Origin of the sequence: Staphylococcus sp. GDB20D11A, from assembly GCF_016893255.1 — a bacterium.
In the GTDB taxonomy this organism is placed as follows: domain Bacteria; phylum Bacillota; class Bacilli; order Staphylococcales; family Staphylococcaceae; genus Staphylococcus; species Staphylococcus aureus.
This window is the reverse complement of the sequence record NZ_JAFEPJ010000017.1, coordinates 1-115343: the sequence shown is the minus strand read 5'-3', so window position 1 is coordinate 115343 and position 115343 is coordinate 1. Positions and strand designations below refer to the sequence as shown.

At 32.2% G+C, this 115343-nt stretch carries 114 protein-coding genes, 2 tRNA genes, 1 pseudogene and 2 riboswitches; of the genes and pseudogenes, 73 read left to right on the top strand and 44 right to left on the bottom strand.

The window, feature by feature from the left end; translation table 11 throughout:
* Nucleotides 1-6 precede the first annotated feature (6 nt).
* Nucleotides 7-1815: an oligoendopeptidase F gene (gene pepF, locus JV528_RS10000; protein ID WP_000082725.1), complete on the top strand. Its 1809-nt coding sequence runs from the start codon at nucleotides 7-9 to the stop codon at nucleotides 1813-1815.
* A 459-nt stretch (nucleotides 1816-2274) separates the two neighbouring features.
* Here the strand turns inward: pepF and yjbH are convergent, their stop codons facing one another.
* The 3 genes from yjbH to JV528_RS09985 all read right to left on the bottom strand — a co-directional run bounded on the left by yjbH (nucleotide 2275) and on the right by JV528_RS09985 (nucleotide 4166).
* A complete protein-coding gene (gene yjbH, locus JV528_RS09995) occupies nucleotides 2275-3081 on the bottom strand; it encodes a DsbA family protein (RefSeq protein WP_204177202.1) in 807 nt (268 codons plus the stop codon).
* 22 nt (nucleotides 3082-3103) lie between these two features.
* The gene (locus JV528_RS09990) at nucleotides 3104-3469 is read right to left on the bottom strand and encodes a truncated hemoglobin YjbI (RefSeq protein WP_000214067.1); all 366 of its coding nucleotides are present in this window, start codon (nucleotides 3467-3469) and stop codon (nucleotides 3104-3106) included.
* A 103-nt stretch (nucleotides 3470-3572) separates the two neighbouring features.
* The gene (locus JV528_RS09985) at nucleotides 3573-4166 is read right to left on the bottom strand and encodes a CYTH domain-containing protein (protein ID WP_000224616.1); all 594 of its coding nucleotides are present in this window, start codon (nucleotides 4164-4166) and stop codon (nucleotides 3573-3575) included.
* Nucleotides 4167-4351: 185 nt separating this feature from the next.
* Here JV528_RS09985 and JV528_RS09980 point away from each other — a divergent pair, with 185 nt between their 5' ends.
* The 7 genes from JV528_RS09980 (at nucleotide 4352) to fabI (ending at nucleotide 11336) form a co-directional block, all read left to right on the top strand.
* Nucleotides 4352-4699 carry a UPF0738 family protein gene (locus JV528_RS09980; RefSeq protein ID WP_204254829.1) on the top strand — a complete coding sequence of 116 codons (348 nt, stop codon included), beginning with the start codon at nucleotides 4352-4354 and terminating at the stop codon, nucleotides 4697-4699.
* 16 nt (nucleotides 4700-4715) lie between these two features.
* On the top strand, nucleotides 4716-5351 hold the full coding sequence (gene yjbM, locus JV528_RS09975; RefSeq protein WP_001077683.1) for a GTP diphosphokinase: 636 nt from the start codon (nucleotides 4716-4718) through the stop codon (nucleotides 5349-5351).
* A 16-nt stretch (nucleotides 5352-5367) separates the two neighbouring features.
* Nucleotides 5368-6177 (top strand): NAD kinase, encoded by an 810-nt coding sequence (locus tag JV528_RS09970; RefSeq protein ID WP_001270834.1) that lies wholly within the window; start codon nucleotides 5368-5370, stop codon nucleotides 6175-6177.
* Nucleotides 6174-7028: an RluA family pseudouridine synthase gene (locus tag JV528_RS09965; RefSeq protein ID WP_065315591.1), complete on the top strand. Its 855-nt coding sequence runs from the start codon at nucleotides 6174-6176 to the stop codon at nucleotides 7026-7028. The genes JV528_RS09970 and JV528_RS09965 overlap by 4 nt, the downstream gene beginning before the upstream one ends.
* Before the next feature lie 20 nt (nucleotides 7029-7048).
* Complete coding sequence (gene mgtE, locus JV528_RS09960) at nucleotides 7049-8434, top strand: magnesium transporter (RefSeq protein WP_000062402.1); 1386 nt, start codon at nucleotides 7049-7051, stop codon at nucleotides 8432-8434.
* A gap of 9 nt (nucleotides 8435-8443) precedes the next feature.
* On the top strand, nucleotides 8444-10288 hold the full coding sequence (locus JV528_RS09955) for a monovalent cation:proton antiporter family protein (protein ID WP_000395153.1): 1845 nt from the start codon (nucleotides 8444-8446) through the stop codon (nucleotides 10286-10288).
* Between the two features lie 277 nt (nucleotides 10289-10565).
* Complete coding sequence (gene fabI, locus JV528_RS09950) at nucleotides 10566-11336, top strand: enoyl-ACP reductase FabI (protein WP_000933195.1); 771 nt, start codon at nucleotides 10566-10568, stop codon at nucleotides 11334-11336.
* A 196-nt stretch (nucleotides 11337-11532) separates the two neighbouring features.
* Here the strand turns inward: fabI and cozEa are convergent, their stop codons facing one another.
* The gene (gene cozEa, locus JV528_RS09945) at nucleotides 11533-12618 is read right to left on the bottom strand and encodes a lipoteichoic acid biosynthesis protein CozEa (RefSeq protein ID WP_000933105.1); all 1086 of its coding nucleotides are present in this window, start codon (nucleotides 12616-12618) and stop codon (nucleotides 11533-11535) included.
* A gap of 341 nt (nucleotides 12619-12959) precedes the next feature.
* Between cozEa and JV528_RS09940 the strand changes: the two genes are divergently transcribed.
* From JV528_RS09940 to JV528_RS09930, 3 genes are all read left to right on the top strand, one after another.
* The gene (locus JV528_RS09940) at nucleotides 12960-14528 is read left to right on the top strand and encodes an alanine/glycine:cation symporter family protein (RefSeq protein WP_204177204.1); all 1569 of its coding nucleotides are present in this window, start codon (nucleotides 12960-12962) and stop codon (nucleotides 14526-14528) included.
* A gap of 142 nt (nucleotides 14529-14670) precedes the next feature.
* Nucleotides 14671-15429 (top strand): esterase family protein, encoded by a 759-nt coding sequence (locus JV528_RS09935; protein WP_000889178.1) that lies wholly within the window; start codon nucleotides 14671-14673, stop codon nucleotides 15427-15429.
* A gap of 193 nt (nucleotides 15430-15622) precedes the next feature.
* Complete coding sequence (locus JV528_RS09930; protein ID WP_000600387.1) at nucleotides 15623-16132, top strand: YjcG family protein; 510 nt, start codon at nucleotides 15623-15625, stop codon at nucleotides 16130-16132.
* A gap of 112 nt (nucleotides 16133-16244) precedes the next feature.
* Here the strand turns inward: JV528_RS09930 and ltaA are convergent, their stop codons facing one another.
* The gene (gene ltaA, locus JV528_RS09925; protein WP_001154218.1) at nucleotides 16245-17435 is read right to left on the bottom strand and encodes a lipoteichoic acid biosynthesis MFS flippase LtaA; all 1191 of its coding nucleotides are present in this window, start codon (nucleotides 17433-17435) and stop codon (nucleotides 16245-16247) included.
* On the bottom strand, nucleotides 17413-18588 hold the full coding sequence (locus JV528_RS09920) for a diglucosyl diacylglycerol synthase (RefSeq protein ID WP_000258650.1): 1176 nt from the start codon (nucleotides 18586-18588) through the stop codon (nucleotides 17413-17415). Before JV528_RS09920 ends, ltaA begins: the two co-directional genes overlap by 23 nt.
* A 432-nt stretch (nucleotides 18589-19020) precedes the next feature.
* On the opposite strand from JV528_RS09920, the gene JV528_RS09915 reads away from it, so the two are divergent.
* From JV528_RS09915 to JV528_RS09885, 7 genes are all read left to right on the top strand, one after another.
* On the top strand, nucleotides 19021-20505 hold the full coding sequence (locus JV528_RS09915; protein WP_000340127.1) for a UDP-N-acetylmuramoyl-L-alanyl-D-glutamate--L-lysine ligase: 1485 nt from the start codon (nucleotides 19021-19023) through the stop codon (nucleotides 20503-20505).
* Nucleotides 20495-20746 (top strand): YueH family protein, encoded by a 252-nt coding sequence (locus JV528_RS09910; RefSeq protein WP_239469881.1) that lies wholly within the window; start codon nucleotides 20495-20497, stop codon nucleotides 20744-20746. The genes JV528_RS09915 and JV528_RS09910 overlap by 11 nt, the downstream gene beginning before the upstream one ends.
* Nucleotides 20746-22308 carry a peptide chain release factor 3 gene (locus JV528_RS09905; protein WP_001049957.1) on the top strand — a complete coding sequence of 521 codons (1563 nt, stop codon included), beginning with the start codon at nucleotides 20746-20748 and terminating at the stop codon, nucleotides 22306-22308. Before JV528_RS09910 ends, JV528_RS09905 begins: the two co-directional genes overlap by 1 nt.
* A 119-nt stretch (nucleotides 22309-22427) precedes the next feature.
* A riboswitch (yybP-ykoY riboswitch) is annotated at nucleotides 22428-22535 on the top strand.
* A 74-nt stretch (nucleotides 22536-22609) separates the two neighbouring features.
* Nucleotides 22610-23413: a TerC family protein gene (locus tag JV528_RS09900; RefSeq protein ID WP_000928413.1), complete on the top strand. Its 804-nt coding sequence runs from the start codon at nucleotides 22610-22612 to the stop codon at nucleotides 23411-23413.
* 220 nt (nucleotides 23414-23633) lie between these two features.
* On the top strand, nucleotides 23634-25958 hold the full coding sequence (locus JV528_RS09895) for a S1C family serine protease (protein ID WP_204177207.1): 2325 nt from the start codon (nucleotides 23634-23636) through the stop codon (nucleotides 25956-25958).
* Nucleotides 25959-25974: 16 nt separating this feature from the next.
* A complete protein-coding gene (locus tag JV528_RS09890; RefSeq protein ID WP_000021872.1) occupies nucleotides 25975-27333 on the top strand; it encodes a TrkH family potassium uptake protein in 1359 nt (452 codons plus the stop codon).
* A 138-nt stretch (nucleotides 27334-27471) separates the two neighbouring features.
* Nucleotides 27472-28983, top strand: a complete 1512-nt coding sequence (locus JV528_RS09885; protein ID WP_000414178.1) for a bifunctional metallophosphatase/5'-nucleotidase — start codon at nucleotides 27472-27474, stop codon at nucleotides 28981-28983.
* Nucleotides 28984-29164: 181 nt separating this feature from the next.
* Here the strand turns inward: JV528_RS09885 and JV528_RS09880 are convergent.
* From JV528_RS09880 to JV528_RS09870, 3 genes are all read right to left on the bottom strand, one after another.
* Nucleotides 29165-29253: transfer RNA gene (locus JV528_RS09880), tRNA-Ser, on the bottom strand.
* 2 nt (nucleotides 29254-29255) lie between these two features.
* Nucleotides 29256-29330: transfer RNA gene (locus JV528_RS09875), tRNA-Asn, on the bottom strand.
* A gap of 141 nt (nucleotides 29331-29471) precedes the next feature.
* Nucleotides 29472-30041, bottom strand: a complete 570-nt coding sequence (locus JV528_RS09870) for a competence protein ComK (protein WP_000287265.1) — start codon at nucleotides 30039-30041, stop codon at nucleotides 29472-29474.
* A gap of 209 nt (nucleotides 30042-30250) precedes the next feature.
* On the opposite strand from JV528_RS09870, the gene JV528_RS09865 reads away from it, so the two are divergent.
* Nucleotides 30251-30469 carry an IDEAL domain-containing protein gene (locus tag JV528_RS09865; RefSeq protein WP_000876826.1) on the top strand — a complete coding sequence of 73 codons (219 nt, stop codon included), beginning with the start codon at nucleotides 30251-30253 and terminating at the stop codon, nucleotides 30467-30469.
* Between the two features lie 80 nt (nucleotides 30470-30549).
* On the opposite strand, the gene lplA is transcribed toward JV528_RS09865, so the two are convergent.
* The gene (lplA, locus tag JV528_RS09860) at nucleotides 30550-31536 is read right to left on the bottom strand and encodes a lipoate--protein ligase (RefSeq protein WP_204177209.1); all 987 of its coding nucleotides are present in this window, start codon (nucleotides 31534-31536) and stop codon (nucleotides 30550-30552) included.
* A 198-nt stretch (nucleotides 31537-31734) separates the two neighbouring features.
* On the opposite strand from lplA, the gene JV528_RS09855 reads away from it, so the two are divergent.
* The 7 genes from JV528_RS09855 to JV528_RS09825 all read left to right on the top strand — a co-directional run bounded on the left by JV528_RS09855 (nucleotide 31735) and on the right by JV528_RS09825 (nucleotide 36796).
* Nucleotides 31735-31911, top strand: a complete 177-nt coding sequence (locus JV528_RS09855; protein WP_000214898.1) for a YkvS family protein — start codon at nucleotides 31735-31737, stop codon at nucleotides 31909-31911.
* Nucleotides 31912-31925: 14 nt separating this feature from the next.
* Nucleotides 31926-32528: a CPBP family glutamic-type intramembrane protease gene (locus JV528_RS09850; protein ID WP_001033867.1), complete on the top strand. Its 603-nt coding sequence runs from the start codon at nucleotides 31926-31928 to the stop codon at nucleotides 32526-32528.
* Between the two features lie 302 nt (nucleotides 32529-32830).
* Nucleotides 32831-32908 carry a putative holin-like toxin gene (locus JV528_RS14895; protein WP_099112139.1) on the top strand — a complete coding sequence of 26 codons (78 nt, stop codon included), beginning with the start codon at nucleotides 32831-32833 and terminating at the stop codon, nucleotides 32906-32908.
* A gap of 634 nt (nucleotides 32909-33542) precedes the next feature.
* Complete coding sequence (locus JV528_RS09840) at nucleotides 33543-33827, top strand: lactococcin 972 family bacteriocin (RefSeq protein WP_000790905.1); 285 nt, start codon at nucleotides 33543-33545, stop codon at nucleotides 33825-33827.
* A gap of 43 nt (nucleotides 33828-33870) precedes the next feature.
* Complete coding sequence (locus JV528_RS09835) at nucleotides 33871-35835, top strand: bacteriocin-associated integral membrane family protein (protein ID WP_000870817.1); 1965 nt, start codon at nucleotides 33871-33873, stop codon at nucleotides 35833-35835.
* A 2-nt stretch (nucleotides 35836-35837) separates the two neighbouring features.
* Nucleotides 35838-36158 (top strand): YxeA family protein, encoded by a 321-nt coding sequence (locus tag JV528_RS09830; RefSeq protein WP_000668628.1) that lies wholly within the window; start codon nucleotides 35838-35840, stop codon nucleotides 36156-36158.
* Entirely contained in the window at nucleotides 36155-36796 is a 642-nt protein-coding gene (locus tag JV528_RS09825; protein ID WP_000571185.1) for an ABC transporter ATP-binding protein, read from the top strand. The genes JV528_RS09830 and JV528_RS09825 overlap by 4 nt, the downstream gene beginning before the upstream one ends.
* An 87-nt stretch (nucleotides 36797-36883) precedes the next feature.
* On the opposite strand, the gene JV528_RS09820 is transcribed toward JV528_RS09825, so the two are convergent.
* Complete coding sequence (locus JV528_RS09820) at nucleotides 36884-37174, bottom strand: hypothetical protein (RefSeq protein ID WP_001795266.1); 291 nt, start codon at nucleotides 37172-37174, stop codon at nucleotides 36884-36886.
* Between the two features lie 89 nt (nucleotides 37175-37263).
* Between JV528_RS09820 and JV528_RS09815 the strand changes: the two genes are divergently transcribed.
* Nucleotides 37264-37452: a poly(glycerol-phosphate) alpha-glucosyltransferase gene (locus tag JV528_RS09815; RefSeq protein ID WP_322888588.1), complete on the top strand. Its 189-nt coding sequence runs from the start codon at nucleotides 37264-37266 to the stop codon at nucleotides 37450-37452.
* Between the two features lie 88 nt (nucleotides 37453-37540).
* Here JV528_RS09815 and JV528_RS09810 read toward each other — a convergent pair whose 3' ends face one another.
* Complete coding sequence (locus tag JV528_RS09810; RefSeq protein WP_000766009.1) at nucleotides 37541-37897, bottom strand: DoxX family protein; 357 nt, start codon at nucleotides 37895-37897, stop codon at nucleotides 37541-37543.
* A gap of 486 nt (nucleotides 37898-38383) precedes the next feature.
* Between JV528_RS09810 and JV528_RS09805 the strand changes: the two genes are divergently transcribed.
* Entirely contained in the window at nucleotides 38384-39343 is a 960-nt protein-coding gene (locus JV528_RS09805; protein ID WP_204177210.1) for an ABC transporter substrate-binding protein, read from the top strand.
* Between the two features lie 45 nt (nucleotides 39344-39388).
* On the opposite strand, the gene JV528_RS09800 is transcribed toward JV528_RS09805, so the two are convergent.
* A complete protein-coding gene (locus JV528_RS09800) occupies nucleotides 39389-39520 on the bottom strand; it encodes an SAR1012 family small protein (RefSeq protein ID WP_020978112.1) in 132 nt (43 codons plus the stop codon).
* 63 nt (nucleotides 39521-39583) lie between these two features.
* Complete coding sequence (locus JV528_RS09795) at nucleotides 39584-39799, bottom strand: TM2 domain-containing protein (protein ID WP_000867357.1); 216 nt, start codon at nucleotides 39797-39799, stop codon at nucleotides 39584-39586.
* A gap of 164 nt (nucleotides 39800-39963) precedes the next feature.
* Between JV528_RS09795 and JV528_RS09790 the strand changes: the two genes are divergently transcribed.
* The gene (locus JV528_RS09790) at nucleotides 39964-40515 is read left to right on the top strand and encodes a GNAT family N-acetyltransferase (RefSeq protein ID WP_000620951.1); all 552 of its coding nucleotides are present in this window, start codon (nucleotides 39964-39966) and stop codon (nucleotides 40513-40515) included.
* Nucleotides 40516-40565: 50 nt separating this feature from the next.
* Here JV528_RS09790 and JV528_RS09785 read toward each other — a convergent pair whose 3' ends face one another.
* Nucleotides 40566-41504: a 1,4-dihydroxy-2-naphthoate polyprenyltransferase gene (locus JV528_RS09785; protein ID WP_204177211.1), complete on the bottom strand. Its 939-nt coding sequence runs from the start codon at nucleotides 41502-41504 to the stop codon at nucleotides 40566-40568.
* Between the two features lie 150 nt (nucleotides 41505-41654).
* Between JV528_RS09785 and JV528_RS14675 the strand changes: the two genes are divergently transcribed.
* From JV528_RS14675 to menB, 5 genes are read left to right on the top strand one after another with little or no spacing between them, the layout of a single operon-like run.
* A complete protein-coding gene (locus JV528_RS14675) occupies nucleotides 41655-41732 on the top strand; it encodes a hypothetical protein (RefSeq protein ID WP_072357920.1) in 78 nt (25 codons plus the stop codon).
* On the top strand, nucleotides 41713-43047 hold the full coding sequence (locus JV528_RS09780; RefSeq protein WP_223200555.1) for an isochorismate synthase: 1335 nt from the start codon (nucleotides 41713-41715) through the stop codon (nucleotides 43045-43047). Before JV528_RS14675 ends, JV528_RS09780 begins: the two co-directional genes overlap by 20 nt.
* Nucleotides 43034-44707, top strand: a complete 1674-nt coding sequence (gene menD / locus JV528_RS09775) for a 2-succinyl-5-enolpyruvyl-6-hydroxy-3-cyclohexene-1-carboxylic-acid synthase (protein ID WP_000526687.1) — start codon at nucleotides 43034-43036, stop codon at nucleotides 44705-44707. Before JV528_RS09780 ends, menD begins: the two co-directional genes overlap by 14 nt.
* On the top strand, nucleotides 44694-45497 hold the full coding sequence (gene menH, locus JV528_RS09770; protein WP_204177212.1) for a 2-succinyl-6-hydroxy-2,4-cyclohexadiene-1-carboxylate synthase: 804 nt from the start codon (nucleotides 44694-44696) through the stop codon (nucleotides 45495-45497). The genes menD and menH overlap by 14 nt, the downstream gene beginning before the upstream one ends.
* A complete protein-coding gene (gene menB, locus JV528_RS09765; RefSeq protein ID WP_000184945.1) occupies nucleotides 45490-46311 on the top strand; it encodes a 1,4-dihydroxy-2-naphthoyl-CoA synthase in 822 nt (273 codons plus the stop codon). The genes menH and menB overlap by 8 nt, the downstream gene beginning before the upstream one ends.
* 237 nt (nucleotides 46312-46548) lie before the next feature.
* On the opposite strand, the gene sspC is transcribed toward menB, so the two are convergent.
* The 5 genes from sspC to JV528_RS09740 form a co-directional block, all read right to left on the bottom strand.
* The gene (gene sspC / locus JV528_RS09760; RefSeq protein WP_000284457.1) at nucleotides 46549-46878 is read right to left on the bottom strand and encodes a staphostatin B; all 330 of its coding nucleotides are present in this window, start codon (nucleotides 46876-46878) and stop codon (nucleotides 46549-46551) included.
* Nucleotides 46879-46915: 37 nt separating this feature from the next.
* On the bottom strand, nucleotides 46916-48097 hold the full coding sequence (gene sspB, locus JV528_RS09755) for a cysteine protease staphopain B (RefSeq protein WP_001088784.1): 1182 nt from the start codon (nucleotides 48095-48097) through the stop codon (nucleotides 46916-46918).
* Nucleotides 48098-48178: 81 nt separating this feature from the next.
* Nucleotides 48179-49216: a trypsin-like serine peptidase gene (gene sspA, locus JV528_RS09750; RefSeq protein WP_204177216.1), complete on the bottom strand. Its 1038-nt coding sequence runs from the start codon at nucleotides 49214-49216 to the stop codon at nucleotides 48179-48181.
* Between the two features lie 527 nt (nucleotides 49217-49743).
* Nucleotides 49744-50898: an aminotransferase class I/II-fold pyridoxal phosphate-dependent enzyme gene (locus JV528_RS09745; protein ID WP_000777585.1), complete on the bottom strand. Its 1155-nt coding sequence runs from the start codon at nucleotides 50896-50898 to the stop codon at nucleotides 49744-49746.
* Between the two features lie 195 nt (nucleotides 50899-51093).
* Nucleotides 51094-52104 carry an acyltransferase family protein gene (locus tag JV528_RS09740; RefSeq protein ID WP_000202431.1) on the bottom strand — a complete coding sequence of 337 codons (1011 nt, stop codon included), beginning with the start codon at nucleotides 52102-52104 and terminating at the stop codon, nucleotides 51094-51096.
* A 152-nt stretch (nucleotides 52105-52256) separates the two neighbouring features.
* On the opposite strand from JV528_RS09740, the gene JV528_RS09735 reads away from it, so the two are divergent.
* Together JV528_RS09735 and JV528_RS09730 are read left to right on the top strand one after the other, a co-directional pair.
* Nucleotides 52257-52676, top strand: a complete 420-nt coding sequence (locus JV528_RS09735; protein WP_000278015.1) for a MarR family transcriptional regulator — start codon at nucleotides 52257-52259, stop codon at nucleotides 52674-52676.
* Nucleotides 52677-52702: 26 nt separating this feature from the next.
* Complete coding sequence (locus tag JV528_RS09730) at nucleotides 52703-52813, top strand: hypothetical protein (protein WP_001788579.1); 111 nt, start codon at nucleotides 52703-52705, stop codon at nucleotides 52811-52813.
* A gap of 71 nt (nucleotides 52814-52884) precedes the next feature.
* Here JV528_RS09730 and atl read toward each other — a convergent pair whose 3' ends face one another.
* From atl to JV528_RS09710, 4 genes are all read right to left on the bottom strand, one after another.
* The gene (gene atl / locus JV528_RS09725) at nucleotides 52885-56664 is read right to left on the bottom strand and encodes a bifunctional autolysin (protein WP_204177221.1); all 3780 of its coding nucleotides are present in this window, start codon (nucleotides 56662-56664) and stop codon (nucleotides 52885-52887) included.
* A 227-nt stretch (nucleotides 56665-56891) separates the two neighbouring features.
* Nucleotides 56892-57326 (bottom strand): GNAT family N-acetyltransferase, encoded by a 435-nt coding sequence (locus JV528_RS09720; protein ID WP_000491989.1) that lies wholly within the window; start codon nucleotides 57324-57326, stop codon nucleotides 56892-56894.
* 154 nt (nucleotides 57327-57480) lie between these two features.
* Entirely contained in the window at nucleotides 57481-57951 is a 471-nt protein-coding gene (locus JV528_RS09715) for an osmotic stress response protein (RefSeq protein ID WP_000088437.1), read from the bottom strand.
* Nucleotides 57952-57998: 47 nt separating this feature from the next.
* Nucleotides 57999-59225, bottom strand: a complete 1227-nt coding sequence (locus tag JV528_RS09710; protein ID WP_001032264.1) for a polyisoprenyl-teichoic acid--peptidoglycan teichoic acid transferase — start codon at nucleotides 59223-59225, stop codon at nucleotides 57999-58001.
* A gap of 448 nt (nucleotides 59226-59673) precedes the next feature.
* Here JV528_RS09710 and fmtA point away from each other — a divergent pair, with 448 nt between their 5' ends.
* Complete coding sequence (gene fmtA, locus JV528_RS09705) at nucleotides 59674-60867, top strand: teichoic acid D-Ala esterase FmtA (RefSeq protein ID WP_000671249.1); 1194 nt, start codon at nucleotides 59674-59676, stop codon at nucleotides 60865-60867.
* A 536-nt stretch (nucleotides 60868-61403) separates the two neighbouring features.
* On the opposite strand, the gene qoxD is transcribed toward fmtA, so the two are convergent.
* From qoxD to qoxA, 4 genes are read right to left on the bottom strand one after another with little or no spacing between them, the layout of a single operon-like run.
* Nucleotides 61404-61682, bottom strand: coding sequence for a cytochrome aa3 quinol oxidase subunit IV (qoxD, locus tag JV528_RS09700; protein ID WP_001797236.1), 279 nt, complete (start codon nucleotides 61680-61682; stop codon nucleotides 61404-61406).
* 8 nt (nucleotides 61683-61690) lie between these two features.
* Nucleotides 61691-62296: a cytochrome aa3 quinol oxidase subunit III gene (qoxC, locus tag JV528_RS09695; RefSeq protein WP_000017736.1), complete on the bottom strand. Its 606-nt coding sequence runs from the start codon at nucleotides 62294-62296 to the stop codon at nucleotides 61691-61693.
* Entirely contained in the window at nucleotides 62286-64274 is a 1989-nt protein-coding gene (gene qoxB / locus JV528_RS09690; RefSeq protein WP_001010762.1) for a cytochrome aa3 quinol oxidase subunit I, read from the bottom strand. The genes qoxC and qoxB overlap by 11 nt, the downstream gene beginning before the upstream one ends.
* Nucleotides 64274-65374, bottom strand: coding sequence for a cytochrome aa3 quinol oxidase subunit II (qoxA, locus tag JV528_RS09685; RefSeq protein WP_000032836.1), 1101 nt, complete (start codon nucleotides 65372-65374; stop codon nucleotides 64274-64276). The genes qoxB and qoxA overlap by 1 nt, the downstream gene beginning before the upstream one ends.
* 304 nt (nucleotides 65375-65678) lie before the next feature.
* On the opposite strand from qoxA, the pseudogene JV528_RS09680 reads away from it, so the two are divergent.
* Nucleotides 65679-65799, top strand: a pseudogene (locus JV528_RS09680) (hypothetical protein).
* A gap of 147 nt (nucleotides 65800-65946) precedes the next feature.
* Here the strand turns inward: JV528_RS09680 and JV528_RS09675 are convergent.
* Both JV528_RS09675 and folD read right to left on the bottom strand, forming a co-directional pair.
* Nucleotides 65947-66264 (bottom strand): DUF5011 domain-containing protein, encoded by a 318-nt coding sequence (locus JV528_RS09675; RefSeq protein ID WP_001037831.1) that lies wholly within the window; start codon nucleotides 66262-66264, stop codon nucleotides 65947-65949.
* Between the two features lie 727 nt (nucleotides 66265-66991).
* Nucleotides 66992-67852, bottom strand: coding sequence for a bifunctional methylenetetrahydrofolate dehydrogenase/methenyltetrahydrofolate cyclohydrolase FolD (folD, locus tag JV528_RS09670; RefSeq protein ID WP_000225850.1), 861 nt, complete (start codon nucleotides 67850-67852; stop codon nucleotides 66992-66994).
* A 200-nt stretch (nucleotides 67853-68052) separates the two neighbouring features.
* Here folD and purE point away from each other — a divergent pair, with 200 nt between their 5' ends.
* The 11 genes from purE to purD are packed head-to-tail and all read left to right on the top strand — an operon-like array spanning nucleotide 68053 to nucleotide 79287.
* Nucleotides 68053-68535: a 5-(carboxyamino)imidazole ribonucleotide mutase gene (gene purE / locus JV528_RS09665; RefSeq protein ID WP_001807178.1), complete on the top strand. Its 483-nt coding sequence runs from the start codon at nucleotides 68053-68055 to the stop codon at nucleotides 68533-68535.
* Nucleotides 68522-69646, top strand: a complete 1125-nt coding sequence (purK, locus tag JV528_RS09660) for a 5-(carboxyamino)imidazole ribonucleotide synthase (RefSeq protein ID WP_041204362.1) — start codon at nucleotides 68522-68524, stop codon at nucleotides 69644-69646. Before purE ends, purK begins: the two co-directional genes overlap by 14 nt.
* A gap of 3 nt (nucleotides 69647-69649) precedes the next feature.
* Nucleotides 69650-70354 (top strand): phosphoribosylaminoimidazolesuccinocarboxamide synthase, encoded by a 705-nt coding sequence (gene purC / locus JV528_RS09655; protein WP_041204363.1) that lies wholly within the window; start codon nucleotides 69650-69652, stop codon nucleotides 70352-70354.
* Nucleotides 70354-70617, top strand: coding sequence for a phosphoribosylformylglycinamidine synthase subunit PurS (gene purS / locus JV528_RS09650; protein WP_000848350.1), 264 nt, complete (start codon nucleotides 70354-70356; stop codon nucleotides 70615-70617). Before purC ends, purS begins: the two co-directional genes overlap by 1 nt.
* Before the next feature lies 1 nt (nucleotide 70618).
* Nucleotides 70619-71290, top strand: a complete 672-nt coding sequence (gene purQ, locus JV528_RS09645) for a phosphoribosylformylglycinamidine synthase I (protein WP_204177222.1) — start codon at nucleotides 70619-70621, stop codon at nucleotides 71288-71290.
* Nucleotides 71283-73472, top strand: coding sequence for a phosphoribosylformylglycinamidine synthase subunit PurL (purL, locus tag JV528_RS09640; protein ID WP_204254828.1), 2190 nt, complete (start codon nucleotides 71283-71285; stop codon nucleotides 73470-73472). The genes purQ and purL overlap by 8 nt, the downstream gene beginning before the upstream one ends.
* Nucleotides 73451-74935: an amidophosphoribosyltransferase gene (purF, locus tag JV528_RS09635; protein WP_204177224.1), complete on the top strand. Its 1485-nt coding sequence runs from the start codon at nucleotides 73451-73453 to the stop codon at nucleotides 74933-74935. Before purL ends, purF begins: the two co-directional genes overlap by 22 nt.
* Nucleotides 74928-75956 (top strand): phosphoribosylformylglycinamidine cyclo-ligase, encoded by a 1029-nt coding sequence (purM, locus tag JV528_RS09630; protein ID WP_044122287.1) that lies wholly within the window; start codon nucleotides 74928-74930, stop codon nucleotides 75954-75956. Before purF ends, purM begins: the two co-directional genes overlap by 8 nt.
* A 2-nt stretch (nucleotides 75957-75958) precedes the next feature.
* Nucleotides 75959-76525: a phosphoribosylglycinamide formyltransferase gene (purN, locus tag JV528_RS09625; RefSeq protein ID WP_000238666.1), complete on the top strand. Its 567-nt coding sequence runs from the start codon at nucleotides 75959-75961 to the stop codon at nucleotides 76523-76525.
* A 14-nt stretch (nucleotides 76526-76539) separates the two neighbouring features.
* On the top strand, nucleotides 76540-78018 hold the full coding sequence (purH, locus tag JV528_RS09620) for a bifunctional phosphoribosylaminoimidazolecarboxamide formyltransferase/IMP cyclohydrolase (RefSeq protein ID WP_000709282.1): 1479 nt from the start codon (nucleotides 76540-76542) through the stop codon (nucleotides 78016-78018).
* 21 nt (nucleotides 78019-78039) lie between these two features.
* Complete coding sequence (purD, locus tag JV528_RS09615) at nucleotides 78040-79287, top strand: phosphoribosylamine--glycine ligase (protein WP_001101918.1); 1248 nt, start codon at nucleotides 78040-78042, stop codon at nucleotides 79285-79287.
* 265 nt (nucleotides 79288-79552) lie between these two features.
* Here the strand turns inward: purD and JV528_RS09610 are convergent, their stop codons facing one another.
* From JV528_RS09610 to graF, 4 genes are all read right to left on the bottom strand, one after another.
* The gene (locus JV528_RS09610; RefSeq protein WP_000273260.1) at nucleotides 79553-80359 is read right to left on the bottom strand and encodes an energy-coupling factor transporter transmembrane component T family protein; all 807 of its coding nucleotides are present in this window, start codon (nucleotides 80357-80359) and stop codon (nucleotides 79553-79555) included.
* Nucleotides 80352-81752, bottom strand: a complete 1401-nt coding sequence (locus JV528_RS09605) for an ABC transporter ATP-binding protein (protein ID WP_204254827.1) — start codon at nucleotides 81750-81752, stop codon at nucleotides 80352-80354. Before JV528_RS09605 ends, JV528_RS09610 begins: the two co-directional genes overlap by 8 nt.
* Before the next feature lie 15 nt (nucleotides 81753-81767).
* Entirely contained in the window at nucleotides 81768-82343 is a 576-nt protein-coding gene (locus tag JV528_RS09600; protein WP_204177225.1) for an ECF transporter S component, read from the bottom strand.
* A gap of 76 nt (nucleotides 82344-82419) precedes the next feature.
* Nucleotides 82420-82520, bottom strand: a riboswitch (TPP riboswitch).
* 406 nt (nucleotides 82521-82926) lie between these two features.
* Entirely contained in the window at nucleotides 82927-83061 is a 135-nt protein-coding gene (gene graF / locus JV528_RS09595; RefSeq protein WP_000064214.1) for a glycopeptide resistance-associated protein GraF, read from the bottom strand.
* A 151-nt stretch (nucleotides 83062-83212) separates the two neighbouring features.
* Here graF and auxA point away from each other — a divergent pair, with 151 nt between their 5' ends.
* From auxA to ptsP, 5 genes are all read left to right on the top strand, one after another.
* Nucleotides 83213-84508 (top strand): lipoteichoic acid stability factor AuxA, encoded by a 1296-nt coding sequence (gene auxA, locus JV528_RS09590; RefSeq protein ID WP_000009069.1) that lies wholly within the window; start codon nucleotides 83213-83215, stop codon nucleotides 84506-84508.
* 423 nt (nucleotides 84509-84931) lie between these two features.
* Nucleotides 84932-86104 carry a class I SAM-dependent rRNA methyltransferase gene (locus JV528_RS09585; RefSeq protein WP_000685063.1) on the top strand — a complete coding sequence of 391 codons (1173 nt, stop codon included), beginning with the start codon at nucleotides 84932-84934 and terminating at the stop codon, nucleotides 86102-86104.
* A 53-nt stretch (nucleotides 86105-86157) separates the two neighbouring features.
* Nucleotides 86158-86700 (top strand): hypothetical protein, encoded by a 543-nt coding sequence (locus JV528_RS09580; RefSeq protein ID WP_000505962.1) that lies wholly within the window; start codon nucleotides 86158-86160, stop codon nucleotides 86698-86700.
* A gap of 153 nt (nucleotides 86701-86853) precedes the next feature.
* Entirely contained in the window at nucleotides 86854-87120 is a 267-nt protein-coding gene (locus tag JV528_RS09575; RefSeq protein ID WP_000437472.1) for a phosphocarrier protein HPr, read from the top strand.
* A gap of 2 nt (nucleotides 87121-87122) precedes the next feature.
* Nucleotides 87123-88841, top strand: coding sequence for a phosphoenolpyruvate--protein phosphotransferase (gene ptsP / locus JV528_RS09570; RefSeq protein ID WP_000040057.1), 1719 nt, complete (start codon nucleotides 87123-87125; stop codon nucleotides 88839-88841).
* A gap of 234 nt (nucleotides 88842-89075) precedes the next feature.
* Here the strand turns inward: ptsP and nrdH are convergent, their stop codons facing one another.
* Nucleotides 89076-89309: a glutaredoxin-like protein NrdH gene (gene nrdH, locus JV528_RS09565; protein ID WP_001289616.1), complete on the bottom strand. Its 234-nt coding sequence runs from the start codon at nucleotides 89307-89309 to the stop codon at nucleotides 89076-89078.
* Between the two features lie 197 nt (nucleotides 89310-89506).
* On the opposite strand from nrdH, the gene JV528_RS09560 reads away from it, so the two are divergent.
* The 3 genes from JV528_RS09560 (at nucleotide 89507) to JV528_RS09550 (ending at nucleotide 92679) form a co-directional block, all read left to right on the top strand.
* A complete protein-coding gene (locus JV528_RS09560; protein WP_000381849.1) occupies nucleotides 89507-90868 on the top strand; it encodes a cytochrome ubiquinol oxidase subunit I in 1362 nt (453 codons plus the stop codon).
* Entirely contained in the window at nucleotides 90865-91884 is a 1020-nt protein-coding gene (locus JV528_RS09555) for a cytochrome d ubiquinol oxidase subunit II (RefSeq protein WP_000638453.1), read from the top strand. Before JV528_RS09560 ends, JV528_RS09555 begins: the two co-directional genes overlap by 4 nt.
* A gap of 132 nt (nucleotides 91885-92016) precedes the next feature.
* On the top strand, nucleotides 92017-92679 hold the full coding sequence (locus JV528_RS09550) for a potassium channel family protein (protein ID WP_000514290.1): 663 nt from the start codon (nucleotides 92017-92019) through the stop codon (nucleotides 92677-92679).
* 113 nt (nucleotides 92680-92792) lie between these two features.
* Here JV528_RS09550 and rnjA read toward each other — a convergent pair whose 3' ends face one another.
* From rnjA to def, 4 genes are all read right to left on the bottom strand, one after another.
* Complete coding sequence (rnjA, locus tag JV528_RS09545) at nucleotides 92793-94490, bottom strand: ribonuclease J1 (protein ID WP_000811375.1); 1698 nt, start codon at nucleotides 94488-94490, stop codon at nucleotides 92793-92795.
* Nucleotides 94490-94708, bottom strand: coding sequence for a DNA-dependent RNA polymerase subunit epsilon (locus JV528_RS09540; protein WP_000257888.1), 219 nt, complete (start codon nucleotides 94706-94708; stop codon nucleotides 94490-94492). Before JV528_RS09540 ends, rnjA begins: the two co-directional genes overlap by 1 nt.
* A 28-nt stretch (nucleotides 94709-94736) precedes the next feature.
* A complete protein-coding gene (locus JV528_RS09535; protein WP_001792047.1) occupies nucleotides 94737-94859 on the bottom strand; it encodes a hypothetical protein in 123 nt (40 codons plus the stop codon).
* 330 nt (nucleotides 94860-95189) lie between these two features.
* A complete protein-coding gene (gene def, locus JV528_RS09530; RefSeq protein ID WP_000957036.1) occupies nucleotides 95190-95741 on the bottom strand; it encodes a peptide deformylase in 552 nt (183 codons plus the stop codon).
* A gap of 364 nt (nucleotides 95742-96105) precedes the next feature.
* Between def and JV528_RS09525 the strand changes: the two genes are divergently transcribed.
* The 13 genes from JV528_RS09525 (at nucleotide 96106) to JV528_RS09465 (ending at nucleotide 108496) form a co-directional block, all read left to right on the top strand.
* Nucleotides 96106-96732 (top strand): YkyA family protein, encoded by a 627-nt coding sequence (locus JV528_RS09525; RefSeq protein WP_000668338.1) that lies wholly within the window; start codon nucleotides 96106-96108, stop codon nucleotides 96730-96732.
* 170 nt (nucleotides 96733-96902) lie between these two features.
* The gene (gene pdhA / locus JV528_RS09520) at nucleotides 96903-98015 is read left to right on the top strand and encodes a pyruvate dehydrogenase (acetyl-transferring) E1 component subunit alpha (protein WP_000035320.1); all 1113 of its coding nucleotides are present in this window, start codon (nucleotides 96903-96905) and stop codon (nucleotides 98013-98015) included.
* Between the two features lie 3 nt (nucleotides 98016-98018).
* Entirely contained in the window at nucleotides 98019-98996 is a 978-nt protein-coding gene (locus tag JV528_RS09515; RefSeq protein ID WP_000068176.1) for an alpha-ketoacid dehydrogenase subunit beta, read from the top strand.
* A gap of 90 nt (nucleotides 98997-99086) precedes the next feature.
* Nucleotides 99087-100379, top strand: coding sequence for a dihydrolipoamide acetyltransferase family protein (locus JV528_RS09510; protein WP_000863437.1), 1293 nt, complete (start codon nucleotides 99087-99089; stop codon nucleotides 100377-100379).
* Nucleotides 100380-100382: 3 nt separating this feature from the next.
* Nucleotides 100383-101789, top strand: coding sequence for a dihydrolipoyl dehydrogenase (gene lpdA, locus JV528_RS09505; protein ID WP_000260117.1), 1407 nt, complete (start codon nucleotides 100383-100385; stop codon nucleotides 101787-101789).
* 168 nt (nucleotides 101790-101957) lie between these two features.
* Nucleotides 101958-102233, top strand: coding sequence for a UPF0223 family protein (locus tag JV528_RS09500; RefSeq protein ID WP_000455588.1), 276 nt, complete (start codon nucleotides 101958-101960; stop codon nucleotides 102231-102233).
* Between the two features lie 143 nt (nucleotides 102234-102376).
* Nucleotides 102377-102916: a helix-turn-helix domain-containing protein gene (locus tag JV528_RS09495; RefSeq protein WP_001020624.1), complete on the top strand. Its 540-nt coding sequence runs from the start codon at nucleotides 102377-102379 to the stop codon at nucleotides 102914-102916.
* A 12-nt stretch (nucleotides 102917-102928) separates the two neighbouring features.
* Nucleotides 102929-104023, top strand: coding sequence for an ABC transporter ATP-binding protein (locus tag JV528_RS09490; RefSeq protein WP_000433551.1), 1095 nt, complete (start codon nucleotides 102929-102931; stop codon nucleotides 104021-104023).
* On the top strand, nucleotides 104016-104813 hold the full coding sequence (locus tag JV528_RS09485; RefSeq protein ID WP_001246551.1) for an ABC transporter permease: 798 nt from the start codon (nucleotides 104016-104018) through the stop codon (nucleotides 104811-104813). The genes JV528_RS09490 and JV528_RS09485 overlap by 8 nt, the downstream gene beginning before the upstream one ends.
* Nucleotides 104814-104818: 5 nt before the next feature.
* Nucleotides 104819-105628: an ABC transporter permease gene (locus JV528_RS09480; protein ID WP_000872390.1), complete on the top strand. Its 810-nt coding sequence runs from the start codon at nucleotides 104819-104821 to the stop codon at nucleotides 105626-105628.
* Nucleotides 105628-106701: an ABC transporter substrate-binding protein gene (locus JV528_RS09475; protein ID WP_000819679.1), complete on the top strand. Its 1074-nt coding sequence runs from the start codon at nucleotides 105628-105630 to the stop codon at nucleotides 106699-106701. The genes JV528_RS09480 and JV528_RS09475 overlap by 1 nt, the downstream gene beginning before the upstream one ends.
* 73 nt (nucleotides 106702-106774) lie before the next feature.
* Complete coding sequence (gene auxB / locus JV528_RS09470; RefSeq protein ID WP_000896728.1) at nucleotides 106775-107794, top strand: lipoteichoic acid stability factor AuxB; 1020 nt, start codon at nucleotides 106775-106777, stop codon at nucleotides 107792-107794.
* Nucleotides 107795-108076: 282 nt separating this feature from the next.
* On the top strand, nucleotides 108077-108496 hold the full coding sequence (locus JV528_RS09465) for a DUF4064 domain-containing protein (protein WP_001080458.1): 420 nt from the start codon (nucleotides 108077-108079) through the stop codon (nucleotides 108494-108496).
* Nucleotides 108497-108577: 81 nt separating this feature from the next.
* On the opposite strand, the gene JV528_RS09460 is transcribed toward JV528_RS09465, so the two are convergent.
* Together JV528_RS09460 and JV528_RS09455 are read right to left on the bottom strand one after the other, a co-directional pair.
* A complete protein-coding gene (locus JV528_RS09460; protein ID WP_001060844.1) occupies nucleotides 108578-109930 on the bottom strand; it encodes an Nramp family divalent metal transporter in 1353 nt (450 codons plus the stop codon).
* A gap of 183 nt (nucleotides 109931-110113) precedes the next feature.
* Nucleotides 110114-110728, bottom strand: a complete 615-nt coding sequence (locus tag JV528_RS09455) for a YktB family protein (protein ID WP_000170598.1) — start codon at nucleotides 110726-110728, stop codon at nucleotides 110114-110116.
* 156 nt (nucleotides 110729-110884) lie between these two features.
* On the opposite strand from JV528_RS09455, the gene JV528_RS09450 reads away from it, so the two are divergent.
* The gene (locus tag JV528_RS09450) at nucleotides 110885-111712 is read left to right on the top strand and encodes an inositol monophosphatase family protein (RefSeq protein ID WP_001240317.1); all 828 of its coding nucleotides are present in this window, start codon (nucleotides 110885-110887) and stop codon (nucleotides 111710-111712) included.
* A 153-nt stretch (nucleotides 111713-111865) separates the two neighbouring features.
* On the opposite strand, the gene JV528_RS09445 is transcribed toward JV528_RS09450, so the two are convergent.
* Nucleotides 111866-112057: a DUF5325 family protein gene (locus tag JV528_RS09445; RefSeq protein WP_000810620.1), complete on the bottom strand. Its 192-nt coding sequence runs from the start codon at nucleotides 112055-112057 to the stop codon at nucleotides 111866-111868.
* Nucleotides 112058-112158: 101 nt separating this feature from the next.
* Between JV528_RS09445 and typA the strand changes: the two genes are divergently transcribed.
* Nucleotides 112159-114006: a translational GTPase TypA gene (gene typA, locus JV528_RS09440; protein ID WP_000182652.1), complete on the top strand. Its 1848-nt coding sequence runs from the start codon at nucleotides 112159-112161 to the stop codon at nucleotides 114004-114006.
* A 139-nt stretch (nucleotides 114007-114145) separates the two neighbouring features.
* Here typA and JV528_RS09435 read toward each other — a convergent pair whose 3' ends face one another.
* Complete coding sequence (locus JV528_RS09435) at nucleotides 114146-114313, bottom strand: YlaI family protein (protein ID WP_001250275.1); 168 nt, start codon at nucleotides 114311-114313, stop codon at nucleotides 114146-114148.
* Nucleotide 114314: 1 nt separating this feature from the next.
* A complete protein-coding gene (locus tag JV528_RS09430) occupies nucleotides 114315-114797 on the bottom strand; it encodes a hypothetical protein (protein ID WP_000614715.1) in 483 nt (160 codons plus the stop codon).
* A 140-nt stretch (nucleotides 114798-114937) separates the two neighbouring features.
* Between JV528_RS09430 and JV528_RS09425 the strand changes: the two genes are divergently transcribed.
* Nucleotides 114938-115213 (top strand): Fpa/YlaN family protein, encoded by a 276-nt coding sequence (locus JV528_RS09425; protein ID WP_001118970.1) that lies wholly within the window; start codon nucleotides 114938-114940, stop codon nucleotides 115211-115213.
* Nucleotides 115214-115343: the final 130 nt, after the last annotated feature.

Genomic DNA, 115343 nt, shown 5'->3' with positions numbered 1-115343 from the left:
CTACATATGAGTCAACAATTATCGAGAGAAGAACAGGAACGTAAATATCCTGAATATACATGGGACTTAACAACAATTTTTAAAGATGATGAAGCTTTTGAGGCTGCATTTAAAGAAGTTGAAAATGAGTTAGGCAAAGAAGAACAATTTAAAGGACACATTGGTGATAGTGCTGAGACATTATACAATGCGTTAGAATTAGAAGATACATTAGGTACTAAATTAGAAAAAGTATATGTATACGCGCACCTAAAACAAGACCAAGATACAACGAACGACAAGTATACTGGTATGGAGTCAAGAGCACATCAATTAATTATTAAATTTAGCTCGGCGTGGAGTTTCTTAGTGCCAGAGATTTTACAAATTGATGAAGATAAAATTCAATCATTTGTAAATTCATATGATAAATTACAAAAATTCGCATTTGATTTGAAGTTGATTAACGAAAAACGTCCTCATATTTTAGATGCTGAAACTGAAAAGTTATTAACAGAAGCGCAGGACGCGTTATCAACACCATCAAATGTATACGGTATGTTTAGCAACGCTGATTTAGTATTTGAAGATGCGATTGATAAAGATGGAAATGCACACCCGTTAACACAAGGTACATTTATTAAGTATTTAGAATCAGATGATCGCAAACTAAGAGAGAGTGCTTTTAGAAATGTATATAAAGCATATGGTGCTCATAATAATACGCTTGGCGCTACGCTAGCAGGTGAAGTGAAGAAAAATGTATTTAATGCTCGTACACACAATTACAAAACTGCAAGAGAAAAAGCATTGAGTAATAATCATATTCCAGAAAATGTATATGACAATCTAGTAAAAACTGTACATAAATATTTACCATTGCTACATAGATATACTGAATTGCGCAAAGAATTGCTAGGTTTAGATGACTTGAAAATGTATGATTTATATACACCATTAATTAAAGATATTAAGTTTGAAATGCCTTATGAAGAAGCTAAAGAGTGGATGTTAAAAGCTTTAGAACCAATGGGTGAAGAATATTTAAATGTAGTTAAAGAAGGCTTAAACAATCGTTGGGTCGATGTCTATGAGAATAAAGGTAAACGTTCAGGTGGCTATTCATCAGGTGCACATTTAACTAATCCATTTATTCTACTTAACTGGTCTAATACTATTTCAGACTTATACACATTAGTTCATGAATTTGGACATTCAGCACATAGTTACTTCAGTAGAAAATTCCAACCGTCAAATTCTAGTGACTACACTATTTTTGTCGCTGAAGTAGCATCAACTTGTAACGAAGCACTTTTAAGTGATTATATGGATAAACATCTTGATGATGAAAAACGCTTATTATTATTAAACCAAGAATTAGAACGTTTCAGAGCTACATTATTCCGACAAACAATGTTCGCAGAATTTGAGCATAAAATTCATGCAATTGAAGAAGCAGGTGAACCATTAACGCCAACTAGAATGAATGAAGAATATGCCAAATTAAATAAATTATACTTCGGTGATTCTGTAGAAACTGATGAAGATATTAGTAAGGAATGGTCACGAATTCCACACTTCTATATGAATTATTATGTATATCAATACGCAACTGGTTACAGTGCAGCTCAAAGCTTAAGTCATCAAATTTTAACAGAAGGTAAGCCAGCAGTAGATAGATATATTAATGAATTCTTGAAAAAAGGTAGCTCAAATTATCCAATTGAGATATTAAAAAATGCTGGTGTAGATATGACAACACCTGAACCAATTGAACAAGCTTGTGAAGTTTTTGAACAAAAATTGAACGCTTTTGAAAAATTAATGAAAGCTTAGCGCTATTGTATTCGCTTACATTATGAACAGATTGTGACAATTTAAATTAAGTACTATTAAAAGGTTGAAATGGAAGAGATAGCGTGTTATATTATGAACATGAAATTAATCACATAACAAACATACCCCTTTGTTTGAAGTGAAAAATTTCTCCCATCCCCTTTGTTTAGCGTCGTGTATTCAGACACGACGTTTTTTTATGTTCTTTTTTAATAAGAGGGAAGTGAAGTTGTATAAAAATGTATTAAATATGCACTTTTTATACATTAACGATTAATATATGTCTATTATGTACCAAATTTATAATTTGTATAATTTTCGAACTGGTTAAATTCGAAAAACATCACTAATATATTTAGATCGATGCGTAACATTACGTTCTAATAATTTAATGTTGCAAAATTAAGAGTCAATAAAAAGACCTCGTTACATTTATGGTGTACGAGGTCTTTAATTTATTTATTTTGATTTGATTTTAGGCATTTTAGATTTCCAGAAATCGCCATCTGGATATTTAAGTTTTTCAATTTTTTGTTGAATGGCTAACTTCTTTAACTCTTTGTTTAAAAGTTTTTCTGGCCATTCATAAATAGTAAGTAATTCTTCCATCGTTACAAGTTGTTGTTGCTGTATATAAGTTTCTAATTTAGGAGGAAGATTCTTTTCGATAGGTTTACCCATCAATTCATTAATTATATAAGTATAGATGTGATAAGGGTATAATCCTTCGACTTTTAAACCTTCTTCATGAACATCTTCACTAAAGAAAACGAGAGAAGGGGCTTGTTCGATTTCCATTTCTCTTGCAATATGCAAATCAATTTTCAAGATTTCAGTTAGTTTACTTTTTTGTAAGTCGTCTTTAAATACTTCTAAATCAATACCTGCATTTTGAATACAGTCACAAATCATTGATTCTGTAATAATATCTCTTTTAGGTATGATTTCATTTTGCATTAAATGTATAAATCGTTCGGCACGTACACGACCTTGTAACTCAGCTGCTTTATAAGCTAGGGCGATGTTATCAAAGTTGGATGTACTTTGAGCTTGGCATTTCGTTAATACTTTTAACGAAGGATTTAATATATGTCTGATACGTATATATTGATTATATTCAATTCTTAATTTGGATAAGATTGCTGATAATTTGAAGCAATCGGAGCTAAATGGATCGAAAAATGAATAAATTTCGATTTTACTTACAGGTGATAGATTAATATCTTCACGACTCTTATTTTCCATTATTCGTAATTCTCCAGCCATGTTTATTCACCTACAATTAATTTTAGGAATTCACCATATGATTAGCAGTTAATCTTAAGCGCTCAAATAAATAATCTCCAACACCTTGTGGAAACGCAGCGCGATTAATTGCTGTCTGCATATTTTCTAACCATGCATCTCTTTCAAATTCAGTGATTGTAAACGCCATATGTCTTTTTCTTAGCATAGGATGTCCGTGTTCTTCGGTATAAATGTTTGGACCGCCCAAAAACTGTGTTAAAAATTGTTTTTGTTTACGACTTGTTTCTGCAAAATCTCCTGGAAACAGGTGATTAAGTCGTTCATCTTTTTCTACAAGGGTGTAAAAATAATCAATCATATCGTATAACGCTTCTTTACCAATGATGTCATATGGTGTTGTTGTCATTTAATCACCCATTTTCAAAAATTTACTGTTACGAACTTAAGTTAATATATAACTAATATAACATGATTTTAAACATTTGAAAGAAATATGCATATTTGCCAATTTAATTTATATTGTTTGAAAGTGTTTCTTTTTTCTTAAAAAAACGTTGAACTTTATTTAAAGGTTGATGATGTTCGAGGTTTAGTTCGTTTAATAAAGATTGGAACTTTTGTGAACCTTGATTATAGTCTTTAACTTCGAACTCTAACTCATAATCCGTAGTATCGAAATACTCACTTTTATCTAAAACAAGTAAATCACCTTTATATTTAGTTTCTTGGCGATATGTCGTTAATGCGCCAAGTATTGATAAAGTTGTATCCTTTACACCAAACTGTTCAACTATAATTTGACGAATGTCATCTGGAAGATTGTCGTTTGAAATAATCAAGTTCATCTCTGGTTTAATGTCGACGATATAGTTGTATTCTATTAGACCAACCTTTGCTGGTGTCTTTAAAGTCATTTCATATTGATTGTCTTTAACTCTTATGCGTAGTGCAGAGCGATGTTCCTTTAATTTGAAATCGGGTGTATCAATATAGTAATTGACTTGCTTAAACAGCACACTGTCTTTAAAATATTTCTCTTGCAATTTATTATAGATTGATGCAGTTATCATTTGTTTAAATTCTATTTCATGATTTGTTGCCATGATATGTATACACCTCGTATCAAATTCAATTTATCTTAACTATATTATGAATGACAAAGTTGAATTTTAAAAGTAATTTCCTTTATCTATTATCAATGTTAATTTGACCATTAAAAATAGTGTTCGTAAGTGTTTTGTATTATTGAATTGTGTTAAAATGTTATGGAATAAGAGGAGGATTAAGCATGCGTTTATATATTAATGAAATTAAAATTAAAGATGACACACTTTATTGTTATACAGAAGATTCTATTAAAGGATTATCTGAAGTAGGACAAATGCTCGTTGATAGTGATAATTATGCCTTTGCGTATACATTAGATGATGGTAAAGCGTATGCTTATCTCATTTTCGTACAAGAAACATGGACGATGTTGCATGAAAACATGACTAAAAAAATTATTATCAATGATGAACTAGAATTGACTGAATTCCACCAAGAACTTACTTATATTTTAGACAACATAAAAGGAAATAATAATTATAGTAAGGAATTTGTTGCAACCGTTGAAGAAACATTCGACATTGAATAAAGCGGGGTGAAGCACTATGAATCAATGGGATCAGTTCTTAACACCTTATAAGCAAGCGGTTGATGAGTTGAAAGTGAAACTTAAAGGCATGCGCAAACAATATGAAGTTGGTGAACAAGCGTCGCCAATAGAATTTGTTACTGGTCGTGTTAAACCAATCGCTAGTATTATAGATAAGGCAAACAAACGACAAATACCATTTGATAGGTTAAGAGAAGAAATGTACGATATCGCTGGTTTAAGAATGATGTGCCAATTTGTTGAAGATATTGATGTTGTCGTCAATATTTTAAGACAAAGAAAAGATTTTAAAGTAATTGAAGAACGAGATTATATTCGTAACACTAAAGAAAGTGGTTACCGCTCGTATCATGTCATTATTGAATATCCAATCGAAACATTACAAGGCCAAAAATTTATATTGGCTGAGATTCAGATTCGTACATTAGCAATGAATTTCTGGGCAACGATTGAACATACTTTACGATATAAATATGATGGTGCTTATCCGGATGAAATTCAACATCGTTTGGAAAGAGCGGCAGAAGCAGCGTATTTACTTGATGAAGAGATGTCTGAAATTAAAGATGAAATTCAGGAAGCTCAAAAATATTACACGCAAAAACGTTCTAAAAAACATGAAAATGATTAACGAGGTGTTATAAATCATGCGTTATACAATTTTAACTAAAGGTGACTCCAAGTCTAATGCCTTAAAGCATAAAATGATGAACTATATGAAAGATTTTCGCATGATTGAGGATAGTGAAAATCCTGAAATTGTTATTTCAGTTGGTGGTGATGGTACATTACTACAAGCATTCCATCAGTATAGCCACATGTTATCAAAAGTGGCATTTGTTGGAGTTCATACAGGTCATTTAGGATTTTATGCGGATTGGTTACCTCATGAAGTTGAAAAATTAATCATCGAAATTAATAATTCAGAGTTTCAGGTCATTGAATATCCATTGCTTGAAATTATTATGAGATACAACGACAACGGCTATGAAACAAGGTATTTAGCATTAAATGAAGCAACGATGAAAACTGAAAATGGCTCAACACTTGTTGTGGATGTTAACTTAAGAGGGAAACACTTTGAGCGATTTAGAGGCGATGGATTATGTGTATCAACACCTTCGGGTTCAACGGCTTATAACAAAGCGCTAGGTGGCGCACTGATACATCCTTCACTTGAAGCAATGCAAATTACAGAAATTGCCTCAATAAATAATCGTGTGTTTAGAACGGTAGGATCACCACTTGTATTACCAAAGCATCATACATGTTTAATATCACCAGTTAATCATGATACCATTAGAATGACGATAGATCATGTTAGTATCAAACATAAAAATGTTAATTCAATACAATACCGTGTAGCAAATGAAAAAGTGAGGTTTGCACGTTTTAGACCATTCCCATTCTGGAAACGTGTACACGATTCTTTCATATCAAGTGATGAAGAACGATGAAATTTAAGTATCATATATCACAACAAGAAACTGTTAAAGCTTTTTTAGCACGACATGATTTTTCTAAGAAGACAGTGAGCGCCATTAAAAATAATGGCGCTTTAATTGTTAATGATGAACCAGTCACAGTGCGTAAGCAATTAATGCCAAATGATATATTAGAAATTCATTTACCGCAAGAAATACCGAGTGTTAATTTAATACCTTACGCTCGTAAGCTAGAAGTATTGTATGAAGATGCTTTTATCATCATAGTTACTAAACCAAACAATCAAAATTGTATACCTTCGAGAGAACATCCTCATGAAAGTTTAATCGAACAAGTACTATATCATTGTCAGGTACATGGTGAAAATATTAACCCGCATATTGTTACCCGTCTAGATCGTAATACAACTGGTATTGTGATATTCGCTAAATATGGACATATCCATCATTTATTTTCTAAAGGAAACTTGAAAAAAATATATACTTGCCTTGTATATGGTAAAACCCATTCATCTGGTATTATTGAAGCTAATATTAGACGGTCAAAGGATAGTATTATAACTAGAGAAGTTGCCTCGGATGGTAAATACGCTAAAACATCTTATGAAGTAATAAATCAAAATGATAAATATAGTTTGTGTAAAGTTCATTTGCATACGGGACGTACACATCAAATTCGTGTACATTTTCAACATATTGGGCATCCAATTGTGGGAGATTCTTTGTATGATGGTTTTCATGATAAAATTCATGGTCAAGTACTGCAATGTACGCAAATATATTTTGTTCATCCAATCAATAAGAACAATATTTATATTACAATTGATTATAAGCAATTACTTAAATTATTCAATCAACTCTAATTCACACAGGGGGTGTAAGTATGTCAATGAACACAGATGAAAAAGAGCGTGTTCAAGAGGAATTATATGATGAGACATTATTAGATCAATACTTAGAAAATGATGATATTGATCAATTTAGAGATGAATTTCTAGCATTACACACATATGAACAAGGTGAGTATTTTGAAGATACTACCGATGAAAATAGACAAAAGATTTTTCAATATTTATCACCTGAAGAGGTTGCAAATTTCTTTGATCAATTAGATATTGATGACGATGAATATGAGTTGCTATTTGATAAGATGAATGCGACATACGCTAGTCACATATTAGAAGAAATGTCATACGATAATGCAGTAGATATTTTAAATGAATTGACTAAACCAAAAGTTGCTAGTCTTTTAACATTGATGAATAAAGATGACGCGAATGAAATCAAAGCGCTACTTCACTATGATGAGGATACGGCCGGCGGTATTATGACGACGGAGTATTTATCACTTAAAGCGCATACGCCTGTTAAAGAAGCGTTATTATTGGTCAAAGCGCAAGCGCCAGACGCAGAAACAATCTATGTTATCTTTGTCGTTGATGATGATGGTAAATTAGTAGGTGTTTTGTCGCTAAGAGATTTAATTGTAGCTGAAAATGATGCTTATATTGAAGATATTATGAATGAACGTGTCATTAGTGTGAATGTAGCAGACGACCAAGAAGATGTTGCTCAAGTTATGAGAGACTATGATTTCATGGCCGTACCTGTTATAGATTACCAAGAACATTTGCTTGGTATCATCACGATTGATGATATTTTAGACGTTATGGATGAAGAGGCTAGTGAAGACTACTCTCGTTTAGCCGGGGTTTCAGATATCGATTCGACTAATGATTCAATCATTAAAACAGCATTAAAGCGTTTACCATGGTTGATTATTTTAACATTTTTAGGAATGATTACTGCGACAATTTTAGGGAGATTCGAAAAAACATTAGAAAATGTAGCGCTACTCGCAGCGTTTATTCCTATTATTAGTGGTATGTCAGGAAATTCAGGTACACAATCTTTAGCCGTTTCAGTTCGTAACATTACGACAGGGGAAATTAATGAGCAAAGTAAATTTAGAATTGCATTAAGAGAAGCGGGAAGTGGTGTATTATCGGGTGTTGTATGTTCAACAATATTATTTACAATTATTGTTGCAATATATCATCAGCCACTTTTAGCATTAATCGTTGCAGGAAGTTTAACTTGTGCGATGACGGTGGGGACGTTTGTAGGTTCGATGATTCCATTATTGATGAATAAGTTGAATATCGATCCAGCAGTGGCTAGCGGACCATTTATTACAACAATTAATGATATTATTAGTATGTTGATTTATTTTGGTTTAGCTACATCATTTATGGCTTACTTAATTTAAGGAGGAGTTATGGAGTTTTTATCTTTAGTTATTGTTGTTTTAGCAGCGTTTTTAACTCCAATAATTGTCAATCGATTAAATATTAATTTCTTGCCAGTTGTTGTTGCAGAAATTTTGATGGGGATTGTGATTGGAAATTCATTTCTAAATATAGTAGAAAGGGATTCAATTCTAAATATTTTATCAACGTTAGGCTTTATCTTTTTAATGTTTTTAAGTGGTTTAGAAATTGATTTTAAAGCTTTTAAAAAAGATAAACGCGCACGTCAAGGACAAAATGATGATGAATCCTCAATTCCAGGGCATCTTAATCTAGCGTTAACTGTATTTGCATTTATTATGATTATTTCGATTCTTTTAGCGTATGTATTTAAATGGCTTGGATTAGTGGATGATGTGTTATTAATGGTGATTATCATTTCAACTATTTCCTTAGGCGTAGTTGTTCCAACTTTAAAAGAAATGAATATTATGAGAACAACTATAGGGCAATTTATCCTATTAGTAGCAGTACTTGCGGACTTAGTAACTATGATTTTATTAACGGTCTATGGTGCAATCAATGGTCAAGGCGGCAGTACAATATGGTTAATAGGTATATTAGTTGTTTTCACAGCAATTTCATATATTTTAGGTGTTCAATTTAAAAGAATGTCATTTTTACAAAAATTGATGGATGGTACGACGCAAATCGGTATTCGTGCGGTGTTTGCATTAATAATATTATTAGTAGCCCTAGCAGAGGGAGTTGGCGCAGAAAATATATTAGGTGCATTCTTAGCAGGTGTCGTTGTTTCATTATTAAATCCAGATGAAGAAATGGTTGAAAAGTTAGACTCATTTGGTTACGGGTTCTTTATTCCTATTTTCTTTATAATGGTTGGTGTAGATTTAAACATACCTTCATTAATTAAAGAACCGAAATTACTAATTATCATACCGATTTTAATCGTTGCATTTATCATTTCAAAATTAATTCCAGTCATGTTTATTCGACGTTGGTTTGATATGAAAACAACGATTGCATCAGCATTTTTATTAACATCAACATTATCGCTCGTGATAGCTGCAGCCAAAATTTCAGAAAGATTAAATGCTATTTCAGCTGAAACGTCAGGTATATTAATTTTAAGCGCAGTCATTACATGTGTATTCGTTCCGATTATTTTCAAAAAACTGTTTCCAGTTCCAGATGAGTTTAACCGTAAAATTGAAGTTAGTTTAATTGGTAAAAATCAATTAACGATTCCTATAGCGCAAAATTTAACATCTCAGTTATATGACGTGACATTATATTATCGCAAAGACTTGAGTGATCGTCGTCAATTGTCGGATGATATCACGATGATAGAAATTGCTGATTATGAACAAGATGTTTTAGAACGACTAGGTCTGTTTGACCGAGACATAGTTGTTTGTGCCACGAATGACGATGATATTAACCGGAAAGTTGCTAAATTAGCCAAAGCACATCAAGTTGAGCGTGTCATTTGCAGACTTGAAAGCACAACGGACGATACAGAGTTAGTTGATTCAGGTATTGAAATTTTCAGTAGCTACTTAAGTAATAAAATCTTATTAAAAGGTTTAATTGAAACACCTAACATGTTGAATTTATTAAGTAACGTTGAAACGTCACTATATGAAATTCAAATGTTAAATTATAAATATGAAAATATTCAATTACGTAATTTCCCATTCGGAGGAGACATCATCTTCGTGCGTATTATCCGTAATAATGAGTCGATTGTTCCGCATGGAGATACACAATTGCGATATGGAGATCGCTTAATTGTTACCGGTGCTAAAGAATACGTTGATGAATTGAAGCAAGAGTTAGAATTTTATTTTTAACAATAATGATATTAAAATGCAGACGTATTTTAGTACGACGTAAAATTAATGATTTTAAAATGCTAGTATGTATATGATTTTGATAAATACATGCTTTTTACGTAAATCAAGTTTGATACAGAAAGGACTAAATCAAACATTTATCGTTGTAATACGTTTAAATAACTTTATTAAAAAGTCATAATAGTGTTAAAATGTATTGACGAATAAAAAGTTAGTTAAAACTGGGATTAGATATTCTATCCGTTAAATTAATTATTATAAGGAGTTATCTTACATGTTAAATCTTGAAAACAAAACATATGTCATCATGGGAATCGCTAATAAGCGTAGTATTGCTTTTGGTGTCGCTAAAGTTTTAGATCAATTAGGTGCTAAATTAGTATTTACTTACCGTAAAGAACGTAGCCGTAAAGAGCTTGAAAAATTATTAGAACAATTAAATCAACCAGAAGCGCACTTATATCAAATTGATGTTCAAAGCGATGAAGAGGTTATTAATGGTTTTGAGCAAATTGGTAAAGATGTTGGCAATATCGATGGTGTATATCATTCAATCGCATTTGCTAATATGGAAGACTTACGCGGACGTTTTTCTGAAACTTCACGTGAAGGTTTCTTGTTAGCTCAAGACATTAGTTCTTACTCACTAACTATCGTTGCTCATGAAGCTAAAAAATTAATGCCTGAAGGTGGTAGCATTGTTGCAACAACATATTTAGGTGGCGAATTCGCAGTTCAAAACTACAATGTGATGGGTGTTGCTAAAGCGAGCTTAGAAGCAAATGTTAAATATTTAGCATTAGACTTAGGTCCAGATAATATTCGCGTTAATGCAATTTCAGCTGGTCCAATCCGTACATTAAGTGCAAAAGGTGTGGGTGGTTTCAATACAATTCTTAAAGAAATCGAAGAGCGTGCACCTTTAAAACGTAATGTTGATCAAGTAGAAGTAGGTAAAACAGCGGCTTACTTATTAAGTGACTTATCAAGTGGCGTTACAGGTGAAAATATTCATGTAGATAGCGGATTCCACGCAATTAAATAATATCATTCAACAGCTTTGTTCACGTTATTATATATGTGACCAAAGCTTTTTTTTGCCTTTATAATAATCGGACTGATGGAAAATTATTTGATATTTCATCTGACTGATTTTTTTATGCACAAAAAATTGCCTCAAAAGCTGTAGTTTCAACTTTTGAGGCGATAGTATCTTATATTATTAAAAGACATCCACAGAATTAGTCCTTAACATTACTGTTTGCTTTATCAATAATGCGTTGGCGGTATTTGAAAATATTACTAACAACCGTTTTAAGTACAGCATATAATGGCACTGCAATCAGAACTAATGTAAAGCCACCTAAATCTCCTGCTGCTAAAATAACAACGATAATTGTTAAAGGATGAATACTTAAAGATTTACCCATTACATTTGGTGTAATGATATTACCTTCAAGTTGGTGTGCAATTAATGTAATGATACAAACCCATATAAATGTAGTAGGACTATCTATAATACCGAGTATTGCTGCAGGTGCAAATGATAACCATGAACCTAAGAAAGGAATTAAGTTTGCGACACCAGCAAATAGTACTAATAAAGGAATATATGGTAAGTCAATAATTGAATAACCGATATATAAGAATATACCTAAAATAACACTGACAGTTACTTGACCTTGAATGTAAGATTTTAATGTAAAGTTTAAATCAGTTAATAAATCTACGAAAAATACTTTACGTTCACCTTTGAAAAATTTAGCAACAGCTGGGATAAATTTTTCATGGTCTTTTAACATATAAATTAAGAAGAATGGAACCATAATCAATAAGAAGATGGTTGAAATTAATGATGTAATGTACTGTAATGAATTAGATAAAATATTAGTAACGCCATCACCCATTGATTTAACCATATTTGTAATTCTACTTGTTACATCTTCAGGTAATTTATCCATTTGAGCTAGTGCGAATTTAATAATTTGCTCTGCTTCTTTTTGTAGGGCAGGTGTTTGACTAATTAAATTGTTGATATTTGAAATGATGATTGGTGCAACAAACGCAACAATTAAGCCGATAATAGCAAACAAAGCTAACATGATTGTTGTTATACTAGCCCATCTTGGAAAACCGACTTTTTCAAGTAAGTTTTGAAAAGGTAGACAGATATAAAATAAAAAACCACTAATTAAAAATGGAAGAAATACAGAACCGATGATTGTAGCTATTGGAGTAAATACTTCGTGCACTTCCATAAATAGTTTGATGAGAATGAACAGCATAATCAGAGCGATGCCAGTTCGGAACCAAACCTTGTTTAACATAAACGATGTTCCTCCTATTTTTCTAAACTTAGTTATTATTTAGTATATCCTAAATAGCAGTGCTTAAAAAGGTTAATATTTTTTAAATATACTTAAATTAAGCATTCACTTTCTATTTTAAGATATTTACTTTCAATAGTTTGTGAGACTTTTCAATGACTCGTAAGTCTGCAAATGGATCAAGCAGTACCAATTTATATGAATAACTTATTTTAATAGTAAACGTGTTTAAATAATGAAATGATCATATTATTATTTATAAGAATATTCTGAAAAATATATTGAAGTGTCTCGTGCTTAATCGTATAATATTTTTATGTTTAAACAATAGGGGGAATCTTATGATTGAAAAATTAGTAACCTTTTTAAATGAGGTTGTTTGGAGTAAGCCATTAGTTTATGGTTTGCTAATTACTGGTGTGCTATTTACATTGCGTATGCGATTTTTTCAAGTTAGACATTTTAAAGAAATGATTCGATTAATGTTTCAAGGAGAGAAGTCTCCTAATGGTATTTCAAGTTTTCAAGCGATAGCCATGTCTTTAGCAGGCAGGGTTGGTACAGGTAATATTGTCGGTGTATCTACTGCAATATTTATAGGAGGACCTGGTACAGTATTTTGGATGTGGATTACTGCGTTTTTAGGTGCAAGTAGTGCTTTTATTGAATCTACACTTGGTCAAATATTCAAGAGAGTTGAAAATAATGAATACCGTGGTGGACCAGCGTATTATATTGAATATGGTATTGGTGGTAAATTTGGTAAAATTTACGGAATTATCTTTGCTATTGTTACGATTATCTCAGTAGGTCTGTTGCTTCCTGGTGTGCAATCTAACGCTATAGCAAGTTCTATGCACAATGCGATTCATGTTCCACAATGGTTAATGGGTGGTATTGTTGTAGTTGTTTTGGGATTAATTATTTTTGGTGGTGTACGTAGTATTGCCAATGTTGCAACAGCCGTTGTACCATTTATGGCAATTATTTACATACTAATGGCTGTCATTATCATTTGTATCAATATACAAGAAGTGCCAGCGTTATTTGCATTAATTTTCAAATCAGCATTTGGATTACAATCTGCTTTTGGTGGTATCGTTGGCGCAATGATAGAGATTGGTGTTAAACGTGGATTATACTCAAATGAGGCTGGTCAAGGTACAGGTCCACACGCAGCAGCGGCAGCAGAAGTATCACATCCAAGTAAACAAGGTCTAGTACAAGCATTTTCAGTTTATATTGATACATTATTTGTATGTACTGCAACTGCTCTGATTATACTTATTTCTGGTACATATAATGTGACTGATGGTACGGTTAATGCGAATGGCACACCGCATTTAATTAAAGACGGTGGGATTTATGTTGAAAATGCAACAGGCAAAGATTATTCAGGAACTGCGATGTATGCACAAGCCGGCATTGATAAAGCGTTCCATGGCAGTGGTTATCAATTTGATCCTACTTTCTCTGGTGTAGGTTCGTACTTTATTGCATTTGCTTTATTCTTCTTTGCATTTACTACTATTTTGTCGTACTACTACATTACAGAAACAAATGTCGCTTATTTAACGCGTAATCAAAATAATCAAGTTTCATCGGTATTTATTAATATTGCACGTGTGATTATTTTGTTCGCTACATTTTACGGTGCAGTTAAAACAGCTGATGTAGCATGGGCATTCGGTGATTTAGGTGTAGGTCTAATGGCTTGGTTAAATATCATTGCGATTTGGATTTTACATAAGCCTGCCGTAAATGCTTTAAAAGATTATGAAATTCAAAAGAAACGTTTAGGCAACGGTTATAATGCAGTTTATCAACCTGATCCGAATAAATTACCTAATGCTGTCTTTTGGTTGAAGACATATCCAGAACGTTTAAAACAAGCACGTGTCAAAAAGTAATCTACTTTTGTTTATAGTATATGTAGTGATCATTTGATAAAAAAGAAAAAGTATTGAGAATTTTAGGTGCTCAGAAATTTGAATTTTAAAATATAGTGTCTCTTGGTACAATAATAATACAATTACTAGGGGGCACTTTTTTATGTTGGAATTTAAAGCTGGAAAGATTAATAAACATGTTTTATATAGTGATATTTTAAATAGAGATGTCACACTAAGTATTTATTTGCCAGAATCTTATAATCAACTTGTTAAATATAATGTCATTCTTTGCTTTGACGGATTAGATTTTTTACGTTTCGGGAGAATACAACGTACATATGAATCGTTAATCAAAGAAGCGCGTATTGATGATGCGATTATTGTCGGATTCCATTATGAAGACGTTGATAAGCGTAGAGAGGAATTTCATCCACAAGGAAGTCGTTCTCATTTAACTATTCAATCAGTCGGTAAAGAAATATTGCCATTTATTGACTCGACGTTTTCTACACTGAAAGTAGGTAATGCAAGGTTATTAGTAGGGGATAGTTTAGCGGGTAGTATTGCCTTATTAACGGCGTTGACCTATCCAACGATCTTTAGTCGTGTAGCAATGTTAAGTCCACATTCAGATGAAAAAGTATTAGATAAGCTAAATCAATGTGCTAATAAAGAACAATTGACAATTTGGCATGTCATTGGTCTAGATGAAAAAGATTTCACTTTACCAACAAATGGTAAGCGTGCCGATTTCTTAACACCGAATAGAGAATTAGCTGAACAAATTAAGAAATATAATATAACTTATTATTACGATGAATTTGAAGGTGGTCACCAATGGAAAGATTGGAAACCATTGCTGTCAGATATATTATTGTATTTTTTAAGTAAAAACACAGATGATCAACTTTATGAATAATTTACATTAGTAGATTTAGTATGAATTGTCTTCATATAGTCTGGTCTATAATATAATTTATAAAAGATTTTACTGTTTAATTTAATTTAAATTTGTCGAAATTGCAAAAGATGTATAATGAATTATTTTTAATGTAACGGTTTTCAAAGAAATTTGATATAATAGCAATAGGTTAAACAAAGGAGGAATTCAGATGATTTTAGGATTAGCATTAATTCCATCAAAGTCATTTCAAGAAGCGGTGGATTCTTACCGTAAAAGATATGATAAACAGTATTCACGAATTAAACCACATGTGACAATTAAAGCGCCATTTGAAATTGAAGATGGTGATTTAGATTCTGTCATTGAACAGGTTAGAGCTCGTATTAATGGTATACCAGCAGTAGAAGTTCATGCTACAAAAGCTTCTAGCTTCAAACCAACGAACAATGTGATTTACTTTAAAGTTGCGAAGACGGACGACTTAGAAGAATTGTTTAATCGCTTTAATGGAGAAGATTTCTATGGAGAAGCTGAACATGTTTTTGTGCCACACTTTACAATAGCACAAGGACTATCTAGCCAAGAATTCGAAGATATTTTTGGTCAAGTAGCATTAGCTGGGGTAGACCATAAAGAAATTATCGATGAATTAACTTTGTTACGTTTTGACGATGACGAAGATAAATGGAAAGTTATTGAAACGTTTAAATTAGCTTAAGTAACATAATAGTATTGTTAATCGTAGTATGTTTGAATTAATAAGAAAATGGTCATTTTTATTGAATGTAATAAAAATGACCATTTTCTTTATTTTAAAATACGTTTTAACCTTACTTAGCTTTTTCTCTATTTGCTATAAAGTAGCTTCCATAAAATACAGCTAAGACTAAAAAGATTAATGCCGAGAAATAAAATGTATTGTTTAAATTGTTGGTAAATTGTGTAATTAATCCGCCAAATAATGGCCCGATCATTGAGCCGAATCCTTGGATACTATTAAAAACACCCCAAGTTTCTTCCTGTTCATCTGATTTGATAAATCGTGCCATAAAGGTATTCCATGCTGGTAATAAGATGCCATACATTAGACCGATAGCTAAAGCGATAATCCACACGATGTGAATATTAACAATCATAGATAGAGTAAAAATTAATATCATGTATAAAATAAATCCGCTTAGAATAACACTATACATAAAGTTTCTGCTGCGGTTATCTATTAGTTTCGATAAAAATAGCATCGAAACTGCACAGCCGATACCACCAATAATGATTGCAACAGTATATTCAATTGTGCTTACGTTAATAACCTTAGTAGCATATGTTGGTAATATAGGAACTAGGGCAGCAATTGCGGCACCTTGTAAAAGAATACCAGGGAACAACAATAAATGGCGCTTTGTCACATCAACAATTTGTCTCAATTGTGCTTTAACTGGACGAGTATTATAATTTGTTAACTTTACATCGACAAAATAATATAATATCCATGCAATTAAAACGACTAAAGACATCATGAAGGCAAAGCGTGTTGGGTGCACTTTGATAAGTAGATTCATAAAAACCATACCTACCAATAGACCTAACAACCATGAAAAATAAACATAGCCCATTTGTTTGCCACGTTTATCTTCTTCAACACTGGATAACATAATGACCCAAATAGGACTAACTGCAATACCGAGCATCAAAGCACTAAATATGATTACAAAAGGTGATGCTGGAAACCAAATAACTAAAAATAAACTTGTAAATGCTAAAATAAATCCAGTCGTTAAAACGATTTTTGTGCCGAATTTTTTCAGTAAAAAGCCTATAACAAAGTTTGTAGATGCATCAGCAATAAAATGTATTGAAAATGCTAGAGACGTTATTGCTACAGCAATGGATGTAACTGTTGGCAAGAAATTAATATAGCTTAGGATATACATGCCTCTCGCAAATTCCATTAAAAATAAGATAATAAGCATTAAAATGAAATTTTTATGATTAGCGTAATTATTTAACGAAGAATCTTGCATATAAAGGAACCTTTCCATAAATCTCTTGTGGTTGTGATGAATGACCGATTAAATCAAGTAAGTCCCTACATATTGTCTGTGTAGCATACTTAATTTTATCTTGTTCCATTGTACTAATCATGTTAGTTAATTGCTCATTACCATTCGTTAAACTAGCTACAATTTTTATTGCTTCTTCTGGAGTATCAGCGATTTTACCAAAACCTTTTTCTTCAAAGTAAAGGGCATTTTCAAGCTCTTGACCAGGTGCAGGATTTAGGAAAATCATTGGAATACAACGGGCGAAACCTTCAGTTATTGTGATACCACCAGGTTTCGTAATCATAAGTTGACTTGATGCCATCCATTCATTCATGTGTTTGGTATAACCTAGAATCAATACATTCTCGTTAGATTTAAACTTAGCTGTTAAAGAACGCTTTAGCTCTTTGCTCTTACCACAAATCATAACTACTTGTGCATTTGCACTTTTCGCTAATATATCAGTGATCATCGTGTCAAAACCTTTAGATACACCAAATGCACCAGCTGACATTAAAATAGTTTGCTTATCTGGATCTAAGTTGTTGTCTATTAACCACTGCTTTTGATTAATAGGTGTTTCAAATTTGTTATCAATAGGAATACCTGTCACTTTAACTGTTGAAGGATCAATACCTACGTCTATGAAGTCTTGTTTCGTTTCTTTTGTTGCCACATAATATCTTGTTGAATACGGCGTAATCCAGTTTTTATGTAAGCGATAGTCTGTCATCACTGTAGCAACTGGAATATTAATGTTAAATTGCTCAGTTAGTACCGACATAACTGGTGTAGGAAACGTTAATAATATTAAATCTGGCTTTTCTTTTATCAATAAATTAATTAATTTATTAAGTCCATAGTATTTGTAGAAACATTTGTCTAGTTTATCTGGGCGGCTGTAATAAAACCCTTTGTACATATTTCTAAAATATTTAAAGCTATTGATATACCATTTTTTACAAATAGAAGTCAAAATTGGATGAGCTTCCATAAATAAATCGTGCTCAATGACGCTTAAATGGTCTAGATTCATATCATTAAGTTGATTAACGATACTCTGTGTAACTTGCATATGACCGTTACCGAATGAGCCAGTAATAATCAATATCTTTTTATTTTGAGTAACCATTAATAGCCACCCTCCGTTAGTTTGAAAATTTTATTTAAGTGTAACTTATTTTACGGCATTATAAAAGAAATAAAGACGCAAAGTCGTTACATTTATAGCAATTTTAATCAATAGTTGAATTGATACAAAATAAAACGTTATTTTATAAAGCAATTTATTGTTCTATGTTTTATTTGTAAATTTAAAATTATCCAGTATACAATTATAGCATATTTTTGGAAACAATTATGATATTATACCATGTTACAAGATGGTTTTAATAATTTAAGATGAGCCATAATTGTGAAACTAATTCATAATACCTTAAGTTTTATTTTTAATAGTAGAAATTAGAAAATGCTGATTAGTAGGATATATCAGTGAAATTATAAATTTATTAACATCAACAAAACGTGTATAATAAACATATTGTAGAAAAAGGAGCGGTTCAGTTTGGATGCAAGTACGTTGTTTAAGAAAGTAAAAGTAAAGCGTGTATTGGGTTCTTTAGAACAACAAATAGATGATATCACTACTGATTCACGTACAGCGAGAGAAGGTAGTATTTTTGTCGCTTCAGTTGGATATACTGTAGACAGTCATAAGTTCTGTCAAAGTGTAGCTGATCAAGGGTGTAAGTTGGTAGTGGTCAATAAAGAACAATCATTACCAGCTAACGTAACACAAGTGGTTGTGCCGGACACATTAAGAGTAGCTAGTATTCTAGCACACACATTATTTGATTATCCGAGTCATCAGTTAGTGACATTTGGTGTAACGGGTACAAATGGTAAAACTTCTATTGCGACGATGATTCATTTAATTCAAAGAAAGTTACAAAAAAATAGTGCATATTTAGGAACTAATGGTTTCCAAATTAATGAAACAAAGACAAAAGGTGCAAATACGACACCAGAAACAGTTTCTTTAACTAAGAAAATTAAAGAAGCAGTTGATGCAGGCGCTGAATCCATGACATTAGAAGTATCAAGCCATGGCTTAGTATTAGGACGACTGAGAGGCGTTGAATTTGACGTTGCAATATTTTCAAATTTAACACAAGACCATTTAGATTTTCATGGCACAATGGAAGCGTACGGACACGCGAAGTCTTTATTGTTTAGTCAATTAGGTGAAGATTTGTCGAAAGAAAAGTATGTCGTGTTAAACAATGACGATTCATTTTCTGAGTATTTAAGAACAGTGACGCCTTATGAAGTATTTAGTTATGGAATTGATGAGGAAGCCCAATTTATGGCTAAAAATATTCAAGAATCTTTACAAGGTGTCAGCTTTGATTTTGTAACGCCTTTTGGAACTTACCCAGTAAAATCGCCTTATGTTGGTAAGTTTAATATTTCTAATATTATGGCGGCAATGATTGCGGTGTGGAGTAAAGGTACATCTTTAGAAACGATTATTAAAGCAGTTGAAAATTTAGAACCTGTTGAAGGACGATTAGAAGTTTTAGATCCTTCGTTACCTATTGATTTAATTATCGATTATGCACATACAGCTGATGGTATGAACAAATTAATCGATGCAGTACAGCCTTTTGTAAAGCAAAAGTTGATATTTTTAGTTGGTATGGCAGGCGAACGTGATTTAACTAAAACGCCTGAAATGGGGCGAGTTGCCTGTCGTGCAGATTATGTCATTTTCACACCGGATAATCCGGCAAATGATGACCCGAAAATGTTAACAGCAGAATTAGCCAAAGGTGCAACACATCAAAACTATATTGAATTTGATGATCGTGCAGAAGGGATAAAACATGCAATTGACATAGCTGAGCCTGGGGATACTGTCGTTTTAGCATCAAAAGGAAGAGAACCATATCAAATCATGCCAGGGCATATTAAGGTGCCACATCGAGATGATTTAATTGGCCTTGAAGCAGCTTACAAAAAGTTCGGTGGTGGCCCTGTTGGTCAATAAAAGACTTATTGATGAAGGTAAAACTATTGATGTTTATTTATTCGAAGCATTAAATGACCAGATAATCATTGCTATACCAGATTGGTTTTGGTCATATCAGATGGCAATAGCATTAGATGAAGAAAATTGTTTTGAAGCAATACTCATGCAATTGTTTGTTTTTAAAGAAGAGGAAGAGGCAGAGTCGATTGCATCACAACTAACAGATTGTATAGAAACATATAAAAAGGAGAAAGACTAATGAACTTAAAGCAAGAAGTTGAGTCTAGAAAGACTTTTGCGATTATTTCACATCCCGATGCAGGGAAAACAACGTTAACTGAAAAACTATTGTACTTCAGTGGTGCCATTCGTGAAGCGGGTACAGTTAAAGGGAAGAAGACTGGTAAATTTGCGACAAGTGACTGGATGAAAGTTGAACAAGAGCGTGGTATTTCTGTAACAAGTTCAGTAATGCAATTTGATTACGATGATTATAAAATCAATATCTTAGATACACCAGGACATGAAGACTTTTCAGAAGATACGTATAGAACATTAATGGCAGTTGACAGTGCTGTCATGGTCATAGACTGTGCAAAAGGTATTGAACCACAAACATTGAAGTTATTTAAAGTTTGTAAAATGCGTGGTATTCCAATCTTTACATTCATTAATAAATTAGACCGAGTAGGTAAAGAACCATTTGAATTATTAGATGAAATCGAAGAGACATTAAATATTGAAACATACCCTATGAATTGGCCAATTGGTATGGGGCAAAGTTTCTTTGGCATCATTGATAGAAAGTCTAAAACAATTGAACCATTTAGAGATGAAGAAAATATATTGCATTTGAATGATGATTTTGAGTTGGAAGAAGATCATGCAATTACAAATGATAGTGCTTTTGAACAAGCGATTGAAGAATTAATGCTGGTTGAAGAAGCGGGTGAAGCCTTTGATAATGACGCGCTGTTGAGTGGAGACTTAACACCTGTATTTTTCGGTTCAGCTTTAGCTAACTTTGGTGTACAAAATTTCTTAAATGCATATGTTGATTTTGCACCAATGCCAAATGCGAGACAAACAAAAGAAGAGGTTGAAGTAAGCCCGTTTGATGATTCATTTTCAGGATTTATCTTTAAAATTCAAGCCAACATGGACCCTAAACACCGTGATAGAATTGCCTTTATGCGTGTCGTTAGTGGTGCATTTGAACGTGGTATGGATGTTACTTTGCAACGTACTAATAAAAAGCAAAAGATCACACGTTCAACGTCATTTATGGCAGACGATAAAGAAACTGTGAATCATGCTGTAGCAGGCGATATCATTGGACTATATGATACTGGTAATTATCAAATTGGAGATACTTTAGTTGGTGGAAAACAAACCTACAGTTTCCAAGATTTACCACAATTTACGCCAGAAATTTTTATGAAAGTTTCTGCTAAAAACGTCATGAAACAGAAGCATTTCCATAAAGGTATTGAACAATTAGTACAAGAAGGTGCGATTCAATACTATAAAACATTACACACAAACCAAATTATTTTAGGTGCTGTTGGTCAGTTACAATTTGAAGTTTTCGAACATAGAATGAAAAACGAATATAATGTTGATGTTGTTATGGAGCCAGTAGGCCGTAAAATTGCACGTTGGATTGAAAATGAAGACCAAATTACAGATAAGATGAACACATCAAGATCGATTTTAGTGAAAGATAGATATGACGATTTGGTATTCTTATTTGAAAATGAATTTGCAACAAGATGGTTCGAAGAGAAATTCCCTGAAATTAAATTGTATAGTTTACTTTAACGGCTCAATAGTATAATCGAATTTGTGACTTTAAAAATAATTGTTTCGTTGAAGAAAAATAAATTGTATATTTTAAAAGAAAAAGGTATACTATGATGTATCAAATGAATAACCTATGGCATTTTGTCAGAGGGGAGTAACTTAAGAATCATGACCGTATAAATGATTCGACACTTTATCGTCATTACGAAGATATCTTCCGGTAAAGTGGGCAATTTAAATTGCTTAGTGAGACCTTTGCTATTTATTTAGCATAGGTCTTTTTGTTTGTACTTAACTTATTTATTTAAAGGAGTTGTACATGTTAATGGATCCAAGTTTGATCTTACCTTATTTATGGGTACTTGTCGTTTTAGTATTTTTAGAAGGCTTATTAGCAGCAGATAACGCGATTGTTATGGCTGTAATGGTTAAGCACTTACCACCCGAACAACGTAAAAAAGCTTTGTTTTACGGTTTGTTAGGTGCATTTGTATTTAGATTTTTAGCGTTATTCTTAATTAGTATTATCGCGAACTTTTGGTTTATTCAAGCTGCAGGAGCGGTTTACTTAATTTATATGTCAATCAAAAATCTGTGGCAGTTCTTTAAACACCCAGAAATTGAAAGTCCTGAAGCTGGAGATGATCATCATTATGATGAATCTGGTGAAGAAATTAAAGCAAGTAACAAATCATTCTGGGGAACTGTGTTGAAAATAGAATTTGCAGATATCGCATTTGCCATTGATTCTATGCTTGCTGCTTTAGCTATTGCTGTAACACTTCCTAAAGTTGGTATTCACTTTGGTGGTATGGACTTAGGTCAGTTCGTAGTCATGTTCCTAGGTGGAATGATTGGTGTTATTCTAATGCGTTATGCAGCAACATGGTTCGTAGAGCTATTAAACAAATATCCAGGACTTGAAGGTGCTGCCTTCGCGATCGTTGGTTGGGTAGGTGTTAAGTTAGTTGTCATGGTATTAGCGCACCCAGACATCGCTGTATTGCCTGAGCACTTCCCACATGGCGTATTATGGCAATCTATTTTCTGGACAGTACTAATTGGATTAGTAATTATCGGTTGGTTAGGTTCAGTTGTTAAAAATAAAAAATCGCATAAATAATTGATGTGAAGCGGACAATCTTAATTTAGTTTAAGGTTGTCCTTTTTCATTTAATAGAGTGACTTATGAAAAATGGATTTTGAAGAATATGAATCAAAAGGATGCGATATAGCATTAAGAAAATGTGCCTTTTATATTTAGCATTTTTTTCAATAGAAATTATATAGATTTTAAAGCAAATTAAGTGTTAATGTGTCATAATGAAAAGTGATTTTATTGAATGGAGTGGACATTAGTGGATATTGGTAAAAAACATGTAATTCCTAAAAGTCAGTACCGACGTAAGCGTCGTGAATTCTTCCACAACGAAGACAGAGAAGAAAATTTAAATCAACATCAAGATAAACAAAATATAGATAATACAACATCAAAAAAAGCAGAAAAGCAAATACATAAAGATTCAATTGATAAGCACGAACGTTTTAAAAATAGTTTATCATCGCATTTAGAACAGAGAAACCGTGATGTTAATGAGAATAAAGCTGAAGAAAGTAAAAGTAATCAGGATAGTAAGTCAACATATAACAGAGATCATTATTTAACAGACGATGTATCTAAAAAACAAAATTCATTAGATTCAGTGGACCAAGATACAGAGAAATCAAAATATTATGAGCAAAATTCTGAAGCGACTTTATCAACTAAATCAACCGATAAAGTAGAATCAACTAACATAAGAAAGCTAAGTTCAGATAAAAACAAAGTTGGTCATGAAGAGCAACATGTACTTTCTAAACCTTCAGAACATGATAAAGAGACTAGAATTGATTTTGAGTCTTCAAGAACTGATTCAGACAGCTCGATTCAGACAGAGAAAATAAAAAAAGACAGTTCAGATGGAAATAAAGGTAGTAATCTGAAATCTGAAGTAATATCAGACAAATCAAATACAGTAACAAAATTGTCGGAATCTGATGATGAAGTAAATAATCAGAAGCCATTAACTTTGCCGGAAGAACAGAAATTGAAAAGACAGCAAAGTCAAAATGAGCAAACAAAAACTTATACATATGGTGATAGCGAACAAAATGACAAGTCTAATCATGAAAATGATTTAAGTCATCATACACCATCGATAAGTGATGATAAAGATAACGTTATGAGAGAAGATCATATTGTTGACGATAATCCTGATAATGATATCAATACACCATCATTATCAAAAATAGATGACGATCGAAAACTTGATGAAAAAATTCATGTCGAAGATAAACATAAACAAAATGCAGACTCGTCTGAAACGGTTGGATATCAAAGTCAGTCAAGTGCATCTCATCGTAGCACTGAAAAAAGAAATATGGCTATTAATGACCTTGATAAATTAAACGGTCAAAAACCAAATACAAAGACATCGGCAAATAATAATCAAAAAAAAGCTACATCAAAATTGAACAAAGGGCGCGCTACAAATAATAATTATAGTGATATTTTGAAAAAGTTTTGGATGATGTATTGGCCTAAATTAGTTATTCTAATGGGTATTATTATTCTAATTGTTATTTTGAATGCTATTTTTAATAATGTGAACAAAAATGATCGCATGAATGATAATAATGATGCAGATGCTCAAAAATATACGACAACGATGAAAAATGCCAATAACACAGTTAAATCGGTCGTTACAGTTGAAAATGAAACATCAAAAGATTCATCATTACCTAAAGATAAAGCATCTCAAGACGAAGTAGGATCAGGTGTTGTTTATAAAAAATCTGGAGATACGTTATATATTGTTACGAATGCACACGTTGTCGGTGATAAAGAAAATCAAAAAATAACTTTCTCGAATAATAAAAGTGTTGTTGGGAAGGTGCTTGGTAAAGATAAATGGTCAGATTTAGCTGTTGTTAAAGCAACTTCTTCAGACAGTTCAGTGAAAGAGATAGCTATTGGAGATTCAAATAATTTAGTGTTAGGAGAGCCAATATTAGTCGTAGGTAATCCACTTGGTGTAGACTTTAAAGGCACTGTCACAGAAGGTATTATTTCAGGTCTGAACAGAAATGTTCCTATTGATTTCGATAAAGATAATAAATATGATATGTTGATGAAAGCTTTCCAAATTGATGCATCAGTAAATCCAGGTAACTCGGGTGGTGCTGTCGTCAATAGAGAAGGAAAATTAATTGGTGTAGTTGCAGCTAAAATTAGTATGCCAAACGTTGAAAATATGTCATTTGCAATACCTGTTAATGAAGTACAAAAGATTGTAAAAGATTTAGAAACAAAAGGTAAAATTGACTATCCCGATGTAGGTGTTAAAATGAAGAATATTGCCAGTCTAAATAGTTTTGAAAGACAAGCAGTTAAATTGCCAGGAAAAGTTAAGAACGGTGTTGTAGTAGATCAAGTTGACAACAATGGTTTAGCAGATCAATCTGGTCTGAAAAAAGGTGATGTAATTACTGAATTAGATGGCAAACTTTTAGAAGATGATTTACGCTTTAGGCAGATTATATTTAGTCATAAAGATGACTTGAAATCAATTACAGCGAAGATTTATAGAGATGGTAAAGAGAAAGAAATTAATATTAAACTAAAATAATGTTGAGGTGAACAACGTGTCAATTTTTAGCCAGTTTTTAAAAAGATCAAGCCCTCAACAAGGTATTGTATTGTACTATATCGTCGCAATTGTCGTTGCATTTTTATTATTAAACTTACCGTATGTTCATAAACCAGGTGTAGAAGTAAATCCAATTGACACATTATTTGTTGCCGTATCCGGAATTAGTGTTACTGGATTGTCTCCGATAAGTATTGTCGATACCTATTCTACATTTGGACAATTAATTATCCTCGTGATATTAAATATTGGTGGAATTGGCGTCATGGCAATTGGTACGATGTTATGGGTGGTACTAGGTAAACATATTGGAATTCGAGAACGTCAGTTAATTATGTTAGATAATAACAAAAACACAATGAGTGGTACCGTCAAATTGATTATTGATATTGTAAAATCAATATTTGTAATCGAACTCGTAGGAGCCATGTTATTAGCATTTTACTTTTATCGAGATAATCCAGATTTAAAATATGCAATCATGCAAGGTGTTTTTGTTTCTATTTCTGCCACTACCAATGGTGGATTAGATATTACAGGTAAGTCATTAATTCCTTATGCACATGATTATTTTGTACAAGCGATAGTTATATTTTTAATAATTTTAGGATCAATCGGCTTCCCAGTGTTATTAGAAGTTAAAGCTTATATTCAAAATAGGGTTACTAATTTTAGATTTTCATTATTTACTAAAATTACGACATCAACATATTTATTCCTATTTATTGTTGGGGTATTAGCCATTCTATTATTTGAACATAACCATGCGTTCAAAGGATTAAGTTGGCATCAATCGTTATTCTATTCGCTGTTTCAATCAGCGACTACAAGAAGTGCGGGTCTTCAAACAATTGATGTGACAACACTAAGTGACCCTACGAATATTATCATGGGTATTTTAATGTTTATAGGTTCTTCGCCAAGTTCGGTTGGTGGCGGTATTCGTACAACAACTTTCGCTATTTTAATTTTGTTTTTAATTAACTTTAGTAATAATGCCGATAAAACATCCATTAAAGTTTACAATAGAGAAGTACACATTATGGATATTCAACGTTCATTTGCAGTATTTACAATGGCGACAATTTTAACATTTTTAGGAATGCTAATTATATCAGCTACTGAAAATGGTAAGCTTACATTTTTACAAGTATTTTTTGAAGTCATGTCTGCATTTGGAACTTGTGGACTATCGCTTGGTGTCACAAGTGATATTAGTGATATTTCCAAGGTCGTACTAATGGTACTCATGTTTATAGGACGTGTTGGCTTAATATCATTTATCATTATGATAGCAGGACGTCGAGAACCAGATAAATTCCATTATCCAAAAGAACGTATTCAAATAGGATAATATAATAGCAATCTAAGTTTAGTTAATGTAGATTTTAACTGGAACTTAGATTGCTTTTTTAGTTTGTATTTTTAACTTATTTTATAAGACGATTGGTTTTGAAAATGGTAAACTAGTAACAATGAGAGGTGTAACATGATGGAAAAAAATGAAAACATTAATGTAGAGATTTTAACTACGTCAGATATGCATAGTCATTTCTTAAATGGTGATTATGGTTCAAATATTTATAGAGCTGGTACTTATGTTAACCAAGTAAGAGCACAAAATCATCGCGTCATTTTATTAGATAGTGGCGGAAGTTTAGCTGGCTCGTTAGCGGCCTATTATTATGCTATTGTTGCACCTTATAAACGACATCCAATGATAAAGTTAATGAACAGAATGCATTATGATGCTAGCGGTGTGAGTCCAAGTGAATTCAAGTTTGGTTTATCATTTTTAACTCGTTCAATTGCTTTGGCACGTTTTCCATGGTTATCAGCAAATATTGAATACAATGTTACTAAGGAGCCATATTTTTCAACTCCATATTGTATTAAACATTTTGGTGACTTAAAAATTGCTATCGTAGGCGTCACAGCAGATGGTTTAATGGAAAATGAGTATTCTGAAATGGAGCAAGATGTATCTATTGAAAAGACATTAGTGGCCTCAAAACGATGGATTAGATATATCCATGAAGTTGAAGAGCCAGATTTTTTGATTGTAATTTATCATGGTGGATTGAATAAAATTAGTAATAGCACGAAAAATAAAAAGGCAAGTTCGAATGAAGCTGAAAAATTAATGGAAGAACTCGGTGTTATAGATTTAATGATTACAGCTCATCAGCATCAAACAATAGTAGGTCAAGATCATGAAACGTATTATGTTCAGGCTGGTCAAGATGCAAAAGAGCTTGTACATCTTTCGATTAATTTTAAAAAGAGAACAACAACTTATGATGTTGAAAGTATTGATTCTAAAGTGATTGACTTAAATGAGTATGAAGAGGATCAAGAATTATTAGATTTAACATTCTATGATAGAAAAGCAGTGGCTTATTGGTCACAGGAAATCATAAGTGATAAAGGTTTGATGTTATCAGTAAATGGGTTACAAGATTTAGTCTGTCAAACACATCCATTTTCGCAATTATTACATGATGCAATTCACCTTGCATTTGATAATGATATAACATGTGTCCACGTGCCTATGAACGGAGAGAAGGGGTTGAGTGGACAGATTCGAAATGAAGATTTGTATCATGCATACCCATATCCAGATAAGCCAATGGATATGACAATTAGTGGTCAAAATATCAAAGATATATTGGAGTATAGTTATTCACATTTAGATTTTGTTAACGAGCAATTAAGCTTAACAATTATTGATGAAACATTATGTACAATGTGGCAAGGATTCAATTATGAAATTGATATGAATCAAGAACCTGGGCAACGAGTAATGTTAGATCAAATTGATTTGACTAAGAGTTATAGAGTTACAATGACTGACTATTGTTATCGTAACTACAAGAATTATTTGAAAAATGCTATTATACATGAATCATACGATGAAACAATGAGTACATTAATTGCAGAGAAGTTAAGAGATCCGAATTATCGTATTTCATGTAGTGATAATTTTGTAGTTAAAAACAGGTAAATATTGCTATGTAATAAATTAATTATAAGTTTAACAAGTATAAAAACCTTTCTTAGAGAAGATTATCTAGGAAAGGTTTTTAGAATTTTAAAATTGATATAAAAGAACAGTGAAATTCTCATTCATTATATATATAAGTAAACAAAAAAGCTTAAATGGTATATACCATTTAAGCAAGTAACGGAAACGGAGGGATTCGAACCCTCGCGCCGCTTTCGCGACCTACACCCTTAGCAGGGGCGCCTCTTCAGCCAACTTGAGTACGTTTCCAATGGCTCCACAGGTAGGACTCGAACCTACGACCGATCGGTTAACAGCCGATAGCTCTACCACTGAGCTACTGTGGATTAATTTGTATGTGTTTGAATATCAAGCACAAATATTATTATAACAAGATTAAGTTAATTTGCAATAGATACCTTAAAAAAATATGCAGAACATTTACACTATATTTATAAAACATTCCGCATATTTTAAAAATAAACAATTTATTTATCTTCAAATAAAGAATAGCGTGTCAATGCTTCAAACACATTCAATGTGGCTTTATTATAATCTATTGGTTGGTCGGGATTTTTTGATATCATGCGAGATTGTTTATCTACCATGTAATAGTAAAAAATGGAATTGTTATATTGATGCCATAAACTGTGGTATGAAACATGAAGAATGATTGATTCATTATTAATAAATGTCACTTTACATTTACGATTTTTTAATTCTTTAATACTTTCGATATAATGCATATTTAACCAAATATTTTCATTTTGTCTGTCAGAATGTGTTGGGAAAAAATAAGTTGGAAATAATGGTGTTAGTAAAATAGGTGGTTTACTAGAAATGCCAGTAATGCGGTTTGTCTCTGCTTTCTTGCCAAGATAAGTATTACCATAAAATTTGCAAGAGCGTTCAATGATTTTCTGGACTTTAAAAGGATTTTGAATACGCGTTTTGTCAAACCGAATTATTTCGCTACCATTTCTTTGATCGTCATCATCAAATGCTGGTCGAATAACCATGTCTCCTTTGCGTATCACATAAATATTTTGAGAATACATAAGCAAAACCTCGCTTTATTAAGTTTTAAACCATTAATATAAAAATACAATTAATGATATAAAGATATTTTATAATAAAATTATGAGTTGTCAAGTTATTATTTTGGTGAAAATGTACAATATTTTTTAACTAATAGTCAGAATATTCATTGATTTCAAAATTAGAAAAATGTATACTTATTATAAATTAAAGAAAGGTAGTGGTTTCTATGAAATACAATACTAATGTTAAACATACAACTTTAGAAGCGTTTGTCACAACCGTCAATGATTTGGGTATTGAATTAATTATCAATGAAGCACTTCGAGAGGTAAGAAAACGACAGCTCATAGAACTTATAGATGACGCACTCGTCAATAAAGATGAAGCAGCATTTAATCAATATACGGCAGAATACAAAAATTTGGAGGCATTTCTCGGTGAATAACATTGATTCGAATTCCATAACGCAATCATAAAAGGACTATTCTTAACATCTCATACATGTAAGAATAGTCCTTTAATCGTTTATGACATTAATCTAATTAATTCATGTCTATCTATGTCACCGAAATAGTGATTTAAATCATATTCTGATAGTGCTTCTTCTATGTGCTCAAAGTCGTGTAGACAGCCAACTAATGCATTTTCAAGATCAGTGACATCTCCGACACCAAAGAAATCACCGAAAATTTTTGCATGTTCGATTTTACCTCGTTTAACATCAAACTTAATTTGTACAAATCCTTTTTCAAATTTTTCCTCGCGTTCAAAGTTATATTTAGGGTTTCTACCATAATTCCATTCCCAAGTTCTATATTTGTCGTTACTTAACTTTTCAATATTTTCCCAATCTTCATCTGTTAATTTATATTCTTCTACTTCAGCTTCTCCAAAGATAGTTTTCAAGATGATTTTTTTAAATTCTTCAATTTCTAAAGGGTCATTAAAAAATTCTTGAATGTTTGCTACTCGTTTACGAACAGATTTAATACCTTTTGATTTAATCTTAGCTGGATTAACTTTTAGTGCATTCTGAACTTCGTCTAAATCACTATTTAACATCAACGTACCATGACTAAACATTCTATTTTTAACTTTAACCATGGCATTTCCCGAGATTTTCGCTTGTCCAACTTGAATATCGTTACGACCAGTTAATTCAGCATTTACGCCTAAAGATTGTAATGCTTGAACAATTGGTTCAGTGAATTTTTGGAAATTGTGGAAACTGTTACCATCATCATCTGTTATAAAACTAAAGTTTAAATTGCCAGTATCATGATAAACAGCGCCACCACCAGAAATTCTTCTTACTACATCGATGTTATGAGCATCTATATATGTCTGATTTACTTCCTCTATCGTATTTTGATTCTTTCCAACAATGATAGATGGTCTATTTATGTAAAATAAAAAGTAACTTTCTTCTGCTGGTAAATTTTTTAAAACATATTCTTCCATTGCTAAGTTTAAAGTTGGATCTGTAATATTATTATTACTAATGAATTTCATTACAATCTCTCCCTTATATCTATATATATTCTCTACTTATTTATGCCTTAACTTTGCTCAAAATGCCAATTATATACTCACAAATCATTCTAAATATCGGCTTAAAGTTACATTTTATTATTTTTGATTGTTAATAGTTTATTTGTTAAGTGAATTTTAGTACAATATAATTTAGTTATGATTTAAGGAGGACTTAAAATGACTGTTGCAGAAGTGGGTAACATTGTTGAGTTTATGGATGGATTAAGAGGTCGTGTTGAAAAAATCAACGATAACTCTGTTATTGTTGACTTAACAATTATGGAAAATTTTAATGACCTTGATTTACCGGAAAAAACTGTTATCAATCATAAACGATATAAGATTGTTGAATAAGAAGGTAAGTTATAATGAATAAAATCTCGAAGGCTTTAACTTGGTTTATTATAAGTTTCATTATATTTCATCTCATATTATTTATTATGTGGGGCGAACACCAAGAATACTGGTATTTATATACAGGTATAATGCTAATTGCTGGTATCAGTTATGTATTTTATCAAAGAGATATTGAATCTAAGAGGTTGCTTACATCAATTGGTGTTGGTATTATTACGGCAATTATTTTAATTATGCTTCAACTTTTATTCTCACTTATAACATCTAATTTAAGTTATAGTTCATTAATTAAAGAATTAGCAAGAACAGGTGTCAATTGGAAGTGGCAAATGTTAGTAACTTTACTTTTTGTCATTCCATGTCACGAGTTATATATGAGAACTGTTTTACAAAAAGAATTAACACATTTTTCAATACCGAAATGGGTAGCTATATTAATAACAGCAATTTGTTCTAGTTCATTATTTATTTATTTAGATAATTGGTGGATAGTAACATTTATATTTGTTGCACAAGTGATATTATCATTAAGTTATGAGTATACTCGACGTATAGCAACAACATCCGTTGCACAAATTGTAGCTATTATATTGTTATTAATTTTTAATGCTTAAATAAGCTTTTCTTAGACGTATGTGTTCTAAGAAAAGCTTTTTTGCTTAAGAAAAGCACTACGAAGATTCAAGGCTTGCTTTATTATAGTGTATACATTTTTAACGGCAAGCAGTTATTATTGAGGTTATATTTTAGTCAGTTTTTTATTACTAAATATTTTATAAAAATGGTATAATATTTTGTGGGCAAGTTGAATTGATGGTGGCTATCTGAGTAAAGGGGGGGTGGTGCCTATGGCATTACTTAACACTTTTGAAAGGAAAAGCCTATTGTGATATCTATTGCAAACGCATTACATTTAATGTTAAGTTTCGGTATGTTTATCGTCACTTTCATTGGTATAGTAGTCGCAATAATAAATTTAAGCAATAAAAAATAACCATCATTTCAAAACTTTGACATAGAATGATGGTTAAAGAAAATCTCATTTAGTCACCGTCTTTTTAACGGGCTCATTAGGCGACATGTTCCTCCATGTCGTCTTTTTATATTTTTATAGTAACATATCTTTTATTTAATTGTCTATTTTTATTAGATGTGTAACAAAATTTTGAAGTATTTTCCTTATATTGCCTGCTAAACATGTCAGATTTGAAAGGAAAATCATACTATGGTAGAAATCACTTATGATTCTATGGCAGTACTTATACATAAGTGATTTCTATTGAATATGTAATGAAGTTCATATATTAATAAAACTTTCATTGGTATAGTAGTCGCAATAATTAATTTAAGCAATAAAAAATAACCATCATTTCAAAACTTTGACAACGAATGATGGTTAAAGAAAATCTCATTTAGTCACCGTCTTTTAACGCGTTCAATAGGCGACATGTTCCTGCATATCGTCTATTTATGCACTGCACAATTTAATAATAATACAATTATACTTTGATGTCTATTTAACATAAAATACTGGAAATGTAGAAAGGTAAATTCATCTTGAAATATTCAGAAAATTCTGTATAATTTAAATAAAGAGATATAGATTAAATATAAAGAGGTGTTTTTAAATGAAGAACAAAATTTTTGGCGCTATATTATATTTATCTTTAGCACTTGGATTATCAACAGCAGCTTATGCATCTACAGAATACGCAGAAGGAGGCACTTGGAGTCACGGTGTCGGCAGTAAGTATGTTTGGTCTTATTATTATCATGGTCATAAAGGACATGGTGCAACAGCTATTGGAAAATACAGATCATTTAGTGGTTATACAAGAGCTGGTGTAAAAGCAAAAGCATCAGCTACTAAAAATAATTGGTGGGTCAATAGAGCGTATTATAACATTTATTAAATACTAAATAATCATACAAAATAAACAACGCAAGAGGTACAACATGAAATGGTTCAAATTAATACTTGATGTTACAATCTTCATTCTGATTGCTATATTGTTATTTGTTTATACATATAAAGAAAACGAAGAAATATTGCCTGATACTAAATACCCTATAGCGGTAACTGACTGGAATAAAAAATATAGTAAAAATGAGATTTATAAACGTATAAATCAATTCGCTAAAAATGAGAACGTAGCAATCTATAAATCAACTTCAAATTATACAAACAAAAATGTAGATAAAGATATATATGTATTTAATAAATCAAAAGCAACAACTATCACTCCTTTTAATGCTAAATATAACATTCATTATTTAAGTGATGACGAATTATTAAAAAAAGATATCAAAGGGAGTTATTTTGTAAAAGACAAAAATTTTGACGTGTCTAAATTCATAAATTTTTTAAAAGAATATGGTGTTACTGCTGAATCATACAAAATAGATCATATGATGATTGCCGTTGGTGTCATTAAACAAATGAATATAGTAGTTCCGTTATCCGCACTTTTAATCGTTTATTTTATTTATTATATTTTCGAAAAGAACATTAATTTCAAAACGTATGCGATTAAGTATTTACATGGTTTTACATTAAGAAAAATAATTTTTGAAAATTTTTCAAAGAAATGCACGTATTGGGTAACGTTAATCATAACTCAAATTCTTTTAACTACAAGTGTACTTTGGATATTAAATTACACGGGTAATTTAGATTTATTCATATTAAGATTAGTTCTGCTTTCATGTCTTTTCATTTTAACGATTAGTGTTATTAATTTATGGACTTTCTTAATGTTACTAAATTTAAATATTGCCAATATGATTAAAGGTAAGCAGCACTTTAAAACAATTCGTTTTATTAATACAGTTTGTAAAAGTATTCTCTTAGTACTAATAGCTAGTGTAATGATAGAAAATACTAGTGTTATTAAAGATTTGAATAAAATAAAGGAAACTGAGAAATATTGGAATGTATTAGATGATTATTACACGATTGAATTTGCACCTTATCACGAAACGAAACAAAGTTTGATTGATAATATGCTGCGATCAGAACAATTAGTAAAGGCTAGTGAAGCAGAAAATAATGCGATTTTATTCAAACCAAAGGGTGACTCCGTTGACAATGACAACTTTTCGCCTGATGAGGGGAATGTAATATTAGTAAATAATCAGTTCTGGTCGATTTATCACAAGCAGTTTCAACCTGATATTCCGATAAAAAATCAAAAAAATAATGTCGAAGTAATTATTCCACAAAAGTTTCATGCAATGCGTAATGAAATCAATCAAGCATATCATTCATGGTTTGAATTTGTACAAAATAAAAATAATAAAGAGAATAAGTTATCTATACAGTTTATCAACAAAAATGATTATCGAATTTTTTCATTTGATGCACGAGATAGTCGCCATTTGTCATTTATAGAGGCACCAATCATTGTGAATGTTCAGGCATCAGATTTATCGAATGATTTTTATTATGCCATGATCAGTCAAGGCGGGTATTTATTCAAAAATTATGACGCGCTAGTAAAAAATATTGAAAAGTATCATCTTGATGGGGAAATCAGTGGAATAACCAATTATAAAGATAGCGTGATGGAAATGTATCATGAAAACAATTTGAAATTAACAGTACTCAACTTTTCACAAATCATTATCGCAATCATTTTAATAATTATTATTTTATTTGATGTGAAATATTATTTTGAACAACATCGAAAATTACTCGTAATCAAAAAGCTATATGGTTATTCAACATTAAGAGCCAATTACCGATACTTATTAATAAATAATATAGTTGTTGTTTTTATTGGAATATTTACGAATGTAATTTTACATTCTCACTATATAATGATGATATTTGCAACGATCCTTGTCGTTCAAATATTATTGCAGATTTGCAGCCTATACTATCATGGCCGACGTTTTAATGAAGTTATCAAGGAGTTTTAACTATGAAATTTATCATTGCAATATTATTAGGATTAATCGTATCCATTACTATTGCTTTTACAATCATACATCATCCTATACTAGATCGTTTTAATCCTTTCTTAAAAACGGAGTATAGTTATGCCAAAGTGCCAAAAGGTACGCAACAATATGTTAATATTACGGCTTATAGTGAAAGAGGGGAAAAGCTTGATTATAAATTAACATTTAATGGATTTTCTCCTAGTAGAACGTATGTCGAAATAAAGCATAAAGGGCAATATGTTATATCGATCACATATGTTGAAAAAGAGGATACACCAAAAGAGGTAAGACAAGAATGATAGAATTAAAAGATTTAACCATACAAAAAGGTAATACACATATTTTGAAGAAACTTAATTTGAAATTTCAATGTGGAAAATCATATGCACTTATTGGTAAAAGTGGATGCGGTAAATCTACATTATTAAATACTATTGCTGGACTTGAAAAAACAGGGAAACAATATGTCTATTTTAATGGTCAATTAGAACAATTTAAATCTAATTTTTACAGAGATAAATTAGGGTATTTATTTCAAAATTATGGATTAATCGATAATCTGACAGTAAATGAAAATTTAGATATTGGATTAGCATATAAAAAAATAAGTAAGAAAGAAAAAGAACAATTAAAGATACGTTATATAGAACAGTTTGGTCTGTCAAACAGTTTAAAAAGAAAAGTTCATACGCTAAGTGGAGGTGAACAACAACGTGTCGCTTTAATTAGAATGATGTTAAAAGATCCGATTGTTATGTTAGCTGATGAACCAACGGGTGCGTTAGATCCTAAAACAGGACAGATGATTATTCAATCATTATTTGATTTGGTCAATGAAAATAAAGTGCTGATTTTAGCAACACATGATATGGCTATTGCAAATCAATGTGATGAAATAATAGATTTAGAACAGTATAGAAAAGTAGCATCTATGTGATATCCAAAAGATAAAATTAAAAGCCAATCAATTGGGAATGTTAATTTCAACACTCCATTTGATTGGCTTTTATAATGCGTTGCTATGTTATGAAAGTAATAACGGCAAACTGAAAAAAAGCAATATAATAATATTTAATACGATTAGTAATAAATGTAATTGATTTTTCGTTTTAATATAGCAAAAAACAATGACTAAAGATAACAACAATATCATGATTGCACCTGGGAAGAACCATAATGCTGAAGCTGTGTACCAAATCATTGGTAACGCCATAATAATAAAAGATATAAGACAAGAAAGGATACCAATAATATTATAAGTTCTAGTCAAAATTACACCTCCAATTTTCATTTTAAAATGACATGCGTAAAACAATCATTTTAAATACATCATACAATAAAATTAAATTGTATGATAGATAAATTTGAAATTAAATTGAATTGGCTTGATTAAAAGGTGATTTTATAGAGGATAATAAAAATGGTTATTTAATAGAAAACCATAATATTAACGACATGGCTGATAAAATACTTCAGCTTGTTAATAATGATGTATTAGCAGCGGAGTTTGGTTCGAAAGCGAGAGAAAACATTATAGAAAAATATTCAACGGAATCAATATTAGAAAAATGGTTAAATCTTTTCAATAGATAAATGAAAAAATCCTAGGTATTCATGAGTACCTAGGATTTTTACGCATGATATATACAAAAAAAGAGAGGATAGTCCTCTCAAATAATAGTTAATAAAATTGTAGCCATTTCTTCCAGCTATAACTACTAATACAAGCTAAGTTCATTACGATATGTATAATTTCAAATTCATAACCACTTACATATCCTCTTGTAAGTTTAAGTGTGAAGATTGAGCCTAACATAACACAAATATAAAAAACATTAACATAAGGCGTTAAAAAGCCGATAATAAGTGCTAAACCTCCAACAACTTCACCAATTGACATCAATACTGCGATGGTAGGTGGTAAACCTAAAGAGCCTAAGAAGTGAATTGTTCCATCTAAATCAACAAATTTCAAAGTACCATGCACTAAGAATGATGTTGCTAACATCCATCTAATTAAAAGCATACCTAATTTCATCATGTCACCTCCAACATTCGTATTTTAAAACATAGTCCAAATTATATTTGTAAAGATGTGGAAAGTAAAGATTATTTATAAAAATAATTATTAAATATTTATTAAATGTTCTATTGTATTGAACAATTGTTGTAGAAAGACGTTTAAGTCATCAGTTACATTTTGTATTTATAAATAAAGATTAGCACAGCATAGTACAAAGTTTAGAGGTAAATGAATTAATTATTGCATCGCTATTTATGAATCGTAAACACTATTATGAAATTGCAAGAGTAGTATGGATAATTAGAATGATGGTTTGAGATAAATGAGTGTTATTAACCAGTGCGTCATCTTCAAAATTAGAGGCCATTTGCTGTTTATAATAAGATGATTTGATAATCAACTATGATAAGAAAAAATAATAACCTCCTAAATATATCATAAACAAATTAAATGATAAAATAATAATATAGTTTTCTACTAAAGTTGTTTGGAGGTATATGTGTGTATAGGAATATCGTTAAACTAGTTGTGTTTATGCTAATCTTAGTTGTAGCAGTAGCGGGTTGTGGTCAAAAAGATACTGAAGAGAAAACTGAAATGACGACAATAAAAGATGAATTAGGAACTGAAAAAATTAAGGAAAATCCTAAACGTGTTGTTGTATTAGAATATAGTTTTGCTGATTATTTAGCAGCATTAGATATGAAGCCTGTTGGTATTGCAGATGATGGCAGCAGTAAAAATATAACAAAGTCAGTAAGAGATAAGATTGGGGCATATGAATCAGTTGGATCTAGACCGCAACCGAATATGGAAGTGATAAGTAAATTAAAACCGGATTTGATCATTGCAGATGTTAGCAGACATAAGAAAATCAAATCAGAATTGAGCAAAATTGCGCCGACAATCATGTTAGTTAGCGGTACGGGAGATTATAGTGCAAATATTGAAGCATTTAAAACAGTCGCTAAAGCAGTAGGCAAAGAGAAAGAAGGAGAGAAACGTCTGGAAAAGCATGATAAAATATTAGCGGAGATTAGAAAGAAAATTGAACAGAGTACGTTAAAATCTGCATTTGCATTCGGTATCTCAAGAGCAGGTATGTTTATTAATAATGAAGATACATTTATGGGACAATTCTTAATTAAAATGGGTATTCAACCTGAAGTCACAAAAGACAAAACTACGCATGTGGGTGAACGCAAGGGTGGTCCTTATATTTATTTAAATAATGAAGAACTTGCCAATATCAATCCAAAAGTTATGATTTTAGCCACTGACGGAAAAACGGACAAAAATAGAACGAAATTCATTGATCCTGCAGTTTGGAAATCATTAAAAGCTGTGAAAGATAACAAAGTTTATGACGTTAACCGAAATAAGTGGTTGAAATCAAGGGGTATTATCGCAAGTGAAAGTATGGCAGAAGATTTAGAAAAAATTGCAGAAAAAGCAAAATAAAAATACAGCGCCACTCGTAAATCATATAAGAGTGGCGCTGTATTTTTAATTATGTTTATTATCTGTCGGATGTGATGATTTACCTGAAAGTTTATTTCGAATAAATTTAATTACATAACCGACAAGGATTGTTTTAACAATTCTTTTAATGAATTGGCGCATCGTTACATACCTCATTTCTCTATATGTTACGAACTATATACCCATTCATATATGCTTTTTAAACGTCATTGTCACAATTTAATTTTTAGGGAATATAATATAACCATCTTTATCTGCTTTTTTAGTAAAAATGACGAAAATGGCATGTATTATTGAGATGATGGTAGGGATACCTGTCCAGAAAAATAATAAGTGAAAAAGACCTTGTCCAAATTTATCAGCATAAAATTTATGAATACCTAAACCTCCAAGAAATAATGCAACAATAACATAAATGGCTTTATTGACTTTCATTTGTAAATCCTCCTTAACTATAATTCTACTTAAATTCATTGTGAAAACCAATATTTCTAACTTTAGAATTTTCAAACTTTCTAAAATTATAAGTATATCTTTTTAAAATAAGCTAGAATTTCTATATAATAAATGTTAATAACGTAAAAGGGAATGATGACATAGTGATACGTCAAGCACGTCCAGAGGACCGATTTGATATTGCGAAGTTAGTTTATATGGTTTGGGATGATATGGAATTAGAATTGGTAAAGCATCTACCTAAAGACATGGTATTAGATGCAATTGAAAAAAGCTGTGTTGATGCAACATATCGAACTTTTTATCAGCATATTTTAGTTTATGAAGTAGAAAATAAAGTAGCAGGTTGTATTATTAGCTATAGCGGTGAAAATGAATTGAAATATGAAAAAGCATGGGAACTACTTGACTTGCCAGAAGAAATAAAACAATATGGCACGCCATTACCTGTAAAAGAAGCTAAAGACGATGAGTATTATATAGAAACAATTGCGACATTTGAAGCATATAGAGGTAGAGGCATCGCGACAAAGTTATTAACGTCATTACTTGAATCAAATACACATGTTAAATGGAGTTTGAATTGCGATATTAATAATGAAGCAGCATTAAAGTTATATCACAAAGTAGGCTTTATATCTGATGGACAGATTGAATTATACAAGCACATGTATCATCATTTAATTGTTAAATAAAAAACTCGACAGTTCGATGTAAGTCGATTGCCGAGTAGAATCATCTTATATTAAATGCCTGCAAATAATGCACTAATATAAATACCTAATGCATATAATAAACCGAAAAATGTATTTGTTTTACCAGCAGCAGCCATTGCTGGCATCATTGTAGGCGGTGTATCATTCTTCTTGAAACGTCTGATAAATTTAACAGGCATTGGGAATGATAACAACGCAAGTAAGTAAAATAATGAGCCACCAGGTTTAATAATGATCGTAAGTACAATAAAGGCATAAGCGATAAAGTACATGATTGCCATAAATGTTAAAGAAGCATTTTTACCTAATAGAATGGGTAAAGTTTTACGACCACTTGCTTTATCTTTGACACGGTCGCGAATATTGTTAGCCATATTAATTAAACCAATAGTGATTACTATAGGAACACTTAACCAAATTACATAACTTTGAATATTACCAGTTTGAATAAAGAATGCAATAACGATAATAAACATACCCATAAATACGCCTGAGAATAATTCACCGAAAGGCGTCCATGAAATAGGGAAAGGGCCACCTGTATATAGGTAACCAACAGCCATACATACTAATCCAACTGGTAATAACCAAAATGAAGAGTTAGCAGCTAAAAACAAACCTAATATTGCTGCTAAGATGTAAAATGCAATGGCTAATCGTAGCACAAGCTCTGGGCTCATACCGTTGCGTACAATGGCACCACCAATGCCTACAGATTCATGATCATCAAGGCCTTTTTTATAATCATAGTATTCGTTAAACATATTAGTTGCTGCTTGAATAAGTAAGCATGCTAGTAACATGGCAATGAATAGGCTGATTTTAATATGATCTTCGCTACCAAGAAAATATATTTTAGATGCTGCTGTACCAACTAAAACGGGTACTACGGAAGCAGTTAATGTATGAGGACGCATTAAATGCCAATATTTCTTAACTGTAGAATATTGCTGATATTGATTACTCATTGAATACAAAACCTCTTTAAATCATATTTTTTATAACAAAGATATTTTAATAGAAAGTAGCATAAAGGTCAATTGACGTGAAAAATTGCAAGATAAGTTTAAGCAATTCTTGTAACACAATTATCCAAAAATGATACAATATAATAATGAGTGAAAAAAGACGAAGAAAGAAGTGAAATGGATGGCTACGGGCGTATTAGAGGACGATATTGTCAAAGAGATATATGACAGCTCAAAGGAATGGGTTTCAGTTGAAGTGAAATTATCACAGTCACTAGACCCGAGCACATTATTTCATCTCACTGACAATGAGGCAGGAGATCGCTTTTATATGCGTTTGAATGATAATCGAACGTCATATTTTGGCTACAAAGCAATTCAATTATTCAAAAATAATTCTAAAAATAAACAATCTATTTTTAAAGACTGGGAAAAATTAAAACATAACATCACATTTATACATCCGCAATCTGAGAAACATCATCTTCGAGTTGTTGGAGGGTTCCAATTTTCAAGTCATAAATCAGATGATGAATGGCGAGAGTTTGGACTAAATCATTTTGTATTACCTGAAGTTTTAATTTCAACTGATAATAATGGGACATTTTTAACTTATACAGTTAAAAGGGAAAGTTTTACTGTTGAGGCATTGAACGATTTAATGGATTTGTTCAACAATATATCGGATATAGATGTGGACGAGCAAATTGGGGAAATTACTAGAAATGAAGATATTTATAAAGATGACTGGCGTCAACTTGTAGTAGAAGCAATAGAATCTATTAATAATGAAGAAAAAATTGTACTAGCACGTAGACGGTTAATAAAGTTCGATAAAGATATCAGTATTCCATATATTCTAAAGCAAGCATATTCTAAAGAAAAAAATAGTTATATATTCTTGTTAGAATCACAAGATTCTATATTCTTTTCACAAACACCTGAACAATTAATAAAGGTCAATAATAAAATACTATCGACTAAAGCTGTAGCAGGTACAATTAAACGTTCACAAGATGAGGACGAAGATACAAAAAATGTTGAAGCATTTTTAAAAGATAATAAAAATTTAATCGAACATCGATTTGTTGTTGACAGTATTTTACATGATATTAAACCTTATATCACTGAATTACATTATGATAAGACGCCTAAAATTCTAAAAAATGATCATTTATATCACTTGTACACTGAAATAAAGGCGCCACTGAAGGATGATTCGTATATTAGTTTAATTGATAATTTACATCCAACACCTGCTTTAGGTGGCTATCCAAAAGAATTTGCGATGGATTTTATTGAACAGAAAGAATTTGGTACACGAGGATTATATGGTGCGCCGGTTGGCTATATAGATATATATGATGATTGTGAATTTATTGTTGCAATTCGTTCGATGCTTATTAAGAAAGCACAAGCAACTTTATTTGCTGGGTGTGGCATTGTTAAAGATTCTGATCCAGATAGTGAATTGGCAGAAACGAATCTTAAGTTCACACCTATGATGAATGCATTAGGAGTCGATATGAATGGGAAATCATAAAGCAGCTTTAACGAAGCAAGTTTTTACATTTGCATCTGAGTTATATGCGTACGGCGTAAGGGAAGTAGTTATCAGTCCGGGATCACGCTCAACGCCACTTGCACTGGCATTTGAAGCACATCCAAATATTAAAACATGGATACACCCCGATGAGCGAAGTGCTGCGTTTTTTGCAGTTGGGTTAATTAAAGGCAGTGAAAGACCTGTCGCTATATTATGTACGTCAGGTACAGCAGCAGCGAATTATACGCCTGCAATTGCTGAAAGCCAAATTAGTAGAATTCCATTAATCGTTTTAACAAGTGACCGTCCGCATGAATTAAGAAGTGTAGGCGCACCACAAGCGATTAATCAAGTAAATATGTTTAATAATTATGTAAGTTATGAGTTCGATATGCCTATTGCGGATGATAGTAAAGAGACCATTGATGCAATTTATTATCAAATGCAAATTGCTAGTCAATATTTATATGGACCACATAAAGGGCCAATTCATTTTAACTTGCCATTTAGAGATCCGTTAACACCTGATTTGAATGCAACAGAATTGTTAACTTCTGAGATGAAGATTTTACCGCACTATCAAAAAAGTATAGATGCATCGGCATTAAGACACATTTTAAATAAGAAAAAAGGTTTAATTATTGTAGGGGATATGCAGCACCAAGAAGTTGATCAAATACTGACGTATTCAACGATATATGATTTGCCTATTTTAGCTGATCCTTTAAGTCATTTAAGAAAATTTGATCATCCGAATGTTATCTGTACATATGATTTGTTGTTTAGAAGCGGCTTAGACTTAAATGTGGATTTCGTAATTCGTGTTGGGAAACCAGTGATTTCTAAAAAGTTGAATCAATGGTTAAAGAAAACTGATGCATTTCAAATATTAGTGCAAAACAATGATAAGATTGATGTCTTTCCAATAGCACCAGATATTTCATATGAAATATCTGCGAATGATTTCTTTAGGTCATTAATGGAAGACACGACAGTTAATCGCGTAAGTTGGTTAGAAAAATGGCAATGCTTAGAGAAAAAAGGGCGTAAAGAAATTAAATGTTATTTGGAACAAGCTACAGATGAGAGTGCATTCGTTGGTGAATTGATTAAGAAAACATCTGAAAAAGATGCATTATTTATTAGTAATAGTATGCCAATCAGAGATGTAGATAACTTGTTATTGAATAAAAATATAGATGTCTATGCGAATCGTGGTGCGAATGGTATTGATGGTATCGTTTCAACTGCACTGGGTATGGCTGTGCATAAACGAATAACATTATTGATCGGTGATTTGTCATTTTATCATGATATGAATGGACTATTAATGTCAAAATTAAATAATATTCAGATGAATATTGTATTATTGAACAACGATGGTGGCGGTATTTTTTCATATTTACCACAAAAAGAAAGTGCAACCGACTATTTTGAACGGTTGTTTGGCACACCGACGGGATTGGATTTCGAGTATACAGCTAAGTTATATCAATTCGATTTTAAACGTTTTAACAGTGTTTCAGAATTTAAAAATGCCACATTGTTATCTGAAACTTCGACGATTTATGAATTGATAACGAATCGCGAAGATAACTTTAAACAGCATCAAATTTTATATCAGAAATTGAGTGAAATGATTCATGACACATTATAATTACTATGAAGCAAACGTTGAGACCAATCAAGTTTTAGTATTACTGCATGGTTTTCTTAGCGACAGTCGTACTTATCATAATCACATCGATAAATATACTGATATCTGTCATGTCATCACTATAGACTTACCAGGACATGGCGAAGATCAGTCTTCAATGGATGAAACGTGGGATTTTGATTATATTACGACGTTGTTAGACCGAATTTTAGATAAATATAAAGATAAATCAATAACATTGTTTGGATATTCAATGGGTGGGCGTGTTGCATTATATTATGCAATTAATGGTCACATCTCTATATCTAACTTGATATTAGAAAGTACGTCACCAGGTATTAAAGAAGAAGCAAATCAATTGGAACGCCGTCTTGTTGATGATGCACGTGCTAAAGTATTAGACATAGCAGGTATTGAATTATTTGTTAATGATTGGGAAAAGTTGCCATTATTTCAATCGCAACTAGAATTACCAGTTGAAATACAACATCAAATAAGACAACAACGATTGTCTCAATCGCCACAGAAAATGGCCAAAGCATTAAGAGATTATGGTACAGGTCAAATGCCAAACTTATGGCCGCGCCTGAAAGAAATTAAAGTACCAACATTAATATTAGCTGGAGAATATGATGAAAAATTTGTACAGATTGCGAAAAAAATGGCAAATTTAATTCCTAATAGTAAATGTAAATTAATTTCTGCTACAGGTCATACAATTCATGTGGAAGATAGTGATGAATTTGATACAATGATATTAGGATTTTTAAAGGAGGAGCAAAATGACTAACAGACAATGGGAAACACTTAGAGAATATGATGAAATCAAATATGAATTTTACGAAGGGATTGCTAAGGTAACAATAAATCGCCCTGAAGTACGCAATGCGTTTACACCTAAAACAGTTGCTGAAATGATTGACGCATTTTCACGTGCACGTGATGATCAAAACGTTTCAGTTATCGTATTAACTGGTGAAGGTGATTTAGCATTCTGTTCTGGTGGTGACCAGAAGAAACGTGGACATGGTGGTTATGTAGGTGAAGACCAAATCCCTCGCTTAAATGTATTAGATTTACAGCGTTTAATTCGTATTATTCCAAAACCGGTTATTGCGATGGTAAAAGGTTATGCTGTAGGTGGCGGTAATGTACTAAATGTTGTTTGTGACTTAACGATTGCTGCTGATAATGCTATTTTTGGACAAACTGGTCCTAAAGTAGGTTCATTTGATGCAGGTTATGGTTCAGGATATTTAGCACGTATCGTTGGACATAAGAAAGCACGTGAAATCTGGTACTTATGTCGTCAATACAATGCACAAGAAGCTTTAGATATGGGTCTAGTAAATACAGTGGTACCTTTAGATAAAGTTGAAGATGAAACTGTGCAATGGTGTAAAGAGATTATGAAACACTCACCAACTGCTTTACGATTCCTTAAAGCAGCTATGAATGCTGACACAGATGGTTTAGCTGGTTTACAACAAATGGCTGGGGATGCAACATTGCTTTATTACACAACTGATGAAGCGAAAGAAGGCCGTGATGCGTTTAAAGAAAAACGTGATCCTGACTTCGATCAATTCCCTAAATTCCCATAAGTTATTTTGAATATGATATTAAGTCACTTGCGTCGTTTATTAGCGACGATAAGTGGCTTTTTTATTTTATAAGAATTTAAAAGGGGCTTTTAATTAATTATCATAAAGATAAGATAGTTTGAGAAAAATTAATAGAGAAAGAATAAATGTTAAAGATTATTATTACAATGAAAAAACGAGCTGGTGAGAATTGAATTCTCGCCAACCCGTTTTATGAAGTGAAATCATTTAAATTAGTTATACTAAGCGCTCATAAACGATTGGGCGCGAAGTGCCAATACCTTGTTTGGATGACGTTTGCATGAGGATATGCTGTGTATCATCATAATCAAGAATATAAATGATTTCTTCATTATCAATAGATGAAAATTTAATGCGTTGATGTGCCGTATCTATAAAAAGAATATGATATTGATTGTGACTTGTATCATCGCCATGACGTATACAAATTGATTTTTGTAATTGATGATTACTCCAATTACCAATAAATAAATTGATATTTGTTTGTTCTAGATGTGTGAGTTTGGTTGTGTCGTAAACTAAATTTATAAATTGTAGTTGATACATAGTTTTACCTGCCTTTAATCAATATCTATATTACTTTTTAATAACCTATCATTGAACCATACCAGTTATAATCACGATTGAATGATAAATGTAATAGGCTTGAATCTGCATCTTGGATTGATAATTCTGTATCCCAAGGATTCCAGTAGATAAGTTTTTCTTGGTCATTAATTTTAGCATTACCAACAACTGCTAGTGCATGTCCTAAATGTGGGTCATTAGGGTTTTGAGATACACTTTGTGCAAGAATCATAATTCCTACATTATCTTTTGTAAGTTGATCAACTTGTTCATATGATGGTACACCTTCTTGATAATGAATATCTCTGCCTTGTGATTTACCGTATTCAATCATTTGATTAGGGAATGTTGCACAATTAGGAAGGTCTTGCTCACTTACTTCAGGGTATAGTGTACGCATAATATCATGTGCATTATAAGTGTCTGTATTTTTAGTTGCATTTAATAATGCTGCCATACTGAATCCTGCACACCATGAGTTATCGAATTGTTGTTCTCTAATTTTGAAGTTTTTTAATGTGTTTTCATATTGAACTTGATCTTCTTGTATCGCTTCGTTTTCTTCAACTTTAGTAGGTGTTACTGTATTTTTTAACTCTTGTTTCAATTTTGCTGAAACTGTTTTAGCACTTTCTTTTTCTTTTACATTACCAGGTAGTGGCGTAGCTTTTACTAATCTAACTTTGCCATCTTCTTCAAAATAAAATCCTTTTTCATCAGTAAGAACAGTGATATTTGAATTTTTATCTTTAATTTGGTCTAAATCTTTAGCGATGAAGTTTGAAATTTTAACACTGTAATTCATGTCTTCTTTTGATTTGTTTAAATCATCTTTATTTTTAGGGCTAAGTGTTAAAGTATAAACAATTTTACCGTCTTTTATAACTGGATAATAGTAACTATTATCTTCTTCACCATTAAATTTATAAATTTTAAAAGCTTCGCCAAGTTCATATTTACCAGTTTTTGCATTACTTTGTTTATCTAATGCTTTAGCATAACCAGCAAATTGTTGTTGTGCTAGATCTTTTACTTTTTGAGGTACTTTGTCACTCTTAACATTAATTTCTAGCTGTTTAGAGTGTGAATCAGCTTTGGCTTTATTGCTATTAGCAAATGCGCCTAGTGATAAAATAAGCATCGAAACCATTATGATGCTTATAATATTGAATACTCTAGATTTACATGAACTATTCATATAATACCCTCCATTTAAGTCAAAATATTTTGCGTTGCTAAGTCTTTGCTTCTATTTACTAAATCCAAATTAAGATGAAGTTTATGCAGCGTCAGGGTTGTCTGAATTATTGTTATCGCCATTGTCTGGATTATCAGGGTTATTTGGTTCGTCTGGGTTGTTAGGGTTATCTGGATTATTAGGGTTGTCAGGGTTATTTGGTTCATCTGGGTTGTTAGGGTTGTCAGGATTGTTAGGGTTATCTGGATTATTAGGTTGGTCATCGTTGGCAAAATTGATATCTTCAATATTTTGTTTTAAGAAGTTGCGCACATTTTCGTTAATAAATACTGCACCATTAAATTCATTTGGTACACCGCCCCAATGAATTCCAATCACTTCATTTTTCTCATTAAATACAGGTGATCCAGAGTTACCACCAGTTGTACTTAAATCATATTGCATTGCTTCACCTTTTAAGTATGTTATTTTTCCTTTACTTTCCCACATTGTTGCGACAGGTTTATCACCTGGATATCCTGTTACAGTAATATTTTGGTTAACTTGTGTTTCAGCATTATTACTCATTGTTGCTGGTTTAACTACTTCGCCAATATGTTTGTTTTGCTCATTAGGGGAGAATTTAACTATTGCTAAATCACCTTCGCCTGAATATTTAGTGATTTGTTCAGCAGTGAAACCACCATTTGGATAATTGTCTTGGTTAATTGCAGAAGGGAATGCTTTTAAAGCATGAGGATCACCGTGCGTAGCATCTACGACGTGTTTATTTGTTAAAAGAGTATCTTTACCTACAACTACACCGGAAGCAATAAATGTACCAGTAGGTGCTTCAACTTGAATATAAGTTACGGGTGCATAATGACCATTCGTTGTATCTGTAATTTGGTGACGATCGTTATTTGGTAATATAACATTTGCGTGTTCACGTTGTTCTAATGGTTTAAGGTTACCGCCTTTTTGAATCTTAGGTGTTTGCTGTTTATCTGTCTGCGTTTGTTGTGGATGATTGTCCATGGCTTTTGAAGATAACGCATTTGCTGCTGGAGAACTCACAAGTGTCACTGTTGTCAAAGTTGCAACGAATAAAGAACTAACTTTTAAAAATTTACCTTTCATCTAAAAACCTCCAAAAAATTTATTTACAAGTTAAATATAACACTAAAAATTTTTAAGTCAATAAGAATATATAAATAAATTAAAAAGTTTTTGTAAAGATTAGAGTTTACAAAAACATTAAAGGAATTAAAATTGAATTGTATTATACTTTATTCGATTGAGTTAAATTGATAAGGTCGTCAATTGTTTGCATTTATCTAAAAGAATAAATAAGAAAGGAATTGAGAGCGAAGGGAAAGTATTTGTTTATAATAATAAATAGTAACGTTTGAATAATAATTGTTTGGCCAAAGGTAGATTAATATGAGTGGTGATATATTATTTGAGTGCTTAAGTTTCGAAGAACAATTATAAGTTAGCATATTAAAAGCTTTTGATAGAATCATTTTGAGTGAGGTGTTTAAAGGAGAGGAATATAACTCGGTAGTATTTACAGTCTCTATAGAGTATTATTTAAAACTTATAGAATATAAAAAACTGAACGTACTATGAATTTAGTTCACGACGTCCAGTTCAACATATCATTTTTATTTAGTATTTAAATATTTAGCAAGTCTCTTCATACCTTCTTTTAAAACATCCATTTCATAAGCATAGGAAATCCTCACAAATCCTTTACCGAATTCTGTAAAGGATGAGCCTGGAACGATTGCTAAATGTGTTGATTCAAGTAAATCAACACAAAATTCGAAATCGTCATCGGTGATATGCTTAATACTTGGGAAAATATAAAACGCGCCTTCAGGTTGAGCGGTAATCTCAAAACCTAATTTAGTTAATTCGGATACTAAATAATTTCTTCGTTCTACATAAGCTTCATTCATATATTTAGGAGCTTCTAATCCTTCGTTAAGTGCTGTTATACATGCTATTTGAGCTGGAACATTGGCACAAATACAATTATAGGCGTGCATAAATGTTAATTTATCAATCAAATATTGAGGTCCTAATAGAAAACCAATTCTTATTCCGGTTGCTGAGTGTGATTTACTTAAACCACCAATTAATATTAATTGATCACGAATGTCTTCAAATTCAGCGAAGGATACATGTTTACCACTAAATGTATTTTCAGCATAAATCTCATCGCTAATTATAAATATCGGATATTTTTTTAATACATTTACGATATTTAAAACTTCATTTCTTTTTAAAACTACGCCAGTTGGATTAGTCGGATAATTTAACAAGACAGCTTTTGTCTTTGGAGAAATATGACTTTCTAACGCATCAGGTGTAATTTTGAATTGTGTTGCTGTTGTATCAATATAAATTGGTTTACCACCTAGTACTTCGATGAGTGGAATGTAGCCTGCATAAATTGGTCCCGGTATTATAATTTCATCTCCAGGCTCTATGATAGAACGTAACGTTGTGTCTATTGCTTCACTTGCTCCATTTGTCACAATAATTTCTTCAGGATCATAGGAAAAATGATAACGATTTTTGAAGTATTGACTAATTGCTTCGCGAGTTTCTAATAACCCTTTATTGTGAGAGTATGATGTCTTGTCATTGTTAATAGCATCAACATATGCCTTTTTCACAACATCAGGCATCGGGAAGTCTGGTTGGCCAATAGTTAAATTAACACAATCATCCAAATTATTCATGCGGTTTGAAAATTGGCGAATACTTGGTGCTCTTAAATATTTAGAATTAGAATTTAAAGAAAGTTTCATTTGTGACACCTCAAATATAAATCAAATATTGTCTAAAAATTTAGAAATTAATAATATCATAACATACTTTTAAAGCAAAAAAGGGTAAATTACTTAAGCTTTATTTGAAAAACGAAAAATGTCTAAATACACTGTAGTAACTACTTTTCAAAATGAATGAAGTGGTTACAGTTAATGTACTTATACATTAAATAATTATGAGTCTTTAAACTGTGATGGTCTTTGTAAATTAATTATTGGATTTGTCCATTTACAAACAAAGTTTGTAGATAATACATATACGATGATTACAGATATACTTATTAAATAAAGATACGTCATTAATGATATAGGATTATCGAATGGGTACCATTCAAATCCTCTAACAATGCCAATAATTAAACCATGTAATAAATATACGTATAGCGTACGACTACCAATATAAGTATATAATTTTTTCTTTGTTGACATTAAATTTAGAAACGCAGTCATTGCGATTAATATAATTCCATATAATATAAGTCGTTTAAAAGGACTGAATACACTCTGTCCTTCATTTTCAAGTGAAGTATATGGTGAACTTCCTAATAACCAATCTGCATTGATAGGATGAATCACGTAAATGATAAAAAACAAAATAAAGGTAATGATAGATAATGGTATTAGTTTTTTATTTTTAAAAATAGCCGTATGTTTTTTGGTGAAAATGTAACCTAGGTAAAATATTGGGAAAAATACGATTGTCCTTGAAATGCTTAAGTAGCTATCGATGTTATCTGAAAAACCTGCTCCAATAGATATAATAATTGAAACCGATAGCACTTTATATGGATTAAATCTTCTAACTATTACTAAAATGACATGAAAGAAAAATAGCGTGATCAAAAACCATAACGCAAATACTGGATTAAAAGGATCAAGTTGTAATTCGTCACTTTTACCTGTTAAGAAATAATATATTGAAAAGAATGCAAAAAATATCATATAAGGTACTATCAAACGTTTTGAAATTTTTTCTAAATAGTATGGTTTATCAATATTTTTCGCGAAATAACCAGATATAAACAAAAATGTTGGCATATGGAAACTATAAATAACTAGGTATAATGCTGATAAATATTTATCGCCACTAGTGTAGGGTTGTAACATATGTCCAAATACGACTAATAATATTAAAATTGCTCTTGCGTTGTCAAAAAAATAATCTCTCTCTTTTAATGAAGTCATATTTTATCTCCTTTATGTCCATAAGACTCTTACTAATTTATTATATTTTGTATTAGTTATGCAACAAATTTGTCTATTGTGTCGAATAGTATTGTAAAAATTATAAAAAAAGCATATAATATTATAAATAATATGTAGTGGAGTAGAACAACATGTATAAACAACTTGAAAAACTTATTACACTGACTAACAATGACTTAAACTTAGTGAATAGAAGATTTGGACAACGCACGGATATCACATCTGAACAGCTAGAACTTCTCCGTATTTTATTTAATTACGATCGCTTATCACAGTATGATTTGACGATGAAGATTAGCAGGGAACAATCTATAGTTTCAAGGTGGATTAAGAAATTAGTTTTGAAAGGGTACATCACAAGTCAACAATCTAGCGAAGATTTAAGATGTAAAGAATTAATTTTGACTGATCAAGCACGTACATTAATTTCACAAATAAATAATGCACGTTGCGAATTGATTGAAGCAAGATGTCAATGTTTATCGGAAGTCGAATTAGATAATTTAAATCAATTACTTGATAAGTTAAATCAACGACGCATATCGTTGTAACACGGCAATAGCAAACACATAATTTAGTGTCATTGTGCACACAACAAAAATTGAATCATGAATTACAAGCAAAAGTAGCGGTGATTGTTAAAATTGATGGTAAACAATCACCGCTATTTTTGCTTGTGTATGTATAAAAAAGGGATCAAAGGTCATCCCCCATGATTGATAGTGGGGAGGATGACTTTTGATCCTATGTTCATGTTGCTTATTTATATTGTGGGATGTCGAAGTATTTGCCGACTTCGCCAATTTTATCATAGTAGCCTTTGATGATTTTAGCATTGATGTTAGCCCAATCTACATCTGTAGCATATTGGTGTGTTCCTGGATGTGCAGGATTCCATCTCATTTTGTAAAGCGTATTTTGACCAGCTTTTACATATGAGTTGCCGATGAATTTAGCACCACCAACGATTGCTTTTGATACTGTGTCCCAACCAGCTTGTTTAGCATATTTAATACCTTCACGTAAAGGATCATTATCATATGCAGCAATACCAAATACGTTATGGTATTTCGTGTTTGAGTTAGTTACAACTTTGTTGTTCACTACATCTGCACCTTTTGCTAATTGAGAAGTACCGTTACCTGTTTCTAATAGGGCATGTGAGATAAGATAAACTTCATTAATGCCATACATTTGAGCAGCTTTGTTAAATGCAGCACCTTGGTTTTCTAATACACCTTTACCTTTTAAGAATTGATTAATTTTATCAATAGAAATATTTTGTGGTTGGTCTAAGCGTAAGAATTGATATTTTAATGCTGGATCTTGAGCTAAACGCTTCGTATCCATTGCATGCTTAACATCATTAAAGTTAGCATCTGTCCACTTACCTGGTACACGTTGTACTTGTGGTTTATATTGTAAACCAGCTTGTATTTGAGCAACTTGGTTTAATGTCATACCTGTTTGATTATACTTAATTAATTCTTTAGCTAAATCAGTTGATTTAATCCATGCTAATTTACCGTTAGATAATTTACCATAGTACCAAGTTTGTCCATTAATGACTTGTTCTTTAACAACTGCGAATGGTTGTTCATTAAATGCTTTTAATGAGTATTTAGCTGTATCAGAATTTGGTGTTACATAGTAATAACCATTACCATTTTTAATTACATAAGTGTAGTTATAATCTTTGGCAGCTGATGTAGTTGGTTTAACAGCAGTTGGTGCAGTTAAATCTTTTGCATTTACCCAACCAGTGCGGTTATTAATAGTACCGTATAAATAAACATCTTTGCCTACAGATACTTGTTTCGTTGCATTAAATGTACCTTGAGCAATGTTATTGCCTGTTAAAATGACTTGGTTTTTAGTACCCCAAGGAACCATTGATAAGCCGTTATTTGATTTATTAACAGTATATTTTTGAGTTGTTTTAACTTCTTTGCCTAAGTTTTGAACATTTAAGTCTTTAACATTGAACCAACCTAATGGAATATTATGACTTGTATTGTTTAATAATACATATGTTTCATTACCATGTGCACGTTCTTTTGTTACATAGAATGTACGATCCGCATATTTTGCGCCGTTTTTCGCTGTTTTTTCATAAACAGAAGCACGAATACCAGTGTTGTTTGGTTTAACTTGAGCAATTTTGCTAACTGTTTGAGTCGTTTGAGGTTTAGTAACAGCATAAGCTTTTACAGCTGTTTTTGGTTGTGCTACTGCTTTTTTTGGTGCAGCAGGTACAGCTAAATATGCTTTACTTACCCAACCGGATTTACCATTTACAGTTCCATATAAATAGATAGATTTATCAATTTGTTGTTGCTTAGTCGCTTTAAAAGTTTGGTTACCTGTACCAGATACCGCACCAGCTTCTTGTTTATAAGTACCCCAAGGTACTGAATATAATTTAGTGCCTGGTTTTACTGTATATGTTTGCATTACATTTACAGGTGATTTTGCATTGTTATAAATAACGTCACCTTGTTTAACCCAACCAATTAAAGTTGGACTATTGTAATCTTTAACTAAGTAGAATTTGTTTCCACCTAGACTTGCTTCTTTTGTTACAGCAAATGTTTTTTGAACTTCTTTCGTTGGCTTACCAGTTTTGTCATAAACTGTAGTGAATAAGCCATTGTTTTTAGCATTAATTTGAGCAACACCGTTTAATGATGAAACTGTTAATTTATTGTTTGTTGTAGGTGTTGATGGCTTAGGTGTTGGTGTAGGCGTAGGTTTAGCAGTATCAACTAAATATGCTTTACTTACCCAACCAGATTTACCATTCACAGAGCCATATAAATAAATTGATTTATCAATTTGTTGTTGCTTTGAAGCCTTAAATGTTTGGTTTCCAGAGCCAGACACGCTACCAGCAACTTGCTTAGATGTACCCCAAGGTACTGTATAAAGTTTCGTACCAGGTTTGATTGAATATGATTGATTTACATTTACAGGTGATTTAGCTGTGTTGTAAACCACATCGTCTTCTTTAACCCAACCAAATTTATTACCAGAATTGTAATCTTGAACAAGATAGAATTTTTGATTACCTAATGTAGCTGTTTTAGATACAGCAAATGTTTTTTGAACTTCATTAGTTGCTTTACCAGTTTTGTCGTAAACAGTAGTATATAAGCCACTATTTGTCGGTTTAATTTGAGCGACACCATTATTAGCAGCAACTGTTAATTTACCAGTTGATGGTGTTGATGGTTTCGACGGTGTTGATGGTTTCGATGGTGTAGTAGGGGTAGTTGTAGATTGCGTACCCCATGGCGCCACTTTACCCATTTTTATTAAATATTTTTCATTAATTAAGTCATATAATTGATCATAACTATAATTATGACTTCTTAAATATCCATGTGGATCGGCATGGTCCGTACCACCTAAATATTTACTTACAGCGTAGTGAGTCCATACTGTACCATTTCCATCATATTCAGCACTATCAGGTTTCAAACCATAATATTGCAATTGTGTAGCTGCATAGTCAGCATAGTTATTCATTGAACGTGCAAATGAAGCATAATCGTGTGTATGAACGATTTCAACATTGATGAATCTAGGGTTACCGACTGCACCGACACCCCAAGATAAGTAATCCGTTGGTGCTGTTTCGATTATACGATCCCCATCAACAAATGCATGTACGAATGCGTTTTGATAGTTGTTTTTCATATAACTAATTTCACCATTTATCGTCGAACGATCATTAGCTGTATCATGAACTACGATACCTTCAGGACGCCCAACACCGTTACGGTATGCGTATTTAGGGAAGTAAGATGTATAATCTTCTTCAATCTTAGGTGCTTTTAAGTTATTTTTACGAATGTAATCGTTAATTGAAGAGTTTACTTGTGGTTTATATTTTGGCAAACTCGTTTTTGGTGTTGCAGCAACTGATCTTGGTTGTGCTGAAGCGCTAAAAGTAGTTACTTTAGGTGTCGCTTCAGTTTTAGCTTTAGGTGCTGTTGTAGTTGCAGCTTTAGGTGCTGCGGCTTTATATTGCGTTTCAAGAGCTGCAGGTTTAGCAGCTGATTTAATTAATTCTGGATTAATTTGATTTTCTGAATTATCATCTTCATCATCAACTAAACTATAACCAGCATTTGTAACATTAGTGTTAGTTTTAGGTGCTGTAGTGCTTGTTGACTTTGCAACAGGCTGCGTATTATTTGTAGTCGCTGATTGATTAGCACGAGTGTCACCATTTACTTGTGCAGTATCAACTTTTTGACTTACTTGAGCATTGCCTGTTTTGTTATTTGCTGTTTTTGGTTGGACAATAGCAGGGTCTTGATATACTTGAGTGCCAGAAATGTTTTGCGTTGGATTTTTTACCTCAGCCTTTGCTTGTTCAGTAGTTGCTTTAACTTTATTACTATCTAAAACGTTTTTATTAGTAGTTTGATCTTGTGTCGTCTCAGCTGCTTGAACTTGATGTGCAGTGACTGCTGAACCTACAAGCGTTAATGCAACCATTGATGGTAGTTTGTAATTGAATTTTTTCGCCATTCTATTTATTACTCCTAACATTTATTAATTATTACTAACATTATAGTACCTGTTTTATATACCTGTGCGTATTTAACCAATTTGTAATATACTCTTAATTTACATTTTCACTGTAAAAAAATGAAAAAAATTTTGAATCTCAATGGTGACGTGACAAATCAAATAGAATTGATGTCAATTTAAGAATTGGTTTATTACAAATGTTTCTAAAATAGATACAACTTTTTTTAATTAAGCGAGGTTAACTTTTTTGTCATTTCAATATGCTCGATGCCTTCCTCAAGAAATATATTACCTCTCATTTTAAAGTTTAAACTTTCATAAAATGGGATAGCATGACATTGGGCATTCATAATAGCTACGTAAAAACCTTCATCTTTAGCTAATGATTCTACAGCTTGCATAAGCATTCTACCCATTCCTTGTCCACGATGTGATTTTGTCACAGCCACTCGTTCTATTTTGACAGTTGTTTCATTAATAGGGCGTATACGAGCTGTGGCAACTGGCTGTCCATTATCATATCCAATGAGGTGAATAGATTCAGATTCATATTCATCAATTTCACTTTCCTCTGGGACGCCTTGTTCTTCTACAAACACTTTCTTTCTTATATAGAAGCAATCTTCTAACATCTTTTGATTGTTTACTTTTGAAAACATAAAATTCCTCCATATCCTAACAAAATCATTTACATTTAATTTACTAATAATAACATAGAATAACGATTGTTATTTTCCACAAAAATAATTAGACATAAAAAAGCTATAAAGATGATTCATATGAATCATCTTTATAGCTAATTAATTATTAATGTTATAGTGCTTCTTTTCTAATAATTGCTGTATATTGCCAAAAGATTCGCATTTGAGCAATATTCCAATTATTCATTCCCATTGTAAACCCAGAAGGTTTAAATATATTCACATCTGTCACTTCTAAAGCTGCTGCGACTAAATATTGTAATGGAATACTAAGTGATTTCATTGTTTCGGTAATGCCATTTTCATCATATACCCATGAAAATGGTAACTCTGATTCGAAAACATCTACACTATTGAAAATTTCAGGTAGGGCTAAAATATAACATGCACCATCTACAATAGGATTCTCGATACTATTTTTGTAATAAATTAGGAGTGCTTCATAGTTTTCTCGATGCTCATGATTGACGTAAAAAAATTCACTTCTAAAATGAGCCATATCTTGGCTATGAATAATTTGTTGTTCTAACATATTAAACATCCCATTTATATTTGCAATCTTTTCGTATGTTTTTCTACTCATGTATGATGCTCCTTTCATAAATAGTAAATGTTAATCGTCATATAATATTAGTTTACAACACCATTTTGGTTATTTGAAGCTTGTGGCGTTTGTTGAATATTACCTTGATCTTGGTTAGTGTTTTGACCCGTAGTAGGTTGTTGCTGATTATTGACACCATTGTTGTTATTACTATTATTACTGTCGTCAGTATTATTCGAAGATTTATCTTTATCTGTCGTATCATTTTGTTCTTTTCTCAATAAACTACTATCTAAAGGCGTTAATGGTATTAATGAACCATAATGGTTGATAACACGTTGATCTAAGAAATCATTTTTATCATTGATAGGTGATAATTCTAAATCATTACGAAGTAAGTTAGCATATTTTTGAATGCTTTCAACGCTTGGATGATAATAGTAAATACCATTTAACATATCATCTTTACCTTTTAGTTGTGCAGTTTTAATTTCAACATCATTTGTTAAGTACATTTTAGCTAAAGCTTTAATTTCAGAGTTAGTTAAATTATGCTTAGCATTTTTGCCTACAATTTGAATCACATTATCAAGTTTATCAATAGAATCAACTTCCTGTGCTTTTTGGAATAAAATCTTAATTAATTCCATTTGACGTTGTCCACGTTTCAAATCTGAATCATGATGTCTAGTTCTAGCAACTGCTAAAGCCTCATCACCATTTAATTTTTGGTACCCTTTTTTAATTTTAATCTTACCAGTATCATCTGTGTTAGGTTCATTTAAGTCGTATGGCACATCATAGTATATGCCACCAAGCTCATTTACAGCCTCGACAAATGCTTTCATATTGACTCTCACATAATAATCAACAGGTACATTCATGGTAGCTTCTACCGAATCCATTGCGGCAATTGGACCACCATATGCATGTGCATGGGTAATCTTATCGTAATAGCCAACTTTAGGAATGTAGCTGATAGTATCACGTGGAATACTAAGCATTCTAATTTGATGTTTTGATTGATTAAAAGTAGTTAAAATCATAGCGTCTGATCTAGAGTGTTCAGCATCCTGTCCTTTTTTTCTTCTTCCATCGTTATCATCGATACCTAAGAAAAGAATAGAGATAGGTTGTTCTTCGGGATTGACTTTATTATCTCTTAAATTGGATTGACGATTAGCATTTTTGCTGTCTTGAGAAGATTCGAATGCATCTTGGGACGTTTTAAAAAGTAACGTAGCGAAGACTATTGGAACAACAATGAGAACCAATGCTAGAAGGATCAAAAAGTATTTTACAAATTTATTCATGATTGATGCTCCTATATTAAATTTTTGTTAAATCATAATCATAATTTTAAAATATAATTAGTTGAACGATATTTATACAACTTCATTACTAATACATTATAGCCTTAAATTGTAGTACTTTATAGTAAAAAATACAAATGTTATGTCAAAGTTCCTTGTAATTTGAATGTTTTGTTAAAATCAAAAAGCATTTTTAAAAATATAATGCGACTTTAGTATGATGTCTTAAAAAATTTAAAGGCGTAATATAAATTCGAGTGATTTATACAAAGTGATAAGGTATAATTAATTTTGTTGTATAGATAACATATTAGAAAAACTTATTACTATGTAGCGTAAAGCATAAATGAATGATAAATTAATTTTTGTAAGTTGTATTATTAGGAACCTAGGTTCAAAGTTTTAACTATTTAAATATATAATGAATACATTGTGAGGCTATTATCAAATGAAATTTAATAAAGTGAAATTGGTTATACATGCATGCGTGCTTTTATTTATCATTATTTCTATAGCGTTAATTTTTCATCGATTACAGACGAAGACACATTCTATAGAACCAATACATAAGGAAACAAAATTATCAGACAATGAAAAATATTTAGTAGATCGTAATAAGGAAAAGGTTGCGCCATCGAAATTAAAGGAAGTATACAATAGTAAAGATCCTAAATATAAGAAAATTGACAAGTATTTACAAAGTTCATTATTTAACGGTTCAGTAGCTATATATGAAAATGGCAAATTGAAAATGAGTAAAGGTTATGGATATCAAGATTTTGAAAAAGGTATTAAAAACACACCGAATACGATGTTTTTAATAGGTTCAGCTCAAAAATTTTCAACAGGGTTACTGTTAAAACAGTTAGAAGAAGAACATAAAATAAATATCAATGATCCAGTAAGCAAATATATTCCATGGTTTAAAACATCTAAGCCCATTCCTTTAAAAGACTTGATGCTGCATCAAAGTGGATTATATAAATATAAATCTTCAAAAGACTATAAGAACTTAGATCAAGCAGTGAGAGCAATTCAAAAACGTGGCATTGATCCTAAGAAATACAAAAAGCATATGTATAATGATGGGAATTATTTAGTGCTAGCTAAAGTTATCGAAGAAGTTACCGGCAAATCATATGCCGAGAATTACTATACAAAAATAGGGGATCCATTAAAACTTCAGCACACAGCATTTTATGATGAACAACCTTTTAAAAAATATCTAGCTAAAGGTTATGCTTATAATAGTACAGGACTTTCATTCTTAAGACCTAATATTTTGGACCAATACTATGGTGCAGGTAATTTATATATGACACCAACAGATATGGGTAAATTAATTACTCAAATACAACAATATAAATTATTCAGTCCTAAAATAACCAATCCATTATTACATGAGTTTGGTACGAAACAGTATCCAGATGAATATCGATATGGATTCTATGCTAAGCCAACATTGAATAGACTTAACGGGGGATTCTTTGGACAAGTCTTTACTGTTTACTATAATGATAAGTATGTAGTTGTACTTGCATTAAATGTAAAAGGAAACAATGAAGTTCGAATCAAACATATTTATAATGATATTTTAAAACAAAATAAACCTTACAATACGAAGGGTGTTATTGTTCAATAATTAATATAGAAGATATAACATGTATATGGCATTAAGGCATCGACCTTATCTGACCAGTATACGAGTTATATCTTCTTTTTTATAGTGGTAAAAAGTTTAAAGTATAAGGTTGAAGAAGGATGAGTTTAAAAATATGTGTTAACTGATAAAAGGGGAAAACATTTGATGAGTTGGCATCAGACTAAAATGAATGAAGGCGAATACGTTGGTCCATGCGTGGTCTGAAAGTTTTCTAAATCTAACTGGAAATGATAATTTAATAATGTACACTTTTGATTGTTTAAACATGTACAATTTTTAAAAACCTAGGGATAATTTTATTGAGGTGAACAACATTGAAATTATCTTTAGACATAAATATGGATTTTGAAGTTACTATATTTATTAGTTGTGGTTGTTAATGTATTAATTGAATTGATTATAATGATTGTCTTATAAGATATAGAAGGGGACTTAACCATTTAAAAATTGAAGGATAATAAAAACCAGCTAACAAAAGTGTTAGCTGGTTAAACTTTACATTATTAAAATGTTGTTTATAAGTGTGAAGAGTGACCGCCTTGCATAACCCAATATGTTCCGACAACGAAACAAAGTGTAATTACAAGAGCAAAGATAACTTTGAATGTTTGTAAACGTCCATCTTTACCTTCAGTTAAATGCATGAACATTAATAATTGAAGTCCTGCTTGGACGAATGCAAAGCCAAAGATAATTGTCAACTTCGCGTGGAATGTTAATGACGTGTATAGTGTTACGTAAACTGCTAAAAGCGTTAATACGATAGATGCGATAAATCCTACAGTATGTTTCATTATTGTACTCATCCGCTATACACCATCCCTATCATATATACGGCAGTAAAGATGAAAACCCAAACAACATCTAAGAAGTGCCAGTATAAACTTACTATAAATAATTTTGGCGCATTATATTTGTCTAATCCGCGTCGTTGGATTTGGATTAATAAACAAATGGCCCAAACGATACCTAGCGATACGTGACAACCATGCGTTCCTAATAGGATAAAGAAACTAGACCAGTAAGAACCAATTGTTGGGTTAACGCCTTCTGATGCATAGTGTGCGAATTCATAAATTTCGAATCCAACAAAGACTAAACCTAAAAGTAACGTAATGATCATCCAAAACATCATTAACTTTTGTTTTTCTTGGCGCATGTAGTAAATAGCAATACCACATGTGTAAGAACTGAATAATAATGCAAACGTCATTATTAAAACAAGAGGCAATTCAAATAACTCAGTAGTCATTTTACCTGCATAATCGCCACCATGTTGCAAAGTTAATAGTGTCGCAAATAGGGTACCGAATAACGCAAATTCGGCTGTAATGAAAATCCAAAAGCCAAGCTTATTTAATTCGCCTTCATGTGTGCGTGAATCAATAGTGTTTGTATCATGACTCATGACTTACAGCCTCCCTTTCTTTAATACGCGCTTCTCTTAATCTAGCTTCAGTTTCAGCAACTTCAGCAGCAGGGATATGATATCCGTGATCGATTTGGAAACTGCGATAAATCATAGTACCAAAAATACCGAATAAACAAATTAATGCTGGAATTACAGTTTCGAAAATTAAGAAGAAACCGCCGATAGTCATAAAGATACCAATCCAGAATCCAACAGGAGTATTGTTTGGCATATGAATGTCTTTGTAATTATGGTTGTCTAAGTAATGACGACCATGTTCTTTCATATCAACAAATGTGTCGTAGTCATTCCAATCTGGTGTAATGGCAAAGTTGTATTTAGGTGGAATTGCTGATGCAGTAGTCCACTCTAGAGTACGACCAAGGCCATCCCAGTTATCTCCAGTTGCTTCACGTGGAGATTTGAAGTGACTGTATACGATACTAACAACAAGGAATAAGAATCCGATTGCCATTAATAATGCACCGATAGTTGAAATTAAGTTTAATAAGAACCAACCATCTGATGGCATATAAGTGTATAAACGACGTGGCATACCATCTAATCCAAGAATGAATTGTGGTAAGAAACAAACGTTAAATCCGATCATGAAGAACCAGAAGCACCATTTGTTTAATGTTTCGTTTAATTTGTAACCCATCATCTTTGGATACCAGAAGATTAAACCAGCTAAGCAGGCAAATACAACACCAGTAACCAATGTATAGTGGAAGTGAGCTACTAAGAAGTACGTATTGTGATATTGATAGTCAGCAGATGCCATTGCTAACATTACACCCGTAACACCACCTAAAAGGAAGTTAGGGATAAATGCTAATGAGAATAACATTGGTGACTCAAATGTAATACGTCCTTTATATAATGTTAATAACCAGTTAAACAATTTCACACCAGTTGGAATACCAATCAGCATTGTTGAAATTGAGAAGAATGAGTTGATTAATGCACCATTACCCATTGTGAAGAAATGGTGAACCCAAACTAAGAAACTAAGGAACGCGATACCGGCAGTTGCCCATACCATACTTTGATGTCCGAATAAACGCTTACGAGCGAATGTCGGGATAATTTCTGAGTAAATACCAAATGCTGGAAGGATAACGATATAAACTTCAGGGTGCCCCCATACCCAGAAGAAGTTAGCCCAAAGCATTGGCATACCGCCATGTGCAACTGTGAAGAATGCTGTGTCAAATATTCTATCAGTTGTCATTAATGCTAACGCTACTGTTAAAGGAGGGAAAGCAAGAATAACAATTAATGTAGTAATAAATGTTGTTACTGTAAACATTGGCATTTGCATAAACTTCATAGTTGGTGTTTTACATCTTAAAATTGTTACAAAGAAGTTGATACCTGTAGCTAAGGTGCCAAGCCCTGAAATTTGTATAGCTATTAAGTAATAGTTAACACCCGGACCAGGACTGAATTCACCTGCTAGTGGCGCATAGTTTGTCCAACCAGCTGCTGGTGAACCACCAATAATAAATGACAGGTTGAATAAAATCATACCTGCAAAGAATAGCCAGAAACTTACGTTGTTTAATACTGGGAATGCAACATCACGTGCTCCAATTTGTAATGGAACAACGATATTCCATAAACCAAAGATAAATGGCATTGCCATGAAGATAATCATGATTACACCATGTGTACTAAAAATTTCGTTATAGTGGTTAGATTCTAAAAATTTGTTATCAGGTACTGTTAATTGCGCACGAATAAGTAACGCATCAATACCACCACGGACGAACATTAATACGGCACAGATTAAATACATAATACCGATTTTCTTATGGTCTACAGATGTGAACCATTCTTTGTAAAGATATTTCCATAATTTAAAGTAAGTAATTACTGCGATTAAACCAATAACTAAGAATGGGGCACCAATTTGTGCCATTGTAATCATCCAGTTACCTTTAACTAGTAATTGATCCCATGGAAAATTCATTAATGTCCACCTCCATGATCATCATTGTCTTGATCTTGCGCATCTTTTGAAATTTTCTTCATTTCTTTCGCATTTTTCGATTCATCTTTCTTGAACTCATTGTTATATGGTTCGTCATTTCCAAGAATCATCAATTTCATACCATGTCGTTTATAGTTCGCATTTGTAATTTGAGCTTTACGAGCAGGTATTAATGGTTTGTCTGATACATCTTTAAACATATTTTCTTCACTAGTGAAGTTTGGATCTTTCAATTCGAAATTGAAACGTTTATATGCATAGAAGATGTATTCTGGATCGGCTGCTGGATCAACAAACGCCATATGTGTACCATTAAATTCTAAAGCTTTATTAGGTGTGCTTGGTAATAATTGTTTATCAAATGTATCTTGATCTAACGTTTTCTTACCTTTAACTTCTTTCACCCATTTGTCGTAGTCTTTTTGACTAACGGCATTTACTTTAAATGTTTGACGTGAGAATCCTTCACCATTGAAGTTAGAGTTACGACCTCTGAACGTACCAGTTTGAGATGCTTCTAACGTCCAATTCATTGTCATGCCAGTCATGGCATATTTTTGACCACCTAATTGTGGAATCCAGAAACTTGTCATTGTATCCATAGCTTGAAGCTTAAATACAACAGGACGATCTTTAGGGATTGTTAATGTATTAACAGTCTCTATATGTTCATCTGGATAAGCAAAGAACCATTTGTATCCTGCACTTACTGCATATACAACCATTGGATCTTTCTCACTCTTCGGTGGTTTTTCGTAATCGTACAAAGTTTTAACTGTAGGAATAGCTAAAGCAGCAACAATTATGATAGGTATTACAAACCATATTGTTTCAATGATGGCATTATGGTGCATCTTACCAGATTCGGCATTCTTATTATAACTATACTTGTAAATAAAAATGGCGAACATGCCAAGTACAACGAAACAAATAACAAGCATGAAGACGATTGAATAAAGAATCAAGAACTTCTGACTACTTGCTACTGGCCCTTTTGCGTTGAAAATTTCTATATTTGAACAACCACTAAGTAAAATTAGTGTGCCAAATAATAGAAGCAAAGACTTAAATTTTGACACTTTTTTGACCTCCTAATACTACAAATGTAGGGCTTAACATTAATTTTAAGTTATTACACAATATTTACAAGGGCTTATAGGAAAAAAATTAATAAAATTGTATCAAAAATGTTGATAAATCAAGGTGTGACGTGGGTTCACACATTTGTTAAAATTATGTGTACATTTTGTGACTAATAGCGTTTTTGAAAAAATTGCTTCATATTTAAAAGGGAAGTTGAGAATAGCTTTCAATTAAAGGTTAATTGAATGAAAATAAAAAAAGTTTGAAATTGTCTAATAAATTGAAAATGATGGCTATTTCATTGAAAGGAAGCGCAAACATTTTAATAAGGAATTTGCCAAAAGTAATTTAACGTTAAACAATGAAAAGTGGAAATTTGTTTGTTCAAAATCAAAACATTCTTTTTAAAAAGAGCAGTTAAGTTTTAATAATTTGATAGGTAGTCCTTTGGTATACAGAAAAAATACAATATTTGGGTTAAAGTTGCATATGAAGTTGGAATAACAAATAAAATGGTAGCAAAACATGTTCGTTTGCTACCATTTTATTTGCAGTATAGTGATGAGGGCTATTTAACCTCAATATACCTAGTGGAAATTTTAATTGCACCATCTGAATCAGTGACATGATATTTAATTTGATATTTACCAGATTTAGATGTATCAATTTGGCCATCGACTTTAATTTTATCGGTTAAATCTCCATCTTCTTTATCAAATGCACTTATGCCGTTTAGAAGGTTATAATCTTGACCTTTCTTAATAACGATATCATTAGCGCCTTTAATTTGTGGTGTAGTATTCGTCGTTGCATCTGCATTTAAATTTGGTGTTACTAGTGTAGCAGAAACACCGAGGGCTGATAATGACTGTAATAGTTTATTCATAATGTAACCTCCGAATGATAAGTCATTTCTGAGTTAGCTTTACTATACCTTAATTTATATTATTTACACATCATACTATAGTCCTAATCTTACCCTATAAAGAATGAAATTTAAATATAAATTTATAAATAATGAGGAAATAATTATTATTTTGAAAATCTGCCACAATTGTAAAATTAATAATTCCGGGATAATTTGAAATCAAATATAACTTTATTCGACAGTTTGAACTTAAATTATTGTGTATCAAAACAATAAGAAAAGGGAGGCGAAAATGATGAAGAACTACTAATGATTAATTATGTAGTAGTACTTTATCATAGTCACAGCTTCTGTGTTGGGGCCTCGCCGACTTGCATTGTCTGTAAAAATTGGGAATCCAATTTCTCTTTGTTGGGGCCACCACCCCAACTCGCATTGCCTGTAGAATTTCTTTTCGAAATTCTCTGTGTTGGGGCCCCTGACTAGAATTGAAAAAAGCTTGTTACAAGCGGATTTTCGTTCAATTAACTACTGTCTATATAAAATTGTAGAGCCTAGAACAATGTGAAATGAAATGCTCCCTTCAAAGCCTTCATTTTTTCAATGTCTACTTTGAAGGGAGCATTTGATTGATTAATGTCCCAGATTCTTCTTATTCATTGCAATTGCGAGATAATATTTAATGTGGATTAAAAGAGTTCATTAAAACTCAGATATTAATTCTCAGTACATAACTAATGTGAATTTACGAATCAACACCTCGACGCATTTTTTCTGCAAGCAAGGTATTATTTAATACCATTGTAATTGTTAATGGACCAACGCCACCAGGAACAGGTGTAATAGCTCCAGCAATTTCTTTAACCGCATCATAATCAACGTCACCTTTTAATTTGCCATTTTCATCTGGCGTATTGCCAACATCGATAATTACTGCTCCTTCTTTGACAACATCTTTTGTTACTAAACCAGGCTTACCAACTGCACTGACTATGACATCAGCATCTTTTAAATATGATGCCATATCCTTTGAACGAGAATGTAAGATTGTTACTGATGCATTTTTTTGAAGTAGTAACTTAGAAACTGGTTGACCGACAATATGACTTCGTCCAATTACTACTGCATTTTTACCTTCTAAATCAATATCAGCATGTTTTAATATTTCCATGATGCCGAGCGGTGTGCAAGGTACAAAAGTTTGTTCATCGATATATAATTTCCCTATATTTATTGGATGAAAACCGTCCACATCTTTATCAGGATTGATTGCTTCTAATATTTTCTGTTCGCTAACTTGTTTTGGTAATGGTACTTGTACCAAAATACCACTTACAGAATCATCATTATTTAGTCTATTTAGTTCGTTTAATACTTCTTCTTCAGTAGCTGTTTCTTCCAAATGTACGATTTCTGAAATCATACCAATTTTTTCAGCTGCTTTCTTTTTTGATCTAACATAACTTTGACTAGCGCCATCATTACCAACTAATATAACGGATAATTTAGGTGTAAAACCCTTTTCTTTTAGCGCTTCAACTTGACTTTGTAACCCCTGTCTGTAGTCTTTGGCAATTTGTTTACCATCTAAAATTTTAGCAACCATAAAAACTTCTCCTCCTATTGTCAATATCCTAACTTTGTTAGTTCATAAAACTAATTTACATAGCAAAAGACGTAAATTCAAACAAAAAATCAAAATAAAGTTCGATTTTTGATTGAAAAAGCAGAAATTGCTTGTTATGCTATATCTATAATATACAACTAAAGTAATTCACAATTCAAACTTTTGAAAGGGTGTACAAAGTGAAAGTAGCAGTCATTATGGGCAGTTCTTCCGATTGGAAAATTATGCAAGAGAGTTGTAACATGTTGGATTATTTTGAAATTCCGTACGAAAAACAAGTAGTATCCGCACATCGTACGCCAAAAATGATGGTTCAATTTGCTTCTGAAGCGAGAAAAAGAGGTATAGACATTATCATTGCAGGCGCTGGCGGTGCGGCACATTTACCAGGTATGGTTGCATCATTAACGACGCTACCAGTTATTGGAGTGCCGATTGAAACAAAAAGTTTAAAGGGTATAGATTCTTTATTATCAATTGTTCAAATGCCAGGAGGTATTCCGGTTGCAACGACTGCAATTGGTGCAGCAGGTGCTAAAAACGCAGGTATACTTGCAGCAAGAATGTTAAGTATTCAAAATTCTTCTTTAGTTGAAAAACTAAATCAGTATGAATCTTCGTTAATTCAAAAAGTGGAGGACATGCAAAATGAACTTCAATAAATTAAAGTTTGGTGCGACTATTGGCATTATTGGTGGTGGTCAGCTTGGAAAGATGATGGCACAATCAGCTCAAAAAATGGGTTATAAAGTGGCTGTATTGGATCCTGCTGAAGATTGTCCATGTAGATACGTTGCACACGAATTTATACAAGCCAAGTATGACGATGAAAAGGCACTCAATCAATTAGGACAAAAATGTGATGTGATTACTTATGAATTTGAAAACATTTCAGCCCAACAATTAAAACTATTATGTGAAAAGTACAATATTCCGCAAGGTTACCAAGCTATACAGTTATTACAAGACCGCTTAACTGAAAAAGAAACATTAAAAAATGCTGGTACCAAGGTTGTCCCATTCATTTCAGTAAAAGAATCTACAGATATTGACAAAGCAATTGAAACATTAGGATATCCTTTTATTGTAAAAACTAGATTTGGTGGTTACGATGGCAAAGGTCAAGTTTTAATTAACAACGAAAAAGACTTACAAGAAGGTTTTAAATTAATTGAAACTAGTGAATGCGTAGCTGAAAAATATTTGAATATCAAGAAAGAAGTATCACTTACTGTTACAAGAGGAAATAACAATCAAATCACTTATTTCCCATTACAAGAAAATGAGCATAGAAATCAAATACTTTTCAAAACAATTGTTCCAGCGAGAATAGATAAAACAGCTGAGGCGAAAGAGCAAGTTAATAAAATTATCCAATCGATTCATTTCATTGGAACATTTACAGTTGAATTTTTTATAGATACTAACAACCAATTGTATGTGAACGAGATTGCACCAAGGCCTCACAATTCCGGACATTATTCAATTGAAGCATGTGATTATTCACAATTTGATACTCATATTTTAGCAGTTACCGGACAATCATTACCAAATTCAATTGAATTATTAAAGCCTGCAGTCATGATGAACTTACTAGGTAAAGACTTAGATTTATTGGAAAATGAATTTAATGAACATCCAGAGTGGCACTTACATATTTATGGTAAGTCTGAGCGTAAAGATAGCAGAAAAATGGGGCATATGACTGTACTAACGAATGATGTAAACCAAACTGAACAAGATATGTACGCTAAATTTGAGGGGAGTAATTAAAGCATGACATTATTATATGAAGGAAAAGCGAAGCGCATTTTCTCAACAAATCAAGAAAATGAATTAAGAGTTGAATATAAAGATGAAGTTACTGCTGGAAACGGGGCTAAGAAAGACACGATGGCAGGTAAGGGGCGATTAAATAATCAAATTACTTCTATTATATTTAAATATTTACAAGAAAATGGAATAGAAAGTCACTTTATTAAGCAATTATCTGAAACAGAACAATTAGTTAAGCCTGTGAAAATAATTCCATTAGAAGTAGTTGTTCGTAATATTGCTAGTGGATCTATTACAAAGCGTTTAGGTATTGAAAATGGTGAAGTTTTTAGAGAACCACTTGTGGAATTTTTCTATAAAAATGATGCATTAAATGATCCGTTGATTACAGATGATCACATCAAATTACTGAATATTGCGACAGATAAAGATATTGAAACATTAAAAACGAAAGCGCTAGAAATTAATCAAGTATTAAAAAAATTAATGGATGCTATGAATTTAAAATTAGTAGATTTTAAAATCGAATTTGGAAAGACTGAGACTGGTCAAATTTTGTTAGCGGATGAAATATCTCCAGATACATGTCGAATTTGGGATAAAGCTACCAATGCAAACTTTGATAAAGATGTATATAGAAATAACACTGGATCACTGATTGAAACATATCAAATATTTTTAAACAAATTGGAGGATTTAAAATAATGAAAACAATTGAACTACATATCACATTACAACCACAAGTATTAGATACGCAAGGACAAACGCTTACTCGAGCTGTACATGACTTAGGTTATGCACAAGTGAATGATATTCGTGTAGGAAAAGTATTATATATGACAGTGGATGAGGTTAGTGATGAAAAGGTACACAACATTATTACAACTCTAAGTGAAAAATTGTTTGCAAATACAGTGATTGAAGAATATAGCTATAAAGTGTTAGATGATGAAAAGGAGAATGCATAAAATGAAATTTGCGGTTCTTGTTTTTCCAGGTTCAAATTGTGATAGAGACATGTTTAATGCTGCTATTAAAAGTGGTGTTGAAGCGGAATATGTAGATTATAGAGAAACATCACTAAGTGGATTTGATGGCGTACTTATTCCTGGTGGATTTTCATTCGGGGATTACTTAAGATCTGGGGCAATGGCTAGTGTAGCGCCGATTATTTCTGAAGTTAAACGTCTTGCAGCTGAAGGTAAGCCAGTATTAGGTGTTTGTAATGGATTTCAAATTTTAACTGAAATAGGTTTATTACCTGGTGCATTATTGCATAACGATTCACATTTATTTATTAGTAGAAATGAAGAGTTAAAAATAGTGAATAATCAAACGGCATTTACAAATCTTTATGAACAAGGTGAAAAAGTTATATATCCTGTAGCTCACGGTGAAGGTCATTATTATTGTACTGATGAAATATATCAACAATTAAAAGCTAACAATCAAATTATTCTGAAATATATGAATAATCCGAACGGTTCATATGATGATATTGCAGGAATTGTTAACGAAAAAGGCAATGTATGTGGCATGATGCCACATCCTGAAAGAGCTTTAGAAACGTTGTTAGGTACTGATAGTGGTGTGAAATTATTTGAAGCGATGGTAAAAAGTTGGAGGGAACAACATGTCTAAATTTATCGAACCAAGCGTTGAAGAAATTAAACTTGAAAAAGTATATCAAGATATGGGATTAAGTGATCAAGAATATGAAAAAGTTTGCGATATTTTAGGCAGACAACCTAACTTTACAGAAACAGGTATCTTTTCTGTTATGTGGAGTGAACATTGCTCTTATAAACATTCTAAACCGTTTTTAAAGCAATTTCCTACGTCAGGTGAGCATGTGCTTATGGGGCCAGGTGAAGGTGCAGGGGTAGTCGATATAGGTGATAATCAAGCCGTAGTATTTAAAGTAGAGTCTCACAATCATCCATCAGCAATTGAACCATATCAAGGGGCTGCTACAGGCGTTGGCGGAATCATTCGTGACATTGTCTCTATTGGGGCTAGACCTATTAATTTGTTAAACAGTCTTAGATTTGGAGAATTAGATAATAAACAAAACCAAAGATTACTTAAAGGGGTTGTAAAGGGTATCGGAGGTTATGGTAACTGCATTGGTATTCCAACAACTGCCGGTGAAATCGAATTTGATGAACGTTATGATGGCAATCCACTTGTTAATGCAATGTGTGTTGGTGTTATCAATCACGACATGATTCAAAAAGGCACAGCAAAAGGTGTAGGTAATTCGGTCATTTATGCTGGTTTGAAAACTGGTCGAGATGGTATTCATGGTGCTACTTTTGCATCTGAAGAATTGACGGAAGAAAGCGAAAGTAAACGACCTTCTGTACAAATCGGTGATCCATTTGTAGGTAAAAAATTAATGGAAGCAACACTTGAAGCAATTACATTTGATGAATTAGTTGGTATTCAAGATATGGGTGCTGCTGGTTTAACATCTTCATCATCTGAAATGGCGGCAAAAGGTGGTAGTGGTTTACATTTGAGATTAGAACAAGTGCCAACACGTGAGCCAGGTATTTCTCCTTATGAAATGATGCTTTCAGAAACTCAAGAACGTATGTTACTAGTTGTTGAAAAAGGTACTGAACAAAAATTCTTAGATTTATTTGATAAGCACGAATTAGATAGTGCTGTTATAGGTGAAGTTACAGATACAAATCGTTTTGTTTTAACATATGATGACGAAGTTTATGCTGACATTCCAGTTGAACCACTAGCTGATGAAGCACCTGTATATATTTTAGAAGGAGAAGAAAAAAATTATAATACTTCTAAAAATGATTATACACACATCGATGTTAAAGATACTTTCTTTAAATTACTTAAGCATCCGACTATAGCATCTAAACACTATTTATATGATCAATACGACCAACAAGTTGGTGCCAATACGATAATTAAGCCAGGACTTCAAGCATCGGTAGTACGTGTGGAAGGCACAAATAAGGCAATTGCTTCAACAATTGATGGTGAAGCGCGTTATGTATATAACAATCCATATGAAGGTGGAAAGGTGGTAGTAGCTGAAGCTTATCGAAATTTAATTGCCGTGGGTGCAACACCATTAGCAATGACAGATTGTTTAAATTATGGTTCTCCTGAAAAGAAAGAAATCTATCAACAGTTGATAGATTCAACGAAAGGTATGGCAGAAGCATGCGACATTCTTAAGACACCAGTAGTTTCTGGTAATGTATCTTTATATAACGAAACGAAAGGTACTTCTATTTTCCCAACACCAGTTGTTGGAATGGTAGGTTTGATTGAAAATGTAAATTATTTAAATGATTTTGAACCTCAAGTTGGAGATAAATTATATTTAATCGGTGATACTAAGGACGACTTTGGTGGTAGTCAACTTGAAAAGTTAATTTATGGCAAAGTTAATCATGAATTTGAGTCATTAGATTTGAGTTCAGAAGTTGAAAAAGGTGAATCAATCAAGACAGCTATTCGTGAAGGGGTATTATCACATGTTCAAACGGTTGGTAAAGGTGGCTTACTGATTACCTTAGCTAAACTAAGTGCGCATTACGGTTTAGGATTAAAGTCTTCAATAGATATAACAAACGCACAATTGTTTAGTGAGACGCAAGGCCGATATGTTGTTTCTGTTAAATCAGGTAAAACTTTAAATATTGATAATGCAATAGAAATTGGACTTTTAACAGATAGTGATAATTTCAAAGTAACAACACCATATACAGAGATTAGTGAAAATGTTTCAGATATTAAACAAATATGGGAAGGGGCAATTGCTCAATGTTTAACTACTCAGGATTAAACGAAGAATGTGGCGTGTTTGGTATTTGGAATCATCCTGAAGCAGCGCAACTAACATATATGGGACTTCATAGTTTGCAACATCGTGGTCAAGAAGGTGCAGGTATAGTTGTTTCTGATCAAAATGAATTAAAAGGCGAGCGAGGATTAGGCTTACTTACTGAAGCGATTAAAGATGACCAAATGGAACGATTAAAAGGATATCAACATGCAATTGGTCACGTCCGTTATGCTACTTCAGGTAATAAAGGTATTGAAAATATTCAACCGTTTCTGTATCACTTTTATGATATGAGTGTAGGTATTTGTCATAATGGTAACCTCATTAATGCTAAATCATTGCGTCAGAATTTAGAAAAACAAGGTGCTATCTTCCATTCGTCTTCTGATACTGAAGTCATTATGCATTTGATACGTCGAAGTAAAGCTCCTACTTTTGAGGAAGCGTTGAAAGAAAGTTTGCGAAAAGTTAAAGGCGGTTTTACATTTGCGATTTTAACTAAAGATGCGTTGTATGGCGCAGTAGATCCAAATGCTATCAGACCTCTTGTTGTAGGTAAAATGAAAGATGGTACATACATTCTTGCAAGTGAAACATGTGCAATAGATGTGTTAGGTGCAGAGTTTGTTCAAGATATTCATGCGGGTGAATATGTCGTGATTAACGATAAAGGTATTACAGTTAAATCTTATACACATCATACGACAACTGCAATTTCTGCGATGGAATATATTTATTTTGCGAGACCAGATTCAACGATTGCTGGCAAAAATGTTCATGCAGTGCGTAAAGCTTCTGGCAAAAAATTAGCCCAAGAAAGCCCTGTAAATGCTGATATGGTCATCGGTGTACCCAATTCATCGCTATCAGCTGCGAGTGGTTATGCTGCAGAAATAGGTTTGCCATATGAAATGGGACTAGTTAAAAATCAATATGTTGCAAGAACATTTATTCAACCAACTCAGGAATTACGTGAGCAAGGTGTGAGAGTGAAGTTATCTGCGGTAAAAGATATAGTAGATGGGAAAAATATCATTCTTGTTGATGATTCCATTGTTCGCGGTACGACAATTCGACGCATTGTGAAAATGTTAAAAGATTCTGGTGCAAATAAAGTGCATGTGCGTATAGCATCACCGGAATTTATGTTCCCAAGTTTTTATGGAATCGATGTTTCAACTACGGCAGAATTAATTTCTGCAAGCAAATCACCTGAAGAAATTAAAGATTATATTGGCGCTGATTCATTAGCATATCTATCTGTAGATGGGTTAATTGAATCAATTGGTTTAGATTATGACGCGCCATATAGTGGCTTATGTGTAGAAAGTTTCACTGGAGATTATCCTGCAGGGTTATATGATTATGAAGCAAATTATAAAGCACATTTAAGTCATCGACAAAAGCAATATATTTCTAAAAACAAACACTTTTTTGATAGCGAGGGAAATTTAAATGTCTAAAGCATATGAACAATCTGGTGTAAATATTCATGCTGGTTATGAAGCTGTAGAAAGAATGTCTAGTCATGTTAAACGTACGATGCGTAAAGAAGTTATCGGTGGTTTAGGTGGATTCGGTGCTACATTTGATTTATCACAATTAAATATGACAGCACCAGTTTTAGTTTCTGGAACAGACGGAGTAGGTACGAAATTAAAACTAGCTATCGACTATGGTAAACATGATTCGATAGGTATCGATGCAGTCGCAATGTGTGTTAATGATATTTTAACGACAGGTGCAGAACCATTATATTTTTTAGATTACATCGCTACAAACAAAGTTGTTCCTGAAGTTATTGAACAAATTGTTAAAGGTATTAGTGATGCATGCGTTGAAACGAATACTGCACTTATCGGTGGAGAGACTGCTGAAATGGGTGAAATGTATCACGAAGGCGAATATGATGTAGCCGGATTTGCAGTTGGAGCAGTTGAAAAGGATGACTATGTAGATGGTTCAGAAGTGGAAGAGGGACAAGTTGTTATAGGGCTTGCGTCAAGTGGCATTCATTCAAATGGATACAGTTTAGTGCGCAAATTAATTAATGAATCAGGCATTGATTTGGCATCAAACTTCGATAATCGTCCATTTATAGATGTCTTTTTAGAGCCAACTAAATTATATGTCAAACCTGTACTTGCTCTGAAAAAAGAAGTTTCTATTAAGGCAATGAATCATATTACTGGTGGAGGTTTTTATGAAAATATTCCACGTGCATTGCCAGCCGGATATGCTGCTAGAATTGATACTACATCATTTCCAACGCCAAAAATATTTGATTGGTTACAACAACAAGGCAATATAGACAAAAATGAAATGTATAACATTTTTAATATGGGTATTGGCTATACGGTTATCGTTGATGAAAAAGATGTATCACGCGCTTTGAAGATTTTAGCAGAACAAAATGTGGAAGCCTATCAAATTGGTCGTATTGTGAAAAATGAGTCAACTGCAATTGAATTGTTGGGGGTATAACAATGGTTAAAATTGCGATTTTTGCATCAGGTTCAGGAAGTAACTTTGAAAATATAGTTGAGCATGTTGAATCAGGAAAACTTGAAAATATTGAAGTTACGGCGCTATATACGGATCATCAAAATGCGTTTTGTATAGATAGAGCAAAAAAGCACGATATTCCTGTTTATATTAATGAACCAAAACAATTTGATTCAAAAGCAGCGTATGAACAACATTTAGTAACATTATTAAATGAAGATAAGGTAGAGTGGATTATTTTAGCTGGCTACATGCGTCTAATTGGTCCAGACTTATTAGCTTCATTTGAAGGTAAAATATTGAATATACATCCATCTCTATTGCCGAAATATAAGGGGATTGACGCAATAGGCCAAGCATATCATAGTGGCGATACTATTACTGGTTCGACAGTACATTATGTTGATAGTGGTATGGATACGGGAGAAATTATTGAACAGAGACAATGTGATATTAGACCGGACGATTCAAAAGAACAATTAGAAGAGAAAGTAAAAAAATTGGAATATGAGTTATATCCAAGTGTCATTGCTAAAATTGTAAAATAAGGAGTATGTATGTGATGAAGAAAGCTATTTTGAGCGTATCAAATAAAACAGGTATTGTAGAGTTTGCTAAAGCGTTAACGCAATTAAATTATGAATTATATTCAACAGGTGGTACTAAACGTATATTAGATGAAGCAAATGTACCAGTTCGTTCTGTTTCAGACTTAACACATTTTCCAGAAATAATGGATGGCCGTGTTAAAACATTACATCCGGCTGTTCATGGTGGCATTTTAGCTGATCGAAATAAACCGCAGCATTTAAATGAATTATCAGAACAACATATAGATTTAATTGATATGGTAGTAGTTAATTTATATCCATTCCAACAAACTGTTGCAAACCCTGATGTGACGATGGACGAAGCAATTGAAAATATTGATATTGGTGGTCCAACAATGTTACGTGCTGCAGCTAAAAACTATAAACATGTAACAACAATTGTACATCCTGCAGATTATCAAGAAGTATTGACGCGATTAAGAAACGATTCGTTAGATGAGTCATATAGACAATCATTAATGATCAAAGTTTTTGAGCATACTGCAGAATATGATGAAGCGATTGTACGTTTCTTTAAAGGGGATAAAGAAACTTTAAGATATGGAGAAAATCCGCAACAATCAGCGTATTTTGTGAGAACTTCGAATGCTAAGCACACGATTGCAGGCGCTAAACAATTACATGGGAAACAATTAAGCTATAACAATATTAAAGATGCAGATGCTACACTAGCTTTAGTTAAAAAGTTTGATACACCTGCTGCAGTTGCGGTTAAACACATGAATCCATGTGGTGTTGGTATCGGTGACACGATAGAACAAGCATTTCAACATGCGTATGAAGCGGATAGTCAATCAATATTTGGTGGAATTGTTGCATTAAACCGAGCTGTAACACCTGAGTTAGCAGAGCAATTGCATAGTATCTTTTTGGAAGTCATTATTGCACCAAAATTTACAGATGAAGCATTAGATATTTTAAAACAAAAGAAGAATGTAAGATTATTAGAAATTGATATGACTATAGACAGTAACGAAGAAGAGTTTGTTTCAGTATCTGGCGGATATTTAGTTCAAGATAAAGACAATTATGTCGTGCCAAAAGAAGAAATGAAAGTTGTTACAGAAGTAGCACCTACGGATGAACAATGGGAAGCAATGTTATTAGGATGGAAAGTTGTACCATCAGTAAAAAGTAATGCAATTATTTTAAGTAATAATAAACAAACTGTAGGTATAGGTGCTGGACAAATGAATCGTGTCGGTGCTGCTAAAATTGCGTTAGAGAGAGCTATTGAAATCAATGATCATGTAGCGTTAGTATCTGATGGATTTTTCCCTATGGGAGATACAGTTGAACTTGCAGCACAACATGGTATAAAAGCAATTATCCAACCGGGTGGTTCGATTAAAGATCAAGATTCAATTGATATGGCTAATAAACATGGTATTGCAATGGTAGTCACAGGCACTCGACATTTTAAACACTAATTTTAAAGGGGCGTAACATAAATGAATGTATTAGTAATTGGTGCTGGTGGACGAGAACATGCACTTGCATATAAACTTAATCAATCGAATCTAGTTAAACAAGTGTTTGTCATTCCAGGTAATGAGGCAATGACACCTATAGCTGAAGTACACACTGAAATTTCAGAATCTGATCATCAAGGGATACTAGATTTTGCTAAACAGCAAAATGTTGATTGGGTAGTTATAGGTCCAGAACAACCGCTAATTGATGGATTAGCAGACATTTTACGAGCGAATGGTTTCAAAGTGTTTGGTCCAAATAAGCAAGCAGCTCAAATCGAAGGCTCAAAATTATTTGCTAAAAAGATAATGGAAAAATATAATATTCCAACTGCGGATTATAAAGAAGTTGAGCGAAAAAAGGATGCTTTAACATATATTGAAAACTGTGAATTGCCCGTTGTTGTCAAGAAAGATGGGTTAGCTGCTGGGAAAGGCGTTATTATTGCAGATACTATTGAAGCAGCCAGAAGTGCTATTGAGATTATGTATGGTGATGAAGAAGAAGGTACTGTTGTATTTGAAACGTTTTTAGAAGGTGAAGAGTTCTCGCTAATGACATTTGTTAATGGTGATTTAGCAGTTCCTTTCGACTGTATTGCACAAGATCATAAACGCGCATTTGATCATGATGAAGGACCAAATACTGGTGGTATGGGGGCTTATTGTCCAGTACCACATATTAGTGACGATGTTTTAAAACTTACAAATGAAACGATTGCACAACCCATTGCAAAGGCAATGCTTAATGAAGGTTATCAATTCTTCGGAGTATTATACATTGGTGCTATTTTAACTAAAGATGGTCCAAAAGTAATTGAATTTAATGCCCGTTTTGGTGATCCTGAAGCTCAAGTATTATTAAGTCGCATGGAAAGTGATTTAATGCAGCATATTATTGATTTAGATGAAGGAAAACGTACTGAATTCAAATGGAAAAATGAATCTATTGTAGGGGTCATGTTGGCATCAAAAGGATATCCTGATGCATATGAAAAAGGGCATAAAGTAAGTGGCTTTGATTTAAATGAAAACTATTTTGTTAGTGGATTAAAGAAGCAAGGTGATACCTTTGTTACTTCAGGTGGTAGAGTTATACTTGCCATCGGAAAAGGTGACAATGTACATGATGCACAGCGAGACGCATACGAAAAAGTATCTCAAATACAAAGTGACCATTTATTCTATCGTCATGACATTGCGAATAAAGCACTACAACTTAAATAAGTATATTTAAAAATACTAAGGTTAGCTATGAACGAATCTATAACAATAGATTTTTTCATAGCTTTTTTAGTTGTAGAGTCTAGGACATTGATTTCTGTACCAAATTTGTGATTATGTATATGTAATACAAAAGAGGCGCCACAACATGTTTGGATGAACAAAATAACATGTTTGTGGCACCTCTTTTGTTTAGTATGGAATAAATGGTTTTCTTTTTCTATACAATGAATTTCTAATTTAGTATCTATACAATTATGGATAAAATTTAACCTACACGACCAAGACGAACATCATCTATGCCCGTGATGGGTAAGGTGATTGAACAATAATATGCCAAAGTAATAATGGCAATTAAAACTATAATAAAGATTACATCTTTATATGAGAAAGGTACGTTGTAATAGTAAGTACGAGGACCATCTCTAAATCCTTTCGACTCCATCGCAACTGATAATTGATGAGCCTTTCTAATGTTTTGGCTTAATAGAGGTATGATTAAATGCTTAAATCGCTTTAATCCTCTATAATTTGCTACGTCTATCATCTGATAGCGCATTTTTAAAGATCTGCGAAGCTGTATTAAAGAACTAATCATTAAAGGTATCATACGAATGGCAGCCATGAATGCATAAGCAACTTTTGATTTAACCTTTAAATGTTGCATTAAACTATAAAAAATCATGACAACCTGAGATGTGAGTGCGATTAAGATACCGAAAAATGAAATAGCAATAGTTCTTAATGATACATGTAAACCACGAACTAAACTTTCTGTTGTAATATGGATAAATCCGAATTTCAAAATTGTATGGCTACCATTCCCGTATAAAATCATGAACAGGGAAGAGAGTAATGCAAAGCCAATACTTATAGTTATAAAAATTGCTGTAATTTTAAACTGAGTACCATTAAACATCAATAAGAAAACTAACATTAAGATAGTGATATAAAGCATAAAATCGAAATTATGCACAAATATAATAAAGAAAAATAGTATAATTCCAAGAAATAGTTTCGTTATAATGTTGACATCATCAACAAATGATTGCCGAACTTTCCATTGCTCATACATTCGTATCACCATCACAATCTAGTAACGCACCATCTGAAATTTTAAGTCTTCTTGATGGATAACGTTCAATTATTTCATCGTCATGTGTAACCATGACAATACTTTGTCCCAAATTAATTCGTTTTTGGAAAAGTTTGATCAACTGGAATGTATTATGGCTATCAAGTCCAAATGTCGGTTCATCTAAAAAGATGATATCAGCTTTAGAACTTAGTGCGGTAGCTACGCTAAGGCGTCGTTTTTGACCAATAGACAACTCATAAGGATGTTGATCTTTTACATTTTCTAAATCTAAAAGTTTTAAAAGTTGTATCGTTTCATCATCACTTTGATCTTTAGAAAGGTGATTAAAATGAATGTTAATTTCATCATAAACCGAATTTGTTATAAATTGTAACTCTGGGTTTTGATAAACTAAATACATGTGTTTTGCTGCATGTTTAATTTTTGTTAAACGCTGATTTTCAAAATAAACATCACCTTGATATTTAATCAATTGCATAATTGATTCAAGCAAGGTTGTTTTACCACTACCATTTGCCCCTGTAATTGTAATCCACTCACCTAGACCAATTTCTAAATCTGAGAATGAGAGCAATGTTGATTTACCGCGAATAATACGTCCATTTTTAAATTGTAATAAGTGTGAGTTTGTTGTTGGAAAGTCAACACGACTTGGAGCGAATTCCCATGCACGTGGATGCCACACACCATATTCACTGAATAAATGAACATACTTCTGTAATATGATTTCAGGACATTCATCGGCAATGATATTTCCGTTATAATCCATCAAAATGACGCGGTCGACATGATTCCAGATGTGTTTAACTTTATGTTCAACGATTACAACAGTTTGATCTTCCCAAAGTTCAATTAGTTTAGTCCATAAATCTTCTGTTGCTTGAACATCTAACATTGCTGTCGGTTCATCTAAAAACAATGTTTTTGATTGTTGAAGAATGGTTTCAACAATTGCCAATTTCTGTTTCATACCGCCACTTAAATCTTTGATATACGTTTCAGGGGTAACATTTAAATTGACCATATTTAAAGCATTGATAATTAACGCATCCATGTCTTCACGTGGTACTTGTCTATTTTCTAAAACGAATGCAAGTTCTTCGTATACTTTTGGCATACAAAACTGGCTATCAGGGTCTTGGAAAATAACACCACTTAATGGGTCAACGATTAGTTCATCATATTTCATAGGTAATTCAATTAAATTAGGAACAATACCACTTAATACATTCAGAAGTGTACTTTTACCGCAACCAGAAGGACCGAGTAAAAGTACTTTTTCTTTGTCTTGAATATTGATATTTAAATGATCGAAAATTTTACGCTGACCATTTGGATATTTTAATCGTAAATCACTTACTTTTAACACTCTGAATGGCTCCTCTTATAAGTTGTCGTAATCTTCTTTAGCAGCTGGTCTAAATAATTTTGTTACACCTGTCTTATCTAAAGCTTTTACTAAAAGGTAAGACAGGACGCCGGCGACTACTGCACCACTAATTAATCTAAATACTATGAATAATGTTAAGTTCCAACCTGCAACTTCATTTAAATAACCATAGAAATAATCTATCGGGAAAGCCGCGATTGCTGTACAAAAACCTGCTAACATAGCTACCATAACTGAACGAGATTGATATTTAAAAATTGCAAAGATAAGTTCACACGCTAAACCTTGTATAAAAGCGTAAACAATTGTCGGAATATCGAAACGACCCATAATGATAGTTTCGCCGGCACCTGCAGCAAATTCAGCCAGTAAAGCAATACCTGGTTTTGGAATAATTAGATAGCAGACAATCGCTGCCATGAACCAAACCCCGTTTGTTAATTGTTCGAGGTGAAGGCCTGTAGCTTGCACACCATTGTAAACAAACCACCATAAATTGTAAATAACTGCGAATACTACTGAAATAAGTACGGTTACTAGTATTTCAGATAGCTTTAAACCTTTTGACATTTTTACATCCTCCTAATAAAAAAACGCACAACCATCCATAGGAAAGTTATGCGTTCACAATATATATTAGTAAAACATATGTATAGTAACACTTTCCTACGCTAGTTCAAGCTAGATCAGGTTCAAAGGGTTTGAGGGCAAGCCTCATCTCAGTATAAAACACCCCTAGTGTGTGCGATTTATTTAATTAATTATACTGTAAGACGTTTGTAAACTTATGTCAATAGGTTGTCTTCATGAAATTTCGTTTAATTCGATTTAAAATTTATAATATTAGCATTGGATTTAAATTGAAGATGTAGTAGGAATGTTAGTAATTAAAGATATAAAAATATGTGACATGTAATAATATTGAGCTGATAAATGAAGAGGGGTACTTATCAATCATACCTTTTTAACAACAGTGAAGAATCCGTGCATAATGGCTTATAAATTATAGTTTGTAAGGTAAAAGAGGGATACTTGCGCCGAGCACAAGCATAAAAGCCCCTAACAACTAAAAGTTGTAAGGTAAAAGAGGGATACTTGCGCTGAGCGCATGCATAAAAGCCCCTAACAACTAAAGGTTGTAAGGGGCTCTAAATTAATTTAGTGTATCTTGGATATCTTGTTTTGTTTGATTAATATCTTCTGTTTTTTCTTCTTTTTTATCTTTTAATTTTTCTTCAACTTCTTTAGCTTTTTCTGCTGCTTTTTTATTTTGATTTTCATTTGACATGATTAATTCCTCCCAAATTGGATAATTATTTATATATAAATCTTACCCGGTTGTACTTTCGTTAAACTTTTCTAAGTCTATAGCACTATTTATTCATTTATCTAAAGACAACAACATTAGATTAATATATAATGATTTTGAGGTGAACATAATGTCTTTTCTTAGGAAACACGCCGAAATTATTTTTAGCTATTTAATCGGTATCGTTTCACTCTTCACTGGTCTCATTATTTTAATTAACTTGCCATTAATTAAACAATTAAATGGTGGTAAAAAAGTTGATACACATGTTCATAATGTGTGGGAATTTCTGAATGCATTTTTCAGTGAAATTATTAAAGTAATGAGTCGATTTATAGGTAATTTCCCTATAGTTAGTGCAATTGTGATAATTATATTCGGTATTTTAGTTATGTTGATTGGTCATACATTACTTAGAACTATTAAGTATGACTATGATATTTCTATCTTTTTCTTAGTTATCGGTATCATGTACTTTATTATTACTCTTATATTAATGACACAAGTTTATGGATTCTTTGCAGTGATTTTCATTATTCCATTTACAATTCATATAGGATATATCGTCTATAAAGATGAATTGAATCAGGAAAATGTAAAAAATCATTTCATGTGGATAATTGTGAGTTATGGTATAAGTTACTTAATTACACAAATTGCATTGTATGGCAGAATTGATGCTAATGAAATAGAGTCAATTGATATCTTAAGTGTCAATGCTTTCTTTATAATTATGTGGTTACTTGGTCAAATGGCTATTTGGAATTTCTTGTTCTTGCGCCGAGCTTTACCTTTAACAAAGCAAGAATTAGGTGAAGAGGAGCCAGAATTATCAAGAACAAGTAAAGGGAATGTCACGAATCAAACTAAAATTCACTTGAAACAACTCCAAGATAAGACTACAGAATATGCACGTAAGACAAGAAGAAGTGTCGATTTAGATAAAATTAGAGCTAAAAGAGATAAATTCAAAAAGAAAGTTAATGATATTATCGATATTCAAGAAGACGATATTCCTGATTGGATGAGAAAACCGAAATGGGTTAAACCAATGTATGTCGAACTATTTTGTGGTGTCGTCATCTTTTTATTCACATTTTTAGAATTTAATAATCGTAATGCATTATTTGTATCTGGTGATTGGAAATTATCACAGACACAATATGTTATTGAATGGGTTACATTACTAATTCTGCTATTCATTATTATCGCATATATCGCTACAACGTTAACTTTCCACTTGAAAGGTAAGTTTTATTATTTACAACTATTTATGGGGAGCATTTTATTCTTTAAATTGTTAACGGAATTTATAAATATAATGATTCATGGACTACTACTTTCAGTGTTCATTACGCCAACATTACTATTAATGTTATTGGCAATCATCATTTCTTATTCGTTACAATTACGAGAGCGACCATAATTAAAAGCATTATAAAAGTACTATCTATTAAACATTTTGATGTGTACGCTATAAGTTAGATTTATCTCTAACTTATTTAGATACAGGTCAATGAAGTTTATGGATAGTACTTTTTTGTAACTAGATTTGATTGATTCAGGTGATGTGAATTAAGTATTGAAAATTGTATACAAAGTTTTAGTGCAAATAAAATAGTTGAAAAGTTATCCATTTGTAAAATCAAGAAAACTAGTAAATAGTTGAAGCGACATATGGAATTGGCGAAACGATATATAGTATTTCCTTTGTAGAAATTTAACATATATCATTCGAATTACTAATTTGTTAAAATCAACAGTAAGATTAGAAGTAGATGATATTGAAATTTGGCAAACAATTTAATCTATATAAAACTACAACGATACACAGAAAGGAAGTTGTCAGATGAAAATAGCAACTCTGAACAAAGGCAAAGAAACAAAATATTTTAATGGATATCCTTTAATTGAAGAAGAGGATATCTATTCACAAGATCATTTAAAAGAAGGAGATATTTTTCAAATTGTGACTGATAAATCACAATATGTTGCAACGGCTTATGTTGGTCGCCAACATAAAGGATTAGGTTGGGTTCTAACATACGATAAAGCTCAAGAAATCAACACAGCTTTCTTTGTGAAATTGTTTAATACTGCATTAGCAGAACGTGATTATTATTTTAATATAGATGGAACAAATGCTTTTAGATTATTTAATGCTGAAGGTGATGGTGTTGGGGGATTAACGATCGACAATTACGATGGCCATTTGTTGATTCAATGGTACTCAAAAGGTATTTATAAATTTAAATATGCCATTCTTGAAGCGGTTAGAAAAGTATTTGATTATAAATCTATTTACGAAAAAGTAAGATTTAAAGACAGCGAATATAGTGGTGGTTTTGTTGAAGGCGATGCACCTGAGTTTCCAATTGTTATCGAAGAAAACTTCACATTTTATAACGTAGACCTTGAAGATGGTTTGATGACAGGTATCTTTTTAGATCAAAAAGAAGTGCGCAAGAAATTAAGGGATCAATATGCCAAAGAACGCCATGTTTTAAACTTATTTAGTTATACAGGTGCTTTTTCTGTAATAGCAGCAAGTGAGGCATCTTCAACAACAAGTGTAGATTTGGCTAATCGTTCTCGTAGTTTAACTGAAGAAAATTTTGGATTAAATGCTATTGATCCTAAATCTCAATATATTTATGTCATGGACACTTTTGATTTCTATAAATATGCTGCACGTCATGGACATAGTTATGACACGATCGTGATTGATCCACCTAGCTTTGCACGCAACAAAAAACGTACATTTTCAGTGCAAAAAGATTATGACAAATTAATTAATGGCGCCTTAAATATCTTATCATCTGAAGGAACATTATTATTATGTACAAACGCAAGTGTATATCCATTAAAGCAATTTAAAAATACTATTAAAAAGACACTTGAAGAGAGTGGCGTTGATTATGAATTAACTGAAGTTATGGGATTACCAAAAGATTTTAAAACACATCCACATTATAAGCCATCTAAATATTTAAAAGCTGTTTTTGTAAATATTAGACATTAATTTGATAAAAAGGGGTATAGTAACTTATTGAGAAAAAGAAGGGTGATAATATTATGGGATTCAAAAATAATTTAACGTCAAATTTAACTAATAAAATTGGTAATTCAGTTTTTAAAATAGAAAACATTAATGAAAAGGGGGCAATGCCTACGACAATTAAAGAATTAAATGAAAGACGACAACGTGCTGAAGCAATTGTAAAGAGGAAGTCTTTAATGTCATCAACAATGAGCGTTGTTCCAATTCCTGGATTAGACTTTGGTGTCGATTTAAAATTAATGAAAGATATTATCGAAGATGTTAATAAAATTTATGGCTTAGATCATAAGCAAGTTAATAGCCTTGGAGATGATGTGAAAGAAAGAGTTATGTCTGCAGCAGCAATTCAAGGTAGTCAATTTATTGGTAAAAGAATTTCAAGTGCATTTTTAAAAATAGTTATTAGAGATGTAGCTAAACGTACTGCTGCAAAACAAACGAAATGGTTCCCGGTAGTAGGACAAGCTGTATCTGCATCAATTAGTTATTATTTTATGAATAAAATTGGAAAAGATCACATTCAAAAATGCGAAAATGTTATTAAAAATGTCATGTAGGTGCTATAATAGTTTTGCAATTTGCAAATTTTACTGAAACCGGTTTTAAACGAATTGAATTTAAAGCATGGTTTTGGTAAAGTTAATGTATAAAACTAAGTTAGTATTGTAATAATATTGAAGATTCTAACTATACGAAGGAGAAATGTAATTATGGAACAAAATTCATATGTAATCATCGACGAGACTGGTATTCACGCTAGACCAGCAACAATGTTAGTACAAACAGCTTCAAAATTCGATTCTGATATTCAATTAGAATATAACGGTAAGAAAGTTAACTTAAAATCAATCATGGGTGTTATGAGCCTTGGTGTTGGTAAAGATGCTGAAATTACAATTTATGCTGACGGTAGTGATGAATCTGACGCCATTCAAGCAATCAGTGACGTCTTATCAAAAGAAGGATTGACTAAATAATCATGTCTAAATTAATTAAAGGTATTGCCGCATCTGATGGTGTCGCAATTGCTAAAGCTTATTTATTAGTTGAGCCAGACTTAACATTCGACAAAAATGAAAAAGTCACTGATGTTGAAGGAGAAGTTGCAAAGTTCAATAGCGCTATCGAAGCTTCTAAAGTTGAGTTAACTAAAATTAGAAATAATGCAGAGGTTCAACTAGGTGCTGATAAAGCTGCTATCTTTGATGCACATTTATTAGTTTTAGATGACCCTGAATTAATTCAACCAATCCAAGATAAGATTAAAAATGAAAACGCTAATGCTGCTACAGCATTAACGGATGTAACAACACAATTTGTTACAATTTTTGAATCTATGGATAACGAATACATGAAAGAACGTGCGGCTGATATTCGCGACGTTTCTAAACGTGTGTTATCACATATTTTAGGTGTAGAATTACCGAATCCGAGTATGATCGATGAAAGCGTTGTTATTGTAGGGAATGACTTAACGCCATCTGATACTGCTCAATTAAATAAAGAATTCGTACAAGGTTTTGCTACAAACATTGGCGGAAGAACAAGTCACTCTGCGATTATGAGTCGTTCTTTAGAAATTCCAGCAATTGTTGGTACAAAATCAATTACTCAAGAAGTTAAACAAGGCGACATGATTATCGTAGATGGATTAAATGGTGATGTAATCGTTAATCCAACTGAAGATGAGTTAATCGCTTATCAAGATAAACGTGAGCGTTATTTTGCTGACAAGAAAGAATTACAAAAACTACGTGATGCTGATACTGTTACAGTTGATGGTGTTCACGCAGAGCTTGCTGCAAATATTGGTACACCTAATGATTTGCCAGGTGTTATTGAAAATGGTGCACAAGGTATCGGCTTATATAGAACTGAGTTTTTATATATGGGTCGTGACCAAATGCCTACAGAAGAAGAGCAATTTGAAGCTTATAAAGAAGTATTAGAAGCAATGAACGGTAAACGTGTTGTTGTACGTACTTTAGATATAGGTGGAGATAAAGAATTATCATACTTAAACTTGCCTGAAGAAATGAATCCATTCTTAGGTTATCGTGCGATTCGCTTATGCCTTGCGCAACAAGATATTTTCAGACCACAACTACGTGCATTATTACGTGCATCGGTTTATGGTAAGTTAAATATCATGTTCCCAATGGTTGCAACAATTAACGAATTTAGAGAAGCTAAAGCTATATTATTAGAAGAAAAAGAAAACCTTAAAAATGAAGGTCATGACATTTCAGATGATATAGAATTAGGAATCATGGTAGAGATACCTGCAACAGCAGCATTAGCTGATGTCTTTGCTAAAGAAGTAGATTTCTTCAGTATCGGTACAAATGATTTAATTCAATACACATTAGCTGCTGACCGTATGTCAGAGCGTGTATCATATCTATACCAACCATATAACCCTTCAATCTTACGTTTAGTTAAACAAGTTATTGAAGCGTCACATAAAGAAGGTAAATGGACAGGTATGTGTGGTGAAATGGCTGGAGATGAAACAGCTATTCCATTATTACTTGGTTTAGGTTTAGATGAGTTCTCTATGAGTGCAACGTCTATTCTGAAAGCAAGAAGACAAATTAATGGTTTAAGTAAAAATGAAATGACTGAACTTGCTAACCGTGCAGTCGACTGTGCAACGCAAGAAGAAGTTATTGAATTAGTTAACAACTACGTAAAATAATTAATTCTTTCGAAAGACAGAATTATAAATAAACCCGAAGTATTCATTGTGAGTAATTATGAATACTTCGGGTTCTTTTTTATGATTTATGTTAATTTCAAGGAATGTTGTTGCTAACTAATTAAACAACTAGGTGTCATTGGCAAAATGTTGTTCTTTAATTAATGTTAATTAATTTAAAAATCGATATTTAATTATGATAGCTAAAAATGATGAAGTTGATTTAGATGAAAATTAATCTTGGATATTTAATACTTTGTTGATTTCATCAAAATCAACATGGTACATTGGATTGCCATTCAACAAAATAAACGGAGTTGAAAAAGCATCAAAATCTATCATTTCGTTTCGATATTGTTGATTGTTGATATTTCTTTCTTCAAAATCAATTTGATGCTCATTTAGATAATTTTTTACAAATGTACAAGGTGGACAATCATTCTGCGTATAAACGATTATTTCTGACATGTATCATGCTCCTTCGTGCTTTATTCTAATGTAATATACACAATTATACATTGAAATTCAAATTTGTGAACACATTGTGAACTGACATAAATTATACACAATTTCATAGCGCATAATGTTTTAAAAATACACATTATAGCAATTATAATTAAGTTCATTGTGTTGTCATCAAAAAAAGAAAAAGGTGATGTTTTTAAATGGATACAGTTGAAATCAGTCGGTTTTTGACAGCTATGACTTTAGCAGTTCATATCATTTTTGCAACGATTGGTGTTGGTATGCCTTTAATGTTCGCAATTGCAGAATTTTTAGGTATTCGCAAAAATGATCTTCAATATATAGCTATGGCCAAAAGATGGGCTAAAGCTTATACAATTACTGTAGCAGTGGGAGTTGTTACAGGTACAATTATAGGACTTCAATTATCATTGATTTGGCCTACATTTATGGAAATGGGTGGACACGTTATTGCACTTCCGTTATTTATGGAAACATTTGCGTTCTTCTTTGAAGCTATTTTCTTAAGTATATATTTATATACTTGGGACCGTTTTAAAAATAAATGGACACATTTCTTAATTAGTATACCAGTAATTATTGGTGGCTCTTTCTCAGCATTCTTCATTACTTCAGTGAATTCATTTATGAATACGCCTGCAGGTTTTGAGTTGAAGAATGGAAAGATGGTCAATGTTCAACCTATAGAAGCGATGTTTAACCCATCGTTTATAGTTCGATCATTTCACGTAATTACTACAGCCGGTATGACGATGGCATTTGTTATTGCATCAATAGCAGCTTTTAAATTATTGCGTAATCGTCAACCTAAAGATACTGTCTACCATAAGAAAGCTTTGAAAATGTCTATGATAGTTGGATTCTTTTCAACTTTACTTTCTATGTTGGCAGGGGATTTATCTGCAAAATTTTTGCATAAATTCCAACCTGAAAAATTAGCAGCTTATGAATGGCATTTCGATACATCTTCCCATGCCAAATTATTATTATTTGGTGTGTTAGATGAAAAGACTCAGCAAGTTAAAGGTGCGATTGAATTACCTGGACTATTGAGTTTCTTAGCAGATAATAGTGTCAAAACTAAAGTGCAAGGGTTAAATGATTTTCCGAAAAGTTTACATCCGCCTATGATTGTCCATTATTTCTTTGATTTAATGGTAACGATGGGAATTTTATGTTTTGTCATTTCAGGTGTTTATGTCTTAACTTTAATGTTTAAAAAGCTTAGAAAGTTTTCTACTCATAAATGGATGCTTTACGGAATATTATTAACAGGACCAGCTTCAATGCTAGCTATAGAATTTGGATGGTTCTTAACAGAGATGGGTAGACAGCCTTGGATTGTTCGTGGTTATATGCGCGTGGCAGAAGCAGCAACACAAGCAGGCGGAATAACCTTCGTTACAATTTTATTTGGCATATTGTACATCATTTTAATGTATACATGTGCATACGTATTAATTCGTATGTTTAAAAATAAACCGGCGTATGAAGATGTAAATCGTTTAGCCAAGAAGCAAGGAGGAGAAATAGAAAAATGATTTATGCATTTATAGGTATAACAGTGTTATGGTTGTTTTTATTTTGCTATATCATTATTGCTTCTATAGATTTTGGGGCAGGTTTCTTCGCATTGCATTCAAAGTTAACTGGTGATGAAAAGAAAATTAATCACTTAATTTCACGTTATTTGAACCCAGTTTGGGAAGTTACGAATGTATTCTTTGTTTTCTTCTTCGTAGGATTCGTAGGTTTCTTTCCTGAGTCAATCAAATATTTAGGCACGGTATTGTTAATACCAGGTTCAATAGCACTGATTATGATATCGTTGAGAAACAGTTTTTATGCATTTGAAAATTATGGTCAAGATACAAAATTAGCATGGATGATCATGTATGGGGTAAGTGGATTATTAATTCCAGCTTCATTATCAACTGCTTTAACTATTACAGAAGGTGGTTATATTAATGTTCGAAACAATGTTATCGATCTAGATTGGGTGCAGTTACTATTAAGCCCATTTGCTTGGTCTGTAGTATTCTTGGCAATTATTTCAGTTTTATATATTTCATCAGGATTTTTGACATATTATGCTAAAAAAGCAAATGACGAACCAGCATATAATTTAACAAGACAATGGCACATATTTTTAGGGCCACCGATGATTATCATTTGTTTATTCGTATTTCTATCATTACGCATTCAAAATTCTGAACATTTTTATTCAGCTGTTTTTGACTACTGGTGGATGTTTGCTATAAGTTTCTTATTCTTTGCATTAGCTTCATTGTTAACATTCTTTAAGAAAAAGCATGGTTTGGCTTTTGTATTTGTTATTTTACAAATGATGTTCGCGTTCTTTGGCTATGGAATTAGTAAATTGCCATATCTTTTATATCCGTTTGTAAAAATTACAGATGCATATGTTAATCCAGAAATGGGCTGGACATTAGTGATTGTCTTTATTTTAGGTTTACTTTTATTACTTCCATCGTTAATATTATTATTAAGATTATTTGTTTTCGACAAAGAATATGTTGAAGGAAAGAAATCATAAGTTGAGACGATACCCCAACTTTCATTTACTTGCATTACTGCATTTAGATAATTTAGTTGGGGTACTCATTTATAATAATTTTAAATTTATATTTTCAATGAATTGATGAAAATCATTTAATGGAGGGCGAGTATGGGTAAAGAATATGTAGTCATCGGTCTAGGTCGTTTTGGAGGTAGTATCGTTCGTGAGTTGAATGCATTAGACATGGATGTAATGGCCATCGACCATGATGAAAATAGAGTGAATGAATATAGTGATATCGCTACTCATGCGGTTGTTGCAGACACTACAGATGAAGCAGTTATGAAAAGTTTAGGTATCCGTAACTTTGATCATGTCATTGTGGCAATTGGTGAAAATATTCAATCAAGTACGTTGACGACTTTGATTTTAAAAGAGTTAGGTGTAAAAAAAGTAACTGCTAAAGCACAAAATGATTATCATGCAAAGATTTTAAATAAAATTGGAGCAGATACGGTTGTGCACCCTGAGCGTGATATGGGTAGACGTATTGCGCATAATGTTGCGAGTGCAAGTGTACTTGATTATCTTGAGTTGGCAGACGAGCATTCTATTGTAGAATTGAAAGCAACTGAAAAGATGGCGGGGCAGTCTATCATTGATTTAGATATAAGAGCACAATATGGAATTAACATTATTGCAATTAAACGAGGCAAAGAGTTCATCATTTCACCAAATCCAAATATTAATTTAGAAATAGGTGATATTTTAATTATGATTGGACATGATAATGATTTAAATCGCTTTGAAAAAAATATTGCGACGAGATAATCGATAATCATTTATTTGATATATTCAAATAAATATCATATATAAAGAAAAAGCTACTAACAATGTGTGGTGAGTTTAATTAAAACTTCACTTCAAAGTTAGTAGCTTTTTGATTATTTATTGTTTGATTCTTTTTGTTCGTTTACCTTCATAATGACTGGTAAAATCATTGGTTTTCTAGCTGTTTTTTCAAATAAATAAGGTTGTAATGTTTCTATGATAGAAGATTTAATCTGATGCCATTGAATATCTTTATTTTGATTTAACTTACTAATAACATCAGTTTTGATTTTGCGTTGTGCATCATAAATTAATTGACCTGATTCTCTCATATATACAAATCCTCGAGAAATAATGTCTGGACCAGAAAGTAATTTATTTGTATTAAAATCAATACTAACAACAACGATAACTAAACCTTCTTCAGATAATAGCTTACGGTCTCTTATTACAACATTACCGATATCACCAATACCACTACCATCAACAAGTACATTACCAGATGGAATGCGACCAGCTTTACGTGCTGAATCGTGTGTTAGAGCTAAGACATCTCCGATATCAAAGATGAAGACATTATCTTCTTCAACGCCGCATTCAACACCAGTCTCACCATGTGCTTTTAACATACGGTATTCACCATGAATAGGTAAGAAATATTTCGGCTTGATTAATCGAAGCATTAATTGTTGATCACCTTGAGAACCATGCCCTGAAGTATGGATGTTAGAAATCTTGCTGTGGATAACATCTGCACCAGCTTTATACAAGGAATTAATAGTTCTGTTAATACTTTTTGTATTACCTGGGATAGGTGATGAACTAAATACAACGGTATCTTCAGGTATAATTTTAATTTGCTTATGAGTACCATTAGCAATTCTAGATAATGCTGCCATTGGTTCACCTTGAGAACCAGTACATAGTATCAATAACTCATGCTTCGGTACGGTATTAATTTTATTAGGCTCAATAAATGTTTCAGGTGGTGCTTTAATATAACCAAGTTCCATACCGATTTTAATATTGTTTTCCATCGAACGACCGAACGTAACAATTTTACGGTTATTTTTGATAGCAGCTTCAACTGCTTGTTGAACTCGGTAAATATTAGAAGCGAAGGTAGCAAATATAATACGACCTTTACAGTTACGGAAGATCTTATCTACGTTTTGACCAACTTCACGTTCGCTTAAAGTAAAATCAGGCACAAGTGAATTTGTTGAGTCTGAAAGTAAACATAGAACGCCTTCTTCGCCTAATTGAGCCATTTTAGCAATGTTTGCTGGTTTGCCTACAGGTGTAAAATCAAATTTAAAGTCACCGGTATGAACTACTTTTCCTTCAGGTGTATCTACGATGACGCCATAAGTTTCAGGAATACTATGCGTAGTTAAGTAGAAAGAAATCGTAAAGTGCTTAGATTTTATCACACTGTCCTCATTGATTTCATTTAGTTTAGCAGTACGTAATAAATGATGTTCTTCAAGTTTATTACGGATTAAACCTAATGCTAAAGGACCACCATAAATAGGTATATTAAGTTGTTTTAATAGGAAGGGCACACCGCCTATATGGTCTTCGTGACCATGTGTTATAAATAGGCCAACAATTTTATCTTGGTTTTGAACTAGATATGTGTAGTCAGGTATAACATAATCAATCCCTAATAAGTTATCATCAGGGAATTTGATACCTGCATCGATAATGACAATTTCGTCTTTATACTCAACTGCATAAGTATTTTTACCGATTTCACCTAGACCTCCAAGTGCATATACACCTACTTCATTTGGATGTAATTGTTTCATTATTTAGCAATCTCCACATTAAAGTGTTCTGAGTTTTCTTTTTCGTAATCTAAATGTGCGCCCTCTAATTTAGTGATAAATTCGATATTAAAATTACGATCTTTCAAGTAACGACGTACTTGTTCTTCTGTTTGAGCTTCAACATAAAGTGATTGTGTATTTTCACGCACAATTACCTCGTCTCTGTTATGTTGATAAAAAACTTTAAATACTGCCATGTTAAAAATTCCTCCTAAGAATGTTTGTTTAATTTATTGTTAACCCTAGTAAAATCGTATTGGAGTATATATCGATAAATTCATTCCAATCATCTCTATAATTTAACTTAATAACGATTTGGTTAATAACTAGGTTCATCATGTCGTTCATTTTAAAAAATTAGTGAAATAACACTAAAATTTCAGTTAAATCTTATTTTACATGATGAATGATAATAAATAAAGCAGTTTATCTCACTAGAAATCTAAGTATTTCGAATAAATGTGCAGTTCTATTTATTAAAATAAATGTAGAGATTATAAATTAATGTTAAGAAAGAATTAAAGGATTTTATATGAAACGGTAAAATTTAAATGAGGGGATAAAAAGTTTGGTAGAAAGGTGAATATATTTTACTGTTATTTATTAGGAAAAGTTGTAAAAGAAAAAGCTTAGGACATCATATTTATCCTAAGCTTTGATAATTAGTAATAGTGTGTTTTAAACTTCTACTGCATCTGTATGTGGTTGTAATGGGTGGTCTTTGTCAATGTGATCATAGAACATTACACCATTTAAATGATCAATTTCATGTTGGAAAACAATTGCTGGATATCCTTTTAGACGTAATTGTATATCATTACCTTCGATGTCTTTGGCTTTAATTGTAATTCTATTATGACGGTGAACTAGACCAGCAACATTATCATCGACACTAAGGCAACCTTCACCAGTTGGTAAATAGGCTTCTTGAACACTATGACTTACAATTTTGGGGTTCACAAGCATATAGTCATAAGATTTGCCACTGCCATCATCTGGTATTAGAACAGCAATCATACGTTTAGAAATATTAATTTGAGGTGCAGCCAAACCAACGCCTGAACGTAAACCGTATCGTTTCGCGATTTCCTCATCTTGACTATTTACTAAAAACTCTCTCATGGCGATTAATGTTTCTTTTTCTTCTTTAGTTAATGGTAATTCTAGCTCGGCTGCTTTTTGACGCAAAGTTGGATGACCATCTCTAATGATGTCTTTCATTGTTAACATATATTGCACCTTCCTTATTTTAATTTGTTTTAGTTGAATGACAGTAAAAAGGTTGTTAAGATACTCATACATTTTTATGTGTATGTATGTACAAAGTTAACCAACTACTGCCAAGGTTTATTTTAGATAGTATATGTAAATTTTCAGATATGCTAATTGCCTAAAAAATGATTAAAGTGTTGATTTCAAGCAATGATACTTTAGAAATTTATTTATCATCTTGACTTTAAAAATTATATTATAAATGACGTAACTGTCAACAGATATACTTAGTAATGAAGATGTGTAATGTAATTGTTTAAAATTGATTTCCAAGCAGATTTTATTTATCATTTAATTTAAATAGCAAGTGGAGGTACAAGTAATGAAATTTGGAAAAACAATCGCAGTAGTATTAGCATCTAGTGTCTTGCTTGCAGGATGTACTACGGATAAAAAAGAAATTAAGGCATATTTAAAGCAAGTGGATAAAATTAAAGACGATGAAGAACCAATTAAAACTGTTGGTAAGAAAATTGCTGAATTAGATGAGAAAAAGAAAAAATTAACTGAAGATGTCAATAGTAAAGATACAGCAGTTCGCGGTAAAGCAGTAAAAGATTTAATTAAAAATGCCGATGATCGTCTAAAGGAATTTGAAAAAGAAGAAGACGCAATTAAGAAGTCTGAACAAGACTTTAAGAAAGCAAAAAGTCACGTTGATAACATTGATAATGATGTTAAACGTAAAGAAGTAAAACAATTAGATGATGTATTAAAAGAAAAATACAAATTGCATGGTGAATACTCTAAAGCTTATAAAAATGCTGTCAATTCAGAAAAAACATTGTTTAAATATTTAAATCAAAATGATGCGACACAACAAGGTGTTAATGAAAAATCAAAAGCAATAGAACAGAACTATAAAAAGTTAAAAGAAGTATCTGAAAAATATACAAAAGTACTAAATAAGGTTGGTAAAGAAAAGCAAGACGTTGATCAATTTAAATAATTAATATGATACAGATGGTAGGAAACAACTAATACAGTTCCTATTATCTGTATCTTTTTTTATTAAAACAGAACTTTTTCAAATGGTTTAACAGTCCCATTTATTTGTGGTACAATTAGTAAGGATAAAATGAATTTCTATACAATTATGGGAAAGGTATGGTGAATTGAATGGCTCCTAAGTTACAAGCCCAATTCGATGCAGTAAAAGTTTTAAATGATACTCAATCGAAATTTGAAATGGTTCAAATTTTGGATGAGAATGGTAACGTCGTAAATGAAGACTTAGTACCTGATCTTACGGATGAACAATTAGTAGAATTAATGGAAAGAATGGTATGGACTCGTATCCTTGATCAACGTTCTATCTCATTAAACAGACAAGGACGTTTAGGTTTCTATGCACCAACTGCTGGTCAAGAAGCATCACAATTAGCGTCACAATACGCTTTAGAAAAAGAAGATTACATTTTACCGGGATACAGAGATGTTCCTCAAATTATTTGGCATGGTTTACCATTAACTGAAGCTTTCTTATTCTCAAGAGGTCACTTCAAAGGAAATCAATTCCCTGAAGGCGTTAATGCATTAAGCCCACAAATTATTATCGGTGCACAATACATTCAAGCTGCTGGTGTTGCATTTGCACTTAAAAAACGTGGTAAAAATGCAGTTGCAATCACTTACACTGGTGACGGTGGTTCTTCACAAGGTGATTTCTATGAAGGTATTAACTTTGCAGCAGCTTATAAAGCACCTGCAATTTTCGTTATTCAAAACAATAACTATGCAATTTCAACACCAAGAAGCAAGCAAACTGCTGCTGAAACATTAGCTCAAAAAGCAATTGCTGTAGGTATTCCTGGTATCCAAGTTGATGGTATGGATGCGTTAGCTGTATATCAAGCAACTAAAGAAGCACGTGACCGCGCAGTTGCAGGTGAAGGTCCAACATTAATTGAAACTATGACATATCGTTATGGTCCTCATACAATGGCTGGTGACGATCCAACTCGTTACAGAACTTCAGACGAAGATGCTGAATGGGAGAAAAAAGACCCATTAGTACGTTTCCGTAAATTCCTTGAAAACAAAGGTTTATGGAATGAAGACAAAGAAAATGAAGTTATTGAACGTGCAAAAGCTGATATTAAAGCAGCAATTAAAGAGGCTGATAACACTGAAAAACAAACTGTTACTTCTCTAATGGAAATTATGTATGAAGATATGCCTCAAAACTTAGCAGAACAATATGAAATATACAAAGAGAAGGAGTCGAAGTAAGCCATGGCACAAATGACAATGGTTCAAGCGATTAATGATGCGCTTAAAACTGAACTTAAAAATGACCAAGATGTTTTAATTTTTGGTGAAGACGTTGGTGTTAACGGCGGTGTTTTCCGTGTTACTGAAGGACTACAAAAAGAATTTGGTGAAGATAGAGTATTCGATACACCTTTAGCTGAATCAGGTATTGGCGGTTTAGCAATGGGTCTTGCAGTTGAAGGATTCCGTCCGGTTATGGAAGTACAATTCTTAGGTTTCGTATTCGAAGTATTTGATGCGATTGCTGGACAAATTGCACGTACTCGTTTCCGTTCAGGCGGTACTAAAACTGCACCTGTAACAATTCGTAGCCCATTTGGTGGTGGCGTACACACACCTGAATTGCACGCAGATAATTTAGAAGGTATTTTAGCTCAATCTCCAGGTCTAAAGGTTGTTATTCCTTCAGGCCCATACGATGCGAAAGGTTTATTAATTTCTTCTATTAGAAGTAATGACCCAGTCGTATACTTAGAGCATATGAAATTGTATCGTTCATTCCGTGAAGAAGTACCTGAAGAAGAATATACAATTGACATTGGTAAGGCTAATGTGAAAAAAGAAGGTAATGACATTTCAATCATCACATACGGTGCAATGGTTCAAGAATCAATGAAAGCTGCAGAAGAACTTGAAAAAGATGGTTATTCTGTTGAAGTAATTGACTTACGTACTGTTCAACCAATCGATGTTGACACAATTGTAGCTTCAGTTGAAAAAACTGGTCGTGCAGTTGTAGTTCAAGAAGCACAACGTCAAGCTGGTGTTGGTGCAGCAGTTGTAGCTGAATTAAGTGAACGTGCAATCCTTTCATTAGAAGCACCTATTGGAAGAGTTGCAGCAGCAGATACAATTTATCCATTCACTCAAGCTGAAAATGTTTGGTTACCAAACAAAAATGACATCATCGAAAAAGCAAAAGAAACTTTAGAATTTTAATACATTTTAAAAGTTAACGAAGTTAGCGTATTTTAGTCTCATTGATTAAAATGAAATGTTTAATTTACGAAATCTTAGGAGGGCAAAAACGTGGCATTTGAATTTAGATTACCCGATATCGGGGAAGGTATCCACGAAGGTGAAATTGTAAAATGGTTTGTTAAAGCTGGAGATACTATTGAAGAAGACGATGTTTTAGCTGAGGTACAAAACGATAAATCAGTAGTAGAAATCCCATCACCAGTATCTGGTACTGTAGAAGAAGTTATGGTAGAAGAAGGTACAGTAGCTGTAGTTGGTGACGTTATTGTTAAAATCGATGCACCTGATGCAGAAGATATGCAATTTAAAGGTCATGATGATGATTCATCATCTAAAGAAGAACCTGCGAAAGAGGAAGCGCCAGCAGAGCAAGCACCTGTAGCTACTCAAACTGAAGAAGTAGATGAAAACAGAACTGTTAAAGCAATGCCTTCAGTACGTAAATACGCACGTGAAAAAGGTGTTAACATTAAAGCAGTTTCTGGATCTGGTAAAAATGGTCGTATTACAAAAGAAGATGTAGATGCATACTTAAATGGTGGTGCACCAACAGCTTCAAATGAATCAGCTGCTTCAGCTACAAATGAAGAAGTTGCTGAAACTCCTGCAGCACCTGCAGCAGTATCATTAGAAGGCGACTTCCCAGAAACAACTGAAAAAATCCCTGCTATGCGTAGAGCAATTGCGAAAGCAATGGTTAACTCTAAGCATACTGCACCTCATGTAACATTAATGGATGAAATTGATGTTCAAGCATTATGGGATCACCGTAAGAAATTTAAAGAAATCGCAGCTGAACAAGGTACTAAGTTAACATTCTTACCATATGTTGTTAAAGCGCTTGTTTCTGCATTGAAAAAATACCCAGCACTTAATACTTCATTCAATGAAGAAGCTGGTGAAATTGTGCATAAACATTACTGGAATATCGGTATTGCGGCGGACACTGATAGAGGTTTATTAGTACCTGTAGTGAAACATGCTGACCGTAAATCTATTTTCCAAATTTCTGATGAAATTAACGAATTAGCTGTTAAAGCACGTGATGGTAAATTAACAGCCGATGAAATGAAAGGTGCAACATGCACAATCAGTAATATCGGTTCAGCTGGTGGACAATGGTTCACTCCAGTTATCAATCACCCAGAAGTAGCAATCTTAGGAATTGGCCGTATTGCTCAAAAACCTATCGTTAAAGATGGAGAAATTGTTGCAGCACCAGTATTAGCATTATCATTAAGCTTTGACCACAGACAAATTGATGGTGCAACTGGCCAAAATGCAATGAATCACATTAAACGTTTATTAAATAATCCAGAATTATTATTAATGGAGGGGTAAAACATGGTAGTTGGAGATTTCCCAATTGAAACAGATACTATAGTAATCGGAGCAGGTCCTGGTGGATACGTTGCAGCAATTCGTGCAGCTCAATTAGGACAAAAAGTAACAATCGTTGAGAAAGGTAATCTTGGTGGTGTTTGCTTAAACGTAGGATGTATTCCTTCAAAAGCATTACTACATGCTTCTCACCGTTTTGTTGAAGCACAACATTCTGAAAACTTAGGTGTTATTGCTGAAAGTGTTTCTTTAAACTTCCAAAAAGTTCAAGAATTCAAATCATCAGTTGTTAATAAATTAACTGGTGGTGTTGAAGGCTTACTTAAAGGTAACAAAGTTAACATCGTTAAAGGTGAAGCATATTTCGTAGATAACAATAGCTTACGTGTTATGGACGAAAAGAGCGCACAAACATACAACTTTAAAAATGCAATCATTGCAACAGGTTCAAGACCAATTGAAATTCCTAATTTCAAATTCGGTAAACGTGTTATCGACTCAACAGGTGCTTTAAACTTACAAGAAGTACCAGGTAAATTAGTTGTAGTTGGTGGAGGATACATTGGATCAGAATTAGGTACAGCATTTGCTAACTTTGGTTCAGAAGTAACCATCCTTGAAGGTGCTAAAGATATCTTAGGTGGCTTCGAAAAACAAATGACACAACCTGTTAAAAAAGGTATGAAAGAAAAAGGTGTTGAAATCGTTACTGAAGCTATGGCTAAATCAGCTGAAGAAACAGATAACGGAGTTAAAGTTACTTATGAAGCTAAAGGCGAAGAGAAAACAATCGAAGCTGATTATGTATTAGTAACTGTAGGTCGTCGTCCAAACACAGACGAATTAGGCCTAGAAGAATTAGGTGTTAAATTCGCTGACCGTGGATTATTAGAAGTTGATAAACAAAGCCGTACGTCTATCAGCAATATCTATGCAATTGGTGATATCGTTCCAGGTTTACCACTTGCTCACAAAGCTAGCTATGAAGCTAAAGTTGCTGCTGAAGCAATTGATGGTCAAGCTGCTGAAGTTGATTACATTGGTATGCCAGCAGTATGCTTTACTGAACCAGAATTAGCTACAGTTGGTTATTCAGAAGCGCAAGCTAAAGAAGAAGGTTTAGCAATTAAAGCTTCTAAATTCCCATATGCAGCAAATGGTCGTGCATTATCATTAGATGATACTAACGGATTTGTTAAACTTATTACACTTAAAGAAGATGATACTTTAATCGGTGCCCAAGTAGTTGGTACTGGTGCATCAGATATTATCTCTGAATTAGGTTTAGCAATTGAAGCTGGTATGAATGCTGAAGATATCGCATTAACAATCCATGCACATCCAACATTAGGTGAGATGACTATGGAAGCAGCGGAAAAAGCTATCGGATACCCAATCCATACAATGTAATAACTGATTATCTATAAAGATTCAGTCATTAAAAGCTGTAGCATATGCTACGGCTTTTTTGTTTTAGGTAAAGTAGTGTAAGGAAATTGATTTGAGATATCGTTAACATGTGACATGCATGTTATACTAGCGATGCTAACAAAAGAATTGAAATGGAGGCGTTCAACAATGGAATATGAGTATCCAATTGATTTAGACTGGAGTAATGAAGAGATGATTTCAGTGATAAATTTCTTTAATCATGTAGAGAAGTATTATGAATCCGGCGTGACGGCAGGCGACTTTATGGATGCATATAAAAGATTTAAAGAAATTGTGCCTGCTAAAGCAGAGGAAAAACAAATTTTTAATACTTTCGAAAAAAGTAGTGGCTATAATAGTTACAAAGCAGTTCAAGATGTAAAAAATCACTCTGAAGAACAAAGAGTAACAGCTAAAAAATAATTCGTTCGAAATTAACACAATTTAATAGGATTTTTTCTTTAAAACTATTGCTAATAAAGCTATATTTTGATACCTTTATCAAGTGTTAAACAAAATGTTTGATAAAAGTAAACTTAATATAGCTTTTTTAGGTGGAAAAATAAATGAACATAGGTAATAAAATTAAAAATCTTAGAAGAATTAAAAATTTAACGCAAGAAGAACTTGCTGAACGTACAGACTTATCGAAAGGCTACATTTCACAAATAGAAAGTGAACATGCCTCACCAAGTATGGAAACTTTCTTAAATATTATAGAGGTGTTAGGAACGACGCCAAGTGAATTTTTTAAAGACAGTGAAAATGAAAAAGTATTATACAAGAAGGAAGAACAAGTTATTTATGATGAGTATGATGAAGGTTATATATTAAATTGGTTAGTTTCAAAGTCAAATGAATATGATATGGAGCCATTAATATTAACTTTAAAGCCTGGCGCATCATATAAAAATTTCAATCCATCAGAGTCTGATACGTTTATTTATTGTATGTCAGGTCAGATAACACTTAATTTAGGCAAAGAGATATATCAAGCACAAGAAGAAGACGTTTTGTATTTTAAAGCACGAGATAATCATCGTTTGTCAAATGAATTAAACAATGAAACACGAATACTTATTGTAGCGACAGCTTCATATTTATAGGGGGGATCTTATTTGGAACCATTATTATCATTAAAATCAGTTAGTAAAAGCTATGATGATCTTAATATCTTAGATGACATAGATATTGATATTGAATCAGGATACTTTTATACATTATTAGGTCCTTCAGGTTGTGGTAAAACAACAATTTTAAAATTAATTGCAGGGTTTGAATATCCTGACAGTGGTGAAGTGATTTATCAAAACAAACCAATTGGTAATTTACCGCCAAATAAACGTAAAGTGAATACAGTCTTTCAAGATTATGCATTATTTCCACACTTAAACGTCTATGATAATATCGCTTTCGGTTTGAAATTAAAAAAATTATCAAAAACTGAAATTGATCAAAAAGTAACTGAGGCATTAAAATTAGTTAAGCTTTCAGGTTATGAAAAAAGGAATATTAATGAAATGAGTGGCGGACAAAAGCAACGTGTTGCAATTGCACGTGCTATCGTAAATGAACCAGAAATATTATTGTTAGATGAATCTTTATCCGCATTAGATTTGAAATTGCGTACTGAAATGCAATATGAATTACGAGAATTGCAATCTAGATTAGGTATTACATTTATATTTGTAACACATGATCAAGAAGAAGCGTTAGCATTAAGTGACTTTCTTTTTGTATTAAAAGATGGGAAAATTCAACAATTTGGTACACCAACAGATATATATGACGAACCAGTGAATCGATTTGTAGCTGATTTTATTGGAGAATCTAATATTGTTGAAGGGCGCATGGTTAGAGATTATGTCGTGAATATTTATGGGCAAGATTTCGAATGTGTCGATATGGGTATTCCTGAAAATAAAAAAGTAGAGGTCGTTATTCGACCAGAAGATATATCATTAATCAAAGCTGAAGAAGGATTATTTAAAGCAACTGTTGATTCTATGTTATTTAGAGGGGTCCACTATGAAATATGTTGTATAGACAATAAAGGTTATGAATGGGTAATACAAACGACTAAAAAAGCCGAAGTAGGCAGTGAAGTTGGTCTTTATTTTGATCCTGAAGCCATTCATATTATGGTTCCTGGAGAAACAGAAGAAGAGTTTGATAAACGTATTGAAAGCTATGAGGAAGTAGACAATGCGTAATACTAATAAATTTCTCTTAATCCCGTATTTACTATGGATGGTTATATTTATTATTGTACCAGTTGTATTACTCATTTATTTTTCATTTTTAGATATCAATGGACATTTTAGTTTCACGAATTATCAACAAATTTTTACTAAAAAATATTTAAAAATGTTTGCATATTCAATTTTATATGCCGCTTTAATAACAATTATTACGTTGGCTATCAGTTATCCAGCTGCCTATTATATTACTCGCTCGAAATTTCAAAATATCTTATTAATGATAATGATTATTCCAACATGGATAAATTTATTGTTAAAGACATATGCTTTTATAGGTTTATTAAGTCATGATGGCGTGATTAATCAATTTTTCCACTTATTTAATTTACCATCATTCAATTTGTTATTTACAACTGGTGCGTTTTTAGTAGTGGCAAGTTACATTTATATACCATTTATGATTTTACCTATATTTAATAGCATGAAAGCAATTCCTAATAATTTATTGCAGGCCTCAAGTGATTTAGGTGCTAGTCCTTTCTATACTTTTAGAAAAGTAATCATGCCGTTAACAAAAGAAGGTGTTATGACTGGGATTCAAGTAACCTTTATTCCATCACTTTCATTATTTATGATTACAAGATTAATTGCAGGTAATAAAGTCATAAATATAGGTACGGCAATAGAGGAACAATTTTTAACAATTCAAAATTATGGTATGGGATCAACTATAGCTTTATTCTTAATTGTATTTATGGCATTCATTTTAATCATTACAAAATCATCTAATGGGAGAGGGTGAATCATATGAAATGGTATGGAAAGCTGTATATCGGGATACTTTTAGCGATTTTATACATCCCAATATTCTTTTTAATGTTCTATTCATTCAATTCGGCTGGTAATATGATTCACTTTGAACATTTTACATTAGAGCATTATCAATCATTATTTCAAAATGATCATTTAATGTCGGTCATTTTTAATACGATAGCTGTAGCACTTTTAGCAGCCTCAATTTCTACAGTTATTGGTACATTTGGTGCCATTGCTATTTATTATTTAAGAAATAAAAAGTTTAAAGTAACTTTACTAACATTGAATAATGTCTTGATGGTATCATCCGACGTTGTCATAGGTGCATCATTCTTAATTATGTTTACAACGATTGGCCATTTTACTGGTCTTGGTTTAGGATTTTGGACAGTTCTAATATCTCATATTGCATTTTGCATACCTATAGTTGTGATTATCGTCTTACCACAACTGTATGAAATGAATAATAATATGTTAAATGCTGCAAGAGATTTAGGAGCGACTGAACCACAATTATTAAGCAACATTATTATTCCTAATATTTTACCTTCTATTATAGGAGGATTCTTTATGGCTTTAACTTATTCACTAGACGATTTCACAGTAAGTTTCTTCGTTACTGGTAATGGCTTTAGTGTGTTATCAGTTGAAGTTTATGCTATGGCGAGAAAAGGAATTAGTATGGAAATTAATGCGATTTCAACATTATTGTTTGCTGTTATTGTATTAGGAATACTAGGATATTATTTGATTCAATACGTGATAAATAAGAAAAAACTAATCAAGCGAGGTGTAAAATAATGAAACGTTTTTTACAACTCATTATAGGTGCATTAGTTGTGGGTATGCTTTGTCTTACTTTAAGTCATTGGTTTAAATCTAAAGAACAAGTGCATACAAATCAAAAAATTTACGTATACAATTGGGGCGAATATATTGATCCAGAGTTAATTAAGAAATTTGAAAAAGAAACTGGCATTCAAGTCGTTTATGAAACTTTCGATTCAAATGAAGCGATGGAAGCCAAAATTCGCAATGGCGGTACACATTATGATGTTGCTTTTCCTAGTGAATATACAGTTCAAAAATTAAAAAGAGATCATTTATTGTTACCAATAGATCATAATAAGGTACCTAATATTAAAAATTTGGATTCAGATTATATGAATATGTCATTTGATAAAGGCAATAAATACTCTTTACCTTATTTCTTTGGAACTGTAGGTATTTTATATAATAAAGAAAAGTATCCAAATGAATCATTTGATAGTTGGAAGTCGTTGTATAATCCTAAATTTAAAAACCAAATTTTACTAGTTGACGGTGCTAGAGAGATTATAGGCATGAGTCTCAACAAACTTGGGTATAATCTTAATGACCGTAATTCGCACCATCTAAAAGAAGCAGAGCGAGATTTAACTAAATTAGCACCACAAGTAAGAGGTGTCGTAGGTGATGAAATTACCATGATGCTTGAACAAAATGAAGGTAACATTGCGGTTGTTTGGAGTGGTGTTGCAGCACCTCTAGTGCAAGAAGGGGATAAATATAACTATGTTATTCCTAAAGAAGGATCGAATTTATGGTTCGACAATATGGTAATTCCAAAAACGGCACAAAATAAAGAGGGTGCATATAAATTTATGAATTTTTTATTAGATGCTAAAAATAACAAGCAAAATACAGAATTCGTAGGCTATGCAACGCCGAACAAGGCTGCACGACAATTGTTGCCTAAAGAGATTAAAGATGACCATCGTTTCTATCCGACTAAGAAAGAGCAAGAACGCCTTGAAGTTTATAAAGATTTAGGACCTGAAGTTTTAAGTGAATACAATGAAAACTTTTTGAATTTCAAAATGTCATTAAAATAAAATCATAAATAGTAGTTATTTACTGTATATTTAGTTATAATAACGGGATAAGTACTATAAGGAGTTGTAACGAATGGCTGGAGAACAATTTACTCAAATTAAACGTCCAGTAAGTAGATTAACTGAAAAAGTTCTAGGTTGGTTATGTTGGGTGATGTTATTAGTGCTTACTGTCATTACGATGTTTATAGCACTTGTTTCATTCAGTAATAACACATCGATTGCTAATCTTGAAAATACATTAAATAATAATGCATTTATCCAGCAATTATTAGCTGGAAATGGCTATAATACAACACAATTTGTAATATGGTTACAAAATGGTATATGGGCTATTATCGTTTACTTTATTGTTTGTTTGTTGATTTCATTTTTAGCTCTCATATCTATGAATATAAGAATCTTGTCAGGTTTCTTATTCTTAATATCAGCAATTGTAACGATTCCTTTAGTTTTACTTATCGTTACTTTAATCATTCCGATCTTATTCTTTATTATTGCGATGATGCTATTTATAAGAAAAGATAAAGTTGAAATGGTTGCGCCACAATATTATGAAGAGTACAATGGGCCGATTTATGATTATCGTGAACCTGTGTATGAGCGCCCACAACCGAAAGATGATTATTATGATGTGCCTAAATATGAAAAAGAATTGGATAAATCAAACACTGTATATGATCAAGAACAGGAAAGAGATAAATATGATCAATTTCCTAAACGAGCAGTTGAAAGTGAATATAATCATGATGAGCGCACTGAGGAAGAACCATCAGTATTATCCAGACAGGCTAAATACAAACAAAAAAGTACTGAAGAACTAGGTATTGAAGATGATGGTTATTATGCAGAACCTGAAGTTGATCCAAAAGAATTGAAAGCACAACAAAAGCGAGAAAAAGCTGAAATTAAAGCTAAGAAAAAAGAAAAACGTAAAGCTTATAACCAACGAATGAAAGAACGTAGGAAAAATCAACCTAGCGCAGTTAGTCAACGTCGAATGAATTTTGAAGAGCGACGTCAAATTTACAACAATGATATTTCTGAAGAACGCAATTCAAGTGAAGTTAAGGACAAAAAAGAGCAAGAATAAATATTGATGATACCCAGATTAGTAAGTAGAGGTCTTTTGCTTATTAATCTGGGTTTTTATATGAGGTTAATTATCGATAACTTTTAATTAAAGTGTTTAGGTGTCAAAATTTTAAATGACGATTTCTCATTACCATACACCTAAATTACCATCAATCTGAATTCAGATGTTTATTATAAAAATTAGATGAAAAATATGTTAATATACAAGTAAATTAATGTGCGTATATCTATAGGCTCGTAGTATACTTATTAAAATATTAAACAAAGAAAGGATTTTATGATGAATAGAAAACCTGAATTAATCATGGCTTGGATTGCAAATAGTATTAGTATTATTTATTTATTAGTTATGGGGCTATCCTATTTTTCTTTAAAAAGTGGCAATGCATCACAACGTGAAGAATTAGCGAAGCAATTATCTCAGAACGGTGGCAAGGTTTCTTTAGATATGCTTCAGACAACAATTGGTGCATTAGCAATTATTTTATTAATTTCAACACTTTATGGTATATTTGCGACAATTTGTATTAAAGGGCGTAGAAAATTATCGATTATACTTTTTGTTATCGCGATAATTGTAAGTTTGATGGCTCTTAATTTAATTGCAATTGTCTTATGGATCATCGTGATGATTATGTTGATTTCTAAAAAAGAATCAAAAGAAACTACACATAAGGACGATGAGTATATTTATCATTAATATGTTCATAGCAAAAGAAAAACCATTAAAATGTTAAGTTGTTAATTATTAGATACAACCAACATTTTAATGGTTTTATTTTTAACCTTGTAGTTCTTGGAATGTTTGAACGATTAAATAGACATTTAAAATACTTAGAATAATAATAAGTGTCCATGAAATGATATTAACCCATGTTTTATTATAGAAAGGTCCCATCAAGTCTTTATTACTAGTTGCTAATTGTAATGGTATTAAACAGAACGGAAGAGCAATACTTAAGAATACTTGAGAGAATACAAGTAGCTGCTCAATTTTAGCTGCATTACCTCTAAAAATGATTAAACATACGATAACAGGAATGACAGCAAGGGAACGTGTAATTAAACGTCTTAACCAATTTGGTATGTGTAATCTTAAAAATCCTTCCATTACGATTTGTCCTGCTAAAGTACCAGTAATCGTTGAATTTTGACCTGACGCTAATAATGCAACTGCAAATAATGTACTCATGATTGCACCCATTGTTGCACCCAGTACAGGTTCAGTTTTTAAGGCATGATATAAATCATAGAAACCACCTAAATCGTCAGCGTTTGAGTTGAAAAATAGTGATGCTCCTAACACTAATAATAAGCAATTGACTACAAATGCGATTGATAACTGAATGTTCGAATCTATCGTAGCAAATTTAATCGCTTGCGCCTTTTCTTCATTGTTATGTCTTGAGTATGTTCTAGATTGTACAATTGATGAATGTAAGTACAAATTATGAGGCATAATTGTAGCTCCAATAATACCTAATGCAATATAGAGAATGCCGTTATTTGTAATGATTTCACTATGTGGTATAAATCCATTTAACACAGCGTTCAACTGTGGTGATGAAATATAGACTTCAAATATAAAGATGAATAACACTGTGAAAATTAATGTACCAACAATAGCTTCAATTTTTCTAAAACCATATTTCATTATAAATAGTAGTAAAAATACATCAAGTACAGTTATTAGTGCACCGACGATTAAAGGTATGTTAAATAGGAGATTGAGAGCAATAGCACTACCAATAACCTCAGCAATATCTGTGGCGATAATTGCTAGTTCTGCAATAATCCAAAAGATTATAGCAATAGGTCTTGATAAATAATGTCGTGTCATTTGAGCTAAGTCCATACCTGTTGCTATTCCTAATCTCACTGTCATGCTTTGAAGTAACATTGCTGATAAACTTGAAATAAGAATTACGAATAGCAAAGTATAGCCATATTGCGCGCCACCTTGCATTGATGTTATCCAGTTTCCGGGATCCATGTAACCAACAGCGACTAATAACCCAGGCCCAAGAAATGATAAAAATTTCTGTTTATTTGAACTGCGATGATCGAATTTAATTGTATTGTTTATTTCGTCTAAACTTAATTGTTCATTTGTTGAATGTCGTTTATTATTCATTTTGACTCACCTCTACTTCTTATGGACAATATAATAACCTAATAAAATGTTTAGGTCAACCTAAATTTATTTTAATTTTTTTAAAAGTATGAATTATTATGTTGAACGTTCGATTTAATGGTAAGCAAAAAGAGCACGAAATCATGGATGTGATTACGTGCTCTATTATTTAAACAAAGTTATTTATGCAGAATAAAATGGTAAGAACTGATCGAAGGTTTCTTCTAAAAATGCAATAAATGCTTTGTCACTTTTTAATCTTTTATCTTGTGGTGTGATTGCACGCGCTATAAAGAATTCACCTTTTTTTACATTGATGGCTCTTTGTATCGCTTCTTTTAAATCATCATCCGTTAAATCTTTAATAAATGGTTTATCAGGTTTCATATGATCTAAGCAAACACGATAATCATCAGGTAATTGTTGAATAGCTTTAAATTTTCTTTCAAAAACTTTTGCACGTGTTGCTTTATCTTTTGCTTCATGCATGATTCCAAACATAACAAACAGTTGATCTTCAAACATACCAATTTGGAAATGAGGTAACATTTTATAGCCTCTTTTGTTTGTTGCAAAAGCAACCCATGTATCTTTAGGAGGATTCACACTTCTTCTAGCATGCTTTGCTACGTGAGGATAAAATGTTTCACCAGTTTGACTTGTAAAGAAGTCACTAAAATATTCTCCTAATTCATGGAGTTGTGGTCGTATGTATTCGTTTAAAGCTTCCATTCGTGCGTCTAAGCCTTCTACGTTGAACGCTTTGAAATCTTTAGGTTTAAATGTATATTTTGTCATAGAGTACCTCCTGTATAGTGTTTAAAAATATTGTAGCATATGTTTTATCAATAGCAGCTTAAGATGCTCTCATTAAAATTAGTATTTTCATTTTTATCTTAAGAAGTTATTTTTATAAAATGTTGATGTATAATAAAGATGTTAGGAGATGATGTTATGGCACTTTATGGATTTGCCCAAGGACTTATTCAAGAAGCAGGAATTAGAATTAAACAATTGATGGAGCAAAATTTAACAATTGAAACAAAGTCAAATCCGAATGACCTTGTTACAAATGTAGATAAAGCAACAGAAGATTTTATTTTTGATACAATTTTAGAAACATATCCAAATCATCAAGTATTAGGTGAAGAAGGGCATGGTCATGACATCGATACTTCCAAAGGTACGGTATGGGTTGTTGACCCAATAGACGGTACATTGAATTTTGTTCATCAACAAGAAAATTTCGCGATTTCAATTGGTATTTATATCGATGGTAAACCTTATGCAGGTTTTGTATATGATGTTATGGCTGATGTCTTATATCATGCTAAAGTAGGGGAAGGTGCATATCGAGGTAGCCAACCCTTGAAACCATTGAATGATTCTAATCTAAGACAAAGCATTATTGGGATCAATCCGAACTGGTTAACTAAACCAATTTTAGGAGAAATCTTTAAAGAAATTGTTAATGATTCTAGAAGTGCAAGAGCATATGGTAGTGCAGCGCTTGAAATCGTTTCAGTTGCTACAGGTAATTTAGAAGCATATATGACGCCAAGACTTCAACCATGGGATTTTGCTGGCGGATTGGTTATTTTATATGAAGTAAATGGACAAGCTTCAAATTTACTAGGAGAACCATTAACAATTAGTGGTCCAAATTCAATCTTAGTTGGAAATCGTGGTCTCCATCAAGAAATTAGCAATGATTATTTAGAGCCACATCGCGATGCGTTAATACAATTACATGAACAACGATTTAAAAGAAAATCAAAATAATTACCAAAAGCGTAATATGTAGTCCTAACAATTAGGTAACATATTACGCTTTTATATCTTAAATAATAAAAACACGCGCCAATATAAAACCATTTAAATATTCATCATGAACATGTGTGGTCTTTAATCAACGCGTGTTATTGTCGATATAACTTATAGCCAATCGTTTTCTCGATATTTTTTCTTTGTAGTAAATCCAATTCCAAAGGTTGCAACGAGTAATATAAATGTTAAAATCATCATTGGTACATTTGATGCACCAACAGCAAAACTAAATAATACTAAGAAAACAACAGCTAATATAGAAAATACCCAAAAGATATTTTTAGATTTTTTTTGTTTCATCCTATCCCCACCTTTTGCTTATCTTTTCTCAATTATATGATATAATAAAAAAGTTGTAATTAAAAGTGGGATTTTACTTAAGAAAGAAGGAAACTATTTATATGACTAATAAAAGAGAAGATGTCCGCAATATAGCAATTATTGCTCACGTTGACCATGGTAAAACAACTTTAGTAGATGAGTTGTTAAAACAATCTGGTATATTCAGAGAAAATGAACATGTCGATGAACGTGCAATGGACTCTAACGATATCGAAAGAGAGCGTGGAATTACGATTCTAGCCAAAAATACGGCTGTTGATTATAAAGGTACACGTATCAATATTTTGGATACACCAGGACATGCAGACTTTGGTGGAGAAGTAGAACGTATTATGAAAATGGTTGATGGGGTTGTCTTAGTAGTAGATGCGTATGAAGGTACAATGCCTCAAACACGTTTTGTACTTAAAAAAGCGCTAGAACAAAACCTAAAACCTGTTGTTGTTGTTAATAAAATTGATAAACCATCAGCACGTCCAGAGGGTGTTGTAGATGAAGTTTTAGATTTGTTTATTGAATTAGAAGCAAACGATGAACAATTAGAATTCCCTGTTGTTTATGCTTCAGCAGTAAATGGTACAGCTAGCTTAGATCCTGATAAACAAGATGATAATTTACAATCATTATATGAAACAATTATTGATTATGTACCAGCTCCAATTAATAACAGTGATGAGCCATTACAATTCCAAGTAGCATTGTTGGACTACAATGATTATGTTGGACGTATTGGTATTGGTCGTGTATTCAGAGGTAAAATGCGTGTCGGAGATAATGTATCACTAATTAAATTAGACGGTACAGTGAAAAACTTCCGTGTAACTAAAATCTTTGGTTACTTTGGATTAAAACGTTTAGAAATTGAAGAAGCACAAGCTGGAGATTTAATTGCTGTTTCAGGTATGGAAGACATTAACGTTGGTGAAACTGTAACACCACATGACCATCAAGAAGCATTGCCAGTACTACGTATTGATGAGCCTACTCTTGAAATGACATTTAAAGTTAACAATTCACCATTTGCTGGCCGTGAAGGTGACTTTGTAACAGCGCGTCAAATTCAAGAACGTTTAAATCAACAATTAGAAACAGATGTATCTTTGAAAGTTTCTAACACAGATTCTCCAGATACATGGGTAGTTGCTGGTCGAGGTGAATTGCATTTATCAATCCTTATTGAAAATATGCGTCGTGAAGGTTATGAATTACAAGTTTCAAAACCACAAGTAATTATTAAAGAAATTGATGGTGTAATGTGTGAACCATTTGAACGTGTGCAATGTGAAGTGCCACAAGAAAATGCAGGTGCGGTTATTGAATCATTAGGTGCACGTAAAGGTGAAATGGTTGATATGACTACAACTGATAATGGACTTACACGTTTAATCTTTAATGTACCGGCTCGTGGTATGATTGGTTATACGACTGAATTTATGTCAATGACAAGAGGTTACGGTATTATTAACCATACATTTGAAGAATTTAGACCACGTATTAAAGCACAAATTGGCGGCCGTCGTAATGGTGCATTAATTTCAATGGATCAAGGTTCTGCAAGTACTTATGCCATTTTAGGACTTGAAGATAGAGGTGTAAACTTCATGGAACCTGGTACTGAAGTTTATGAAGGTATGATTGTTGGTGAACATAATCGTGAAAATGATTTAACTGTTAACATCACTAAAACAAAACATCAAACTAACGTACGTTCTGCAACGAAAGACCAAACACAAACAATGAATAGACCGCGTATTCTAACATTGGAAGAAGCATTACAATTCATTAATGATGATGAACTTGTTGAGGTTACACCAGAAAGCATACGTTTAAGAAAGAAAATTTTAAACAAAAATGTTCGTGAAAAAGAAGCAAAGCGTATCAAACAAATGATGCAAGAAAACGAATAATTTAACATAATAAAAGAGAAGCTGAGCGATGAAAGTTGCTTAGCTTCTCTTTTAGCATATAATATTTGAAAAAGTGTTTAAATGCTATCAGTTCCTGTTACTTTCACATTTTCAAATTTCTAACTTGTTTATTCAGATATTAATCGAGCGGATAGTGTTGCGCACGTTGTTTAGGGGTGTCTAATCGACTTTTACAATCATCGCACATAAATGTTCGAATAGGATTGTTTTTAAGTCGTTTAGACTCAGTTGTGCGCTCATCTATAAATACTTTTGCATCACAGATAATGCATTGCACTTGTCTCAAATTAAATCACCTCAATATGAGTTACATGGTTGATTCGATATGAATAACCATCTTCTTGATTGTAAATAAAACTATCTACACCATTATCGCTGTAAAGTCGTTTACCGTCTTTTGCAAATTGGAAAAATAAATAGGGTAATAGATCTATCGGTATATCTAAATAATCATGCTCATTTGATAATCTAATAGTAGTTGCAGAGTCATGTGGTTCGGAATGTTTGAAAAATGGTGTCATATTAATGACAAATGAACCTTCTAACATGGCACGTTTTTTGTATTTTATTTCTGAATTTAAAGTAGGCGGATTAGTTTGTCCTTCTAGGATAGCACGATTCCATTCATGATTATCTTCAAAGTCGATTGGTTTTGAACCATCAAATACACCTTTTTCTAAATCTTCGATGCTAACTTTTCTATCATCGAAAATCCAAGTCGTACTATCTAATGTTATAGGAAACTTTACGGCTCCTTTAATTTGTATCATTTTCCCACTCCCTATCAATGTATATAGCATTATTTTAACACAAATTGCTAACGACACATTTTAAATCTACTTGCTTTTTAATATTTAGTAAGATAAACTTTTAGTAAGACTTGAGAATTTATATAGAGGGGGAGCGTGTCATGGCGAAACAAACAACAATGAAAAATGCAGCTTTGAAACAATTGACTAAAGATGCTGATGAAATCTTGCATCTGATTAAAGTTCAACTAGATAATTTAACATTACCTTCATGCCCATTATATGAAGAGGTACTAGATACACAAATGTTTGGACTTCAAAAAGAAGTTGATTTTGCTGTTAAATTAGGTTTAGTTGACCGCGAAGATGGCAAACAAATTATGTTACGTCTTGAGAAAGAACTTTCAAAATTACATGAAGCTTTTACACTTGTTTAAGGTTTAATATATAAGCATATTAAAACGGCGTGAGATATCGACAATTGAGCTGCGCCGATTTTATATTTATAGTTTAATTACTGATTAAAGTGGCTGTTATGTTGTCTTCTGAACTGCACCCAGTCTAGTA

What these genes read in the sequence shown, in the direction of transcription:
- JV528_RS09930 (WP_000600387.1), top strand. Translation starts at nt 15,623, where the DNA reads ATGATTTTAGGATTAGCATTAATTCCATCAAAGTCATTTCAAGAAGCG.
- JV528_RS09525 (WP_000668338.1), top strand. Translation starts at nt 96,106, where the DNA reads ATGAAATTTGGAAAAACAATCGCAGTAGTATTAGCATCTAGTGTCTTG.
- JV528_RS09445 (WP_000810620.1), bottom strand. Translation starts at nt 112,057, where the DNA reads ATGAAACAAAAAAAATCTAAAAATATCTTTTGGGTATTTTCTATATTA.
- JV528_RS09980 (WP_204254829.1), top strand. Translation starts at nt 4,352, where the DNA reads ATGCGTTTATATATTAATGAAATTAAAATTAAAGATGACACACTTTAT.
- qoxD (WP_001797236.1), bottom strand. Translation starts at nt 61,682, where the DNA reads ATGAAACATACTGTAGGATTTATCGCATCTATCGTATTAACGCTTTTA.
- def (WP_000957036.1), bottom strand. Translation starts at nt 95,741, where the DNA reads ATGTTAACAATGAAAGACATCATTAGAGATGGTCATCCAACTTTGCGT.
- fabI (WP_000933195.1), top strand. Translation starts at nt 10,566, where the DNA reads ATGTTAAATCTTGAAAACAAAACATATGTCATCATGGGAATCGCTAAT.
- rnjA (WP_000811375.1), bottom strand. Translation starts at nt 94,490, where the DNA reads ATGAAACAATTACATCCAAATGAAGTAGGTGTATATGCACTTGGAGGT.
- JV528_RS09465 (WP_001080458.1), top strand. Translation starts at nt 108,077, where the DNA reads ATGAATAGAAAACCTGAATTAATCATGGCTTGGATTGCAAATAGTATT.
- JV528_RS09850 (WP_001033867.1), top strand. Translation starts at nt 31,926, where the DNA reads ATGAATAAAATCTCGAAGGCTTTAACTTGGTTTATTATAAGTTTCATT.
- JV528_RS09885 (WP_000414178.1), top strand. Translation starts at nt 27,472, where the DNA reads ATGGAAAAAAATGAAAACATTAATGTAGAGATTTTAACTACGTCAGAT.
- JV528_RS09425 (WP_001118970.1), top strand. Translation starts at nt 114,938, where the DNA reads ATGGCGAAACAAACAACAATGAAAAATGCAGCTTTGAAACAATTGACT.
- purM (WP_044122287.1), top strand. Translation starts at nt 74,928, where the DNA reads ATGTCTAAAGCATATGAACAATCTGGTGTAAATATTCATGCTGGTTAT.
- JV528_RS09710 (WP_001032264.1), bottom strand. Translation starts at nt 59,225, where the DNA reads ATGAATAAATTTGTAAAATACTTTTTGATCCTTCTAGCATTGGTTCTC.
- auxB (WP_000896728.1), top strand. Translation starts at nt 106,775, where the DNA reads ATGGCTGGAGAACAATTTACTCAAATTAAACGTCCAGTAAGTAGATTA.
- JV528_RS09610 (WP_000273260.1), bottom strand. Translation starts at nt 80,359, where the DNA reads ATGTATGAGCAATGGAAAGTTCGGCAATCATTTGTTGATGATGTCAAC.
- JV528_RS09575 (WP_000437472.1), top strand. Translation starts at nt 86,854, where the DNA reads ATGGAACAAAATTCATATGTAATCATCGACGAGACTGGTATTCACGCT.
- JV528_RS09555 (WP_000638453.1), top strand. Translation starts at nt 90,865, where the DNA reads ATGATTTATGCATTTATAGGTATAACAGTGTTATGGTTGTTTTTATTT.
- JV528_RS09535 (WP_001792047.1), bottom strand. Translation starts at nt 94,859, where the DNA reads ATGAACGACATGATGAACCTAGTTATTAACCAAATCGTTATTAAGTTA.
- JV528_RS09540 (WP_000257888.1), bottom strand. Translation starts at nt 94,708, where the DNA reads ATGGCAGTATTTAAAGTTTTTTATCAACATAACAGAGACGAGGTAATT.
- cozEa (WP_000933105.1), bottom strand. Translation starts at nt 12,618, where the DNA reads ATGTTAAACAAGGTTTGGTTCCGAACTGGCATCGCTCTGATTATGCTG.
- JV528_RS09955 (WP_000395153.1), top strand. Translation starts at nt 8,444, where the DNA reads ATGGAGTTTTTATCTTTAGTTATTGTTGTTTTAGCAGCGTTTTTAACT.
- atl (WP_204177221.1), bottom strand. Translation starts at nt 56,664, where the DNA reads ATGGCGAAAAAATTCAATTACAAACTACCATCAATGGTTGCATTAACG.
- JV528_RS09830 (WP_000668628.1), top strand. Translation starts at nt 35,838, where the DNA reads ATGAAATTTATCATTGCAATATTATTAGGATTAATCGTATCCATTACT.
- JV528_RS09920 (WP_000258650.1), bottom strand. Translation starts at nt 18,588, where the DNA reads ATGGTTACTCAAAATAAAAAGATATTGATTATTACTGGCTCATTCGGT.
- JV528_RS09515 (WP_000068176.1), top strand. Translation starts at nt 98,019, where the DNA reads ATGGCACAAATGACAATGGTTCAAGCGATTAATGATGCGCTTAAAACT.
- JV528_RS09825 (WP_000571185.1), top strand. Translation starts at nt 36,155, where the DNA reads ATGATAGAATTAAAAGATTTAACCATACAAAAAGGTAATACACATATT.
- lpdA (WP_000260117.1), top strand. Translation starts at nt 100,383, where the DNA reads ATGGTAGTTGGAGATTTCCCAATTGAAACAGATACTATAGTAATCGGA.
- JV528_RS09500 (WP_000455588.1), top strand. Translation starts at nt 101,958, where the DNA reads ATGGAATATGAGTATCCAATTGATTTAGACTGGAGTAATGAAGAGATG.
- nrdH (WP_001289616.1), bottom strand. Translation starts at nt 89,309, where the DNA reads ATGTCAGAAATAATCGTTTATACGCAGAATGATTGTCCACCTTGTACA.
- mgtE (WP_000062402.1), top strand. Translation starts at nt 7,049, where the DNA reads ATGTCAATGAACACAGATGAAAAAGAGCGTGTTCAAGAGGAATTATAT.
- ltaA (WP_001154218.1), bottom strand. Translation starts at nt 17,435, where the DNA reads ATGCAAGATTCTTCGTTAAATAATTACGCTAATCATAAAAATTTCATT.
- JV528_RS09900 (WP_000928413.1), top strand. Translation starts at nt 22,610, where the DNA reads ATGTTAATGGATCCAAGTTTGATCTTACCTTATTTATGGGTACTTGTC.
- JV528_RS09560 (WP_000381849.1), top strand. Translation starts at nt 89,507, where the DNA reads ATGGATACAGTTGAAATCAGTCGGTTTTTGACAGCTATGACTTTAGCA.
- lplA (WP_204177209.1), bottom strand. Translation starts at nt 31,536, where the DNA reads ATGAAATTCATTAGTAATAATAATATTACAGATCCAACTTTAAACTTA.
- purS (WP_000848350.1), top strand. Translation starts at nt 70,354, where the DNA reads ATGAAAACAATTGAACTACATATCACATTACAACCACAAGTATTAGAT.
- yjbH (WP_204177202.1), bottom strand. Translation starts at nt 3,081, where the DNA reads ATGGCTGGAGAATTACGAATAATGGAAAATAAGAGTCGTGAAGATATT.
- JV528_RS09455 (WP_000170598.1), bottom strand. Translation starts at nt 110,728, where the DNA reads ATGACAAAATATACATTTAAACCTAAAGATTTCAAAGCGTTCAACGTA.
- JV528_RS09795 (WP_000867357.1), bottom strand. Translation starts at nt 39,799, where the DNA reads ATGAAAGTCAATAAAGCCATTTATGTTATTGTTGCATTATTTCTTGGA.
- JV528_RS09810 (WP_000766009.1), bottom strand. Translation starts at nt 37,897, where the DNA reads ATGAAATTAGGTATGCTTTTAATTAGATGGATGTTAGCAACATCATTC.
- purQ (WP_204177222.1), top strand. Translation starts at nt 70,619, where the DNA reads ATGAAATTTGCGGTTCTTGTTTTTCCAGGTTCAAATTGTGATAGAGAC.
- menH (WP_204177212.1), top strand. Translation starts at nt 44,694, where the DNA reads ATGACACATTATAATTACTATGAAGCAAACGTTGAGACCAATCAAGTT.
- JV528_RS09485 (WP_001246551.1), top strand. Translation starts at nt 104,016, where the DNA reads ATGCGTAATACTAATAAATTTCTCTTAATCCCGTATTTACTATGGATG.
- JV528_RS09735 (WP_000278015.1), top strand. Translation starts at nt 52,257, where the DNA reads ATGTATAAACAACTTGAAAAACTTATTACACTGACTAACAATGACTTA.
- JV528_RS09800 (WP_020978112.1), bottom strand. Translation starts at nt 39,520, where the DNA reads ATGAGGTATGTAACGATGCGCCAATTCATTAAAAGAATTGTTAAAACA.
- JV528_RS09935 (WP_000889178.1), top strand. Translation starts at nt 14,671, where the DNA reads ATGTTGGAATTTAAAGCTGGAAAGATTAATAAACATGTTTTATATAGT.
- auxA (WP_000009069.1), top strand. Translation starts at nt 83,213, where the DNA reads ATGTCTTTTCTTAGGAAACACGCCGAAATTATTTTTAGCTATTTAATC.
- JV528_RS09745 (WP_000777585.1), bottom strand. Translation starts at nt 50,898, where the DNA reads ATGAAACTTTCTTTAAATTCTAATTCTAAATATTTAAGAGCACCAAGT.
- JV528_RS14895 (WP_099112139.1), top strand. Translation starts at nt 32,831, where the DNA reads ATGTTAAGTTTCGGTATGTTTATCGTCACTTTCATTGGTATAGTAGTC.
- JV528_RS09855 (WP_000214898.1), top strand. Translation starts at nt 31,735, where the DNA reads ATGACTGTTGCAGAAGTGGGTAACATTGTTGAGTTTATGGATGGATTA.
- qoxB (WP_001010762.1), bottom strand. Translation starts at nt 64,274, where the DNA reads ATGAATTTTCCATGGGATCAATTACTAGTTAAAGGTAACTGGATGATT.
- JV528_RS09990 (WP_000214067.1), bottom strand. Translation starts at nt 3,469, where the DNA reads ATGACAACAACACCATATGACATCATTGGTAAAGAAGCGTTATACGAT.
- JV528_RS09965 (WP_065315591.1), top strand. Translation starts at nt 6,174, where the DNA reads ATGAAATTTAAGTATCATATATCACAACAAGAAACTGTTAAAGCTTTT.
- JV528_RS09475 (WP_000819679.1), top strand. Translation starts at nt 105,628, where the DNA reads ATGAAACGTTTTTTACAACTCATTATAGGTGCATTAGTTGTGGGTATG.
- fmtA (WP_000671249.1), top strand. Translation starts at nt 59,674, where the DNA reads ATGAAATTTAATAAAGTGAAATTGGTTATACATGCATGCGTGCTTTTA.
- sspB (WP_001088784.1), bottom strand. Translation starts at nt 48,097, where the DNA reads ATGAATAGTTCATGTAAATCTAGAGTATTCAATATTATAAGCATCATA.
- JV528_RS09985 (WP_000224616.1), bottom strand. Translation starts at nt 4,166, where the DNA reads ATGGCAACAAATCATGAAATAGAATTTAAACAAATGATAACTGCATCA.
- JV528_RS09840 (WP_000790905.1), top strand. Translation starts at nt 33,543, where the DNA reads ATGAAGAACAAAATTTTTGGCGCTATATTATATTTATCTTTAGCACTT.
- pepF (WP_000082725.1), top strand. Translation starts at nt 7, where the DNA reads ATGAGTCAACAATTATCGAGAGAAGAACAGGAACGTAAATATCCTGAA.
- JV528_RS09480 (WP_000872390.1), top strand. Translation starts at nt 104,819, where the DNA reads ATGAAATGGTATGGAAAGCTGTATATCGGGATACTTTTAGCGATTTTA.
- purN (WP_000238666.1), top strand. Translation starts at nt 75,959, where the DNA reads ATGGTTAAAATTGCGATTTTTGCATCAGGTTCAGGAAGTAACTTTGAA.
- purC (WP_041204363.1), top strand. Translation starts at nt 69,650, where the DNA reads ATGACATTATTATATGAAGGAAAAGCGAAGCGCATTTTCTCAACAAAT.
- graF (WP_000064214.1), bottom strand. Translation starts at nt 83,061, where the DNA reads ATGTCAAATGAAAATCAAAATAAAAAAGCAGCAGAAAAAGCTAAAGAA.
- JV528_RS09720 (WP_000491989.1), bottom strand. Translation starts at nt 57,326, where the DNA reads ATGTTTTCAAAAGTAAACAATCAAAAGATGTTAGAAGATTGCTTCTAT.
- folD (WP_000225850.1), bottom strand. Translation starts at nt 67,852, where the DNA reads ATGGTTGCTAAAATTTTAGATGGTAAACAAATTGCCAAAGACTACAGA.
- JV528_RS09675 (WP_001037831.1), bottom strand. Translation starts at nt 66,264, where the DNA reads ATGAATAAACTATTACAGTCATTATCAGCCCTCGGTGTTTCTGCTACA.
- purD (WP_001101918.1), top strand. Translation starts at nt 78,040, where the DNA reads ATGAATGTATTAGTAATTGGTGCTGGTGGACGAGAACATGCACTTGCA.
- JV528_RS09785 (WP_204177211.1), bottom strand. Translation starts at nt 41,504, where the DNA reads ATGAGTAATCAATATCAGCAATATTCTACAGTTAAGAAATATTGGCAT.
- JV528_RS09895 (WP_204177207.1), top strand. Translation starts at nt 23,634, where the DNA reads ATGGAGTGGACATTAGTGGATATTGGTAAAAAACATGTAATTCCTAAA.
- qoxC (WP_000017736.1), bottom strand. Translation starts at nt 62,296, where the DNA reads ATGAGTCATGATACAAACACTATTGATTCACGCACACATGAAGGCGAA.
- JV528_RS09905 (WP_001049957.1), top strand. Translation starts at nt 20,746, where the DNA reads ATGAACTTAAAGCAAGAAGTTGAGTCTAGAAAGACTTTTGCGATTATT.
- JV528_RS09450 (WP_001240317.1), top strand. Translation starts at nt 110,885, where the DNA reads ATGGCACTTTATGGATTTGCCCAAGGACTTATTCAAGAAGCAGGAATT.
- JV528_RS09835 (WP_000870817.1), top strand. Translation starts at nt 33,871, where the DNA reads ATGAAATGGTTCAAATTAATACTTGATGTTACAATCTTCATTCTGATT.
- pdhA (WP_000035320.1), top strand. Translation starts at nt 96,903, where the DNA reads ATGGCTCCTAAGTTACAAGCCCAATTCGATGCAGTAAAAGTTTTAAAT.
- JV528_RS09550 (WP_000514290.1), top strand. Translation starts at nt 92,017, where the DNA reads ATGGGTAAAGAATATGTAGTCATCGGTCTAGGTCGTTTTGGAGGTAGT.
- purF (WP_204177224.1), top strand. Translation starts at nt 73,451, where the DNA reads ATGTTTAACTACTCAGGATTAAACGAAGAATGTGGCGTGTTTGGTATT.
- purK (WP_041204362.1), top strand. Translation starts at nt 68,522, where the DNA reads ATGAACTTCAATAAATTAAAGTTTGGTGCGACTATTGGCATTATTGGT.
- JV528_RS09970 (WP_001270834.1), top strand. Translation starts at nt 5,368, where the DNA reads ATGCGTTATACAATTTTAACTAAAGGTGACTCCAAGTCTAATGCCTTA.
- JV528_RS09495 (WP_001020624.1), top strand. Translation starts at nt 102,377, where the DNA reads ATGAACATAGGTAATAAAATTAAAAATCTTAGAAGAATTAAAAATTTA.
- JV528_RS09940 (WP_204177204.1), top strand. Translation starts at nt 12,960, where the DNA reads ATGATTGAAAAATTAGTAACCTTTTTAAATGAGGTTGTTTGGAGTAAG.
- menD (WP_000526687.1), top strand. Translation starts at nt 43,034, where the DNA reads ATGGGAAATCATAAAGCAGCTTTAACGAAGCAAGTTTTTACATTTGCA.
- purL (WP_204254828.1), top strand. Translation starts at nt 71,283, where the DNA reads ATGTCTAAATTTATCGAACCAAGCGTTGAAGAAATTAAACTTGAAAAA.
- JV528_RS09865 (WP_000876826.1), top strand. Translation starts at nt 30,251, where the DNA reads ATGAAATACAATACTAATGTTAAACATACAACTTTAGAAGCGTTTGTC.
- JV528_RS09740 (WP_000202431.1), bottom strand. Translation starts at nt 52,104, where the DNA reads ATGACTTCATTAAAAGAGAGAGATTATTTTTTTGACAACGCAAGAGCA.
- ptsP (WP_000040057.1), top strand. Translation starts at nt 87,123, where the DNA reads ATGTCTAAATTAATTAAAGGTATTGCCGCATCTGATGGTGTCGCAATT.
- JV528_RS09585 (WP_000685063.1), top strand. Translation starts at nt 84,932, where the DNA reads ATGAAAATAGCAACTCTGAACAAAGGCAAAGAAACAAAATATTTTAAT.
- JV528_RS09580 (WP_000505962.1), top strand. Translation starts at nt 86,158, where the DNA reads ATGGGATTCAAAAATAATTTAACGTCAAATTTAACTAATAAAATTGGT.
- purH (WP_000709282.1), top strand. Translation starts at nt 76,540, where the DNA reads ATGAAGAAAGCTATTTTGAGCGTATCAAATAAAACAGGTATTGTAGAG.
- menB (WP_000184945.1), top strand. Translation starts at nt 45,490, where the DNA reads ATGACTAACAGACAATGGGAAACACTTAGAGAATATGATGAAATCAAA.
- JV528_RS09870 (WP_000287265.1), bottom strand. Translation starts at nt 30,041, where the DNA reads ATGTATTCTCAAAATATTTATGTGATACGCAAAGGAGACATGGTTATT.
- JV528_RS09430 (WP_000614715.1), bottom strand. Translation starts at nt 114,797, where the DNA reads ATGATACAAATTAAAGGAGCCGTAAAGTTTCCTATAACATTAGATAGT.
- JV528_RS09715 (WP_000088437.1), bottom strand. Translation starts at nt 57,951, where the DNA reads ATGAGTAGAAAAACATACGAAAAGATTGCAAATATAAATGGGATGTTT.
- JV528_RS09460 (WP_001060844.1), bottom strand. Translation starts at nt 109,930, where the DNA reads ATGAATAATAAACGACATTCAACAAATGAACAATTAAGTTTAGACGAA.
- JV528_RS09600 (WP_204177225.1), bottom strand. Translation starts at nt 82,343, where the DNA reads ATGTCAAAAGGTTTAAAGCTATCTGAAATACTAGTAACCGTACTTATT.
- sspA (WP_204177216.1), bottom strand. Translation starts at nt 49,216, where the DNA reads ATGAAAGGTAAATTTTTAAAAGTTAGTTCTTTATTCGTTGCAACTTTG.
- yjbM (WP_001077683.1), top strand. Translation starts at nt 4,716, where the DNA reads ATGAATCAATGGGATCAGTTCTTAACACCTTATAAGCAAGCGGTTGAT.
- typA (WP_000182652.1), top strand. Translation starts at nt 112,159, where the DNA reads ATGACTAATAAAAGAGAAGATGTCCGCAATATAGCAATTATTGCTCAC.
- sspC (WP_000284457.1), bottom strand. Translation starts at nt 46,878, where the DNA reads ATGTATCAACTACAATTTATAAATTTAGTTTACGACACAACCAAACTC.